This is a genomic window from Mycolicibacterium helvum, assembly GCF_010731895.1.
GTDB lineage: Bacteria > Actinomycetota > Actinomycetes > Mycobacteriales > Mycobacteriaceae > Mycobacterium > Mycobacterium helvum.
Map to the genome: position 1 here is coordinate 1,090,480 of NZ_AP022596.1, position 112,372 is coordinate 1,202,851.

General features: G+C 65.4%; 116 protein-coding genes (2 of these 116 running past the window's edge). 52 read left to right on the forward strand and 64 right to left on the reverse strand.

Features of this window, described 5'->3' with window-relative positions; all coding sequences use genetic code 11:
• The 3 genes in view from G6N38_RS04855 to G6N38_RS04865 are tightly spaced (at most 5 nt apart) and all read left to right on the forward strand, a layout consistent with a single transcriptional unit that may run on beyond the window.
• Window positions 1-379, forward strand: the 3' portion of a protein-coding gene (locus G6N38_RS04855; RefSeq protein WP_163746498.1) for a mandelate racemase/muconate lactonizing enzyme family protein. 758 nt of this gene lie to the left of the window's left edge; the window shows 379 of its 1,137 coding nt (coding positions 759-1,137); the start codon falls outside the window, past its left edge; its stop codon occupies window positions 377-379.
• Window positions 380-384: 5 nt separating this feature from the next.
• Window positions 385-1,005, forward strand: a complete 621-nt coding sequence (locus G6N38_RS04860) for a bifunctional 4-hydroxy-2-oxoglutarate aldolase/2-dehydro-3-deoxy-phosphogluconate aldolase (protein ID WP_163746499.1) — start codon at window positions 385-387, stop codon at window positions 1,003-1,005.
• Entirely contained in the window at window positions 1,002-1,973 is a 972-nt protein-coding gene (locus G6N38_RS04865) for a sugar kinase (RefSeq protein ID WP_246227701.1), read from the forward strand. Before G6N38_RS04860 ends, G6N38_RS04865 begins: the two co-directional genes overlap by 4 nt.
• Before the next feature lie 23 nt (window positions 1,974-1,996).
• On the opposite strand, the gene G6N38_RS30190 is transcribed toward G6N38_RS04865, so the two are convergent.
• Complete coding sequence (locus tag G6N38_RS30190; protein ID WP_170314149.1) at window positions 1,997-2,173, reverse strand: hypothetical protein; 177 nt, start codon at window positions 2,171-2,173, stop codon at window positions 1,997-1,999.
• 37 nt (window positions 2,174-2,210) lie between these two features.
• On the opposite strand from G6N38_RS30190, the gene G6N38_RS04870 reads away from it, so the two are divergent.
• Window positions 2,211-2,891: a guanylate cyclase gene (locus G6N38_RS04870; protein ID WP_163751811.1), complete on the forward strand. Its 681-nt coding sequence runs from the start codon at window positions 2,211-2,213 to the stop codon at window positions 2,889-2,891.
• 12 nt (window positions 2,892-2,903) lie between these two features.
• On the opposite strand, the gene G6N38_RS04875 is transcribed toward G6N38_RS04870, so the two are convergent.
• From G6N38_RS04875 to G6N38_RS04890, 4 genes are all read right to left on the reverse strand, one after another.
• Window positions 2,904-3,200, reverse strand: a complete 297-nt coding sequence (locus G6N38_RS04875; RefSeq protein ID WP_163746500.1) for a hypothetical protein — start codon at window positions 3,198-3,200, stop codon at window positions 2,904-2,906.
• A gap of 34 nt (window positions 3,201-3,234) precedes the next feature.
• The gene (locus G6N38_RS04880) at window positions 3,235-3,759 is read right to left on the reverse strand and encodes a DUF1942 domain-containing protein (protein WP_163746501.1); all 525 of its coding nucleotides are present in this window, start codon (window positions 3,757-3,759) and stop codon (window positions 3,235-3,237) included.
• Between the two features lie 9 nt (window positions 3,760-3,768).
• The gene (locus tag G6N38_RS04885; RefSeq protein ID WP_163746502.1) at window positions 3,769-4,179 is read right to left on the reverse strand and encodes a VOC family protein; all 411 of its coding nucleotides are present in this window, start codon (window positions 4,177-4,179) and stop codon (window positions 3,769-3,771) included.
• A gap of 254 nt (window positions 4,180-4,433) precedes the next feature.
• Window positions 4,434-5,654: a sensor domain-containing phosphodiesterase gene (locus tag G6N38_RS04890; protein ID WP_163746503.1), complete on the reverse strand. Its 1,221-nt coding sequence runs from the start codon at window positions 5,652-5,654 to the stop codon at window positions 4,434-4,436.
• A 244-nt stretch (window positions 5,655-5,898) separates the two neighbouring features.
• Here G6N38_RS04890 and G6N38_RS04895 point away from each other — a divergent pair, with 244 nt between their 5' ends.
• The 4 genes from G6N38_RS04895 (at window position 5,899) to G6N38_RS04905 (ending at window position 10,134) form a co-directional block, all read left to right on the forward strand.
• Window positions 5,899-8,637, forward strand: a complete 2,739-nt coding sequence (locus tag G6N38_RS04895; RefSeq protein WP_163746504.1) for a winged helix-turn-helix domain-containing protein — start codon at window positions 5,899-5,901, stop codon at window positions 8,635-8,637.
• 67 nt (window positions 8,638-8,704) lie between these two features.
• Complete coding sequence (locus tag G6N38_RS04900; RefSeq protein WP_246227703.1) at window positions 8,705-9,385, forward strand: class I SAM-dependent methyltransferase; 681 nt, start codon at window positions 8,705-8,707, stop codon at window positions 9,383-9,385.
• Between the two features lie 33 nt (window positions 9,386-9,418).
• A complete protein-coding gene (locus tag G6N38_RS30965) occupies window positions 9,419-9,541 on the forward strand; it encodes a hypothetical protein (RefSeq protein ID WP_281357888.1) in 123 nt (40 codons plus the stop codon).
• Between the two features lie 212 nt (window positions 9,542-9,753).
• Window positions 9,754-10,134, forward strand: a complete 381-nt coding sequence (locus tag G6N38_RS04905) for a nuclear transport factor 2 family protein (protein WP_163746506.1) — start codon at window positions 9,754-9,756, stop codon at window positions 10,132-10,134.
• Between the two features lie 4 nt (window positions 10,135-10,138).
• Here the strand turns inward: G6N38_RS04905 and G6N38_RS04910 are convergent, their stop codons facing one another.
• A complete protein-coding gene (locus G6N38_RS04910; protein WP_163746507.1) occupies window positions 10,139-10,702 on the reverse strand; it encodes a dihydrofolate reductase family protein in 564 nt (187 codons plus the stop codon).
• A gap of 158 nt (window positions 10,703-10,860) precedes the next feature.
• Here G6N38_RS04910 and G6N38_RS04915 point away from each other — a divergent pair, with 158 nt between their 5' ends.
• Window positions 10,861-11,409: a P-loop nucleotide/nucleoside kinase family protein gene (locus tag G6N38_RS04915; RefSeq protein ID WP_163746508.1), complete on the forward strand. Its 549-nt coding sequence runs from the start codon at window positions 10,861-10,863 to the stop codon at window positions 11,407-11,409.
• 173 nt (window positions 11,410-11,582) lie between these two features.
• Here G6N38_RS04915 and G6N38_RS04920 read toward each other — a convergent pair whose 3' ends face one another.
• On the reverse strand, window positions 11,583-11,948 hold the full coding sequence (locus G6N38_RS04920) for a zinc ribbon domain-containing protein YjdM (RefSeq protein ID WP_163746509.1): 366 nt from the start codon (window positions 11,946-11,948) through the stop codon (window positions 11,583-11,585).
• Window positions 11,949-12,314: 366 nt separating this feature from the next.
• Here G6N38_RS04920 and G6N38_RS04925 point away from each other — a divergent pair, with 366 nt between their 5' ends.
• The gene (locus G6N38_RS04925; protein ID WP_246227705.1) at window positions 12,315-12,647 is read left to right on the forward strand and encodes a VOC family protein; all 333 of its coding nucleotides are present in this window, start codon (window positions 12,315-12,317) and stop codon (window positions 12,645-12,647) included.
• 41 nt (window positions 12,648-12,688) lie between these two features.
• Here G6N38_RS04925 and G6N38_RS04930 read toward each other — a convergent pair whose 3' ends face one another.
• Both G6N38_RS04930 and ychF read right to left on the reverse strand, forming a co-directional pair.
• Complete coding sequence (locus G6N38_RS04930; protein ID WP_163746510.1) at window positions 12,689-13,258, reverse strand: GNAT family N-acetyltransferase; 570 nt, start codon at window positions 13,256-13,258, stop codon at window positions 12,689-12,691.
• 21 nt (window positions 13,259-13,279) lie between these two features.
• Complete coding sequence (ychF, locus tag G6N38_RS04935) at window positions 13,280-14,359, reverse strand: redox-regulated ATPase YchF (RefSeq protein ID WP_163746511.1); 1,080 nt, start codon at window positions 14,357-14,359, stop codon at window positions 13,280-13,282.
• Window positions 14,360-14,452: 93 nt separating this feature from the next.
• On the opposite strand from ychF, the gene G6N38_RS04940 reads away from it, so the two are divergent.
• The gene (locus G6N38_RS04940) at window positions 14,453-15,607 is read left to right on the forward strand and encodes a DMT family transporter (protein ID WP_163746512.1); all 1,155 of its coding nucleotides are present in this window, start codon (window positions 14,453-14,455) and stop codon (window positions 15,605-15,607) included.
• A gap of 8 nt (window positions 15,608-15,615) precedes the next feature.
• Here the strand turns inward: G6N38_RS04940 and G6N38_RS04945 are convergent, their stop codons facing one another.
• Window positions 15,616-16,617 (reverse strand): 4-hydroxy-3-methylbut-2-enyl diphosphate reductase, encoded by a 1,002-nt coding sequence (locus G6N38_RS04945; RefSeq protein WP_163746513.1) that lies wholly within the window; start codon window positions 16,615-16,617, stop codon window positions 15,616-15,618.
• A 54-nt stretch (window positions 16,618-16,671) separates the two neighbouring features.
• Here G6N38_RS04945 and G6N38_RS04950 point away from each other — a divergent pair, with 54 nt between their 5' ends.
• Genes G6N38_RS04950 through G6N38_RS04965 form a run of 4 tightly spaced genes read left to right on the forward strand, consistent with a single transcriptional unit; the run spans window position 16,672 to window position 19,818 of the window.
• Window positions 16,672-17,232, forward strand: a complete 561-nt coding sequence (locus G6N38_RS04950; protein ID WP_163746514.1) for a lipid droplet-associated protein — start codon at window positions 16,672-16,674, stop codon at window positions 17,230-17,232.
• Window positions 17,229-18,455: an exodeoxyribonuclease VII large subunit gene (gene xseA / locus G6N38_RS04955; protein WP_163746515.1), complete on the forward strand. Its 1,227-nt coding sequence runs from the start codon at window positions 17,229-17,231 to the stop codon at window positions 18,453-18,455. The genes G6N38_RS04950 and xseA overlap by 4 nt, the downstream gene beginning before the upstream one ends.
• On the forward strand, window positions 18,452-18,691 hold the full coding sequence (locus tag G6N38_RS04960) for an exodeoxyribonuclease VII small subunit (RefSeq protein ID WP_163746516.1): 240 nt from the start codon (window positions 18,452-18,454) through the stop codon (window positions 18,689-18,691). Before xseA ends, G6N38_RS04960 begins: the two co-directional genes overlap by 4 nt.
• 53 nt (window positions 18,692-18,744) lie before the next feature.
• Window positions 18,745-19,818 carry a 3-beta-hydroxysteroid dehydrogenase gene (locus G6N38_RS04965; RefSeq protein WP_163751813.1) on the forward strand — a complete coding sequence of 358 codons (1,074 nt, stop codon included), beginning with the start codon at window positions 18,745-18,747 and terminating at the stop codon, window positions 19,816-19,818.
• On the opposite strand, the gene G6N38_RS04970 is transcribed toward G6N38_RS04965, so the two are convergent.
• Both G6N38_RS04970 and G6N38_RS04975 read right to left on the reverse strand, forming a co-directional pair.
• Complete coding sequence (locus G6N38_RS04970; RefSeq protein WP_163746517.1) at window positions 19,815-20,231, reverse strand: hypothetical protein; 417 nt, start codon at window positions 20,229-20,231, stop codon at window positions 19,815-19,817. The two genes, G6N38_RS04965 and G6N38_RS04970, sit on opposite strands and share 4 nt — an antisense overlap.
• Window positions 20,228-20,608 (reverse strand): hypothetical protein, encoded by a 381-nt coding sequence (locus G6N38_RS04975; protein ID WP_163746518.1) that lies wholly within the window; start codon window positions 20,606-20,608, stop codon window positions 20,228-20,230. The genes G6N38_RS04970 and G6N38_RS04975 overlap by 4 nt, the downstream gene beginning before the upstream one ends.
• Window positions 20,609-20,670: 62 nt before the next feature.
• Here G6N38_RS04975 and G6N38_RS04980 point away from each other — a divergent pair, with 62 nt between their 5' ends.
• The 9 genes from G6N38_RS04980 (at window position 20,671) to G6N38_RS05020 (ending at window position 30,632) form a co-directional block, all read left to right on the forward strand.
• A complete protein-coding gene (locus tag G6N38_RS04980) occupies window positions 20,671-21,696 on the forward strand; it encodes a hypothetical protein (RefSeq protein ID WP_163746519.1) in 1,026 nt (341 codons plus the stop codon).
• 68 nt (window positions 21,697-21,764) lie between these two features.
• Window positions 21,765-23,306: an arylsulfatase gene (locus G6N38_RS04985; protein ID WP_163746520.1), complete on the forward strand. Its 1,542-nt coding sequence runs from the start codon at window positions 21,765-21,767 to the stop codon at window positions 23,304-23,306.
• Window positions 23,307-24,203: an HAD family hydrolase gene (locus G6N38_RS04990; RefSeq protein ID WP_163746521.1), complete on the forward strand. Its 897-nt coding sequence runs from the start codon at window positions 23,307-23,309 to the stop codon at window positions 24,201-24,203.
• Window positions 24,196-25,077: a formylglycine-generating enzyme family protein gene (locus tag G6N38_RS04995; protein WP_163746522.1), complete on the forward strand. Its 882-nt coding sequence runs from the start codon at window positions 24,196-24,198 to the stop codon at window positions 25,075-25,077. Before G6N38_RS04990 ends, G6N38_RS04995 begins: the two co-directional genes overlap by 8 nt.
• Window positions 25,078-25,134: 57 nt before the next feature.
• Entirely contained in the window at window positions 25,135-26,202 is a 1,068-nt protein-coding gene (locus G6N38_RS05000; protein ID WP_163746523.1) for an NAD-dependent epimerase/dehydratase family protein, read from the forward strand.
• Entirely contained in the window at window positions 26,199-26,972 is a 774-nt protein-coding gene (locus tag G6N38_RS05005; protein WP_163746524.1) for an SDR family NAD(P)-dependent oxidoreductase, read from the forward strand. Before G6N38_RS05000 ends, G6N38_RS05005 begins: the two co-directional genes overlap by 4 nt.
• Window positions 26,973-26,976: 4 nt before the next feature.
• Window positions 26,977-28,149, forward strand: a complete 1,173-nt coding sequence (locus G6N38_RS05010; RefSeq protein WP_163746525.1) for an AI-2E family transporter — start codon at window positions 26,977-26,979, stop codon at window positions 28,147-28,149.
• Between the two features lie 69 nt (window positions 28,150-28,218).
• Window positions 28,219-29,376 carry a hypothetical protein gene (locus G6N38_RS05015; RefSeq protein WP_246227707.1) on the forward strand — a complete coding sequence of 386 codons (1,158 nt, stop codon included), beginning with the start codon at window positions 28,219-28,221 and terminating at the stop codon, window positions 29,374-29,376.
• A gap of 119 nt (window positions 29,377-29,495) precedes the next feature.
• Window positions 29,496-30,632 carry an alpha/beta hydrolase family protein gene (locus G6N38_RS05020; RefSeq protein WP_163751815.1) on the forward strand — a complete coding sequence of 379 codons (1,137 nt, stop codon included), beginning with the start codon at window positions 29,496-29,498 and terminating at the stop codon, window positions 30,630-30,632.
• On the opposite strand, the gene G6N38_RS05025 is transcribed toward G6N38_RS05020, so the two are convergent.
• The 5 genes from G6N38_RS05025 to G6N38_RS05045 form a co-directional block, all read right to left on the reverse strand.
• Entirely contained in the window at window positions 30,608-31,945 is a 1,338-nt protein-coding gene (locus G6N38_RS05025) for a H(+)/Cl(-) exchange transporter ClcA (protein ID WP_163746526.1), read from the reverse strand. The two genes, G6N38_RS05020 and G6N38_RS05025, sit on opposite strands and share 25 nt — an antisense overlap.
• Window positions 31,946-32,136: 191 nt before the next feature.
• Window positions 32,137-33,036 carry a DUF4436 domain-containing protein gene (locus G6N38_RS05030; protein WP_163746527.1) on the reverse strand — a complete coding sequence of 300 codons (900 nt, stop codon included), beginning with the start codon at window positions 33,034-33,036 and terminating at the stop codon, window positions 32,137-32,139.
• A gap of 52 nt (window positions 33,037-33,088) precedes the next feature.
• Window positions 33,089-34,546 (reverse strand): HNH endonuclease signature motif containing protein, encoded by a 1,458-nt coding sequence (locus G6N38_RS05035; protein WP_163746528.1) that lies wholly within the window; start codon window positions 34,544-34,546, stop codon window positions 33,089-33,091.
• A gap of 73 nt (window positions 34,547-34,619) precedes the next feature.
• The gene (locus tag G6N38_RS05040; protein WP_163746529.1) at window positions 34,620-35,447 is read right to left on the reverse strand and encodes a dienelactone hydrolase family protein; all 828 of its coding nucleotides are present in this window, start codon (window positions 35,445-35,447) and stop codon (window positions 34,620-34,622) included.
• A 13-nt stretch (window positions 35,448-35,460) separates the two neighbouring features.
• Window positions 35,461-36,129, reverse strand: a complete 669-nt coding sequence (locus G6N38_RS05045; protein WP_246227710.1) for a DUF4245 domain-containing protein — start codon at window positions 36,127-36,129, stop codon at window positions 35,461-35,463.
• A 55-nt stretch (window positions 36,130-36,184) separates the two neighbouring features.
• On the opposite strand from G6N38_RS05045, the gene glpX reads away from it, so the two are divergent.
• Window positions 36,185-37,216 carry a class II fructose-bisphosphatase gene (gene glpX, locus G6N38_RS05050; protein ID WP_163746531.1) on the forward strand — a complete coding sequence of 344 codons (1,032 nt, stop codon included), beginning with the start codon at window positions 36,185-36,187 and terminating at the stop codon, window positions 37,214-37,216.
• 17 nt (window positions 37,217-37,233) lie between these two features.
• Window positions 37,234-38,649 carry a class II fumarate hydratase gene (locus tag G6N38_RS05055; RefSeq protein WP_163746532.1) on the forward strand — a complete coding sequence of 472 codons (1,416 nt, stop codon included), beginning with the start codon at window positions 37,234-37,236 and terminating at the stop codon, window positions 38,647-38,649.
• A 3-nt stretch (window positions 38,650-38,652) separates the two neighbouring features.
• On the opposite strand, the gene G6N38_RS05060 is transcribed toward G6N38_RS05055, so the two are convergent.
• The 6 genes from G6N38_RS05060 to G6N38_RS05085 all read right to left on the reverse strand — a co-directional run bounded on the left by G6N38_RS05060 (window position 38,653) and on the right by G6N38_RS05085 (window position 45,875).
• Window positions 38,653-39,852, reverse strand: coding sequence for a cation:proton antiporter (locus G6N38_RS05060; protein ID WP_163746533.1), 1,200 nt, complete (start codon window positions 39,850-39,852; stop codon window positions 38,653-38,655).
• On the reverse strand, window positions 39,853-40,734 hold the full coding sequence (locus G6N38_RS05065; protein ID WP_163746534.1) for a polysaccharide deacetylase family protein: 882 nt from the start codon (window positions 40,732-40,734) through the stop codon (window positions 39,853-39,855).
• Between the two features lie 51 nt (window positions 40,735-40,785).
• Window positions 40,786-42,072 (reverse strand): RNA 5'-3' helicase PhoH2, encoded by a 1,287-nt coding sequence (locus G6N38_RS05070; protein WP_407662974.1) that lies wholly within the window; start codon window positions 42,070-42,072, stop codon window positions 40,786-40,788.
• Window positions 42,073-42,289: 217 nt separating this feature from the next.
• Window positions 42,290-43,117 (reverse strand): acyl-ACP desaturase, encoded by an 828-nt coding sequence (locus G6N38_RS05075; RefSeq protein ID WP_163746536.1) that lies wholly within the window; start codon window positions 43,115-43,117, stop codon window positions 42,290-42,292.
• Between the two features lie 60 nt (window positions 43,118-43,177).
• A complete protein-coding gene (locus G6N38_RS05080; RefSeq protein ID WP_163746537.1) occupies window positions 43,178-44,644 on the reverse strand; it encodes a glycine hydroxymethyltransferase in 1,467 nt (488 codons plus the stop codon).
• A gap of 10 nt (window positions 44,645-44,654) precedes the next feature.
• Window positions 44,655-45,875: a DUF885 domain-containing protein gene (locus tag G6N38_RS05085; protein WP_163746538.1), complete on the reverse strand. Its 1,221-nt coding sequence runs from the start codon at window positions 45,873-45,875 to the stop codon at window positions 44,655-44,657.
• A gap of 30 nt (window positions 45,876-45,905) precedes the next feature.
• On the opposite strand from G6N38_RS05085, the gene coaA reads away from it, so the two are divergent.
• Window positions 45,906-46,844, forward strand: a complete 939-nt coding sequence (gene coaA / locus G6N38_RS05090; RefSeq protein WP_163746539.1) for a type I pantothenate kinase — start codon at window positions 45,906-45,908, stop codon at window positions 46,842-46,844.
• A 4-nt stretch (window positions 46,845-46,848) separates the two neighbouring features.
• On the opposite strand, the gene G6N38_RS05095 is transcribed toward coaA, so the two are convergent.
• The 5 genes from G6N38_RS05095 to G6N38_RS05115 all read right to left on the reverse strand — a co-directional run bounded on the left by G6N38_RS05095 (window position 46,849) and on the right by G6N38_RS05115 (window position 50,497).
• Window positions 46,849-47,280 (reverse strand): hypothetical protein, encoded by a 432-nt coding sequence (locus tag G6N38_RS05095; RefSeq protein WP_163746540.1) that lies wholly within the window; start codon window positions 47,278-47,280, stop codon window positions 46,849-46,851.
• A gap of 39 nt (window positions 47,281-47,319) precedes the next feature.
• Window positions 47,320-47,730, reverse strand: a complete 411-nt coding sequence (locus G6N38_RS05100; protein WP_163746541.1) for a hypothetical protein — start codon at window positions 47,728-47,730, stop codon at window positions 47,320-47,322.
• A 116-nt stretch (window positions 47,731-47,846) separates the two neighbouring features.
• Window positions 47,847-48,266, reverse strand: a complete 420-nt coding sequence (locus G6N38_RS05105) for a hypothetical protein (RefSeq protein WP_407662975.1) — start codon at window positions 48,264-48,266, stop codon at window positions 47,847-47,849.
• A gap of 63 nt (window positions 48,267-48,329) precedes the next feature.
• Window positions 48,330-49,700, reverse strand: a complete 1,371-nt coding sequence (locus G6N38_RS05110) for a hypothetical protein (protein ID WP_163746543.1) — start codon at window positions 49,698-49,700, stop codon at window positions 48,330-48,332.
• Window positions 49,700-50,497, reverse strand: a complete 798-nt coding sequence (locus G6N38_RS05115; protein ID WP_170314151.1) for a (2Z,6E)-farnesyl diphosphate synthase — start codon at window positions 50,495-50,497, stop codon at window positions 49,700-49,702. Before G6N38_RS05115 ends, G6N38_RS05110 begins: the two co-directional genes overlap by 1 nt.
• A 53-nt stretch (window positions 50,498-50,550) precedes the next feature.
• Between G6N38_RS05115 and trhA the strand changes: the two genes are divergently transcribed.
• Complete coding sequence (gene trhA / locus G6N38_RS05120; RefSeq protein WP_163746544.1) at window positions 50,551-51,285, forward strand: PAQR family membrane homeostasis protein TrhA; 735 nt, start codon at window positions 50,551-50,553, stop codon at window positions 51,283-51,285.
• 14 nt (window positions 51,286-51,299) lie between these two features.
• Here the strand turns inward: trhA and G6N38_RS05125 are convergent, their stop codons facing one another.
• The 4 genes from G6N38_RS05125 to mca are packed head-to-tail and all read right to left on the reverse strand — an operon-like array spanning window position 51,300 to window position 54,825.
• Window positions 51,300-51,665, reverse strand: coding sequence for a nuclear transport factor 2 family protein (locus tag G6N38_RS05125; protein WP_163746545.1), 366 nt, complete (start codon window positions 51,663-51,665; stop codon window positions 51,300-51,302).
• Between the two features lie 10 nt (window positions 51,666-51,675).
• Window positions 51,676-53,676, reverse strand: coding sequence for a thioredoxin domain-containing protein (locus G6N38_RS05130; RefSeq protein WP_163746546.1), 2,001 nt, complete (start codon window positions 53,674-53,676; stop codon window positions 51,676-51,678).
• The gene (locus G6N38_RS05135) at window positions 53,660-53,956 is read right to left on the reverse strand and encodes a hypothetical protein (RefSeq protein ID WP_163746547.1); all 297 of its coding nucleotides are present in this window, start codon (window positions 53,954-53,956) and stop codon (window positions 53,660-53,662) included. The genes G6N38_RS05130 and G6N38_RS05135 overlap by 17 nt, the downstream gene beginning before the upstream one ends.
• Window positions 53,953-54,825, reverse strand: coding sequence for a mycothiol conjugate amidase Mca (gene mca / locus G6N38_RS05140; RefSeq protein WP_163746548.1), 873 nt, complete (start codon window positions 54,823-54,825; stop codon window positions 53,953-53,955). Before mca ends, G6N38_RS05135 begins: the two co-directional genes overlap by 4 nt.
• Window positions 54,826-54,968: 143 nt before the next feature.
• Here mca and G6N38_RS05145 point away from each other — a divergent pair, with 143 nt between their 5' ends.
• The 3 genes from G6N38_RS05145 to G6N38_RS05155 all read left to right on the forward strand — a co-directional run bounded on the left by G6N38_RS05145 (window position 54,969) and on the right by G6N38_RS05155 (window position 56,803).
• Entirely contained in the window at window positions 54,969-55,403 is a 435-nt protein-coding gene (locus tag G6N38_RS05145) for a DUF4307 domain-containing protein (protein WP_163746549.1), read from the forward strand.
• A gap of 232 nt (window positions 55,404-55,635) precedes the next feature.
• A complete protein-coding gene (gene greA / locus G6N38_RS05150) occupies window positions 55,636-56,130 on the forward strand; it encodes a transcription elongation factor GreA (protein WP_163746550.1) in 495 nt (164 codons plus the stop codon).
• Between the two features lie 13 nt (window positions 56,131-56,143).
• The gene (locus G6N38_RS05155) at window positions 56,144-56,803 is read left to right on the forward strand and encodes a GOLPH3/VPS74 family protein (RefSeq protein WP_163746551.1); all 660 of its coding nucleotides are present in this window, start codon (window positions 56,144-56,146) and stop codon (window positions 56,801-56,803) included.
• Here G6N38_RS05155 and G6N38_RS05160 read toward each other — a convergent pair.
• The 5 genes from G6N38_RS05160 to G6N38_RS05180 form a co-directional block, all read right to left on the reverse strand.
• Entirely contained in the window at window positions 56,795-57,967 is a 1,173-nt protein-coding gene (locus tag G6N38_RS05160) for a cystathionine gamma-synthase (RefSeq protein WP_163746552.1), read from the reverse strand. The two genes, G6N38_RS05155 and G6N38_RS05160, sit on opposite strands and share 9 nt — an antisense overlap.
• A 27-nt stretch (window positions 57,968-57,994) precedes the next feature.
• Window positions 57,995-58,582 carry an Rv1078 family RDD domain-containing protein gene (locus tag G6N38_RS05165; RefSeq protein WP_163746553.1) on the reverse strand — a complete coding sequence of 196 codons (588 nt, stop codon included), beginning with the start codon at window positions 58,580-58,582 and terminating at the stop codon, window positions 57,995-57,997.
• A 13-nt stretch (window positions 58,583-58,595) separates the two neighbouring features.
• Window positions 58,596-59,297, reverse strand: a complete 702-nt coding sequence (locus G6N38_RS05170; RefSeq protein WP_163746554.1) for an Rv1078 family RDD domain-containing protein — start codon at window positions 59,295-59,297, stop codon at window positions 58,596-58,598.
• Between the two features lie 150 nt (window positions 59,298-59,447).
• Window positions 59,448-60,842 (reverse strand): cystathionine beta-synthase, encoded by a 1,395-nt coding sequence (locus tag G6N38_RS05175; RefSeq protein WP_163746555.1) that lies wholly within the window; start codon window positions 60,840-60,842, stop codon window positions 59,448-59,450.
• Window positions 60,843-60,875: 33 nt separating this feature from the next.
• Window positions 60,876-61,940, reverse strand: coding sequence for an alpha/beta hydrolase (locus G6N38_RS05180; protein ID WP_163746556.1), 1,065 nt, complete (start codon window positions 61,938-61,940; stop codon window positions 60,876-60,878).
• A 190-nt stretch (window positions 61,941-62,130) separates the two neighbouring features.
• On the opposite strand from G6N38_RS05180, the gene G6N38_RS05185 reads away from it, so the two are divergent.
• Together G6N38_RS05185 and G6N38_RS05190 are read left to right on the forward strand one after the other, a co-directional pair.
• On the forward strand, window positions 62,131-63,096 hold the full coding sequence (locus tag G6N38_RS05185; RefSeq protein ID WP_163746557.1) for an SGNH/GDSL hydrolase family protein: 966 nt from the start codon (window positions 62,131-62,133) through the stop codon (window positions 63,094-63,096).
• Window positions 63,097-63,134: 38 nt separating this feature from the next.
• On the forward strand, window positions 63,135-64,352 hold the full coding sequence (locus tag G6N38_RS05190) for an acetyl-CoA C-acetyltransferase (protein WP_163746558.1): 1,218 nt from the start codon (window positions 63,135-63,137) through the stop codon (window positions 64,350-64,352).
• A gap of 47 nt (window positions 64,353-64,399) precedes the next feature.
• Here the strand turns inward: G6N38_RS05190 and G6N38_RS05195 are convergent, their stop codons facing one another.
• On the reverse strand, window positions 64,400-65,251 hold the full coding sequence (locus G6N38_RS05195; RefSeq protein ID WP_163746559.1) for a hypothetical protein: 852 nt from the start codon (window positions 65,249-65,251) through the stop codon (window positions 64,400-64,402).
• 168 nt (window positions 65,252-65,419) lie between these two features.
• Window positions 65,420-66,268, reverse strand: a complete 849-nt coding sequence (locus tag G6N38_RS05200; RefSeq protein ID WP_163746560.1) for a Bax inhibitor-1/YccA family protein — start codon at window positions 66,266-66,268, stop codon at window positions 65,420-65,422.
• Window positions 66,269-66,481: 213 nt separating this feature from the next.
• On the opposite strand from G6N38_RS05200, the gene G6N38_RS05205 reads away from it, so the two are divergent.
• From G6N38_RS05205 to G6N38_RS05215, 3 genes are read left to right on the forward strand one after another with little or no spacing between them, the layout of a single operon-like run.
• The gene (locus tag G6N38_RS05205; protein WP_163746561.1) at window positions 66,482-67,531 is read left to right on the forward strand and encodes an enoyl-CoA hydratase/isomerase family protein; all 1,050 of its coding nucleotides are present in this window, start codon (window positions 66,482-66,484) and stop codon (window positions 67,529-67,531) included.
• On the forward strand, window positions 67,528-68,313 hold the full coding sequence (locus G6N38_RS05210) for an enoyl-CoA hydratase (RefSeq protein ID WP_163746562.1): 786 nt from the start codon (window positions 67,528-67,530) through the stop codon (window positions 68,311-68,313). Before G6N38_RS05205 ends, G6N38_RS05210 begins: the two co-directional genes overlap by 4 nt.
• 9 nt (window positions 68,314-68,322) lie before the next feature.
• Window positions 68,323-70,047, forward strand: a complete 1,725-nt coding sequence (locus G6N38_RS05215) for an alpha/beta hydrolase (RefSeq protein WP_163746563.1) — start codon at window positions 68,323-68,325, stop codon at window positions 70,045-70,047.
• Here the strand turns inward: G6N38_RS05215 and G6N38_RS05220 are convergent.
• Together G6N38_RS05220 and G6N38_RS05225 are read right to left on the reverse strand one after the other, a co-directional pair.
• On the reverse strand, window positions 70,031-70,423 hold the full coding sequence (locus tag G6N38_RS05220) for a rhodanese-like domain-containing protein (RefSeq protein ID WP_163746564.1): 393 nt from the start codon (window positions 70,421-70,423) through the stop codon (window positions 70,031-70,033). The two genes, G6N38_RS05215 and G6N38_RS05220, sit on opposite strands and share 17 nt — an antisense overlap.
• Window positions 70,424-70,427: 4 nt before the next feature.
• Window positions 70,428-70,988: a cysteine dioxygenase gene (locus G6N38_RS05225; protein ID WP_163746565.1), complete on the reverse strand. Its 561-nt coding sequence runs from the start codon at window positions 70,986-70,988 to the stop codon at window positions 70,428-70,430.
• A 115-nt stretch (window positions 70,989-71,103) separates the two neighbouring features.
• Here G6N38_RS05225 and lpqV point away from each other — a divergent pair, with 115 nt between their 5' ends.
• Together lpqV and G6N38_RS05235 are read left to right on the forward strand one after the other, a co-directional pair.
• The gene (gene lpqV / locus G6N38_RS05230; RefSeq protein WP_163746566.1) at window positions 71,104-71,535 is read left to right on the forward strand and encodes a lipoprotein LpqV; all 432 of its coding nucleotides are present in this window, start codon (window positions 71,104-71,106) and stop codon (window positions 71,533-71,535) included.
• A 218-nt stretch (window positions 71,536-71,753) separates the two neighbouring features.
• Window positions 71,754-72,335 (forward strand): hypothetical protein, encoded by a 582-nt coding sequence (locus G6N38_RS05235; RefSeq protein WP_163746567.1) that lies wholly within the window; start codon window positions 71,754-71,756, stop codon window positions 72,333-72,335.
• A 180-nt stretch (window positions 72,336-72,515) separates the two neighbouring features.
• Here G6N38_RS05235 and G6N38_RS05240 read toward each other — a convergent pair whose 3' ends face one another.
• From G6N38_RS05240 to G6N38_RS05250, 3 genes are all read right to left on the reverse strand, one after another.
• Window positions 72,516-75,983 carry a DEAD/DEAH box helicase gene (locus G6N38_RS05240; RefSeq protein ID WP_163746568.1) on the reverse strand — a complete coding sequence of 1,156 codons (3,468 nt, stop codon included), beginning with the start codon at window positions 75,981-75,983 and terminating at the stop codon, window positions 72,516-72,518.
• A gap of 311 nt (window positions 75,984-76,294) precedes the next feature.
• Window positions 76,295-78,268 (reverse strand): patatin-like phospholipase family protein, encoded by a 1,974-nt coding sequence (locus G6N38_RS05245; protein ID WP_163746569.1) that lies wholly within the window; start codon window positions 78,266-78,268, stop codon window positions 76,295-76,297.
• Window positions 78,269-78,362: 94 nt separating this feature from the next.
• Window positions 78,363-80,780: a Nal1-like putative serine protease gene (locus G6N38_RS05250; RefSeq protein ID WP_163745673.1), complete on the reverse strand. Its 2,418-nt coding sequence runs from the start codon at window positions 80,778-80,780 to the stop codon at window positions 78,363-78,365.
• Between the two features lie 332 nt (window positions 80,781-81,112).
• Between G6N38_RS05250 and G6N38_RS05255 the strand changes: the two genes are divergently transcribed.
• Entirely contained in the window at window positions 81,113-81,403 is a 291-nt protein-coding gene (locus tag G6N38_RS05255) for a hypothetical protein (protein WP_163746570.1), read from the forward strand.
• A 348-nt stretch (window positions 81,404-81,751) separates the two neighbouring features.
• On the opposite strand, the gene G6N38_RS05260 is transcribed toward G6N38_RS05255, so the two are convergent.
• The 3 genes from G6N38_RS05260 to G6N38_RS05270 are packed head-to-tail and all read right to left on the reverse strand — an operon-like array spanning window position 81,752 to window position 83,541.
• Window positions 81,752-82,372: a PIN domain-containing protein gene (locus G6N38_RS05260; protein WP_163746571.1), complete on the reverse strand. Its 621-nt coding sequence runs from the start codon at window positions 82,370-82,372 to the stop codon at window positions 81,752-81,754.
• A complete protein-coding gene (locus G6N38_RS05265; RefSeq protein ID WP_163746572.1) occupies window positions 82,369-83,190 on the reverse strand; it encodes an ImmA/IrrE family metallo-endopeptidase in 822 nt (273 codons plus the stop codon). Before G6N38_RS05265 ends, G6N38_RS05260 begins: the two co-directional genes overlap by 4 nt.
• 15 nt (window positions 83,191-83,205) lie before the next feature.
• Window positions 83,206-83,541 (reverse strand): helix-turn-helix domain-containing protein, encoded by a 336-nt coding sequence (locus G6N38_RS05270; protein ID WP_163746573.1) that lies wholly within the window; start codon window positions 83,539-83,541, stop codon window positions 83,206-83,208.
• 426 nt (window positions 83,542-83,967) lie between these two features.
• Between G6N38_RS05270 and G6N38_RS05275 the strand changes: the two genes are divergently transcribed.
• Complete coding sequence (locus G6N38_RS05275) at window positions 83,968-86,424, forward strand: hypothetical protein (protein ID WP_163746574.1); 2,457 nt, start codon at window positions 83,968-83,970, stop codon at window positions 86,422-86,424.
• Between the two features lie 27 nt (window positions 86,425-86,451).
• Here G6N38_RS05275 and G6N38_RS05280 read toward each other — a convergent pair whose 3' ends face one another.
• Entirely contained in the window at window positions 86,452-86,778 is a 327-nt protein-coding gene (locus G6N38_RS05280; RefSeq protein ID WP_220101380.1) for a hypothetical protein, read from the reverse strand.
• Between the two features lie 299 nt (window positions 86,779-87,077).
• Here G6N38_RS05280 and G6N38_RS05285 point away from each other — a divergent pair, with 299 nt between their 5' ends.
• Window positions 87,078-88,052, forward strand: a complete 975-nt coding sequence (locus G6N38_RS05285; protein WP_163746576.1) for a hypothetical protein — start codon at window positions 87,078-87,080, stop codon at window positions 88,050-88,052.
• Window positions 88,053-88,101: 49 nt separating this feature from the next.
• Here the strand turns inward: G6N38_RS05285 and G6N38_RS05290 are convergent, their stop codons facing one another.
• Complete coding sequence (locus G6N38_RS05290) at window positions 88,102-88,395, reverse strand: hypothetical protein (protein ID WP_163746577.1); 294 nt, start codon at window positions 88,393-88,395, stop codon at window positions 88,102-88,104.
• 164 nt (window positions 88,396-88,559) lie between these two features.
• Between G6N38_RS05290 and G6N38_RS05295 the strand changes: the two genes are divergently transcribed.
• A complete protein-coding gene (locus G6N38_RS05295; RefSeq protein WP_163746578.1) occupies window positions 88,560-88,745 on the forward strand; it encodes a hypothetical protein in 186 nt (61 codons plus the stop codon).
• A 93-nt stretch (window positions 88,746-88,838) separates the two neighbouring features.
• Window positions 88,839-89,855 carry a patatin-like phospholipase family protein gene (locus G6N38_RS05300; protein WP_163746579.1) on the forward strand — a complete coding sequence of 339 codons (1,017 nt, stop codon included), beginning with the start codon at window positions 88,839-88,841 and terminating at the stop codon, window positions 89,853-89,855.
• Here G6N38_RS05300 and G6N38_RS05305 read toward each other — a convergent pair.
• The 6 genes from G6N38_RS05305 to G6N38_RS05330 all read right to left on the reverse strand — a co-directional run bounded on the left by G6N38_RS05305 (window position 89,836) and on the right by G6N38_RS05330 (window position 96,404).
• Window positions 89,836-90,687, reverse strand: a complete 852-nt coding sequence (locus G6N38_RS05305; protein WP_163746580.1) for a patatin-like phospholipase family protein — start codon at window positions 90,685-90,687, stop codon at window positions 89,836-89,838. The two genes, G6N38_RS05300 and G6N38_RS05305, sit on opposite strands and share 20 nt — an antisense overlap.
• A complete protein-coding gene (locus G6N38_RS05310) occupies window positions 90,684-91,913 on the reverse strand; it encodes an ankyrin repeat domain-containing protein (protein WP_163746581.1) in 1,230 nt (409 codons plus the stop codon). The genes G6N38_RS05305 and G6N38_RS05310 overlap by 4 nt, the downstream gene beginning before the upstream one ends.
• 155 nt (window positions 91,914-92,068) lie before the next feature.
• Complete coding sequence (locus G6N38_RS05315; RefSeq protein WP_163746582.1) at window positions 92,069-93,217, reverse strand: aromatic ring-hydroxylating oxygenase subunit alpha; 1,149 nt, start codon at window positions 93,215-93,217, stop codon at window positions 92,069-92,071.
• Between the two features lie 49 nt (window positions 93,218-93,266).
• Window positions 93,267-94,145: an ABC transporter permease gene (locus G6N38_RS05320; RefSeq protein ID WP_163746583.1), complete on the reverse strand. Its 879-nt coding sequence runs from the start codon at window positions 94,143-94,145 to the stop codon at window positions 93,267-93,269.
• Window positions 94,146-94,206: 61 nt separating this feature from the next.
• Complete coding sequence (locus G6N38_RS05325) at window positions 94,207-95,154, reverse strand: ABC transporter permease (protein ID WP_246227713.1); 948 nt, start codon at window positions 95,152-95,154, stop codon at window positions 94,207-94,209.
• A 5-nt stretch (window positions 95,155-95,159) separates the two neighbouring features.
• A complete protein-coding gene (locus tag G6N38_RS05330) occupies window positions 95,160-96,404 on the reverse strand; it encodes a polyamine ABC transporter substrate-binding protein (RefSeq protein ID WP_163746584.1) in 1,245 nt (414 codons plus the stop codon).
• A 134-nt stretch (window positions 96,405-96,538) separates the two neighbouring features.
• On the opposite strand from G6N38_RS05330, the gene G6N38_RS05335 reads away from it, so the two are divergent.
• Both G6N38_RS05335 and G6N38_RS05340 read left to right on the forward strand, forming a co-directional pair.
• Window positions 96,539-97,915, forward strand: a complete 1,377-nt coding sequence (locus G6N38_RS05335; protein ID WP_163746585.1) for an aspartate aminotransferase family protein — start codon at window positions 96,539-96,541, stop codon at window positions 97,913-97,915.
• 25 nt (window positions 97,916-97,940) lie between these two features.
• Entirely contained in the window at window positions 97,941-99,083 is a 1,143-nt protein-coding gene (locus G6N38_RS05340; RefSeq protein WP_163746586.1) for an ABC transporter ATP-binding protein, read from the forward strand.
• On the opposite strand, the gene G6N38_RS05345 is transcribed toward G6N38_RS05340, so the two are convergent.
• Window positions 99,080-99,733: a TetR/AcrR family transcriptional regulator gene (locus G6N38_RS05345; RefSeq protein ID WP_163746587.1), complete on the reverse strand. Its 654-nt coding sequence runs from the start codon at window positions 99,731-99,733 to the stop codon at window positions 99,080-99,082. The two genes, G6N38_RS05340 and G6N38_RS05345, sit on opposite strands and share 4 nt — an antisense overlap.
• Before the next feature lie 115 nt (window positions 99,734-99,848).
• On the opposite strand from G6N38_RS05345, the gene G6N38_RS05350 reads away from it, so the two are divergent.
• Both G6N38_RS05350 and G6N38_RS05355 read left to right on the forward strand, forming a co-directional pair.
• Complete coding sequence (locus G6N38_RS05350) at window positions 99,849-101,492, forward strand: phytoene desaturase family protein (protein ID WP_163746588.1); 1,644 nt, start codon at window positions 99,849-99,851, stop codon at window positions 101,490-101,492.
• Window positions 101,493-101,512: 20 nt separating this feature from the next.
• Window positions 101,513-103,537, forward strand: coding sequence for an acetate--CoA ligase family protein (locus G6N38_RS05355; RefSeq protein WP_163746589.1), 2,025 nt, complete (start codon window positions 101,513-101,515; stop codon window positions 103,535-103,537).
• Window positions 103,538-103,546: 9 nt separating this feature from the next.
• Here the strand turns inward: G6N38_RS05355 and G6N38_RS05360 are convergent, their stop codons facing one another.
• Both G6N38_RS05360 and G6N38_RS05365 read right to left on the reverse strand, forming a co-directional pair.
• Entirely contained in the window at window positions 103,547-103,894 is a 348-nt protein-coding gene (locus G6N38_RS05360; RefSeq protein WP_163746590.1) for a cupin domain-containing protein, read from the reverse strand.
• A 19-nt stretch (window positions 103,895-103,913) separates the two neighbouring features.
• Window positions 103,914-105,110, reverse strand: coding sequence for an NAD(P)/FAD-dependent oxidoreductase (locus G6N38_RS05365; protein WP_163746591.1), 1,197 nt, complete (start codon window positions 105,108-105,110; stop codon window positions 103,914-103,916).
• Window positions 105,111-105,176: 66 nt separating this feature from the next.
• Between G6N38_RS05365 and G6N38_RS05370 the strand changes: the two genes are divergently transcribed.
• A complete protein-coding gene (locus tag G6N38_RS05370; RefSeq protein ID WP_163746592.1) occupies window positions 105,177-106,349 on the forward strand; it encodes an acyl-CoA dehydrogenase family protein in 1,173 nt (390 codons plus the stop codon).
• A gap of 14 nt (window positions 106,350-106,363) precedes the next feature.
• Here G6N38_RS05370 and G6N38_RS05375 read toward each other — a convergent pair whose 3' ends face one another.
• On the reverse strand, window positions 106,364-107,422 hold the full coding sequence (locus G6N38_RS05375) for an NAD(P)H-dependent amine dehydrogenase family protein (RefSeq protein WP_163746593.1): 1,059 nt from the start codon (window positions 107,420-107,422) through the stop codon (window positions 106,364-106,366).
• Between the two features lie 110 nt (window positions 107,423-107,532).
• On the opposite strand from G6N38_RS05375, the gene G6N38_RS05380 reads away from it, so the two are divergent.
• On the forward strand, window positions 107,533-108,723 hold the full coding sequence (locus G6N38_RS05380; RefSeq protein WP_163746594.1) for a lipid-transfer protein: 1,191 nt from the start codon (window positions 107,533-107,535) through the stop codon (window positions 108,721-108,723).
• 30 nt (window positions 108,724-108,753) lie between these two features.
• Here G6N38_RS05380 and rpsR read toward each other — a convergent pair whose 3' ends face one another.
• The 4 genes from rpsR to rpmB are packed head-to-tail and all read right to left on the reverse strand — an operon-like array spanning window position 108,754 to window position 109,718.
• Window positions 108,754-109,017 (reverse strand): 30S ribosomal protein S18, encoded by a 264-nt coding sequence (rpsR, locus tag G6N38_RS05385; RefSeq protein ID WP_179968483.1) that lies wholly within the window; start codon window positions 109,015-109,017, stop codon window positions 108,754-108,756.
• Window positions 109,011-109,316, reverse strand: a complete 306-nt coding sequence (rpsN, locus tag G6N38_RS05390) for a 30S ribosomal protein S14 (protein WP_163746596.1) — start codon at window positions 109,314-109,316, stop codon at window positions 109,011-109,013. Before rpsN ends, rpsR begins: the two co-directional genes overlap by 7 nt.
• Window position 109,317: 1 nt before the next feature.
• Window positions 109,318-109,482, reverse strand: coding sequence for a 50S ribosomal protein L33 (rpmG, locus tag G6N38_RS05395; protein WP_163746597.1), 165 nt, complete (start codon window positions 109,480-109,482; stop codon window positions 109,318-109,320).
• Window positions 109,482-109,718: a 50S ribosomal protein L28 gene (rpmB, locus tag G6N38_RS05400; RefSeq protein ID WP_163746598.1), complete on the reverse strand. Its 237-nt coding sequence runs from the start codon at window positions 109,716-109,718 to the stop codon at window positions 109,482-109,484. Before rpmB ends, rpmG begins: the two co-directional genes overlap by 1 nt.
• Window positions 109,719-109,828: 110 nt before the next feature.
• Here rpmB and mrf point away from each other — a divergent pair, with 110 nt between their 5' ends.
• From mrf to G6N38_RS05415, 3 genes are read left to right on the forward strand one after another with little or no spacing between them, the layout of a single operon-like run.
• Window positions 109,829-111,025: a ribosome hibernation factor-recruiting GTPase MRF gene (mrf, locus tag G6N38_RS05405; protein ID WP_163751818.1), complete on the forward strand. Its 1,197-nt coding sequence runs from the start codon at window positions 109,829-109,831 to the stop codon at window positions 111,023-111,025.
• Window positions 111,022-111,291, forward strand: coding sequence for a type B 50S ribosomal protein L31 (locus tag G6N38_RS05410; protein WP_163746599.1), 270 nt, complete (start codon window positions 111,022-111,024; stop codon window positions 111,289-111,291). The genes mrf and G6N38_RS05410 overlap by 4 nt, the downstream gene beginning before the upstream one ends.
• Before the next feature lie 2 nt (window positions 111,292-111,293).
• Entirely contained in the window at window positions 111,294-111,494 is a 201-nt protein-coding gene (locus G6N38_RS05415; protein WP_163746600.1) for a WhiB family transcriptional regulator, read from the forward strand.
• On the opposite strand, the gene G6N38_RS05420 is transcribed toward G6N38_RS05415, so the two are convergent.
• A protein-coding gene (locus G6N38_RS05420) for a fatty acid--CoA ligase (protein WP_163746601.1) crosses the window boundary here: on the reverse strand, window positions 111,481-112,372 show its 3' portion. The gene runs 734 nt beyond the window's last position; only the last 892 of its 1,626 coding nucleotides appear in the window; its start codon lies beyond the right edge, outside the window; its stop codon occupies window positions 111,481-111,483. The genes G6N38_RS05415 and G6N38_RS05420 overlap by 14 nt on opposite strands.

A 112,372-nucleotide genomic window follows, 5' to 3' on the forward strand; every position in this document is an offset into this window, starting at 1 on the left:
CAGGCAGTCGTTTGCACCGTACCTTCGGGCCGGCGCCTTCGACATCGTGCAACCGGACACCACCAAGGGTGGCGGTCTGAGCGAATCTCGCCGAATCGGCTGGGCCGCGCAGGACTACGGGATCCGGCTCATTCCGCACGGCTGGAACACCGCCATCGGGTTGGCCGCGGACCTGCAGCTGGCTTCGGCTCTGTCAGGGACAGACCTTGTCGAGTACAAGACCGGCTCGGCCTACATCGACGGTCTCGTCAGCGGCGGCTGGACCTTGGGCGCCGACGGCATGCTCGCAGTTCCCGCAGGCCCAGGATTGGGCGTTGAGCTCGACAGCGCCGCTCTTGGCCGTTACGGCACCAACCCCACTTTTGCCGATGCCCGGTGAGCAACGTGACAACGATATTCACCCAACCCGTCGTTCCGCTGGCGACGTTGACCTCACCAACGCAGGCCGACACGCTGGCCGACGGTTTGGTCGCCGGTGAACTGCCCGTCGTCGAGGTGACCTTGCGGCATGCCTACGGCCTTACCGCCATTGAGCGGTTAGCCGCCCGCGGGGATCTGATGGTCGGGGCGGGCACCGTGCGCACAGCGGTCGAGGCGCGGCAGGTGATCGAGTCGGGAGCGCAGTTCATCGTCACTCCTGGCCTTGACCCCGAAGTGGTCAGTGTCGCCCAGGACGTGGGCGTACCCATCATCCCCGGCGTCTTGACCGCTACCGAAGTGCTGGCCGCCCGGCGGTTGGGCGTCGATCACGTCAAGTTGTTTCCCGCCTCGAGCGTTGACGCACTCGCGATGCTCGACGCCTACGCCGATGTGTTCCCTGATGTCGGCTTCATGCCCTCGGCTGGGATGAGCGCGGCCAACATCAGCGAGTTCCTCAGTCGCCCTGCGGTCTTCGCTGTCAGCGGCAGCTGGATCGCCACCGCCGCACGTGACGGCGCCGCGGCGGTGACCACTTCGGCACGCGCCGCGCTAAGGGCAGCCCAATCAGCCAGAGCGGCAATGTGAGCGACGACATCCGGCGCTTCGACCTCGTCACCGTCGGTGAAAGCCTGGGGTTACTCACCGTGGAACGCCCTGGGCGTCTGCACAACGGAGCGGCAACCCGCCTCGGCTTCGGAGGCGCCGAGAGCAACGTCGCGATCGGCATCGCGCGTCTGGGCGGTCGCGCGGCATGGATAGGGCGCCTGGGCGCCGACGCCATCGGCGAACTCATCGTGCGGGAGCTGCGCGCCGAGAACGTCGCGCCCTACGCCGTCCACGATGCCGACCACGCGACATCGCTGATGCTCAAACAGCATCCGCAACCCAGGACCAGCCACATCACCTACTACCGGCGGGATCAAGCTGGCAGCCAGCTCAATCCCGCCGATCTTCCACCCGATGTCATCGAGAGTGCCAGCATCCTGCACGTAACCGGCATCTCTGCTGCGCTCGGCGAACAACCGAGGGCAACGATCCACGCCGCCATCGGCCGTGCCCGCGCAGCCGGCACCCAGGTCTCCTTCGACGTCAATCACCGTCAAACGCTCTGGCGGGACCCCGGTGAAGCCGCCACGATCTACCGCGATCTGCTGAGCCGAGCCGACATCGTCTTCGCCGGTGAAGACGAGGCCGAACTGGTCACCGGCGAGTCCGAACCGGGAGCCGCCCTGAGGGGGCTGCTGGATTTTGGAGCGCAGTGCGCCGTGCTCAAACGCGGAGCAAACGGCGCGATCGCGGGCAGCGCCGACGGAAGGTTCGAATCGGCGAATGCCCTGACCGTGCCCGTCGTCGACACCGTTGGCGCCGGCGACGCCTTCGTCGCCGGGTGGCTCATCGCCGCGGCCCGCTCCTCGCCACTGTCGAGCTGCCTGCAGACCGCGATCGCGTGCGGGGCATGGGCATGCACGAATGACGGTGATTGGGAAGGCGCCCCGACCAGCGATGACTTAGTTCGGCTGCGCGACGCCGGCGCAGACCCCGTCACGCGTTGATCGATGGGGTTCGGCTGTAGCGCCTAGTTCCCCTCGCCGGGCTGCGCCGCCGACGCCTCGGCACGCCGTTGGTGCAGCCGGGCCCGGATCTCGTCGGGTGTGTAGGCCTTGCGCTTGCGCTGGTCCCGCGCGACGAGAACACCGCCGGCGACGACGCCGGCCGCACCGGCGAGCCCGATCCACTTCCAGATATCGCGCATGCGATCACATTATGCTGCGCTGGTGACCGAGCACACCGTGTCGTTGACACAGGCGCTGAACGAGACCCGCACCGGTGACGTCTGGCTGTTCCGCGGCGGCTCGGGGCCGGACCGGGCGATCCAGACCCTGACCAACGCCCCCGTCAACCACGTCGGCATGACGGTGGCCATCGACGACCTGCCCCCGCTGATCTGGCACGCCGAGCTCGGCCACAAACTTCTGGACTTATGGACAGGCACCAATCACCGCGGGGTGCAACTCAACGACGCCGTCGAGGCCGTCGAACAATGGCTGCACCAATACGGCCAGCGCTGCTGGCTGCGCCAGCTCACCCCGCAGGTCACCCGCGAGCAGGAAGACCGCCTGCTGGAGGTGATCGCCAGGATGGACGGCACCCCGTTCCCCTCGACCGCTCGGCTGACCGGTCGCTGGCTGCGCGGCCGGCTCCCCACCGTCAGCGACTGGACCCGTGGTATCCCCCTCGTGCACAAGAAGGTTCGCGAGTCTGCCGAACGACGCAAAGTCGCCGAGCGAGAATTGGGGCTGCAGACGGCCTACTGTGCCGAGACGGTCGCCATCACCTACGAGGAGATGGGTTTGCTGACCACCGAGAAGAACGAGAACTGGTTCGACCCGGGACGATTCTGGAGCGGTGACGTCCTGCCGCTGATTGCGACCTATCGGCTTGGCGGCGAAATCCAAGTCGTTGCAGACTGATTGGCGGGGGCCCTAGCCGATACCGACGCCGATACCGACCGGTGCCTGCTGGCGCGAGCACGCCAAGTCGACGTAGACGGTGGTCGCGGTGGTGGACCCGCTCGGTGAGCTGTCCGGGTTATGGACGGCCACCACCCGGCATGAGGACAACGGAGCTCCGGTGTTGCCGTCGACCCAATTGATCGCGACGACGTAGCCCTGCGCCTGGAGCTGGTCGATGGTGTACTGCGCCGTGTCGGCCGAAGCTCCCGAAGCGAACACGATGGGGACCGCAGCCACCACGAGGATTGCCGCCACCGACCTGATCATCTTCACTACGATGCCGGACCCCGGGCGGGGACCGCTACCCCGTCGCCCACACCGCCAACAGCTTGCCCTTCGGATCGCGGAACATGATCGCGGTGATCGCCTTGCCCTCCGGGACGTCGTACGCGACGTGGGCGGCCAACTGCTGGCCCTGTGGAAGCTGTCCGGAAGTGATGCCTGGCTGGACCGCGCCGACGGCGGGTGCAATGTTCGAGCCGTCAGCGGCTCGCGCGACGAACCAGAACCCGTTGTAGGCGGTCGTGCCGGTCTTGGCGAGGATCGTCACGTCGACGGCGTACATCGTGCCCTTGGCCGGGACTATCTGCGCGTCGGGTGGCACCGGGCGCAGGTTGTCGACGGTGTAGGTCGCCACGCCGCCGTCCGCGGCGACGTCGACCGAGGTTCCGAAAGCGACCGCCTGCTGGGCGGGCGGCGCGGTCGAGGTGGCCGGCGCGCTGGTGGTGGCGGATTGGCCGGTGGAGCCCGAACCCCCACACCCCGCGGTGATGAGGGCGACGACAGTCACTCCGAGAAGCACCCCGGACACTCGTGTTCCACGCATTCGCGGATACTAGCGCGGCCCGGCGGCACCGAACTTCGCCCGGGCCTCGTCGGTGACCGGGGTGAACAGGTTGACGAGGTTGCCGTCCGGGTCGCGAAACAACAGCGCGCGGTTGCCCCACGGCATGGTTGTCGGTTCGGTCACGACGTCGTCGAGATGCTCTCGCAGGCGCTGATAATCGGCATCCACGTCGTGGACGATGAACTCCAGAATCGCGCTCCGGTTGGCTGCCGGTTCAGCGGATCCGACTCCAAACAGCGGCACCGTCTTGTCGCTGCCGATAGCCAGCGTGCCGATAGACGTGGGGATCTCGGCGAACAACTCATTGGCCCACACGGCGGCGACTCCGGTGACCAACTCGTAGAACTCGACCAGGCGTTTGACGTCGGCTGTGATGATGCGTGTCGAAATGAAACTCATTCCGGCGACGCTAGTGGCAGCCTCCGACAAGCAGCAGCTGGTTCGGGTCTCCCAGCAAAACATGTCAACCGGTAGAAGTTCCGTTTTGGCGGGACAGCCAACTTTGCCGAGTCGAATCACGACGCTGGACTTTCAGCAATGTCAATAAGTTTTGATAGTGGCCATAATCTGGAGCGGATTCACACTCTCGACAATCTCAGCAAACAAGAAACCATGGGACGGCACGGCCCCGGGCGCGTCTGTAGACGACGTAATCAGACCAGCCTGTCGAGTAGCGGGCGGGCCGCTGCGGTGACGCGTTGATGGTCGTAGGTGATCACCATGTCGAACCGCCGCTTCTCGCCATCGGTCGAATGTGGTGAGGGACTGGGCCGCTCGCGTGCGATCAACCCGCAGGCAGTTTCGGGGCCGAGCACCAGGATCGTCGATTCGCGCAAGAGCGGATCGTCGCGATCGAGAGTCACACCCCGAACCCGGGGACTGGCGGGCCAGTCCCGACCGAAGACGGCCACCAGTGGCGATCTTTCGGCGATGGCCGAGAACATCCGCTCGGTCTGCGGATCCAGATGTTCGTCCGGGTGTAGGGTCGCCAGCACAATCGGCGCGTTCTGCGCCGTGGCGGCGATACGGCCGATGTGGTGTGAAAGTGCGGTCACGGTCTGCTTGCGCACGGTCCGGGTGGGTAGGCCGGCGACGGCCAAATCCATCGCCGAGTCGTGTCCGACCGGTGCGGAGACGGTCCTACGTGCCGGCCACTCGAAAGGTTCCGGTCCACCCGTCACCTGCCCCGGCACGCCAAACCAATTGCCCTGGCCCAGAGTAGCGCCGTAGGCCAGTGCCTGTTCCAGATGTTCGGCGGTCTCGATGCCTTCGGCGCAGATGACGGCGCCGGTGCGCTCGTGGTGGGCGATGATCGCGGCGACGGTGCGGGCGAGCATCCGATCCGGTTGGCGCTGAACCAAGCCCATATCGAGCTTGAGGATGTCCGGCGCGACCACATCGAGCAGTACCAGCGAGTCAGGATGGGAGCCAATGTCATCCAATGCGATCGCGAAGCCCAGGGCGCGCAACGCAGCCACCTTGCGCAGCAATGCACGAGGGTTGGTCAGCAGTCCGCGTTCGGTGATCTCGAACGTGAGACGGAACGCGGCGGCCGCACGCATGACATCAGGCTCGACGGACGGAATGGGTGCCGCGGTCGCCGGTTCGCAATTGACCAGCAACAGCGCCCCAGGGGTGAAATCGCGCTGGAGGGCACCTTGAGCTGCAGCGCGGATGCACAGCGCATCGAGCCGATCAAGACCGCCGGTCTTCGCGGCGCGGTCGAAGATGTCCGTCGGCGAGGGATTACCCAACGCGGGCCAACGAGCCAGCGCCTCATAGCCCACAACGACTTCTGTGGGGAGCTCCACGACCTGCTGAAACACCGCGACCAGGCCCCTACCTTCGATGGCCTGGTCAATGAAGTCGGTCATGCCGTCCTAGGGTTGTGTGGCAGCCCATCTACGCACGTGCGGCGGAACTTGATGGGGTCAAGTTAGCTGCGGCAATGCCGTTTGACTGTGCCGCTACCCGAATTGCCTCTACCGACTACCCATCAGCAGCAAATTCCATACCACTGAGATGTGGCACTCGGTGGGGGAATATATCTGACATCATCAAACAGACCAGTACGCGCGACGGCGGCCAGGTCGGCAGCCACCAGGGGAGGCTAAGGGGATGCAGCCCAAGAGGCAGGCCGCTCCGGTCGTATCGACCAGATTGCGGGCACCGGCCTTGGACGACGGACTGATCGCCCGTAAGCGCCTCATCGATCTGCTGCGAGCGGGCAGCACCAAGCGGCTGGTATTGATCCACGGCCCAGCGGGTTTCGGCAAGACAACGTTGGCAGCGCAATGGCAGCGGGTGCTGAGCGCCGAAGGGGTGCCGGTCGCCTGGATCACGCTAGGCCGCGACGACAACGAAACCGGCTCGTTCCTCGGCCATCTCGTGGAGGCGGTTCGCCGGGTGGAACCTACTGTGGGCGCCGGGCTGGGCGGGCTGCTGGAACAAGAGTCCGACGACGCACAGCGCTACGTGCTGGCGGAGTTGGTCAACCAATGTGCCGCATACGGGCGGCCGCTGGCGATCGTGCTGGACGACTGGCATCTCATCGAAGGGCAAGGCGCGACAGCCGTATTGGAGTTCCTTCTCGACGTTGGACCCGATAATCTGCAGCTGATCGTGACGAGCCGAACCCGGGCACCGGCGATCGGACGACTCAGAGTTGGTAAGCAGGTCTACGAAATCGATGCCACTCAGCTTCGTTTCGACCAGAAGGAGTCGGCTGCCTTTCTGCTCGAACTCAACGCACTGGACCTCGACGTTGACGATGTGAACACGTTGTGGTCCAGCACCGAGGGGTGGGTGGCCGCATTGCAATTGGCCACCCTGTCGTTGCGCAACAGCCCTGACCCGACGGCTCTGATCCGCGACTTCTCCGGGCGTCATCACTCCATCGGTGACTACCTGGCCGAGAACGTCCTCGACACACTTCCCACTGACCTACTCGACTTCCTGCTGACAACCTCGATCTGCGAGCGTCTGTGCGGCGGGCTCGCCGCGGCTGTCAGCGGCCGGCCCCGCGGGCAGGCGATCCTCGAAGACCTCGAACGGCGAGGTCTGTTCCTGCGGCCACTGGACGACAACCGGGAGTGGTTTCGCTACCACCACCTGTTCGCCGGATACCTGCGCCAGCGGTTGGAACGCGATCACGGCGAGAAGATCGTCGACCTTCATCGCACTGCGGCGGCCTGGTTCAGCGAACAGGAGCTGTACAGCGAGGCGGTCACCCACGCACTCAATGCCGGAGACGGGCGCGCCGCGGTGGATCTGGTCGAGAACCAGGCCATGTCGCTGGTTGAGCACAGCCGGATGGCCACTCTGCTCGCGCTGGTGAACAAGCTGCCCAAGCCGCTACCCGCCGACCGACCACACCTGCACATCGGGATCGCCTGGGCCAACTGCCTTTTGCAACGCAGTGCGCAGGCTCAGGTCTCGCTCGACCTCGCGCGCTCCGCGCTGGGTTCGGTACCCGACAGCGCAACCGCGGACATCCTTGGCGAAGCCGATGTGGTGCAGGCATGCATCGATGTCTACGGCGATCGCATCGACCGCGCCGCAGATCTTGTTGCCCCCTTCCTCGTGGAGAATTCCGGATACCGGCCCTTCCTGGTCGCGGTGTCGGCCAATATCAGCACCTTCGCCGACATTCACAACTTCGCGTTCGACGCGGCCGAAGCGCGCCAGCGCTGGGCAACTCCGTTTCACGAAACCACCGCCGGGCCATTCGCCGGTGTGTACGGGCGCTGTTTCGCCGGCCTGGCCGCGTTCGCCCGGCTTGATCTCATCAGCGCCGAAAGTCGCTATGAAGAGGCCAGGGCGGTGGCCGAGCGCATGGCCGGTCAGCAGTCACACGCGGCCCGGCTTGCCGGCGCGCTACTCGGCCGGATGCACTATGAGCGCGGCGACATCGACACGGCGGAAACCCTTTTGGAGGAGTGTCACGAGCTGGGCGCGGAAAGCGGTGTCGCCGATTTCATGATCGCCACATACAGCACACTTGCCCGGATCAGAGTCCTTCGAGGCGATATCGATGACGCCATGGCGCTACTCGAAGAGGGAATCTATACCGCGCAACACCTTTCGATGCCCCGGCTGTCTGCTGCCCTTTATAACGACTGCGTCCGACTGCACCTGGCCGTCGGCGATATCGCCCGCGCCAAGGACGCACTCGCTCGCAGCGCCAACGACGTCGCCACGGGACAAGACGGCATCGCGTTCGCCATTCGCTATTACCAGCGCGGGATGCGCGCTCGAGTCTTACGGGTCGACAACGACTTCGACAATGCGCGGCGCATCGTCGCGGCGATGCGGGACGAGAGCAGAGCGGTCGGCTGGCGTTATGGGGAAATAACCACCAACCTCAAACTCGCAAAAGTCCTTTACCTCAGTGGAGATACCGCAGCCGCCACCGAGGTCTTGGTCCCCACACTGGTGACGGCCGCGCGATCGGGACTAGTCCGTACGGTCATCGATGCCGGGCCGGAAATACTCACGATGGTGGCTCAGCTTCGCGAGGCCAGCCGGATCAGCCGGCAGCCCGTCGGTCTTCCCGAGGTGCCGGCCAACTACCTGTCACGCCTGCTCGCGACCGCACACGCCGACGCCCGCAGCGCGGCGATTCCAGTCATCGCCCGCGTCGCCGATCGATCACCGCTGCCCGAAGAGCCGCTCAACGCACGGGAAATCGACATCCTGCTCCTGCTTGATCGTGGCCTGTCGAACAAGCAGATCGCCCGCAACCTCGGGGTCACCATCAACACCGTGAAGTGGTACCTCAAGAGCATCTACATCAAGCTCGGGGTCGGCAAGCGCGGCGATTCGATCGCCGAGGCGCGCCGGCGACACATCCTCTAAGAATTGCTCCTTGCCTGATCGGCAAATGTCCTTGCCAGCGTCGCATCGGCATCGGCACCATCGCGTTGTGACGTCAAACCCTTTCGATGACTCCGACCATGTCGCGATGTATGCCGAGCGCGCCGCGCGAATGGTGCCCGCATACCGGGACATTCACCGTCTGGCATCGGTCCTGATCGGCGAATATGCGCAGTCCGATGCCAGGATTCTGGTGCTCGGCGCAGGCGGAGGCCTGGAGACCAAGTCGTTCGCCGAAGCCCAGCTAGGTTGGACGTTCGACGCCGTGGATCCGTCGGCCGCCATGCTGGATCTCGCCACGCAGAACCTCGGAGCCCATGCGAGTCGGGTGCGCATGCACCACGGGTACATCGACGACGCGCCGCCCGGACCGTTCGCCGGCGCCACCAGTCTGCTGACGCTGCACTTCCTGACCTACGACCAACGGTGTCGCACCGCGGCACAGGTACGGCAACGACTCGCGCCTGGTGCACCGTTCGTCGTTGCGCACCTCAGCTTTCCGCAACGCGACGACGACGAGCGCGAGTTGTGGCTACGACGGCATGTTGCGAACCTCGTCGCGTCGGGTATCGACCCCGCCGTTGTCGACAAGGCCCGTGTCGCCATCGCGACGGAAGTTCCGGTCCTGTCACCAGAGCAAGACCGCGCTGTCCTGCTCGAAGCCGGCTTCACCGGCGTCACGGAGTTCTTCTCGGCGTTCACGTTCCGCGGGTGGGTCGGCTACGCCTGAACAAGCAGGATGTTCGCAGGTTCAGCTGATCGCATGGTTGGTGACGACTGCCACGACTACGGTCGACTCACCAACACCGGTCAGGAGCCCGCCATGCACAAAGCACCGATGACTCTCTACGCGGTACTGGCAATCGGGGTGACCACGCTGTGGTGACGACAAGTTGATCTGCTGTACACCGTTCGGCCCGGGGCGGACCGGGGGTGACCACTTCTGGTTCGCCGCCGAGTCGGCTGAGGCCCGTCAGTCCTGGTCCGACTGGCCCCACTCCCGCGACGTCGCGCGCTCGGGTATTCGCGACACCGCCACGATTCAACGGTTGGGCGCCTACCAGCCGAGCTGACTACTGCAGCAGGAAGGAAGTCACCATGCGCGACAACGACATTCGAGCCTCGCTAGAGGTCCACTGGGCCGCCTCCGATGCGAACGACTTCGACACCGAACACCGCATTTACCGGGCTGACGCGGTGCTTGAGTATCCGCAATCGGGTGAGCGAATCCGCGGCCGCGACCACATCCAAGCCTCACGCGCCGCACAGCCGAACGCTAAGCGGTTCACCGTGAAACGCATTCGCGGCGATGGCAACCTGTGGATCAGCGAACTCGTGCTGACCTACGACGGGCAGCCGTCCCATGTGGTGAGCATCATGGAGTTCGAGGACGGCGAGGTCGTGCACGAAACTCAGTACTTCGCCGACCCTTTTGTGCCCGGCCCATCACGGGCTCAGTGGGTCGAGCGGATGGACTGAGCGCTTAGCGAGGCACGTATCGCAGCTGGGCGGTGCCGTTGTCGAAGATTCTGTGCTCGGTAAGCCTCAGGTCGAGGTGCACGTCGTCGGGCAGCGCGCGCAGGCCACCGCCCACCATCTTCGGAACCACGAAGAACTGGAACTCGTCGACCACGCCGGCACGGATCGCCGGCGCCGCGACTGTGGGCCCGAAGATCTCGACGACGCCCGCGGCGTCATCGACGATCCTGCGCAACTCGTCCAGGCTCAGGCCGGGCAGCAGACGAACCCCTTCCGACCCGATCTCGTCGCGCGTCAGCGTCGCCGACACCACGATCTTGTCGATGTCCCGCCAGCGTCGGGCGAACTCCTGTTCTGCCGCGGTCCAGATCTCGTCGTCTGGATCGGTCTCCCAGTACTGCATCAGCGCGAACGTCTTGCGCCCCAACACCTCGGTCGACACCGTGGCCATCCGGTCCACATGGGTAGCGAACACGTCCCCATGCGGTGCCGACCACTGGAAGTCTCCGCTCGCATCTGCCGCATAGCCATCCAGGGATATCGTCGCGGTGTAGTTCAGGGTTCCCATACCAACCTCCTGGTGTTCATGACTTCCTCGTCAAGAATGCGACTGCCACCTATACAGACCTGCGGGACTCAGCTGTTTCATCGTGACGGTGCGACTTAAACGTCGGAGGCGGCGGATCCGACCGGCCGCGGGGTCGACCCCGCTCGTAGGATCCAGAGATGGCCGGCCGGAAGTCGACTCTCATCGTTCTGTCCGGACTCCCCGGCGTCGGGAAGACCACTCTCGCTCGCAGCCTGAGCGCGGCGATCAATGGAGTCCATCTCCGGCTCGACACGATCGAGGCAGCGCTGACCACTTCAGGGATCATCGAGCGAGTCGGAGGTTGGGACGCTTTTCCCGATGTCGGCTATCGAGTGGCTTGGTCACTCGCTCGCGATCATCTCGGCACAGGACACGATGTCGTGGCCGACAGCGTGAACCCACTCGCTATGACCAGACGCGCGTGGGCCGCTTGTGCGCAGGCCACCGGCTCGACGCTGATCGAGGTCGAGGTGTTCTGCAGTGACATCAACGTTCACAGGCGACGAGTCGAAGCGCGGGTTTCCGACCTCGACGGCCTGGCGGTTCCAACGTGGCGTCAGGTGGAAGAGCGGCTTTACGAGCCGTGGAGCGAGCCGATCTTGCGCGTTGACACGGTCGAGGGAATAGGCGAGGCAATCTCAACCATCGCCGCAAGGCTCGCCGCGTCCGAGCAATCGGCACGTTGAAGCAGCATTCAACTAAACGTTAACCGGGCGCTTTCCACTGCCTCCGCGCAACTCGCGAGTGTGGGCCGTGTGTACCGAAACCGCCCCCCACGCCAATCGCGCACATATCCCCCACACTCGGCGCATGGCAAACCGCTCCAGAGTGACGGTACCCGTCGGACAGTGCACCGCGTTCAGACGACCTTCTTGACCACGCTCGACTTGAGCTGCATGCGACCCAAACCGGGGACGTTTGCGTCGATATCGTGATCGCCGACGCCATCGGAGATGAGCCGGATTCCACGGACTTTCGTGCCAGCTTTGATGACCCCGCCACCGCCGCCCTTGACCTTCACGGTCGTCGCGACGATCACAGTGTCTCCGTCGGCGAGGACGTTGCCGACCGAGTCCTTGACCGCGGCCCCGGCGTGCACCGAATCGACATCGGACACCTCATCCGCCGACCATTCGTGACCGCACATCGGGCACACCAGGAGCGCCCCCTGCTCGTAGGTGAACGCCTCACCGCAGGCCGGGCACGGCGGCAACTGATCTGACATGTGGCGGATTCCTTGCTTGGGGGTGTGTCGCGGTCAGCGTTGACCACGTTAGAAACTAGCAGGTCACGACCATGAGGTACTTGACCAACGATTTCACCCATCGCGATATGAGACATCACGGCCGGCTGAACGTTGAACCGGAACTCGACCAGTTTGCGGCGCCGATAAACGTCCCAACAATGCGCGAGTGGTTGACAAGTACGGCCGTGGCGAACGTTGAGTGAGAACTCCCGCAGAAGAAGTGCGAGTGCGCCCCTGCGAGATTTCTCACTCAATGCAATATTGAAGTGTCGTGGAACCTCGAGGGGACAGATGATGGCAAACCGCTGGTCCGGAGTGACCATCGATTGCGTTGATCCCATTCGGATGTCGGCCTTTTGGGCCGCCCTGCTCGATATTCCAGCGTCGAGCGAGCACGGGGATGATCCGAACTGGGCGACTGTGGGCTCGCGCTCAGGGCCGTTTCCGCGACTCACCTTCCAGCGCGTACCCGAACCGAAAGCCGGAAAGGTACGCATCCACCTGGATGTGGAGGTCGATGAGATCGGCGCCGGCCGTCGGCAGATCGAGGAACTCGGCGGGCGCTTTACCGGCGTTCGGCATGACGACGACGAGGGGGTCGTACTGAACATGCTGGATCCCGAAGGACACGAGTTCTGCCTGGTCCAGTACTTCGACAGGCCCGCTGCTGAACATTGAACCGGAACTCGACGACATCGCGATTCACTGACACCGCTCCATCATTCAGACGCAGGGCGGAACATCGAGTAGACCACCGGCCCTTGCTCGATGGCCGTTGTTACCGTCACAGTGAATCCTGCGCGCTCATAGAGCCGAACGTTGCGTTCGTCTGATGTTTCCAAGGCGACACTGCTGGCACCGAGTCCGTCAATCACGGCCAGGCCAGTCTGGACCAGCGCACTCCCGAGACCTTCGCCCTGACTCCGTGGGTGTACACCGAGCGTGGCCAGACTCCAGGCGCTCTCCGGCGGAGTCGGAGTCTCTACCTGCGCAACGGCTGCAAGGCGCTGGCCATGCAACCTTGCCACCTGCTCCTGAAAGTCGGCGGTCGGGGGCGATGCAGCCGGAGGCAACAGCGCGATGACACCATGCATGTTGTCGCTGACGAGGACGACGCCCTGGTCCAGCGCGTAGCCCAGGTACAGCCGTTGAAGGCGTTCCAACCGATCCGCGTAACCATCCTCCGGAATAGACCATCGCGTCCAGGCATAGGCATCGAAGGCCGCGGCGAGTGTGCGGGCGGCGTCATCCAAATCCGCGGCTACAGCAGGTCTGATGTCGAATGCCATACTCACGCCTTCTGCTGCTGTCTAGACGTTGAACCGGAACTCGACCACGTCACCATCGGCCATGACGTAGTCCTTGCCCTCCATCCGGACCTTGCCCGCAGCTTTGGCCGCGGCCATCGTTCCGGCCTCCACCAAATCGTCGAAGGACACCACTTCGGCCTTGATGAAGCCCTTTTCGAAGTCGGTGTGGATCACGCCGGCCGCCTTGGGCGCGGTATCGCCCTGATGAATCGTCCACGCGCGGGCCTCTTTCGGCCCTGCAGTCAGGTAGGTCTGCAACTTCAACGTGTGAAAACCGGCCCGCGCCAACGCATCCAGCCCGCGTTCGGTCTGCCCGATCGACTCCAGCAGCTCGGCCGCGGACTCGTCGTCGAGCTCTTGAAGCTCCTCCTCGATCTTGGCGTCGAGGAACACCGCATCGGCCGGCGCAACCATCTCGCGCAATGACGCGATCCGTTCTGGGTCGGTGAGCACCGACTCATCACAGTTGAACACGTAGAGAAACGGCTTGGTGGTCAACAGGTTCAGCTCGCGCAGCAGCTCCGAATCCACCTTCTTGCCCGCGGCGAACATCGTTGTGCCGTCGTTCAGCACCTGCTGGGCAGCCACCGCCGCCTCGTGCACCGGCTTGCGGTCCTTGTTGTTGCGGGCTTCCTTCTCCAGCCGGGGCACCGCCTTCTCCAGCGTCTGCAGGTCGGCCAGGATCAGCTCGGTGTCGATCACCTCGATATCGGACTTCGGGTCCACCTTGCCGTCGACGTGGACGACGTCGTCGTCGGCGAACACCCGGACCACCTGACAGATCGCGTCACACTCACGGATGTTCGCCAGGAACTTGTTGCCCAGACCGGCCCCCTCGGAGGCACCCTTCACGATTCCGGCGATGTCGACGAAGGTGACCGGCGCGGGCAGGATCCGTTCGGAACCGAAGATCTCGGCCAGCTTGGTCAGCCGCGGATCCGGCAGCGGAACGACACCCTCGTTCGGCTCGATGGTGGCGAATGGATAGTTGGCTGCCAGCACGTTATTGCGGGTCAGCGCATTGAATAGGGTGGATTTCCCCACGTTGGGCAGACCGACGATTCCGAGGCTGAGGCTCACAGGGAACACAGTCTAGGAGAAAGCTCGCGCAGACCTGTCGGCTCGCGGCCCCGCCGACGGTCGACATTCGGTCGGAAACGGTACGGTCTACGTGTGTCAGCACAGCGAGCCAGGTCGTCGGTGGCGGCTACGAATCGCTCGGCGCATCCGAATCTCCCCGGCGTGCCCTGGTGGGGTGCCGTCCTGATTGCTGTGATCGCCACCACAATTGGGTTCGCATTCGACGCCGGCTCGAGCAATAAGGATCTCGGCAGCGTCTTCGCCGTCCTGTACGCCGTCGGGTGTGTCACTGCGGTACTGGCGGTCCGGCAGTCCAGCATCTTCACCGCCGTCATCCAGCCCCCGTTGATTCTGTTTGTCGCCGTGCCCAGTGCGTACTTCCTGTTCCATGGCGCCGCGTTCACCGGCATCAAGGACACCCTGATCAACTTCGGCTACCCCCTGATCGAGCGTTTCCCGCTGATGCTGTTCACGTCGGCGGGCGTGCTGTTGATCGGATTGGTGCGCTGGTATTTCGCGATGTCGAACCGATCGACAGCGCCGGCCGACCCCGCCGATACCGATGTCGAGTCCGATGCCGACGCAGCCCCCGGTCTGTTCGCCGGTTTGGCGGCCAAGTTCACCTCGGTCTTGGGCCGCGGCGACGTCGACGACGAAGACGTCGAGGAGGCACCCAAACACGGCATCGAACGTCCTGCCACCGCACGAAGGCAACCGCGGTCGAGCCGACCCGCCAAGCGTCCCGCCCCCACTCGCTCCCGGCACGCCCGTCCTCCACTGGAGGACATCACCGAGGTGCCGGAGCGTCCCCGCCGTTCGTCGACACGGCGTCGTCCAAGCCTGGACGACGATCCCGCCGCCCCCGACTTCGCCGAAGCCCCACGCCGCCGGCGTCAGCCGCGCGACGAAGGTGGCCGCACGCCACCACCGTCCCGGCGTGAGCCTCGGGAACCTCGTGAGACGCGCGAACCGCGGGTGCCTCGCGAACGCCGCGATCCGTACGGCGCGCCGCCACAGCGCAGCAGCCGGTTCGAGCCGTACGAGGCCTACCCGTCCTACGAGCCGTATCCGCCCTATGAGCCACCGCCCCGGCAACGGCCGCCGGGCAGGGCCAACGCCGACAGCGGCAGTCATCACCCGGTATCGCGCGTGCGGTATCGCGGCGAGGGCGAGGACGCTCCGCGTCCGCAGCCCCGGCCGCGTCGATCAAGTGAATGGGACGCTGAGTCCTGGCGCTCCGACCGCTGACTGCACGCTTAGCTGCGGGCGGGACGGATCTCCCGTGGAAGCGCGAACACCAGCGTCTCGTTAGCCGTGGTCACCGGCTGCACGGTGCCGTAGCCGTACTCGGCCAACCGGTCCAGCACCCCGCGGACCAGGATCTCGGGCACTGACGCCCCTGAAGTGACGCCAACTGTCGTGACCCCGGACAGCCAGGCGGAGTCGATGTCCTCGGCGTAATCGACCAGCTTGGCCGCGTTCGAACCGGCACCCAGAGCGACCTCGACCAGACGCACCGAGTTCGACGAGTTGCGTGAGCCGACCACGATCACCAGATCGCACTCCGGCGCCATCGCCTTCACCGCGCCCTGGCGGTTCTGGGTGGCGTAGCAGATGTCGTCGCTGGGCGGGTCCTGCAGCGTCGGGAACTTCTCCCGCAGCCGGCGCACCGTCTCCATGGTCTCGTCGACGCTCAGTGTGGTCTGGGACAGCCAGATGACCTTGTTCGGATCGCGGACGGTGACCTTGTCGACGGCGTCCGGGTTGTCGACGACCTGCACATGGTCGGGCGCCTCACCGGCGGTCCCGACCACCTCCTCGTGGCCTTCGTGGCCGACCAGCAGGATGTCGTAGTCGTCGCGGGCGAACCGCTTGGCCTCGTTGTGCACCTTGGTGACCAGCGGGCAGGTGGCGTCGATGGTCTTCAGATTGCGGGCGGCGGCCTCTTCGTGGACCGTCGGCGCGACGCCGTGGGCGGAGAACACGACGATGGCGCCCTCGGGCACCTCGTCGGTCTGCTCGACGAACACCGCGCCCGCCTTGGCCAGGGTGTCCACCACGTAGCGGTTGTGCACGATCTCGTGCCGCACGTAGACCGGGGCGCCATGCTTCTCCAGCGCGCGCTCGACGGTCTCGACGGCCCGGTCTACCCCGGCGCAGTAGCCACGAGGTTCGGCTAGCAGCACTCGCTTGCCTGCCGCGCCCGCGGTAACCGAGCTGGCGGCACCGGGAATCCCCATGTTGACGGTAGGCGGCATGGTTTCCAGGGTACGTTCCCGCAACGTAGCGGGGCCAGCCGTAGGCTGTCTGCCATGGCAACAGCACCATATGGGGTTCGTCTGCTGGTCGGCGCCGCCGTGACCGCCATCGAGGAAACCCGCAAGCTGCCCCAAACCATCCTGATGTACCCGATGACGGTGGCGAGCAACATCGCGCACATCGTGATGAAGGTGCAGCAAGACCTGGCCGACCTGGTGATCAAGGGCGACTCCGCGTTGGAGAACATCTTCCCGCCCAAGGACGAACAGCCCGAGTGGGCGACGTTCGACGAGGACGTCGCCGACGACGACGGACCCCTGCTCGACGGCGAGCGCCTCACCGAGGGCCGGTTCGCCCTGTACACGGTGACCGACGGGGTAGAGACCAAGTCCCAGGGGACCCCGCCGTCAGTGGCGACGCAGACCGCCAGCGCGCCGGAGATCGCCGAAGAACTCGACTACGAGTCGCTGACCCTGGCTCAGCTGCGCGCCCGCCTGCAGTCGCTGAGCGTCGCCGATCTCGAGGCGCTGCTGGCCTACGAGGAAGCCTCCAAGGCCCGCGCACCATTCCAGACTCTGCTGGCCAACAGGATCACCCGCGCGTCCGCCAAGTGACCACTGCCCAGGCCAACTCGCCGGAGAACCCCTACCCGGTCCGTGCGGTGGCCATCCGGGTGGCCGGCTGGATCGACAAGCTGGGCACCGTGTGGGTCGAGGGTCAGCTGACCCAGATCAACGTGCGCAACTCGACGGCCTACATGGTGCTGCGCGATCCCGCGGCCAACATGTCGCTGGACATCAGCTGCCCGCGTGATCTGGTGCACGCCGCGCCGGTGAAGCTCACCGAAGGCACCCAGGTCGTGGTCTGCGGTAAACCGACCTTCTATACGGTACGCGGCTCATTTTCCTTGCGGGTCAGCGATATTCGTGCCGTCGGCGTCGGCGAGCTGCTGGCCCGCATCGAGCGGCTGCGCAAGCTGCTCGAGGCCGAGGGCCTCTTCGACCCGCGCCTCAAACGCCCGTTACCGTTCCTGCCATCGACCGTCGGACTGATCACCGGGCGGGCCAGCGCGGCCGAGCACGATGTGACGACGGTGGCTTCGGCGCGCTGGCCGGCAGTGCGGTTGGCGATCCGCAACACCGCCGTGCAGGGTGTGAATGCGGTGGCGCAGATCGTGGAAGCGCTAGCGGCGTTGGACGCCGACCCCGACGTCGATGTCATCGTGATCGCGCGCGGCGGCGGCAGCGTGGAGGATCTACTGCCGTTCTCCGACGAGACGCTGTGCCGCGCGATCGCCGCCTGCACCACGCCGGTGGTCAGTGCGGTTGGCCACGAGCCGGACAATCCGCTGTGCGACCTGGTTGCCGACCTGCGCGCGGCCACCCCCACCGACGCCGCCAAGAAGGTGGTGCCCGACGCCGTCGCCGAGCTGGCTCTGGTCTCCGAGCTGCGGCAGCGCAGTGCCCAGGCGCTGCGCAACTGGGTCGGCCGTGAGCAGCGCACCCTGACCCACCTGCGCAGCCGCCCGGTGCTCGCCGACCCGCTGCGCGGGCTGACCCAGCGCACCGAGGAGATCGAGCGTGCCCGGTCTGCAATACGCCGTGACGTCAACCGGCTGGTCGCGGCCGAATCCGATCGGATTGGCCACTTGGCCGCGCGGCTGGCAACGCTGGGCCCGGCGGCGACGCTGGCTCGCGGCTACGCCGTGGTGCAGACGGCGGACGGCGACATTCTGCGAACACGCGCCGACGCGCCGGCCGGAACCCGGCTGCGCATCCGGGTCGGCGACGGCGCGATCGGCGCCACCAGTACGGGCCCGACGGATGGAGCCGCATGACAAAGCCAACTGAACCAGATGAAACGAAGCCCATTAGTAAGCTCGGTTATGAAGAGTGCCGAGACGAGTTGATCGACGTCGTTCGAGTGCTCGAGCAAGGTGGGCTCGATCTTGATTCGTCGCTGAAACTGTGGGAACGGGGCGAGGAACTGGCCCGACGCTGCGAAGAGCACTTAGCCGGAGCCCGCAAACGCATCGAAGATGCGTTGGGCGCCCGCGACGACGCCGAGGACTGATTCCGGCCGGGCCGATTACCTGCAATATTGGAAAACTGGAACGTGTTTCAGTTATCCTGCCCGCCATGGGTGATGCCACGCTGACCACTGACCTCGGCCGTGTCCTGGTGACCGGCGGCGCCGGGTTCGTCGGCGCCAACCTGGTGACCGAGCTGCTCGAGCGCGGTCACTTCGTCCGGGCTTTCGATCGCGCAGCATCGCCGCTGCCGCCACACGAGCGGCTCGAGGTGATCCAAGGCGACATCTGCGACACCGCCACTGTGGCCGCCGCGGTCGAGGGCATCGACACGGTCTTCCACACCGCCGCGATCATCGACCTGATGGGCGGGGCGTCGGTCACCGACGAGTACCGCAAGCGCAGCTTTGACGTCAATGTCGGTGGCACCAAGAACCTGGTCCACGCCGGACAGACCGCCGGGGTCAAGCGCTTCGTCTACACCGCATCCAACAGCGTGGTCATGGGTGGCCAGCGCATCGTCAACGGCGACGAAACCCTGCCGTACACCGCACGATTCAACGATCTCTACACCGAGACCAAGGTGACGGCCGAGAAGTTCGTGCTCAGCCAGAACGGCGCGGACGGCCTGCTGACCTGTTCGATCCGCCCCAGCGGCATCTGGGGCCGCGGCGATCAGACCATGTTCCGCAAGCTGTTCGAGCGGGTGATCGCCGGCCACGTCAAGGTTCTGGTCGGCAACAAGGACGCCAAGCTGGACAACTCTTACGTGCACAATCTGGTGCACGGATTCATCCTCGCCGCAGAGCATTTGGTGCCTGATGGCAGCGCACCCGGCCAGGCGTACTTCATCAACGATGGCGAACCGATCAACATGTTCGACTTCTCCCGGCCGGTCGTCGAGGCCTGCGGCGAGAAGTGGCCGACGTTCTGGATCCCCGGCGGCCTGGTCCACGCCGTGCTGACCGGCTGGCAGTGGCTGCACTTCAAGTTCGGACTCCCCCAGCCGCCGCTGGAACCGCTTGCAGTGGAACGGGTGTCGATCGACAACTACTTCTCCATCGACAAGGCCCGCCGCGACCTCGGGTATGCGCCGCTGTACACCACCGAACAAGCTCTCAAAGAATGCCTGCCCTACTACACCGAGCTCTACGCGGAGATGAAGGGCTAGAACGTCGCGTTTTTGATGACCTGACCGTAGGCGGCCTTCTGTTCGCTGGTCAGTGTCGGAGCGAAGACGACGACGATGTCCTCAACCTGCAGCATGTTGGGCACCGCCGCGGCGTAGAGCTCCGCGCGGCCGGTGCTAGGAAATTTCAGGATCGACACCGTGTCGGTGTCGGTCGCCTGCAGGCAGCCCGCCTCCGGACAGGTCGAGGCCGTCGTGTCTCGCGGATTCGACGCCGGAAGATTGGCCTTGGTGATGGCACCCAGGACGGCCGCAACGGAGACGTCGTTGAGCATCACCGCGCCGCCGCCTGGCGTACTCGGAGCCGGGCCATGGGAGTCGCGGGCACCACACCCAGAAAGAGCCGCGGCCAGCAGGAGGAGGACGGCCCCGCCGAACCGTGTCGGATGGCTCACGGCAGCAGCCGTGCGATCGTCGCGAGATAGCCATCGCACTGCGCGGGCGTCAGCGGAGGCGCAAATTCGACGACGATGTTGGCGAACCTCGGCTGCCGACGAGACATCGCATACCACTTGGCGCGAGGCACAGTCGCGAACGATTTGACGCGCATGGTGTCGGTGACGAGTGCCTGCTGACATCCGGCGGTAGGACACTCCTGAGCGGTGGTGTCGATTGGGTTGGGCTCCGCGACACCCTGAGCCACGAGCGCCGCCACCAAACCTGCCGCGGTCAGCGGCTCATGACCGCTCGTCGCATGCGCCGACGGCTGTTGCAGAGCGGTCAGCCCCACCGCCAGGAAGGCCGCGACGAGCACTTGATATTTAGGCGGCACGTTTCGAGAGTAACCATCGGGTCGATCCTCGCCGCTGGCGCGCGTCCGTAGACTCGGCGGCCGTGTTCAACTGTCGGATAGCCGCACTACTCGCGGTGTTGACCGCACTGGCAGTACTGGTGGGCTGCTCAGCCAGTGTGCCGGACCGCACCGCCGAGGCCCAGTCGCTCGCCGGACAGATCCGCGGGTTACCGGGCGCGCTCACAGTCACCACCGATACTGCACACAGCCAAGCCCAGGGCATGGTCTACTTCCGCCTCTACGTCGACGTCTCCGACGGGGTCACCGGCGACCAGGCCGCCGACATCACCACGCGGTATCTGCGCGATATCGGCGGCGGCAAGTACACCGGGTACCGGGTCGAGCTGGACCTGCGACGTGGCTGGAATCTTTTCGCAGTCGACAGCGGCAGACTGCCGATCGCCAACCGCGACGAGATCGTCGCACAGGCCCGCGACTGGGTGGCGCTGCGGAGCGAATTCCCCAGCGCCACAGTCACAATGCGAGCCACTGTCGTTCACCCCGGCGGACAGCTGACCGCTCAGGAGGCGGGCCATTCCAATCTCGCGACCCTCGAACTCGCCGACACCGCCGGCTACTTGTCCGTCAGCGCCGCCGCGCGCACCCTCGCCGAGCGGTTCCCGCGCCTGGCACTGCTCGACTGGACCATCGACGCCGGCAAGGAGCATCCCGCAGAGATCGCGACGTCACGACGATTCCCCACCGCAGCCGAGCTGGAGGTGTTCGACCAGCTCAATGTCGATCAGTCGATCCCCCACATCGACCGGCTGCGGATCAACGATCCAGTGACGCCGCCGGTGTGGTTCTCGGAGAAGACCACCGCTTCGCACGACATTGCCGTGGCGTCGCAGCTGGCCCAGGCCCACCTCCCGATCGTTGCCGGACTGCCGGCCCCAGTCCTCTACAGCGCCAGCGACCAGTTATCCGGGCACATCGGCGGACGCGGATTCGCCCGCGGCCCAGTGGTGATCACCGTCGGGGGATGCACGAGGCACGACCCCCTGGTGTATCTGCCGATTCCGCAGGAACGGCAGCTGATCACCACATACGAGAAGTGTTCGTCCTGAGTAGCCCGGTTCGCGAATTGTTGGCAAGAAGCGCCATGCCCTCTGCTCAGTTGGCCTAGCGTCGGAAGATGTCTGCAGGAAAGCCCAATATCGTGGTCATCTGGGGCGACGACATCGGCATCTCCAACCTCAGCTGCTACAGCGACGGGATGATGGGCTACCGCACGCCCAACATCGACCGCATCGCCGCTGAGGGCATGCGCTTCACCGACTCCTACGGCGAGCAGAGCTGCACGGCCGGCCGCGCGGCGTTCATCAGCGGCCAGAGCGTGTACCGCACCGGGATGAGCAAGGTCGGTGTGCCCGGCGTCGACATCGGCTGGGCCGCCGAAGACCCGACGATCCCCGAGTTGCTCAAACCGCTGGGGTACGCCACCGGTCAGTTCGGCAAGAACCATTTCGGTGATCTGAACAAGTATCTGCCGACCGTGCACGGGTTCGACGAGTTCTACGGCAACCTGTACCACCTCAACGCCGAAGAAGAACCGGAGAACTTCGACTACCCGCACAAGGACCAGTTCCCTCGGCTGTATGAACTGGCGCTGCCCCGCGGTGTGCTTGACTGCCAGGCCACCGATGAGGTGTCAGCAGAACCCGATGACCCGAAGTTCGGGCCGATCGGCAAGCAGACCATCGTCGACACCGGGCCGCTGACCGCCAAACGGATGGAGACGATCGACGACGACATCGCCGATCGCACGGTCGATTACATCCGCCGCCAACACGCGGCAGGAACCCCGTTCTTTGTCTGGTGCAACTTCACCCATATGCACCTCTACACACATCTCAAACCCGGCAGCAAGGGCCAGGCCGGCAGGTGGCAGTCCGAGTACCACGACGCGATGATCGACCACGACAAGAATGTCGGCACAGTGCTCGACGCCCTAGACGAACTCGGCATCGCCGAGGACACCATCGTCATCTACTCGACCGATAACGGGCCGCATCGCAACAGCTGGCCCGATGCCGGCACCACACCGTTCCGCAGCGAGAAGAACACCAACTGGGAGGGCGCCTACCGGGTGCCTGAGATGATCCGCTGGCCCGGAAAGATCAAGGCCGGCAGCGTTTCCAACGAGATCATCCAGCATCACGACTGGCTGCCGACTTTGGTCGCCGCGGCCGGTGACCCCGATGTCGTGGAGAACCTCAAGAAGGGCTACCGGATCGGGGACATCGAATACAAAGTGCACATCGACGGGTTCAACCTGCTGCCGTACCTGATGGGCGAAGTCGAGAACAGCCCCAGACGGGGGTTCTTCTATTTCAACGACGATGCCCAACTGGTGGCGATGCGCTTCGAGAACTGGAAGATCGTCTTCGCCGAACAGCGCTGCCGGGGCACGCTACAAACCTGGTCCGAGCCGTTCACCGAGCTGCGGGTGCCGAAGTTGTTCAACCTGCGCACCGATCCGTTCGAGTACGCCGACATCACGTCGAACACCTACTACGAGTGGTTCCTGCGGCGCGACTTCTTCGTCATCTACGCGACGGCGATGGCATCGGCGTTCCTGGATACATTCAAGGAATTTCCGCCCCGACACGAACCGGCGAGCTTCTCCATCAACCAGATCGTGCAGAAGCTCGAAGCCTTCCTGGCGAGCGACTAGATGCTGGACTCCTGGCACGACGGGCCCACCAAGTCCGCGATCGTCGAGTTCGTGGCAGCCGCGGTCGACGCGGTGGAGCCAGAAGAACGCATCGCCGTGTTCGACAACGACGGCACCCTGTGGTGTGAGAAGCCGGCCTACATCCAGCTCGACTTCCTGGTGCGCCGGATCGCCGAACAGGTGGTGGCCGATCCCAGCCTGGGCGTCAACCAGCCCTATACCGCCGCGGCCGCCGGTGATCTGGCCTGGTTCGGGGACGCCGTCACCAAACACTACAACGGTGACGATTCCGACCTGAAACTGCTTGCCGGGGCTGTTCTTTCGGCCAACGCCACGATCACCACCGAGGAGCATGCCGCCCGGGTGCACGCGTTCTTTGCCGACGCCACGCATCCGAGCTTGGGTCGGGCGTACACCGCGTGCGGGTACGCACCGATGGTCGAGTTATTGCGCTACCTCGAGTCATTTGGCTTCACCAACTACATCGTGTCCGGCGGTGGTCGCGACTTCATGCGACCCGTCACGACGACGATGTACGGCATCCCACCGGAGCGCGTGATCGGCAGTTCGGTCGGGCTGATCTTCGCCAACGGTGAGCTGCTGACTACCGCGCAACCGGAATTCCTCAACGATGGGCCGGTCAAACCGGTCCGGATCTGGGGGCGGGTTGGCCGGCGGCCGATCCTCGCGGTCGGAAACTCCAACGGCGACATCGAGATGCTGCAGTACACCGCGGCCGGACCCGGCCCGTCGCTGGCGATGTTGGTCTCCCACGACGACGCCGACCGCGAATTCGCTTACACCGCAGGCGCAGAGAAAGCGCTGGACCACGCCGAGAAGTTCGGCTGGACGCGGGCCAGCATGCGCGACGACTGGCGAACCGTCTTCAGTGGCTGACCCAGAGCTGGTTCGGATTCCCGGGCAGACGGCCGTACTGGGATCTGACCGGCACTCCCCCGAGGAAGCCCCGGCCCGGTCCGTGACCGTCGACGAATTTTGGATTGGGGCCCGTCCGGTCACCAACTCGGACTTCGCCGAATTCGTCTCGGCCACCGGCTATCTCACCGTTGCCGAACGACCGGTGAACCCAGACGACTATCCCGGCGCACCCGCCGCCAACCTGCAGCCGGGCTCAATGGTGTTCCGTCGCACCAGCGGACCCGTCGACCTGCGCCACCTCAGCCAGTGGTGGATCTGGACTCCCGGCGCCTCGTGGCACCACCCGCTTGGGCCGAACTCGTCGATCGCCAAGCGGGCCGCGCATCCCGTTGTCCACGTCGCCTACGAGGACGCCGAGGCGTACGCGGCCTGGGTGGGGCTGTCCCTGCCCAGCGAAGCCGAATGGGAGACCGCGGCACGTGGCGGCCTCGACCAGACCGATTACACCTGGGGCGAGCGACCCGAAGGTCCGGGCCAGCGTCTAGCGAACTATTGGCACGGCGAATTCCCCTGGCGCCCCGAGCCCGGCTACGGACGCACCACCGAGGTCGGCACCTTCCCGCCCAACGGCTACGGACTGTTCGACATGGCCGGCAACGTGTGGGAATGGACATCCGACTGGTACACCGGCACCCGCGACGGTGACCCATGCTGCGAAGCAGGCAGTTACGACCCGGCGCAACCGCAATTCAAGGTCCCTCGCAAGGTCATCAAGGGCGGCTCGTTCCTGTGCGCGGACAGCTATTGCATGCGCTATCGCCCCGCCGCGCGCCGGCCGCAGATGATCGACACCGGCATGAGCCACATCGGCTTCCGCTGCGCGAAGCGATAGAACCGGTACCCCGCCCGTGCTTCACTAGGACGCGTTCTATCCGCTGAAGGGAGCTCGATGTCCGACGCTGTACTGGTAACCGGCGCATTCGGGTTGGTGGGAAGCGCGACGGTCAAGCAGTTGGCGGCCGCAGGCCGTCATGTGGTGGCCACCGACCTCGACACCCCGGCGACCCAGAAGGCCGCCGCCGAGCTGCCCTCCGGTGTGAATGTGCGCTGGGCCGATCTCACCGACCCGGTGCAGGTCGAGTCACTGGTGGCTGAGGTCTCGCCCACGGCGGTGATCCACCTGGCTGCGGTGATCCCCCCGCTGTGTTACGCCAAGCCTGCGCTGGCCTACAAGGTCAACGTCGGGGCGACCGCGAATTTGGTGAAAGCCGCTGAGGCCCAAGCTAAACCACCGCGACTAGCGCAGGCATCGAGCATCGCCGTGTACGGGCCTCGCAACCCACACCGCATCACCGATGTGCTCACCGCACAAACACCGGTCAATCCGTACGACAACTACGGCAAGCACAAGGTCGAGGCCGAGGCGATCGTGCGGGCCTCACACCTGGACTGGGTGATCCTGCGGCTGGGTGGGGTACTCACCACCGAACCCAACCTCGGCATGGATCCCAATCTGATCTTCTTCGAAGGTGTCCTGCCCACCGACGGTCGGCTGCAGACCGTCGATGTCCGCGACGTGGCGTTCGCGTTCGCCGCGGCCACCACCGCCGACGTCGTGGGTCAGACACTGCTGATCGGCGGTGACGACAGTCATCGGCTGCGCCAAGGTGACATCGGGCAATCCACCACCGCGGCGATGGGACTGGTCGGGGCGCTACCACCAGGACGTAAGGGCAACCCGAACGACGACGGCGGCTGGTTCGCCACCGACTGGATGGACTCGGCGACGGCCCAGCAGGTGCTCAAACACCAGCACTACTCGTGGCCGGAGATGCTGGCCGAGACCGCGAACAAGGTGGGCTGGAAGCGCTACGCGTTCCGGGTGATCGCACCGCTGGCCCGGGAGTACCTCAAGCGCCAGTCGCCGTACTTCGGCAAACCACCCGGGTATGGCAACCCGTGGGAGGCGGTCAGGAACAAGTGGGGTGCCCCGGAGAACGACGGGAAGGTGTCATGACCGAACAGGTAGCGGTGATTATCGGGGGTGCCTCCGGGATCGGCTGGGCGACGGCGCAGACCCTGGCAGCCCAAGGCGCGCGGGTGACGATCGCCGACCGCAACACCGAGCTGGCGCAGGAACGAGCCACCACGCTGGGTGCGCCGCACACCTGGGCAGCCGTCGAGGTCACTGACGAAGCCGCAGTGGCACGGCTTTTCGACGATGTGGTCGCTCGAGAGGGTGGGCTGCACGTGGTGGTGAACTGCGCCGGGTTCAGTGGGTTCGGGCTCGTCACCGAGCTGGACGCCGAGCAGTTCCGCTCGGTGGTGGACGTGTGCCTCAACGGTGCGTTCCTGGTGATCAAACATGCCGGGCGCCATCTCGGCGAGGGCGGCGCCCTGGTGTCGCTGACATCGCTGAACGGCCGCCAGCCGGCGATCGGGATGAGCGCATACTGCGCGGCCAAGGCCGGCCTGTCGATGCTCACACAGGTGGCGGCCCTTGAGTTGGGCCCGCGTGGCATCCGGGTCAACGCCGTCGCACCCGGCTTCGTCCACACCCCGCTGACCGAGGGCGCGGCCGTGGTCCCCGGTGTCGTCGACGAGTACGTCGAGAACACCGCGCTGGGCCGGGCGGGAACCCCGCAGGACATCGCCGACGCGGTGGCCTTCCTGTGTTCATCCCAATCGTCGTGGCTCACCGGCGAGATCCTCGACCTCAACGGTGGCGCACACCTGAAGCGCTACCCCAACATTGCGGAGCACCTGACCCGACTGATGAATCAGTAGTTCGGTGAAAACCGAGTTCACCCTCACCCAGAAGCGCGCGCTGGCGGTCATCACCCTGCTCGCTCTGGTGTTGGGTGCCTACTTCCTGCGGCACTACTTCATCCTGGTGGTGATCGCTGCCATCGTCGCCTATCTGTTCACCCCGGTGTACGACCGGTGCCGGCGCCGATTCGGGTCGGGGCTGTCGGCGACGTGTACGGTGCTGGTCGCGCTGGCGACCGTCATCATCCCGGTCGGCGCGCTGTTAACGCTTGCGGTACTGCAGATTTCGCACATGCTGGTGCACGTAGCGGACTGGGTGCAGAACGCCGACATGTCCACAGTCGGTGATCACGCGCTGACGTACGTCAACCGGGCGCTGGCCAAACTGCCCTTCGGGCACTTCTCGGTCACCACCGAGTCGGTGCGGGACAACATGGTCAGCGTCTCGCAAGCCGTCGGACGGTGGCTACTGCACGCATTGCAGGGCGCCGCGGGCGGGGCGATCGGCGTGATCACGTCGTCGATCATCTTCTTGTACGTCCTGGTCTCGCTGCTGACCAACTCCGACCAGCTGCTACTTCTGATCCGCCGGCTCAACCCGTTGGGCGAGGAAGTCACCGACCTCTATCTGGCCAAGATGGGCGCGATGGTGAAGGGAACTGTCAAGGGCCAGTTCATCATCGCGCTGGTCCAAGGTGTGCTGGGCGCGGCGTCCATCTACATCGGCGGCTTCCACAACGGCTTCTTCATCTTCGCGATATTCCTGACCGCGCTGTCGGTCATCCCGCTGGGCAGCGGCATCGTCACCATCCCGTTCGGCATCGGGATGATGTTCTTCGGCAACATCGGCGGCGGTCTGTTCGTGGTGCTGTTCCACCTCATCGGCGTCACCAACATCGACAACTTCCTGCGGCCCATCCTGGTGCCCCGTGAAGCGCGGTTGGACCCCGCCCTCATGCTGCTGGCCGTCTTCTCCGGCATCGCGATGTTCGGGTTTTGGGGCATCGTGCTGGGCCCGGTGCTGATGATCATCATCGTCACGACGATCTCGGTGTACCTCGCCGTATACAAGGGCGTGGAGATGACCGTGCACGAACCAACCGAGAAGCGCGGCCGCCGATTCGGGCGACGAGTCAAAGCCGGGGCCGAGAAGACCGCGGCCGGCACCGACGCCAACCCGGCTGACGACGGCTAGGACAACGTCTTCTCACCGACCCCAGTACCATTCTGCGGGTGGTCGACGAGGGTGAACACGTGGTCGATTGTGGCAACGTCACAGCCGCCTGAGCGCATCGCCGCCGAGCGCTGGTTCCTGACTCGCGGGCTCTCGTCGGTGTTGACCAACCGGGCGCGGTGGCGACGTCTGTGGCCGCGATCGGCACCCGCCCTGTCGGCGTTCGCGACGGTCATGGTGTCCACTGTCCTGGTCAAACTCGCCGGGGCCACCACCTACCAGCAGACCGACGACGACAACCCGTCGGCCGCCCAGTGGGTACTGATCGCGATCGTGGCCGGGGTGATTCCGGTGGCCCTGCTGGTCGGAAAGACGGTCGGGCGGATCACCGAGGACCGCCGACGTGCAGCCGCCGCAGTGGCGGCGATCGTCGTTGCGCTGGTATGCGATGTCTTCAACGGTCCGACATCACATCCGCTGGCCGACGTGGGGTCCACGATCTTCGCCGTCATCACGCTATTGGGGCTCAACGGCCTGGGGATCGGCGCGGTTCTGGGCTGGGCAGGGCGGCTGACCGGCGAACACTTGGCGTCGGTGGGCGGGTTGTTCGCGCGAGCCCTGCCGGTGGTGCTGCTCACCGTGTTGGTGTTCTTCAACGGACCGGTGTGGTCGATGGCGGCGACGATCACCCGCGAACGGCTGCTCGCGGTCGCCCTGTTCATGACGTCGATCGCGGTCATCTTCCTCTACACCGGCATCGTCGAGCGCATTCAGCCACTGCTGGGCTCGACGACTCTGCGCGAGGGCGACCAGCAGCAGCTCGTGGGAACGCCGTTCGAGACGATGCCGGATCCGCCGAGCGGCTTTCCGCTGCGCACACTCGAACGAATCAACGTCATCTTTGTGGTGGTCGCGTCCGCGGTGGCACAGATCGCCTCGGTCGCACTGGTGACCATGATGATCTTCTTGATCATGGGCCTCCTGGCGCTGACCCCAGACCTGATGGCGGACTGGACTCATCACGGACCGGAAACATCGGCCTGGTTGGGCATCACGATACCGATCCCTCCGGCGTTGCTGCACGTCACCATGTTCTTGGGTGCACTGACGTTCATGTACATCAGTGCGCTGTCGGTCAACGACAAGAGGTACCGCACCCAGTTCCTCGATCCCCTGTTCGACAAGCTGCGACTAACGCTGGTAGCGCGCAACAGGTATCGCCAGTACATCGCCGCCGGCGCGCGCTGAAACCTCCGCGGCGGGATGCTGCTTTGATCCATCCGGCGCGTTGTGCAACGATCGGCTCGATGAAGATCGTTGCCCGCCTTGGCATTCTGCTAACCGTATTGATCGCCGCCGTCATAGCCATGGGTGCCGTACCCGCCTCCGCGGCGACACCGGACTGGTCGGGCCTCGACGCACGCCACCACGACGGCCCGATCCCGGCGCCGGGCGGCTTGATCCAGGCCGTGCCTCTGGACCCGGCACTGTCGGTCGCCGGAGCGGGTGCCGCCTATCGCATCCTCTACGCCACCACCAACCAGCACGGCGCGCCCGCGGTCAGCACTGCCGTGGTCTTCACGCCGAAAAATCCTGCACCGCAGGGTGGTTGGCCTGTGGTCGCATGGGCCCACGGGACTGTGGGCTTGGGTGACGACTGCACACCGTCGGCCTTGCCACGCAGCCCACGCGACAACGAATACCTCTCCCACTGGCTCGACCAAGGCTATGCCGTCGTGGGCACCGATTACGCCGGCCTGGGAACACCGGGCTTGATGAGCTACCTCAACAGCGTCACCACCGCGCATGCCGTCGTCGACTCGGTGATCGCGATGCATCACATGGATCTTCCGTTGTCCCCGGAATGGGTCATCATCGGGCAGTCCCAGGGTGGCGGGGCCGCAGTCAACAGTGCGCGCTGGGCAACCGAATTCAGCGCCGGCTCGGGCCTGGACTACCGCGGTGTGGTTGCCACCGGCACCCCGGCCAACATCGAGGCGGTCGTCAAGCTCGGCGGACCCGACCTCGACCTTCCTGCTGAACTGGGGCCCGCCGCCAACAGCTACACCGCCTACATCCTGGCCGGGATCAGGGAGGCCAACCCCGGGCTCGACATCGACTCGGTGCTCTCACCAGCCGGGCGCGAGGCCGTGGACGAGGCCGAAACGCTGTGCAAACCCGAGCTGGACAAGGCCTTACGAGGCATGACACCGACCGGATTCTTCCGCGCACCGCTTGCCACGCTGCCCGGCATCGACGCGGCACTGGACGCCTACATGGGGACCCCGGTGACCGGGTATGACCGGCCCATCTTCCTCGGGGCGGGGCTGCTCGACACCGACGTGCCCGCGTCTTCCTCGATGCTGCTGTTCGATCAGTTGCGCTCCAACAACCAGGACGTGATTCTCAAGATCTACCCCGAAGAGGACCACAGTGGCACCGTGTTGGCGTCACTGGCCGACTCCACCCCGTTCGTCCATCAACTCTTCTTCGGCGATTCCTGATCGGGAGCGGGCATCCGCGCCCGCAGGCTGTCATAAATCGGCGGCGACCCCACGACTTTGGCCGCCAACACCGCAGCCGCTGTCGCGGCCATCATCGGGACGAGGGCCTCGGTCGTGGCCGTCATCTCCACGACAAGAACCAACCCGGTCACGGGGGCGCGCACGGTGGCAGCGAAAAACGCAGCCATTCCAGCCAGCACCATCGGAACCGCCAATGACGCTGCGGCCGCCGGCCACCCGGCGTTAACTCCCCCGACGAACAGCATCGCCCACAGCGCGCCCACGGCTAGCAAAGGCGCGAAGAGCCCGCCCGGCACCGCGGCCGCGTACGACAACGGGCCCGCGACGAACCGCACAACGAGATATCCGATGACGACGGTCAAGACGATGTGACGCCCGGCGAGGATCGACTGCGTCAAGGTGTCGCCGCCACCCACCGCCAGCGGGTAGACGAACATCGCCAGACCGATGATCGCACCGATGATGGTCGCCCTGACGACGATGGGGATTCGGCGCAGCGCCGCGACGCTGTCGAGGAACCACAACACCAACCTGTTGTAGGCCGCGCCCAGAACACCCGTAAGCAATCCGAACACGACGAAGAGCGGAAGCCAAGCCAGCGCCGGGGCCCCGATCGGCTGGACGTGAAAATCAGGGTGGTTCCCCAGCACGAGCCGAGAGCACGACACCGCCGCCGTCGCCGCGCACAGCGTCGCCAGCACGGTGGTGAAGCGGAACGCCTTCGTGACCTCTTCGAGGGTGAACAGGGTGCCACCGATCGGTGCGTTGAATGCGACCGCCAGGCCGGCACCACCCAATGCCGTCTGCATCATCCTGGCGTCGGAGTCGGGCAGCCGAGCCCACCGCGCTGCTTCGGCGCCGATCGCCGCACCCATGTGCACCGTCGGACCTTCGCGGCCCAACACGAGTCCCGAGCCGATGCTCAGCACACCGCCGACGAACTTCGCCGGAAGCAGCCGCAGCAGCGGTGGCCTGGCCGTGCCGAGAAAGACAGCCTCGACGTCCTGGATACCGCTTCCAGCCGCAAGTGGCTCCCACCGCACGATCACGGCAGCAAGCGTGGCGCCGACTGCGGCGGCGGCCATCGGGACGAGCCAGCCCGGTCCGGGCAAGGTGTGAGCCCATTCGACGAGATCGATGCGCAGGCGGTCGGCTTGGTTCAGACACCAGCGGAAGGCACCGCCGACGAAGCCGATCACCACCCCGGCGATGATCGCGGTGACGCAGATGAGCACCGAACCCCGCACGGAATCAGAGGGGGGATCACCCGGGCTTGCCGTCGGCCGGGTCATCGCACCGCGCACACGAATCCGACGAGCACCTGTTCTCCTCCACCGTCCGAGGGCGACCCCAGCCGCACAGATCGCTGTGATGCTACGCGAACGTGCTCACAAGGGCGGTGGGTCGTCGTCTGACCCGGTACTCCTCAAGCTTCCCGGCGGGCAGCGGATCTCATCCCGGACCGAGCAGGAGGTCAAGGTGGCTAGTCGACCTGTTTGTACCAGGAGATCACGACCATCACCATCGCGGCGACCAGGGCGACGATCACCCACAGCACCAGGCTCACGTCGATCCATGCGCCCGGCGGCGGTGCGCCGGGCAGGATATTGCGCAGCGGCACAATGGCGAACAGCATTGCGGCGTACCACGTTGCGAACGGCATCTGGAATTGCTTGCGCCTGGTGATCACCAATACCGAGGTGAAGATGGCGATGGTCGGCAGCGTGAGCAGGACGACGACAATGCCGAGGTCGAATGCCAGCGGACCGAGCGCGCGGCTGAATGTGACCTGCGTGGCGTCACCATCACCCTTGGCGTTCGGCGACGGCGCCACTTGCTCGCTGGACAGGTCCCAGCCCTGCAGAGCGCCGGCGATCTGGACCTTGGCCGGGATGATCTTGCGATCCTCGCCCTCCCCGACCAGCAGGTCGGCGCTGATGCCTTGGGTCTCGTAGCGATCGAACGGCCAGGTGTTCACATCACCGTCGACGTCAATGGTCGTCGTCACCTCGGCCGGTGCCGCACCTGCCGGAAACTTCAAGTCTCCCAAGGAGTTCCACGGGTGCAACCGCACCGCGATGTCTTCCTTGAGAGTGTCCAACTTGTCGTCGACCAGGGAGTCCGCCGGGATGACAAGCACTTTGGCGTCGACCTTGTAGTCGACAGTACGCAGTGCCTGCAGCGTGATCAGGACCGTCGTCTCTGATCCGTTGCCTTCGCCCGATGCCTCGAGTTCCTTGGCCGAACCGGACAGCCACCAGTAGCCGAACAAGGTGACGAAGTAGGCGAGCAGCACAACGAGCACGGTGACGATGGCGGCCGTGCGCTTGGGCGCCGGCTTGGAGCGCGCCGGGGTCGCCGGCTCGGCAGGGGTTGTGGTCACGCGGGAAATGTTATAGGGGCCCGCCCGAAATCACAGCCCTTTGCCAGGGAGCTTAAAAGGGCGGCGGGTCGGGGTCGTTCGCCGGCAACGCGGGGCCGAATTGTGCGCCGTGCCGAGCCCTCCGCTGAGCACGATTGCGGCAGCGCTCAGCAGCGATGTACCTGGCACGGTTCTGCGCCCTGGTGGTGTTGCGCCGAGGCATCAGGACGGTGCGATCGCCTTCGGTCTCGGTGCCCGGCTGGCCGCTCGGAGCAGGTGTGGGAGCCATCAGACTGGGGAACAACAGGGCACTGCCCGGGGTGGTGACATAAGTTTGCCCACCGGGCAGCGTCCAGATAACGGTGCCGTCGGCCAATTGTCTGTCGCGCCAACCCCAGAACGTCTTGAGGATGTGACAGTGCCGGCATAGGCATTTGAGGTTGCCGGCGTGCGTCGGGCCATTCGGGTACGGGACCGTATGGTCCAGATCGCACTGGGTGGCCGGCTTGTCGCAGCCCGGGGCGCGGCAGGTGAGATCACGCGAGCGCACGAAACCTGCCAACGCACGCGACGGGCGGTAGCCGGATTCCGGCGGCAGGTCGACGGGGTGGATCAGTGGACTCAGCTTGGCTTGCTTGGCAAGCTCGAGCAGCAACTCGCCGGGGATCAAGGTGTTGGCCCCAAGTACGTAGCCCGACTTGTCGGACCGCCCTTGCAGGGCGGCTTCCTCGGCGACGACGTGGATGACCACCGGCCCGGACGCAGGCTCTTCAGCTGCCGGGCAGCCCGGATCGCCGCATTGGCACGCCAACCGCTCGGCGCGCACCGCCAGGGCGCCACAAGCGTCGGCACGGCGCTGCGCGGAGGTCCGCGGGTCAGCGGCGCACACCGATTTGGCCAGAGCATCCAGCCGCTGGTTGAACGCCTGGGCATCGGTGGACAACAGCCGCGCCATGATTTCGGTACAGCCATCCATGTCGTCCCCGACGATCACTTCGCGGTCCTCGGCGCGCTTGCGGCGGCGCCGCACCGCGTCCGGGTCGTGTGCGATCACGATGCGATCGATTTCGGAAGCCAACTTCCCATCAGTCATCGACGGCCAGCGCCCAACCCGCTCGGCCAGCCGGCGGTCGACCTCGGCCAGCACCTCGCCATCGGTGATGAGGCCCGTGCGAAACACGATCGTTTTGTACATCTGCATGTCGATGTCACCAGCAAGAAAGATTGCCGCGACTTCAGGGAGCTGTCGCATCGCCAGCCCATAGGTCATACAACTGCCGGCCTTACCGAGGCTGATCCGTAGCCTGGCAGCCAGTTCGGCGCCCACCGCGGCCCAGGTGTCCACCGCCCAGTCCTCACGCTCGCCGCGCTCGCGACGACGCAGTTCGAAGAGCTCCGCGATCGAGGCCAATCGCCGGGCTGCCTCCTGGTTCTCACCCCGAGCGGAGGCACAGATGCTGGTCAGCAATGCACGCGATTCGGCCGTATCCGACGGCTCAAAATAGTCGTGGTACTGACCACTTCCGAACATACGTTCGATACTACGCCCGGCAAGTGACAATCCGCGTTGGATACCAGCAACGGAAGCCGCGCGAACTAGCCTGCTAGGTCAGCCGTTCCTTGAGGAACTCCACCACGCGCTTGCGCGCCTCGTAGGCCGGCTGGTTCTCGACCTCACGCACCTCGAGCGTCAGCACCGAATGCGCCATCCGGCCGAACCCGTCCCGGTTCCCCTTCGACGAGTCGATCTCGATGACCTCGAACGCGTCCCCGAGCCGATCCTTGAGCGTTTTGAACCGCTCCGCCGGTGACATGGGATCGCCGCTGAACCGCAGAGCCAGCGCGCACAGCCCGTCCTCGGCCGCCCGCTTCTCGATGACCTTCAACTCCCCCTCGGACAGCCCGGGGTCGCGCTTCTGCTTGGCGGTCAGCGCGATCGGCACCGACGGCTGGCTGAGCACCGGTGCGAGCACGCTGTCGTCGACGGCGGCCGCCAGCGCGAAACCACCCGAGAAGCATTGCCCGATCACCCCGACACCCTTGCTGCCGGTCTTCGCTTTCAGGTCACGCGCCAGCGCCCGCAGGTAGTGCGACACCGGCCGTTCCTTATTGGTCGCGAAGGCCGCAAACTCCTTTGCCACACATCCGCGCGCCAGCGACACCATCGCAGCAGGGCTCATCGCGGGCGCACCCGGCGTGCCGTACAGCGACGGGATCGCAACGGTAAAACCGTTGTCCACCAAGTAATTTCCCAGTGCCAGCACGCCAGGATGCACGCCTGGCATCTCTGGGATCAACACCACGCCGGGCCCCTCGCCCTTGCGGTAGACGTCATGGGTGAAACCGGCCGCACTGAACGGCTCCGCGATCCATCCGGTGAGGTCGGCGGCCGGAGCCGCCTGGCCGGGGACATTGGACTCAGCTCCGGGCATTGACGTCTCCTATTCAGCCAGGCGGCAGAGGCTTCTGAGTCTGCGTGCCAACGGCAAGCGTACGGAAGTCGGCGCTGCTCCCAGCCCCGGTAATCGCGACCTGAGCAGGTCCGGCCGAGCTCTCCAGACGGGTGGTCCACACCGGCTCGGTGTCCTCTCCACCCTCATAGACGATCCACTTCACCCCGTCGACATCCTGGGCGCCGCTGGGATACATCGACCGATGGATCGAGCCGACCAGCGCCTGCTCGTCGGCGTTGCTCTGGGTGAGGCTCACATACATCTTGGAGGCGGCCAGATAGCCGACGGTCGAAGTGACGGCGCGCAGCCGCTGCCCGTTCGCATCGGTGCGGCCGCCGTCGATCCCGCCGCGGCTACCGGAGTTGGCGACCCAGCCGGTAGGAAGCTGCGGCAACCGGATCGGGATGCCCAGCGCCTCGGCGTCCGCCTTCAGGGCTGCGGCGGCGTCATACGGTGGCGGCACCCCGTCACGCGGGGCGCCGGGACGCACCGAACACATCCCCACCAGCCCGGCCAACACGATGCAGGCCAGGATCAACGGGGCCAGCGACCAGAACATGTCGCGGCCGTCCTGGAGCAACCGGGGCTTAGGCTCCTTGGGGGGAACCCCAGCCTCTGGCGGGGTCGGAGCCGCCGGGCCGGCGACATCGGGTGGCGTCACGCCAGCCAGTATCCCAGGTCTAGACGGCTCGCTGGCTTCTGGGACAATCTCACCCATGCCTGAAGCCCGCCGTCGTGAATCACCCGACCGCAACCTCGCCCTCGAATTGGTCCGGGTCACTGAGGCAGGCGCCATGGCCGCCGGCCGCTGGGTCGGCCGGGGCGACAAAGAGGGCGGCGACGGCGCGGCCGTCGACGCCATGCGTGAACTCGTCAACTCGGTGTCGATGCGCGGTGTCGTGGTCATCGGCGAGGGCGAGAAGGACAACGCCCCGATGCTCTACAACGGTGAAGAGGTCGGCAACGGCGACGGGCCGGACTGCGACTTCGCCGTCGACCCGGTGGATGGCACCACCCTGATGAGCAAGGGCATGCCCAACGCCATCTCGGTGCTCGCGGTGGCCGAGCGCGGCGCGATGTTCGACCCGTCGGCGGTGTTCTACATGAACAAGATCGCCGGCGGCCCCGACATCGCCGACTTCATCGACATCACCTCGCCGATCGCGGCCAACATCCAGCGCATCGCCAAGGTGCGCAAGGCGTCGGTCTCCGACATCACCGTCTGCATCCTCGACCGCCCGCGGCACGCCAAGCTCATGGCCGAGGTCCGGGAAGCCGGCGCCCGAATTCGGCTGATCTCCGACGGTGACGTCGCCGGCGCCATCTCAGCCTGCCGACCCGAATCCGGCACCGACCTGCTGGCTGGGATCGGTGGCACCCCCGAAGGCATCATCACCGCCGCCGCGATCCGCTGCATGGGCGGCGAGATCCAGGCACAGCTCGCCCCGACCGACGACGCCGAGCGCCAGAAGGCCATCGACCGCGGCCACGACCTGGACCGAGTGCTGACCACCAGGGACCTCGTCGCCGGGGAGAACGTCTTCTTCTGCGCCACCGGCGTCACCGACGGCGACCTACTCAAGGGCGTCCGCTACTTCGGTGGCGGCTGCACCACTCAGTCGATCGTCATGCGCAGCAAGTCCGGCACCGTCCGGATGATCGATGCCTACCACCGGCTTTCGAAACTCAACGAATACTCCGCGGTGGATTTCACCGGGGACAAGACCGCCGCATATCCACTTCCGTAACCGACAAAAGGGAGCACATGAGCACCGACAATGTGGTCGAGGGCGAATACCGCATCGAGCACGACACGATGGGCGAAGTCCGGGTTCCGATCAAGGCCCTGTGGCGAGCCCAGACCCAGCGTGCCGTCGAGAACTTCCCGATCTCCTTCCGGGGACTCGAGCGCACCCAGATCCGCGCGCTGGGCTTGCTGAAAGCGGCCTGCGCACAGGTGAACAAGGACCTCGGCAAGTTGTCGGCGGAGAAGGCCGAAGCCATCATTGCCGCCGCCGGTGAGATCGCCGACGGACTGCACGACGATCAGTTCCCCATCGATGTGTTCCAGACCGGTTCGGGCACCAGCTCCAACATGAACGCCAACGAGGTGATCGCCTCGATCTGCGAAGCCAACGGCGTGACGGTGCACCCCAACGACGACGTAAACATGTCGCAGTCGTCCAATGACACCTTTCCCACCGCCACTCACATCGCGGCGACGGAAGCCGCAGTGCGCCACCTGATTCCGGCGCTCGAGGTGCTGCATGAGTCGCTGGCCGGCAAGGCCCGGCAGTGGCGCACGGTCGTCAAGAGCGGCCGCACCCACCTGATGGATGCCGTCCCAGTGACCCTCGGCCAGGAGTTCGGCGGCTACGCCCGCCAGGTCGAGGCCGGCATCGAACGAGTGAAGGCCACCCTGCCCCGCCTCGGTGAGCTGGCGATCGGCGGCACCGCGGTCGGCACCGGCCTGAACGCTCCCGACGGCTTCGGCGCCAAGGTCGTCGACGTGCTCGTCGCGCAGACTGGCCTGGCCGAATTGCGCACGGCGAAGGACTCTTTCGAGGCGCAGGCCGCCCGCGACGGACTGGTCGAGGCTTCCGGAGCGCTGAAGACCATCGCGGCATCGCTGACCAAGATCGCCAACGACATCCGCTGGATGGGCTCGGGCCCGCTGACCGGCCTTGGCGAGCTTGCACTGCCCGACCTGCAGCCGGGCAGCTCGATCATGCCGGGCAAGGTCAACCCCGTCATCCCCGAGGCCGTCACCCAGGTGGCCGCCCAGGTCATCGGCAACGACGCGGCCATCACCGTCGGCGGGTTGTCGGGCGCGTTCGAGCTGAACGTGTACATCCCGATGATGGCGCGCAACCTGCTGGAGTCGTTCACGTTGCTGTCCAACGTGTCGAAGTTGTTCGCCGCCAAGTGCATCGACGGTCTGATTGCCAACGAGGCACATCTGCGCGAGCTCGCCGAGTCGTCGCCGTCGATCGTGACGCCACTGAACTCGGCGATCGGCTACGAGGAAGCCGCGAAGGTCGCCAAGCAGGCCCTCAAGGAGAAGAAGACCATCCGGCAGACGGTCATCGACCGCGGGCTCATCGGCGATAAACTCTCCGAAGCCGAACTCGACAAGCGGCTCGACGTGCTGGCGATGGCGAAAGTCAAAGACGGCGAATAGTTTTCAGCGCTGGGTGGCCGTCGCGTAGCGGCGGATCCCCAGTGGCGCGGTGACGCTGTGCAGCACGAGGCTCAGCGTCACCGCGATCACCCCAGCCTGCGTGAGCAGGTCGGCATGCTCGATGTCGCCGCGGCCGATCACCAGCAGACCGAGCACCACAGTGCCGATCCCCCGTGGCCCGAACCAGCCGATGAACACCCGGCTGTAGCCGGACAGATCGGTGCGGATCAACGCCACCAGCACCGCAACCATCCGCACCCCGAACAGCGCGACGACGCAGAACAACACCACTCGCCAGCTGGTGTGCTGCCAGGAGTCGATCACCGCGAAAGCGCCGAACATGGCGAACACCAACAACTCCAGCAGTTGCGCGGTGGCATCCGAAACCTGAGTCGACAGTTGGGTATTGCTGCGCCGCGCCACCACCGCGAACGCCAGACCACCGGTGAACGCGGCGACGAATCCGCTGGCGTGCACACGTTCGCCGAACTCGAAGCAGATCAGCGCGACGGCCAACGTCGCGAGCTGCGCCCAGGTGTCGCTCATCCAATCCCGCCGACGCGACCAGGCGATCAGGATCGCGCCGAGTAACCCGGTCACCGCGCCGATGAGCAGTGACACCAACTCGGTCTGCACGACGAACCAAGTCCAGTCGCGGGGACGCTGATCGGTCTGCGCCGACGCCAGCGCCAGCGCGGCCAGCAGCACCGCCAGCGCAAAGCCGTCGTAGAAGCCACTTTCCACTGACAGGGCGTTACGCACCCGATCGGGAATCCGGTGATCCTCCAACAACGCATCGATGAGCGCGACTTCGGTGGGTGCCACGATCGCGGCCAAACAGACCGCCTCCCACCATGGCAACACCGGCAGCAGCACGGCAGCGGTCAGGGTTCCGAGGACGATCGTCAACGGTATTCCGATCACCAGCAATCGGAAGGTGACATGCCCACGCCGCAGCACCTTGCCCGGGTCCAGCTTGGCCGCCTGATTGAACAGGATCACGGTCAGCGCCAGCTGCGCCAGAACCGTATAGCCGCTCGTGCCCGCACCAGCGTCGAGCAGGTTGAAACCGAAGGGCCCGAAGAGCATTCCGAGCCCGACAAAGATCAGCGCTGGTGCGACATACCAGCGATTCACCAAGCCCGACACCACGGCATAGCCCAGAACCAGCAGGGTCAGGACAAACGAAGTGGCGGTATGCAACTAAGCGCCGTTATTGGACCCGCCGGAATTGGCCCCGGGGATGTCGGTGATCGGAATGTTCGGCATCGGCTTAGGCGACGGCGTCGCGGGCAGGGTCGGGATGTCGGCGACGGGAATGTCCTGCAACGCGTTGGCAGGTGGGCCGTTGTCGCGGCTGCCATAGACGCTGCCCGGCGCGCGCGGGCCGAGCATCTGCGTGACCGTCACCAGGTGGTAACCGTTGGCCTTGAGCACCGGGATGAACTGCTCGACGAGGTCGACGGTGGACGAGTAGGTGTCGTGGAAGAGCACCACCGAGTTGGGCTTGATCTGGGTCATCAGCATGTAGCGGGTGGCAGCGGTGTTCGAGTCGTTCATCCAGTCGAACGGAATCACGTCCCACAGGATCGCGGCCAGCCCGTACTGCGCGGCCACCTTGTTGACGGCATCGTTGGTCAGACCGCCGGCCGGGCGCCACAGCACCGGGTTCTGCCCGGTGGCGGCCTTGATCGCGTCGTTGGCCTTGCTGAACTGTGCCGGCACATCCTCGAGCGGGATCGCCGTCATGTTCGGGTGTTCCCAAGTGTGGCTGCCCAGCTCCATACCGGCGTCGACGACGCGCTTGGCACCGGCGGGGTTGGCGGCCACCTTGTTACCGATCTCGAAGAACGTGGCTTTGGCGCCGGCGTCGTTGAGAATGCCCAGCAGCCGGTCGGTGTACGGCGAAGGACCATCATCGAAGGTCAGCGCCACGCACTTGACCACCGAGCAGTCAACGGAATCGGCCTTGGCCACCTTGACGTGGCCGGTCAAACCGCCGATGACGACGACAGCCACCCCCGCGCACACGCCGATCACAGTGCGCAAGTAGGACCAGGACAAGCTGTCGGGTGGGCGCCGCACTCGGCCGAGTTTACCGGCCCCGGCTGACCGATCCCTGTCCGCGCGCCGTTATCAGGGCAGTGCGCCGGGGCTGATCTCCTCGAGCATCTCGGTGACCAGTGCGGCGATCGGCGAGCGTTCGCTGCGCATCAAGGTGACGTGCGCGAACAGCGGGTGGCCCTTGAGCTTCTCGATGACCGCGGCCACACCATCGTGGCGCCCGACCCGCAAGTTGTCGCGCTGCGCAACGTCGTGGGTCAGCACCACCCGCGATCCGCTGCCCAGCCGCGACAGCACGGTCAGTAGCACGTTGCGCTCCAGCGACTGTGCCTCGTCGACGATCACGAACGAGTCGTGCAGCGAACGGCCGCGGATGTGGGTCAGCGGCAGCACCTCGAGCATCCCGCGGGAGAGCACCTCCTCCAGGACCGCCGGTGAGGCCAAGCCCTCAAGGGTGTCGAAGACGGCTTGCGCCCACGGACCCATCTTGTCGCTCTCGCTGCCCGGCAGATAGCCCAGGTCCTGTCCGCCGACGGCGTACAGCGGCCGGAACACCACCACCTTGCGCTGAGTGCGTCGCTCCAGCACCGCCTCGAGGCCCGCGCACAGCGCGAGCGCCGACTTACCGGTGCCGGCTTTACCACCCAGCGACACGATGCCCACTGATTCGTCTTGCAGCAGATCGAGTGCGACGCGTTGTTCGGCGGACCTTCCCCGGAGGCCGAACACTTCGCGATCCCCGCGCACCAGCTGAACCTTCTTGTCCGCGTTTACTCGGCCCAGTGCGCTCGAATTGGCACCGAGCAGCCGAACCCCGGTGTGACACGGGAGATTACGCGCATCCTCGAGGTCGATCTCACCATCAGCGAAGATCGCGTCGATATCCTCGCCGGCAACGTCAAGCTCGGTCATCCCGGTCCAGCCGGAGGTGATCACGTCCTGGGCGTGGTATTCGTCGGCCGAGAGGCCCACCGCACCGGCCTTCACCCGCAGCGGAATATCCTTGCTGACCAACGTGACTCGTTTGCCCTCGGCAGCGAGGTTGGCGGCGACGGTAAGGATGCGGGTGTCGTTCGTCTCGTTACGGAACCCGGACGGCAGCACCGTCGGATCGCTGTGGTTCAGCTCGACATGCAGTGTTCCGCCTTGCGTCCCAACGGGAATGGGCTCATCGAGACGACCGTGTTCCAGACGAAGATCGTCGAACAACCGCAGCGCCTGTCGGGCGAACCAACCCAACTCGTGGTGGTGGCGTTTGGCTTCCAATTCACTGATGACCACGAGCGGTACCACCACTTCGTGTTCAGCGAACCGGGTGCACGCCCACGGGTCGGACAACAGAACTGAGGTATCGAGCACATACGTCCGAACGGGAGACTGCGAATCGGTCACTGGGCGCTCCTCAGGTTCACGCGGTCCCCGCGAACCCCTCGGCGGACACTGCGGCACCAGGACCGGGACCGGTCCTGTCGTAGTCAAAACGATAGGTACCGCCCGGACAGCAGAGCATGTCGCTAGCCATCGGAACCGACGCTACTCCGGTCTTAGCCCGCGCGCCGACCGGCGCGCCGCCGCGCTATGAGCGAACGAATTTCTTCAGCACCGGCTCGTCGCCAAGACCCCATGCCTTGATGCGATCGGAGACGACTTGGCGCGAGGCGTCGAAGCCGAAGATGCCGGCCTGCTCAACGTTGCGCAGCTTGTCCTGGTACTCGATGATGTCGCCGCCGACCACACCGAATCCCACTGCGCGGCGGTTGATCGAGTTGATCGCCGAGTCGCGATGAGTTTGCAGGCAGTGTGCGACGAGATTGGCAAAGAACGCTTCGTGGCGCTCCTCGTCGGCGGCGATCCGCCCGACCAGGCCCTTGAGCACCGGCTCGGTGATCTTGGCTTCGAGGTTGCGGGTGAACACCGCGTGCGCCCGCTCGTAGAGTGCCATGAACACCAGCGTCTCGATCTGGCTGAACTGGTCGGCCCGATAGCCGCGCATAACGTGCTGGACTCGGACGTCCTCGTTGGCCGTCGGGTCGAAGTTGCGGGTCACCACCAGGTAGTTCCGCAGCGCGATGGCGTGCAGGTTCTCCTCGGCGGTCCAGCGGCCCAACCAGCGGCCCCACTTGTCCTGCAGGATGAAGTGCTCGACCAGCTCGCGGTGATACCCGGCGAGGTTGTCCTTGGTGATCAGGAGGATCTCGAGGGCATCGACGATGTCGGCGGGCAGCGTCACCTGGGCGGGATCCCAGTCCGTGCCGCCCAGGAACGCGAAGTTCTCACCCTGGTCGAACGGGACGTAGTCGTGGCCGTACCACTCGTCGGCGGTCTCCAGATACTGGGCCAGATTGTTGGCCACAATCGGCTCAAGCTCCAGGGTCAGCGCGTTTGCGACAGGTTTCTGTGCCATGAAGTAACTGTAACTCAAAGACACGGATGTCCGAAAATTCGGCCATCGGCGTTTCGTCTCTCAGAGAGTCAGGCCCGGGTACAGCGGATTGGCGGCCAGCAGTTCGGCGGAGGCGGCGTGAACCCGGTCCGCGGTGCCGTCGGCCAGCTTGTACTTGGCCTTGGATGTTCCCTCGGCCTGCGTGTTGGACAGCACGTCGACCACCAGCTCAGCGACCCTGTCGAACTCGGCCGGACCGAAACCGCGGGTGGTCAGTGCTGGGGTACCAAACCGAATGCCGCTGGAGTACCAGGCCCCATTCGGGTCGTTCGGGATCGAGTTGCGGTTGGTGACGACGCCAGCGTCCAGCAGCGCAGACTCGGCCTGGCGGCCGGTCAGCCCGAAGGACTGCACGTCGAGCAGCACGAGGTGGTTGTCGGTGCCGCCGGTGACCAATCGCGCCCCCCGCTTGAGTAGACCCTCGGCGAACGCCTTGGCGTTGTCGGCGACCCGTTGGGCGTAGGTCTGGAACGCCGGCTGGCGAGCCTCGGCCAGTGCGACGGCCTTGGCAGCCATCACGTGCGACAGCGGGCCGCCGAGCACCATGGGGCAGCCCTTATCGACGGCGGGTGCGTATTCCTCGGTGGCCAGCACCAGTCCGCCTCGCGGACCGCGCAGTGATTTGTGCGTGGTGGTCGTGGTGACGTGGGCGTGCGGCACCGGGTCCTCGTCACCGGTGAAGACCTTGCCCGCGACCAGGCCGGCGAAGTGGGCCATGTCGACCATCAGGGTGGCGCCGACCTCGTCGGCGATCTCGCGCATGGTGGCGAAGTTGACCCGCCGCGGGTACGCCGAATAGCCGGCCACCAGGATCAGCGGCTTGAACTCACGGGCGGCGGCGCGCACGGCGTCGTAATCGATCAGCCCGGTTTCGGGGTGGGTGCCGTAGCTGCGCTGGTGGAACATCTTGCCGGAGATGTTGGGCCGGAAGCCGTGGGTGAGATGCCCACCGGCGTCCAGCGACATGCCCAGCAGACGCTGGCTGCCCAGCCGCGCGCGCAGCCGCTCCCACTCCGCCTCGGACAGGTCATTGACGTTCTTGACGCCGAGTTCGGCCAGCGCGGGCGACTCGACCCGGGTGGCCAGAATGGCCCAGAACGCGACCAGGTTGGCATCGATGCCCGAGTGCGGCTGGGCGTAGGCGTAGGAGGCACCGAACAGCTCACGCGCGTGCTCGGCGGCCAGGCTCTCCACGGTGTCGACGTTCTGGCAGCCGGCGTAAAAACGGTGCCCGATGGTGCCCTCGGCGTACTTGTCGGACAGCCAGGTGCCCATCGTCAGCAGCACCGCCGGCGAGGCGTAGTTCTCGCTGGCGATCAGTTTGAGCGAATCCCGTTGATCGGCAAGCTCTTTACGGGTGGCCGCGGCGATCCGCGGCTCGACTGACTCGATGACCTCGAGCGCGGCGCGGTAGGCCTCGCTGGCGGTGGCGGCATAATCCGCGCCCGGGGCGGGCACGTGCGTCGAAATCGTCGAGTCTGCGGTCATGGCCACAAGCCTATCCGCGCACGTCGACACGCAACGCCGAGGGGATCAGCGGCTCGTCGAGCAGCCGCCCGAACCGCTCGGTCAAGCCCACCCCGGCGGGCCGGTCGTCCAGCCAAGTCCGCAACAACCGGTAGCCCTCGACGTAGGTACTCGTGTAGGCCCGCCACAGCGGCGAGGACAGGAACCGCAGCATCTGCCGGGCCCGGGTGTCGTCCACCAGCAGCCAGCGCTGCAAGAAGGCGACGACGTCGTCGACATCGCGATGCTCGTCGTGCAGCATCAGTGCCGCGTCCTGGCGCACGTCGGCCAGCGCCGCCGTGGCCTCGGACAGCGCTTCGGCCCGCTCGCCGTCGAACCGCAGCCCCAGATCGGCGTAGATTTCGGCCGCCCAGCGCCCCCAGCCCGGCCCGACCGCGGCGTGCAACGCAAGATCGGCCAGCCCTTCGGCCATCAGGCACTGCGGGGTGTTCACCAGGAAGATGGTCTGCTCCTGCTGATCCAGCCCGGCCACCAGCCCGGCTTCCTTGCGGCAGTGCTCGGTGTGATGGCCGGGATAGGACTCGTGCGCCACCAGTCGGGGCAGGTTGGCCATCTGCTGCTTGAGATCGGCGTTGACCGCCACCGTCGAGCGATAGTTGCCCTCGTAGTAGTTGAAGCCCGACCACGGTTTGTCGGTGACCACCTCGTAGACGATTGTCTCGGCATCCGGCAGCGGATACGTCGCACGGACGATGTCGCGCAGTGCGCTGGAGAACGCGTGCATACATTCCTCCAAGCGCTCTGGCGGAATCTCGTCGGCGCGGCGGTGGGCCTCCATCCGCTCGGTCAACGGGCCACTGCCACCGAGCACCTCGTCGATGCGGGCGTGCGCGGCGCGGTAACGCTCCTGGTCGCCACGGCTGATCTCGACGTCGAAATAGTTGCGCACCTCGTCGACGAAACCGACCTGCTCGCCGGCGAACTTGCGCGCCGAGAACGCCAGGGCACGCAGGTGCGCGCCGATGAAGTCGGCGCGCTGATCGGTGAAGCCCGATTCGCGCGGCACCTGCGGCAACTCAGCCAGCAGCCGGTCAGCCTGGCGGGCCAGTTCGGCCGGCTCGGGAGCGGGTTCGTCGGCGACCGCGCGCCGCAGTTCGGGGTCGCCGGTGAAGGAGTCGACGTAGCCCTCCTCGATGCGGTCGAAACGCAAGCCGAGGGTCAGGTAGTCGCGGATGAGGGTGCCGGGCTGCATGTCAACCAAGCTAACTGCAAGACTGGCACGATGGCGCGGCTGAGTGAACCCAGCCCTTACGTCGAGTTCGACCGGAGTCAATGGCGTTCACTGCGCATGTCGACCCCGTTGAAGCTGACGGAGGACGAGTTGGTTGGGCTGCGCGGTCTGGGTGAGCAGGTCGACCTGCTCGAGGTCGAAGAGGTCTACCTGCCACTGGCCCGGTTGATCCATCTGCAGGTGGCTGCCCGGCAGCGCCTGTTCGCCGCCACCTCCGAATTCCTCGGCGAACGCCAGCAGAGTCCGGACCGGCCGGTGCCGTTCATCATCGGTGTCGCCGGCAGCGTGGCCGTCGGGAAGTCCACCACCGCGCGTGTGCTGCAGGCCCTGCTGGCCCGCTGGGAGCACCACCCCCGCGTCGACCTCGTCACCACCGACGGCTTCCTCTACCCCAACGCCGAGCTGTCTCGTCGAAACCTCATGCACCGCAAGGGTTTTCCGGAGAGCTACAACCGTCGCTCACTGATGCGCTTCGTGACTACGGTGAAGTCCGGCGCCGACCAGGTGTGCGCCCCGGTGTACTCACACCTGATCTACGACATCGTCCCCGGTGAGAAACACGTCGTCACCCACCCAGACATCCTCATCCTCGAAGGGCTCAACGTCTTGCAGACCGGTCCGACCCTGATGGTGTCGGATCTGTTCGACTTCTCGGTGTACGTCGACGCCCGCATCGAGGACATCGAGCAGTGGTATATCGACCGCTTCCTGGCGATGCGGGCCGGCGCGTTCGCCAACCCGGCATCGCACTTCCACCACTACGCGGGATTAACCGACAGCCAGGCGGTCGCGGCCGCCCGCGATATCTGGCGGTCCATCAACCGGCCGAACCTGATCGAGAACATCCTGCCGACCCGTCCGCGGGCAACCCTGGTGCTGCGCAAGGACGCCGACCATTCGATCAACCGGTTGCGGCTACGCAAGCTCTAGTCGGTCAGTTCGCGTCAGTTGTCGGCGCGCCGGTGAGCGGGTTGAGCCGCAGCACCGGTATCGGGAACGAGAACTCCGCCTCGACGGCGTCGGGATGGCCATAGAGGCCGATTGTGTAGACGCCCGCGGCATACACCGTGATCGGCAGATGATGGGCGAAGACCCGGAATTTCACCGGCACGCCCGGATTGTCCGGCCACTGCCAGGCGAACTCCAGCAAGCCGACCCGCTCCCCCTCCGGCGACTTCGCGACGATGAAGCGGTGCGGCTCGTAGTCGCTACCCCCGCTGGTGTGCACGGCCAACACCAGCGGAACGGTGATCTGCGCCGGAAGACTCTCGACGTAGCAACTGGTCATCGGGAAGCCTTCTGCGGTGACCCCACCCGCTTCTTCCAAGACCGCCTTACGCGCGGCGGCGAACGCTACGACATGCATGGCGCAACCCTAGTCATCGCCGCGCCCCAACGGGCCCAATCACCTCTTGATGCGGCGCGTCCCGAGGTATTGCAGGTCGGCGAACACCAGCGTGTACAGGCCACTGGCCAGTGTGGCGACCACGCCCGCAGTGGTCAGGACGCCCGAGTCCGCCACCACGACCAGTACGGCCGCAACGGTGAAGATCAGGTTCGCGATCATCGTGGCGATGCCCGCCGGCCGCACCCGCTGCAGCCCGGCCGCAGCGAACACCACGATCCCGTAGACGACGAAGCCGGCCCCGACGATGTACTCGGCCGCCGTCGGGAAGCCGGTGAATCCGGAGAGCGGTCCTGAGGTGGCCATCAGCGCGATACCGGCCAGTGCGGACAGCACGGCGTCGGCACGCATGGCGAGCCGCAGCAGCGAGTCCGACGGCTTGGTGGCAGTGGTGCTGGACAAAGTGGTCATGAAAGTTCCCTTCGTGGTTGGTGATTGGTGGTTCGACGCGGATGACCTTGAAGTGCCGGTGCGGGGCGGCACGCCGTAACCTCTTGCGGCGGCGCCCCACACCGGCGGGGCGGGAGTCACACCAGACGGCGCACTCCGAGGTACTGCAGGACAGCGAATGTGGCGGTGTAGAGACTGGTGGCCAGCACGGTGATCACCCCGAATGTGGTCAGTGGCAACACCCCAACCTCGGCGATGGCCAGGAATCCGACCGTGCCCACGCCGTTGAACACCGCCATGGCGGTACCGACCCGGCGAAGGTCGGGCATGGCGGCCAGCGCGTAGACGACAAGCCCGCAGAGGACGAACGCCGCTCCGGCGATGTAGCCCTGAGCCGCGGTCAGGCCCGTCAGCCGCGCCAGCGGGTCGGCCATGGCCGCGATCGCCAGTCCGAGCCCGCCGGTGAGCGTGGCGTCCAGGCGCATCGCGAAGCGCAGTAATGAGTCGGTGGAGTCAGACAGTGGTTGGCTTCTGGTGATGGTCGCGGTCATGTCCATCACGGTGCGCAGAATGCACTGCCAGATCGACGCCGCGCGCTGCCAACTACTGCCAGACCCAGCTCAGGGCTGTGAGACGGCCATCCGGGCGCGCAGATCCGTCGCGATCAACCGGGCTGCAGCGTTCTGCCAGTTGTGCAGCGAGCGCTGCGGCACCTCGGTCACCAACCACTGCCAGGCCTGCCGGGCCACCGGGTCCAGACCGGCGGCGGTGGCGTTCTGCGCGTAGGCCCGAACGCCGACGACGTATGGGAAGTACAGCGAGTTGTAGTAGCGCCACTGCTCGGTGGTGCCGAACTCGCCGCCGTCACGCGGCTTGAGCCGGACGATGTGCTCGGCCAGCAGCGCCTTGAGTTCGTTGGCTCGTTCCACCGGCTGATCGGCCGCCCCGCGGGCGGCCAGCCGCTCGCCGATGACGGGCAACTGAGTCAGTGGGCTGGCGACGAGCTTGGACAGATCGCCGTAGTGGCCCAGCGCGCGCCGGGTCAGTCGGGTGAAGGCTTCGTCGTCCAGCGCATCGAGCGGATTGACCGCGACCAACGGCAACGCAGCCTCGGCGCCGCGCAGCGCGGCCCGTTCGGTGCGCAGGGCCGGCGAGCGCGAGAAGGCCAGCCGGTCCAGCAGGCCGGCCAGCGGGTCGGCCAGCACGTTGATCGCGATCGCGACGGCAAGGCTGGTGAACAACAGCACGGTCAGCGCGGTGCGACCAGGCCCGTCGGCTCCGGTGACTGCCATCCCGATCAGCGCCTGGCCGCCGAACAGCACGGCCACCACCAGGGTTCCGGTGAAGGACCGCAGCATGTCGGCCCGCAGCGCCTGGCCCTCGTCGAACGCATCCCACAACGCAACCGCCACCCCGAGCAGCAGCACGTCGAAACAGGTCGACGCCAACGCCAGCCAGCTTGGCACCAAGCCCAGCGGGATCACCAGGATCGCGTTACCGAGAGCAAAGAACAACGTCGCGATGATCACCACCCCGGTCACCCGGCCCGGCTGCGCGGGCCGTCGCATCGCGGCCACCATCGCCCCCAGCGTCGACACCGAGATCGCCGCGAACATCACCCAGTGCCCGGGCCGCAGCGGACCAACGACGCTGCCTGCCATCACCGCGCCCACCACTGTTACCGCAGCGACGACGCCGATCAGCGTCAGTTCAGTGACCCGGCTGCGCCAGGTGTCGATCGGCCGGGCCAGTTCGAGGACGACGGCGAACCAGGCGACGCCCGGCACCGCGACGAGATAGACCTCGATCTGGCCGAGCAACTCGGCGTGGGCGATGCTGACCAGCCGCACCGCGTCCAGCGCCACCACGGCAGCGAACCCGCACAACCCGATCGAGGCCAGCGCGAGCACCGGCTTGCGCGGGTCACGCGCCAACAGATACAAGCCCAGCCACCAGCTCAGTGTGAAAACCACCGCCGATAGCGCAGCCATTACATGCCGAATCGACGGTGGCGGCGGCTGTAGGCGCGCAGCGCGCGCAGAAAGTCGACCCGCCGGAACGCCGGCCAATGCGCCTCGGTGAACCACATCTCCGAGTAGGCGCTCTGCCATAACAGGAACCCGGAGAGCCGCTGCTCCCCCGAGGTCCGGATCACCAGATCGGGATCGGGCTGGCCGGAGGTGTAGAGATTCTCCGAGATGCCGTCGATCGTGACGGATTCGATCAACTGCTCAGCGCTGGCACCGTTGGCCAGCTGCTTACTCAGCAGCGCCCGCACTGCATCGACGATCTCCTGGCGCCCGCCGTAACCGACGGCAACATTGACGTGAAATGACGCTGTGGGTGCTACCGACGCGGTGCTGTCGACGGCGTCGCGCAGCCGTTTTGCCTGCTCCTCACCCAGCAGCTCCAGATCGCCGACGGTCCGCACACTCCAGCGATTGGCCGGCGCGCAGATCTGTTCGACGACATCGGTGATGATGTCGATCAGCGACGAAAGTTCGTCGGGGTCGCGCTGCAGATTCTCGGTGGACAGCAGGTACACCGTGGCCATCTCGATGCCGGATTCCGCACACCAGCGCAACATTTCGGCGATCTTGGCCGCGCCCATCCGGTAGCCGTACGCCACGTCGTCGTGACCAGCGTCACGAGCCCAGCGTCGGTTGCCGTCGCATAGAACCGCGATATGGCGGGGTAGTTGGGACTTGGAGTGCGCCAGCTCCTGGCGCAGCCGCATCTCGTAGAGCCGGTAGGCCGGATCCTTGAGGCGAGGCGGAATGATCTCCACGACAAACCAGACTACTGTGGTCGTCAGGTAGCACCGGGCGCAACGGAGGTGACATGACGGCAGGAGTCGACACCACCGATCCCCGCCAATCCAAGTCGTCAGATGCGGAGGACTTCCCCGAGGCTGTCGTCGACGCCGCGGTCGAGTTCTTCGGAAAACCGCGGCTGCGAGGCTGGATTCACGTCTATGCGGCCGTCATCGCGGCTATCGCCGGTGCCGCTCTGGTGTCGGTGTCGTGGTCGGTGGAATCGACCAGGGCCGGCATCTCCACCTTGATCTACACGGTGACCATCGTCGCGATGTTCGCGGTCAGCGGCACTTATCACCGGGTGAACTGGACGTCCGCATCCGCCCGCAAGTGGATGAAACGCGCCGATCATTCGATGATCTTCATCTTCATCGCGGGCAGCTACACGCCGTTTGCCATGTTGGCGCTGCCCGAGCGCAGCGGCGTGGTCCTACTGGCCATCGTGTGGGGTGGCGCGCTGGCCGGAGTTCTGCTCAAGATGTTCTGGCCATCGGCGCCCCGCTGGGTCGGGGTGCCGCTCTACCTGCTGCTGGGTTGGGTGGCGGCGTGGTTCATCGTGCCGATCATGAACGGCGCCGGCGTCGCGGCACTGGTGCTACTGATAGTCGGTGGAGCGCTGTACAGCATCGGCGGCGTGCTCTACGCACTGAAGTGGCCGAACCCGTGGCCGACGACCTTCGGTCATCACGAGTTCTTCCACGCGTGCACCGCGGTAGCCGCGATCTGCCACTACATCGCGATGTGGTTCGCGGTCTTCTAGGTCCGGCGGGCGCCTTAGAGCTGAGTGACGTTCTCCGGGCCCCAGTACGCCTTCATCGACGTGATCTGGCCATCGCTGTTGAACGTCATCACCTCGATGACCTCGATCCGCATCGCGCCGGCGACGGTCAGTCCGAAGACGAAGGCCGCCTCTTGCCCACCAGAGCGGAAGTTGAGCAGTTCCGCCTGCACCTCAGCGGCCTCGATCGCCTTGTAGAAGCCTTCGATCGCCTGCCGGCCGATGTGGACTTCGCCGCCGCCCACCGGGTCCTCCAGTGTGGCGTCCTCGGCGTAAAGCGCCGCGACGTCGGCCGCATTGCCGGCGGCGACAGTGCTCAGGTAGCGGTTGACCAGGGCTTTGGGATCGAGGGCATCGCTCATGGGCGGAACGCTACACGGACGCACCCAGCGCGTCGGCGAGTTCCCCGGCGCCGGTGACCGGCAAGTCGCAGATCCGGCCCCGGCAGACGTAGGCGGCGTCGTTTCCGCCGATCCGGTCGCGGCCTTCCAGCAGCGGCGACGAGTCGACGGCCCCACCGACCACGATGGCGCCGCCCGGCGCCAATTGCCTTGCAGCCGAGAGTAATTCAGAATCATGGCTGTCGCTGGCGACGGCCACCTGGAGCGGGCCACGGACCGCAGCCTCGGCGACCGCAAGCCAATGACCGGACGACCGCGGCGCTCGGGCCAGTAGCGGCGAGTGCGCCAGCAGGGTGTCCTCGGCAGCCTGCCCGTAACGGACCGCACGGTCGGCGTCGACCAGATGAGCCGCCGTCAGCAGCGCCTCGGCGATCGAGGACGCCCCCGACGGTGTCGCGCCGTCGAGCGGGTCGGCCGGCCGGACCATCAACTGTTCGGCGTCGTCGGCGGTGTCGAACCAGCGGCCCGGACGTTCCGGGTCGGCGAAATGCCGCAGCGCTACGTCAAGCAGATCGGTGGCGCTGCGCAGCCATTTCTCCTCGCCGGTGAGCTGGTGCAGGGTCAGCAGCCCGGTGGTCAACGTGGCGTGGTCGTCGAGGATCGCCGCACTGTCGCCTACCACTCCGCCCAGGCTGGCCCGCCGCAGCCGACCGTCGACGATGTGCAGTTCCAGTAGGGCCGACGCGCAACGCAGCGCAGCATTCAACAACGACGGAACATCAAGGGCCACACTGGCTTCAGCCAGTGCGGTGATCGCTAGCCCGTTCCACGCGGTGACGATCTTGTCGTCGCGCGCCGGCTGCGCCCTGGTCAGCCGCGAGGCCAGCAACGCCAGCCGCACCCGTTCGAAACGCCCGGCATCGTCGGGATCAGCCAACAACTGCAGCACCGACGTCCCGTGCTCGAAAGTGCCGCGCTCAGTGACCTCGAAAAGCCTTGCGGCCCAGCATCCGTCGTCCTCACCAAGTACGTCGTTCAGTTGTTCAGGGGTCCACACGTAGGTAGAGCCTTCGACACCGGCAGCATCGGCGTCCAGTGCGGAGGTGAACATGTCACCCTCGGCGAGGTCGTCAAGCAGGAACGCCGCGGTCTGGGCTGCGATCCGCCGGGCCAGCGGATCGCCTGTGCGCCGGGCCCAGTGCGCAAAAGCCCGCAGCAAAAGGGCGTTGTCGTAGAGCATCTTCTCGAAGTGCGGCACCACCCAGTCGGCGTCGACGCTGTAGCGCGCGAAGCCGCCGGCCAGCTGGTCGTAGATGCCGCCGCGGGCCATCGCCGTCCCGGTGCGGCTCACCGCCTCCAGCGGCGACGCTGAGCCGGTGCGCTCGAACGATCGCAGCAACGCCTCCAACAGCGCCGACGGCGGGAACTTGGGGGCCCGGCCGAAACCGCCACGCTCGACGTCCTCGTCGCGCAGGATCGCCGCAACGGCGTGGTCGCACAGCGCGGCGTTGATCTCCAGCCCGCCGTCGGGCATACCCGCGGCCATCCGCCGCAGCTCTCCGGCCACCTGATCGGAGGCTTCCTCCACCTCGTCGCGGCGGTTGCGCCACGTCTCGGCCACCGCGTCCAGCAGTTGCAGGAACTGCGGCTTCGGGTAGTAGGTGCCGCAGAAGAACGGCCGCCCGTCCGGGGTCAGGAAGCAGGTCATCGGCCAGCCGCCCTGCCCGGTCATCGCCACCGTCGCGTTCATGTACACCGCATCGAGGTCCGGCCGCTCCTCGCGGTCGACCTTGATGCACACGAAGTCGGCGTTCATCGCGGCGGCAACCTCGTCGTCCTCGAAGGACTCGTGGGCCATCACGTGGCACCAGTGGCAGGCGGCATACCCGATCGACAGCAGGATCGGCACGTTCCGGCCGGCGGCCTCGTCGAGCGCCTCGGGCGTCCACTGCTGCCAGTGGACGGGGTTATCAGCGTGTTGCCGCAGGTAGGGACTGGTCGCGCTGGCGAGTGTGTTACCCGCCGGGCTCATGCGGGGGCCTTCCGAGGTCACGCTCGGAACCTGCGCCCTCGTCTTTTGCCGCGCCGACGGCGTGATCCCCGACGGACTCGCCACCTTCGGCGGGTTGTTCGTCGAAACTCTTCGGCAGCTTCTTGAGGTGCCGGTTCATCGACCAGACCAAGGCGAACACACAGATCAGCAGGATCACGACCACTACCAGACCGATTGGGCTGGCCTTGCCGAAGTCCGGGCCGGTGTTCTTCGGCGGGTCGGCCAGCACCGATACGGCCGTCGTCAACAGGTCTCTCACTCGAAGATCTCGATTCCGGCGAACAGGTCGTCCTCAGGCAACGTGGCGGGCACCCGCGATCGAGCCAATTCGAACTCCTCGGTGGGCCACAATCGCTGCTGCCACTCTATGGGGGTCGCGAAGAAGAATCCGTCCGGGTCGATCTGAGTGGCGTGCGCCTTGAGCGCCTCGTCGCGCTGATTGAAGTACTCCGAGCAGAGCACCCGGGTGGTGACCCGACCCGCGAATACGTCGATCTCGGGATCCCATTTCTTCAGCCAGTCAGCGAACGGGCCCTCCTGGCCATGCTTGGCAAACTCGTCTTGAAGCAGCTGCAGACGGGCCCGCAAGAAGCCATGGTTGTAGTACAGCTTGCTGACCGCCCAGGGTTCACCGGCCTCGGGATACAGCCGGTGGTCGGCGGCGGCTTCGTAGGCGGCCACCGAAACCTGGTGGCAGCGAATGTGATCGGGGTGCGGGTAGCCGCCGTTCTCGTCATAGGTCGTCATGACATGCGGACGGAATTCACGGATCAGCGCCACCAGTGCTTCGACCGGCTGCTCGATAGGCACCACGGCGAAGCAGCCGTCGGGCAGCGGTGGCAGCGGGTCGCCTTCGGGCAGGCCGGAGTCCATGAACCCCAGCCAGCTGTGTTCGACGCCGAGGATCTCGGCCGCCCTCGCCATCTCGTCGCGACGGATGTCGGCGATCCGGCCACGCACCTCCGGCAGGTCCATCGCCGGGTTGAGGATGTCCCCTCGCTCACCACCGGTCAGCGTCACCACCTGAACGCGGTGACCTTCGGCGGCATAACGGGCAAGTGTGGCCGCGCCCTTGCTGGACTCGTCGTCCGGATGGGCGTGTACGGCCATCAACCGCAGTTCGGTCACGTCTCCCCTGTACTTGCTTATCTGCTCTTCATTGCCTTACGTGCTGATGCAACAGTTGCAGCACGCCCTATAGTCCAATAGTTCCATCCGGGGCATGGATACCCGTAATCGAACCCTGCCGACGAGAGACGCACTACACACCGATGACCGATAGTCCCCAGCAGCTCCTCCAGTCCCGATACGGACGCCAAGGGCTACCGCCGGCCACCCGGCGCCGGGTGGCGTTCGCGCTGGGTGTGCTGGTTCTGGCGGCTGGCGTCGTGCTGGCCCTGATCGCCTATCAGCGCTTCGAAGGCAACGACGTCGAAGGCACGATCGCCTCCTATCAGGTCGTCGACAATCAGACCGTCTCGGTGACGATCAGCGTGACCCGAAAGAACCCGTCCCAGCCGGTGCACTGCATCGTGCGGGTGCGGTCCCACGACGGCGCCGAGACCGGCCGCCGGGAAATCCTGGTGCCGCCGTCCCAAGCCGCAACGGTGCAGGTCACGACCCTGGTGAAATCGTATAAACGGCCCTTCGTCGGCGACGTTTACGGCTGCGGAACCGACGTCCCGGGCTATTTGGTCGCGGCCTGATCGACGTCGGCGGAACTAACAGCGAACTGCGAATCTATGAAAACTGACTGTCCTCGCGGTGGTAGACTGGTCGGATACACGGTTCCTGCTGGGAACCGTGTATTGCTTCATTAGCGCGTTTGCTCGCAGCTCTTCGATGGCAATACACGCGGAGTGATCCGCATTTTCCCGGCAGCAACAACAGACTGCAACGCCAAAATGCGCGGAACCAACGAACGAGGAGCGCGACCAAATGACCGATACCCAGGTGACTTGGCTTACCCAAGAGTCGTATGACCGGCTCAAGACCGAGCTGGATCAGTTGATCGCCAATCGTCCGGTCATCGCCGCTGAGATCAACGACCGTCGCGAAGAGGGCGACCTGCGCGAGAACGGCGGCTACCACGCCGCACGCGAGGAGCAGGGCCAGCAGGAGGCCCGGATTCGCCAGCTGCAGGAGTTGCTGAACACCGCCAAGGTCGGCGAGGCGCCCAAGCAGTCCGGTGTCGCACTGCCCGGTTCGGTGGTCAAGGTCTACTACGACGGCGACGAATCCGACACCGAGACCTTCCTGATCGCCACCCGCCAGGAGGGTATCGACCACGACAAGCTCGAGGTCTACTCGCCAAACTCCCCGCTGGGCGCAGCCCTGCTGAATGCCAAGGTCGGCGACACTCGCGAGTACAACGTGCCCAGCGGCAAGACCGTGAAGGTCACGCTAGCCAGCGCGGAGCCCTACCACTCGTAAGTCTTTTACGCGCATGGCGCGCATCGCCGAAGACCTTCTTCTGCTGCTTCTCGACAATGCCGCGGCCCAACCCGGCGTGGAGCCCGCAGTTCTGCAACGGCTGTTGGCCGGTGCAGTATTGCTGGACCTGGCCTACGACTGCCGGATCCGGCCCGCCCTCCCGGATGAACCGGTGCCGGCCGACCGGCTGATCGTCTTGATGGGACCGCCGCCGCTGGATCCCGTTGTGCGCCCGGCATTGGCACTACTACAGGAGGCGCCGATCACGGCGAGCGCCGCGATCGGAAAGCTGCGCAAGCACACCGAGGACCAGGTGCTCAACCAGTTGTTGCGCACCGGACAACTTCATCAGATTGCGCTGTCGGAGAACCGCTTTCGTCGTAATTCCTACGCCTGGCCACTGGCCAGCCGGGCGCGGGTGGATCAGGCGCGTTCGGCGCTCTTGGCGGCGTTGTTCGATGGACATCGCCCCGACCCGGTAACGGCGGCCATCGTCTCGCTATTGCATGTCGTACACGGACTCGGCGCAGTGTTGAGCCTCAACGACCGCGGCTGGCAGTGGGTCGGCGATCGGGCCGGCGAAATCGCAAGCGGCACATGGGTTGACGACCAGAAGATCGCCGATGTCAACCTCGCGGTGACCACCGCGGCGGTGCGGGCCGCGTTAGTTTAGGGCTTGCTCGAGATCGCCCAGCAGATCCGCCGGATCCTCGATACCCACCGAGAGTCGGACCAGGTCGTCGGGCACTTCGAGCTGTGATCCGGCTGTCGATGCATGTGTCATCGCACCGGGGTGCTCGATCAGCGACTCAACCCCACCAAGCGATTCTGCGAGAATGAAAACCTCTGTGCGCGAGCACAACCGACGCGCGGCATCGGCGCCGCCGCGCATGCGCACCGACACCATCCCACCGAATCCGCTCATCTGGCGGGCGGCGACCGCGTGGCCGGGATGATCGGGCAGGCCGGGATAGAGCACCTTGCTTACGGCAGCATGGCCGGCCAGCAGCTCGGCAACCTTCGCGGCATTGGAGCTGTGCCGCTGCATGCGCAGCTCGAGCGTCTTGAGACCGCGCATCGTCAGGTACGCATCGAATGGGCCGGGCACCGCACCGGCGCCGTTCTGCAGGAAGGCGAACTTGGTGTCGAGTTCCTCGTCGTTGGTCACCAACGCGCCACCGACGACATCGGAGTGCCCACCGATGTACTTCGTCGTGGAGTGCAGCACGATGTCGGCGCCCAGATTCAGCGGTTGCTGCAACGCCGGAGAGGCAAACGTGTTGTCCACCAACACCTTCTGACCGGAGACGGCAGCGATCTCGGCGATCCCGGAGACGTCGGCGATCGACAGCAGCGGGTTGGTTGGCGTCTCCACCCAGATCAGCCGGGTATTGGCGGTGATCGCTGCGCGCACCGCGTCGAGATCGGACAACGCCACCGGGGTGTGTTGCACGCCCCACTGGGTGAACACCTTGTCGATGAGCCGGAAGGTGCCGCCGTAGGCGTCGTCAGGGATGACGACGTGATCGCCGGGACGCAGCACGGCGCGCAACGCGCAATCAGTGGCGGCCATTCCGGAGCTGAACGCCCGCCCGAATGTGCCATCCTCGACCGCAGCCAGCACCGCTTCCAGCGCTGCCCGCGTTGGGTTGCCGGTGCGGGCGTACTCGAACCCGCCGCGCAGGCCACCGACTCCGTCCTGGGCGAACGTGCTACTCGCGTAAATCGGGGCGTTGACGGCCCCGGTCGCCGGGTCGGGCCGGTATCCGGCGTGGATGGCCCTGGTCGCGAATCCCTGCGCCCGGTGCCGGTCGGCGGCACTACGTTGCTCACTCATCGAGAGCGAGCCTATCGGCTCAAACCGTCAGAGCGGCACGCAGATCGTCGACATGATTTTATCGGCGATCGTCTGCCGCTTGGCGTCCCACAGGGGGAACAGGTATCCGATGTAGCAGATGATCCCGTCCACGAAGTGGGCGATCTGGCGCACGATGGACAGCCCAAATCCGATCGGCTGACCAGTTCTCTCGCTGATCACCTTGAACTTGAGCACCGACTTGCCGATGGTCGATCCGGTCTTGCCCTGGCGGTAGAGGTTCCACAGCCCGAACACGACCCCGGCGAGGATAAAGACGAAGAGCAGGATCATTCCCAGCCCCGACGGCTGCGAGGTGCAGGACACCCCGTAGTTGTTATCGAGAGTGCTCGACGTGCAGTTGTTCTCACCGGTGGCGAACGCCAAGCCTTCGCCGATACCGACCAGGATGCCGGGCGGGATGGCGTCGATGACCCAGGCGCCGACCCGCTTGATCCACGGCGTGTAAGCCTCCTTGGACAGCACGCCGACACCAGGCGGAGGTGGCGGCGGGTAATTGCCGGGCGGGGGTGGCGGATAGTTGCCCGGCGGAGGCGGTGGGTAGCTACCAGGTGGCGGCTGCGGTGGCTGCGTCATTGATGTCCTTGCGTTAGCGCGGGAGGCAGATAGTCGACATGATCTTGTCGACCAGCGACTGCCGCTTGCTGTCCCACAGCGGGAACAGGACGGCAACGAGCCAGACGATGCCCAGGCACACGTAGGAGGCCACGGCGTACACCACCTCGCGGACCAGGGACAACCAGAAGCCGATTGGCTGCCCGGTCTTTTCGCTGACCACCTTGAACTTCATGATCGATTTGCCGATGCTCGAACCCGTCGTGCCCTGGCGATAACCCAAGTTCCAGATCACGAACGCGAGTGCGGCCAGACCCGCGACGAAGAGCGCCACCTGACCACCTGTTGACGGCTCCGCCGCACAGGTCGAGTCGACGGTGTACTCGCTCGATTCGGTCAAGCACGCGGTGTCCTGGGTGGCGAACCATACGCCCCAGCCGATGCCCCAGATGACATAGGCCGGGACGTAGTCGATAAGCCACGCCACGACGCGGGTGAACCACGACGTGTATGCGCTCTGCGGCAGTTGCGGAACCGCTTGACCCGGGGGTGGTGGTGCGTATCCCGCGCCGGGAGGCGGCGGCGCATAGCCACCCTGCGGCGGCGGTGGCGGCGGATAGCTCCCGGGCGGGGGCGGTGGTGAATAGCCACCGCCGGATGGCGGGGGGAAGCCTCCGGTCGGCGGGGGCTGCGGGGGGTAGTTCCCCGGCGGAGGACCCGGCGGTTGTTCAGTCATGGCACGCCTTCCACTGCTTCAGTGATCACCTGAGGTGAAGCGGCATAAATGTACCTGAGAAGTACCTGCACATCGCGCTAAAGCAGAATCTTCATCCGCCCGATATCTGCGGGCGTTAACCAACAGCAAATATTTGCTTGGGTAACAATTTCAGCGGCGACGGGGCGCGTCGGACAGGAAGCCGAGGAGGTCGTGGCGGGTGATCACGCCGACGGGTTTGCCGTCTTCGACAACCATCAGCGCATCCCATTCCCGCAGTGACTTCGCCGCCGAACTGACCAGCTCCCCCGCCCCGATCAACGGCAGTGGCTGGCCCATGTGCAACGCCACCGCGTCGGCGAGCTTGGCCCGGCCCTCGAACACCGCGGACAGCAGTTCCCGCTCCGAGACGCTGCCGGCCACCTCGCCCGCCATCACCGGAGGTTCAGCGCCGACGACCGGCATCTGGGAGACGCCGTATTCGCGCAGGATGCCGATGGCGTCGCGCACGGTCTCCTGCGGGTGGGTGTGCACCAAGTCGGGCAGTGCACCAGACTTGCCCCGCAGCACGTCACCGACCGTCGGCTCGGCCACCGAACCGTCCAGGCGGGACCGCAGGAAGCCGTAGGACGACATCCACCCGTCGTTGAAGATCTTCGACAGATAACCGCGCCCGCCGTCTGGCAACAGGACCACCACCAGCGAATCCGGCCCAGCCTCCTGCGCCACCTTGAGCGCGGCAACCACGGCCATTCCGCACGAACCGCCGACCAGCAGGGCTTCCTCACGGGCCAGCCGGCGGGTCATCTCGAAGGAGTCGGCATCGGAGACCGCGATGATCTCGTCGGGCACGGACGGGTCGTAGGCGGCCGGCCAGAAGTCTTCGCCGACACCCTCGACCAGGTATGGCCGGCCGGTCCCGCCGGAGTACACCGAGCCTTCGGGGTCGGCGCCGATCACCTTCACCGCGCCGCCGGACACCTCCTTGAGGTAGCGCCCCGCGCCGGTGATCGTGCCGCCGGTGCCCACCCCCGCGACGAAGTGGGTGACCTTGCCGTCGGTGTCGGCCCAGATCTCCGGGCCGGTCGTCTCGTAGTGGCTGGCCGGTCCGTTCGGATTGGAGTACTGATCAGGCTTCCAGGCGCCCTCGATCTCGCTGACCAGCCGGTTGGAGACGCTGTAGTAGCTGTCCGGGTGATCGGGTGGCACGGCTGTCGGGCAGACGACGACCTCGGCGCCGTAGGCGCGCAGCACGTTCTGCTTGTCCTCGCTGACCTTGTCCGGGCAGACGAAGATGCACTTGTAGCCGCGGCGCTGCGCCACCAGGGCCAGCCCCACGCCGGTGTTGCCTGAGGTCGGTTCGACGATCGTGCCGCCGGGCTTCAATTCGCCGCTGGCTTCGGCCGCGTCGATCATCCTGGCGGCGATGCGGTCCTTGGCGCTACCGCCGGGACTGACGTACTCGACCTTGGCGGCGACCAACCCTGAGCCCTCCGGAACGACGGAGTTCAGTTGGACCAGTGGGGTGTTCCCGATCAGCTCGCTGATGTGGGACGCGATGCGCATGCCTACATCGTGTCAGGCCATCGGCAGGGGTGTTCAGCCGGTCGCTTCGCGGATGTACTCGCCGATCTGTCGCAGCGAGCGCTTGGCTTCCGGAATCAGCGGAGCGGCGAGCTGAAAGTCGTGGATCTGTCCGGGCCACACTCGCACCTCGGTGGGTACGCCGGAGGCGGCCAGCCGGCGCGCCGCCAGCCGTGCGTCATGCAGCAGGACCTCCGAACCCGACACATGGATCAGCGTGCGCGGAAGTCCCGGCTCGATGTGGTCGAGCGGTTCGTAGACGCCTTCGGGTTCGCCGTCCACGATGTTCTTGGCGGCCGCCTTGGCGACCAGCGCGACGAGGGCGTCGAAAGCCTTGGGCGGGAACATCGCATCGGTGTGGGCGTTCGGGTGGTTGAGCTTTTGCTCGTGGTCGAGCTGCAATAGCGGCGAGATGGCCACCAATGCGGCGGGCTCCTCGCCGAGGGCCTGCAGCCGCTGCGCCAGCGTCAGCGCCAGATAGCCGCCCGCGGAATCCCCGGCCAGCACGATCTGGTCGGGCTCGTAGCCGCGCATCCGCAGCCACTGATAAGCGTCGTAGCAGTCGTCGACGGCATTGCCGATCGAGTGCTTCGGAATCAGCCGGTAGTCGACGACCAGCACCGGGGAGTCGGCGAACTTCGACAGCGCCACCGAAATCCGGCTGTGGGAGTTCACCCCGCAAGTCAGAAACGCACCGCCATGCATGTAGAGCACAACGCGGCGGTGACCGTCGGCCGGCAGCACGCCAGGGGCGCGAACCAGTTGCGCGGAGGCGTTGGGCAATCCAATCGTGGCGCGCACAGTGCCGGGGGTGGGCAGCAACGCCCGGGCGACGAAGTCCACCAGGCCAAATGGCCATGGCCAGTGGGGGACGTGGCTGAGAACGGACAACGTGGGCCACATGGTGACGCGGGTGCCCATGGAGACCAGCCGCGCCGCGACGCTGGGGCCACTCTCGACAACTTCGACCGGCGCGCCGTCGCTGACCGGATAGCGGCGCGGGCTTGGCCCATCCGCAAGCCCGCTGCCAGCATTGACACGATGTCGGGCCGAGGCCCGGACCTTACTGGGTGCGGTCATCGCAACACTCCCTACGCCAATGTAGATACGTGTCCCGGGCGGTCACGCGAAGCCCGGTGACTTAGCTTGCCACGCGTATTACCTACAACAACTAACGATTTGATTTCTTACCGGATCTGATACCTCTCCGTAATCGCGGGGCCACCGTCGGAGGAGGATTCAAGCCCGAGCAGCACCTAAACTGATGGACGTGGGCATACGCGCTCCGCGAAGGTCGACAACGGCGCTGGCAGCGGCGGGAGTTCTGGCTTCCACCGGTACCGCCGTGCTGGGTGCTCGCAGTTTGCTCAGTGGTCAAGCGGATCAAGTTCGCAGCGTCATCCCCAAATCCTTTGCCGTGCCACCTCGCGCCGACGGTGTCTACGCACCCGGCGGCGGGCCGGTCCAGCGCTGGGAGCGCGGCGTGCCCTTCGACCTTCATCTGATGGTGTTCGGGGATTCGACCGCCACCGGATACGGCTGCCGCACCGCCGACGAGGTGCCCGGCGTGCTTCTCGCCCGAGGGCTGGCCGAAGAGTCCGGCAAGTTGATCCGGCTGTCGACCAAGGCGATCGTCGGCGCGACGTCGAAAGGCCTGTCCGGTCAGGTCGACGCCATGTTCGTGGCGGGCCCGCCGCCGGACGCGGCGGTGATCATGATCGGCGCCAACGACATCACCGCGCTCAACGGACTGAGCGCATCGGCGCGTCGACTCGGCGCGGCCGTCCAGCGGCTGCGCTCCTCGGGTGCCGTGGTGGTCGTCGGCACGTGCCCCGATTTCGGGGTCATCAAGGAGATCCCGCAGCCGCTGCGGTGGGCGACCCGATCACGCGGCCTGCGCTTGGCCCGCGCCCAGGCCGCCGCGGTGCGCACCGCCGGTGGACTCCCGGTGCCACTGGCCGACCTACTGTCGCCGAACTTCCTGCAGGCACCTGAGGTGATGTTCTCCGAGGACCGCTACCACCCGTCGGCGGCGGGATATGCGTTGGCCGCCAACCAGTTATTGCCTGCGCTGTGCCATGCCCTCGGGGAGTGGACGGGGGAAACGGTTCCCGATCTACCGTGGGCCACCCGTTCGGAGGTTCGGGCGCTGACCGACCGGCTTGGCCCCTTGGTGAAGCTGTTGCGCCGCCGCACGACCGGGGTCCCCGCACCGATCGTGGTGCCCGCGAGCTAGGTTCGTGTGCAGTCGTCGCCGCACACCAAGGAGCCGCCATGCCCGAAGCCGTCATCGTTTCCACTGCCCGCTCGCCGATCGGTCGCGCGTACAAGGGGTCGCTGGCCACCATCCGCCCGGACGATCTCGCTGCCCAGATGGTGCGCGCCGCCCTGGACAAGGTGCCCGGGCTTGATCCCCGCGACATCGACGACCTGATCATGGGATGTGGGCAGCCCGGTGGTGAGTCCGGGTTCAACATCGGCCGCGTCGTTGGCGTCGAGCTGGGTTACGACTTCCTGCCGGGCACTACGGTGAACCGGTACTGCTCGTCGTCGCTGCAGAGCACCCGGATGGCGTTCCATGCGATCAAGGCCGGCGAGGGCCACGCGTTCATCTCGGCCGGGGTGGAGACCGTCTCGCAGTTCGGCAAGGGCAGCGCCGACGGCTGGCCCGATACGAAGAACTCGCTGTTCGACGAGGCGCAGGAGCGTTCGACGGCTGGCGCCGCCGGTGCCGAGGAGTGGCACGATCCGCGTGAAGACGGCCTGATTCCCGACGTGTACATCGCGATGGGCCAGACCGCTGAGAACGTGGCGCTGTACACCGGGATCAGCCGTGAGGACCAGGACCACTGGGGCGTTCGCTCGCAGAACCGCGCCGAGGAGGCCATCAACAGCGGCTTCTTCGCGCGCGAGATCGTGCCGGTGACCCTGCCCGACGGCACCGTGGTCAGCACCGACGATGGCCCGCGTGCCGGCACCACCTACGAGAAGATCAGCCAGCTCAAGCCGGTGTTCCGGCCCAACGGCACGATCACCGCTGGCAACGCCTGCCCGCTGAACGACGGCGCCGCGGCGCTGGTGATCGTCTCCGATACCAAGGCCAAGGAGCTGGGCCTGACCCCACTGGCGCGGGTCGTGTCCACCGGGGTGTCCGGGCTGTCGCCGGAGATCATGGGCCTTGGCCCGATCGAGGCGGTCAAGAAGGCGCTGGCCAACGCCAAGCTGTCGATCTCCGATATCGACCTCTACGAGATCAACGAGGCCTTCGCCGTGCAGGTGCTCGGCTCGGCGCGGGCGCTGGGAATGGATGAGGAGAAGCTCAACGTCTCCGGCGGCGCGATCGCGCTCGGGCATCCGTTCGGCATGACGGGCGCGCGGATCACCGCCACGCTGCTGAACAACCTGCAGACCTACGACAAGACGTTCGGCATCGAGACGATGTGCGTCGGCGGCGGCCAGGGCATGGCCATGGTCATCGAGCGGCTCGCCTAGAGGGTCTCTGCATCGAGTCAGACCTCAGAGCGGCGATTCTTTCGATTTCATCGCACTGAGGTCTGACTCGATGTCCATGCGCGCCTGGTCCGTTCGATGATCTCGCCCCTTCGGTCGCCGGCGACTATCCGGATCCGCCGCCAACCGACGTCGGCGATGTACTCCGATCGAGTCCGATCATTGCGGTAGATGCTGCGCTCCAGACGATGCTGCTCGCCGTCGTATTCGATTGCGACCATCACATCGCGCCAGCCCATGTCCAGGAAATAGAACGAACGACCGTCATCCCTGAGTACGGGGATCTGCGTCTCGGGTCGCGGGAATCCGGCCGCAACCAGCAGCAGTCGCAGCCACGTCTCGCGCGGAGATTGCGATCCTGAGTCCGCGAGGTCGAGCACCTTGGCGATCCGTCGGATTCCAGTGGCGTTGGGATGGCGCGGCAGCAGATCGAAGACAGCATCGACGTTCAAACGAGTCGCGTTGGCGAGTGCGTCGACCCGGGCCACCGCCTGTCCCAACGTCCCGCGCCGCGCAAGGTCGAACGCGGTGCGCGGCAACGTCGTGACCGGTAACCCACGTAAGGGACGGACTTCGTCGTCGAGCAGTGTCTCCGCGCGGCTGATAATGCCTGACGGTGCTTTGTTGTTCGAATAGTTGAGTTCGATCGGAGCGGACGCATCGACCCATTTCGCTCCGTGTAGCGCCGAGGCGGTGAGCCCGGTGACGACCGCCCGACCGCGAGACCAAAGAATCGCCCCGAGTGCCCGGTCCCGGGCAGAGAGCTCGCCCGAGGCACATGTGTACACGTCAGGGAAGATCCGCTGGCAATGCGCCCGAAGCTGGTACTTGGTCAGCTCCCCCGCAGCGACAGCGTCACTCCCAATGAAGACCCGTTGCATCGTCAAGAGCGTCGCCCGTGCCCGGGATTCCGGTATTCGCCCATCCCCAGCCCATCGAGTCAGAACTGGGTGCGACGAAACGGGCCGACCTTTCGCACTGCCGTCTGACTCGACGCAGATACGACAAAGCCCCGGCCGTACAGGCCGGGGCTTTGTGCGTAAGAACAGCTAGCGACTCTGGAAGTACGACAGCAGTCGCAGGATCTCCAGGTACAGCCAGACCAGCGTCACCGTCAGGCCGAGGGCCACACCCCAGGCTGCCTTCTCCGGTGCGCCGGCACGGATCATCTGGTCCGCGGCGTCGAAGTCGATCAGGAAGCTGAACGCCGCCAGTGCGATGACGAACAGCGAGAAAGCGATCGCGATCGGGCCACCGCTGCGCAGGCCGAGGCCCTCACCGCCACCAACACCGAACATCGCCAACACGAAGTTGCCGAGGATCAGCACCAGCACGCCGACCATGCCCGCGACGATCATGCGGGTGAACTTCGGGGTCACCCGGATGGCGCCGGTCTTGTAGACGACGAGCATGCCGAAGAACACGCCGATGGTGCCCAGCACCGCCTGGCTGATCATCACGCCGGCGTTGGCGCCGGACACGACGACGTTGGCGAAGATGAACGAGACGGCGCCGACGAACAGGCCTTCCAGCGCCGCGTAGCTCAGCACGATGGCCGGGTTGTCCTGCTTACGCCCGAAGGTCGCGACCAGCACCAGGGCCAGGCCACCGAGCGCACCGATCAGGGTGAACGGCATGGCCAGCGCCAGGTTGGCCGACACCAGGAAGTAGGAGATGACGGCGACGACAGACAGCACACCCAGGGTGATGCCGGTCTTGGTGACGACGTCGTCGATCGTCATGGGCCGCGAGACACCGGTCTGCGGCTGGTACTGCGCGGTATAGGGGTCGGCCTGATAGGCCACCTGCTGGGCACCGGCGACGCCGGTACCGAATTGTGCGTAGCCGCCCTGCTGCTTAGGCAGCGAACGAAATACCGGGTTGCTGGTCTCCCGCACCGTCGGAATCCTCTCCTGGAAGTCGCGTAACGCACCGTCAACGAACGGCGCCTCGAACCGGTTCCCAGGAAGTCCACAACGTTCTTCCCGGCGTGTCCGGCCCTACGAAGCCTGACCTTACCTTGGACGGCATCCGGCGGGTGCTTATCTAGATCGGCCCAATGGTAAAACTAGGACATCCAACCTTTTAGGACCGGAAGGACCTCAACTGTCGTGACGGCTGAATCCGACGAAGTCTTGACCCGCGTCGAGGGCGGCATCGGCTTCCTGACGCTCAATCGCCCGAAGGCCATCAACTCGCTGACCCACAACATGGTCACGATCATCGCCAGGGCACTGACCGACTGGGCGGACGATGAGAGCGTGCGCGCGGTAGTCGTCACCGGCGCCGGCGAGCGCGGCCTGTGCGCCGGCGGCGACGTCGTGGCGATTTACCACAGCGCCCGCGCCGACGGCTCCGAAGCTCGCCGGTTCTGGCTCGAGGAATACCGGCTCAACGCGCAGATCGGCAGCTATCCCAAGCCGTATGTGGCGATCATGGACGGCATCGTGATGGGCGGCGGAGTCGGGATCGCCGCGCACGGCAGCGTGCGGGTGGTGACCGACAAGTCCAAGGTCGCCATGCCCGAGGTCGGCATCGGCTTCATTCCCGACGTCGGCGGCACCTACCTGCTGTCCCGGGCACCCGGTGGGCTCGGGTTGCACGCCGGGTTGTCCGGTGTGCCGTTCTCCGGGGCCGACGCCATCGCGCTCGGGTTCGCCGATCATTACGTCCCGCACGAAGCGCTCGAGAAGTTCGTCGCCGCGATCGTCGCCGACGGGGTGGACGCGGCGGTGGCGGCCTTCGCCATTGACCCCCCGCCGAGTCACCTTCTGGCCCAGCGCCATTGGATCGACGAGTGCTACGCGGGCGAGACCATCGCCGATATCGTCGCCGCCCTGCGAGACCACGACGAAGACGAAGCCAAGAAGGCCGCCGAGGTCATCGCGTCGCGCTCCCCCATCGCGGCATCCGTCACACTGGCGGCGCTGCGGCGCGCCGGCGAGCTCGACACGCTGGAAGACGTTCTGGTGCAGGAGTACCGGGTGTCCTCGGCATCGCTGGACTCCCACGACCTCGTCGAGGGCATCCGCGCGCAGCTCGTGGACAAGGATCGCAACCCGACGTGGAACCCACCGTCGCTGTCGGCGGTGACCGAGCAGGATGTGGAACAGTACTTCGCGCCGGCAGACCCGGACCTGACCTTCGAGGAGGACAAGTGAGCCCCGAAAGAAGTTTTGAAACCATCCTGGTCGACCGCGACGAGCGGGTTGGCACCATCACGCTCAACCGGCCCCAGGCGCTCAACGCTCTCAACAGCCAGGTCATGGTCGAGGTCACTACGGCCGCCGCCGAATTCGACGCCGATCCCGGTATCGGCGCCATCGTCATCACCGGCAACGCCAAGGCGTTCGCCGCCGGTGCCGACATCAAGGAGATGGCCGCCCTCTCGTTCTCGGAGGTCTTCGACGCCGACTTCTTCGCAGCCTGGAGCAAGCTGGCCGCCGTCCGCACTCCCACCATCGCCGCGGTGGCCGGGTACGCCCTGGGCGGCGGCTGTGAGCTGGCGATGATGTGCGACGTGCTGATCGCCGCCGACACCGCCAAGTTCGGTCAGCCCGAGATCAAGCTCGGCGTGCTGCCGGGCATGGGCGGCTCGCAGCGGCTGACCCGGGCGATCGGCAAGGCCAAGGCGATGGACCTCATCCTGACCGGTCGCACGATCGACGCCACCGAGGCCGAACGCAGCGGCCTGGTGTCCCGGGTGGTGCCCGCCGACGAACTGCTCACCGAGGCCAAAGCCGTCGCGACCACGATCTCGCAAATGTCGCGATCGGCCGCGCGGATGGCCAAGGAAGCCGTCAACCGCGCCTTCGAATCCACCCTGACCGAGGGCCTGCTCTACGAGCGCCGGCTGTTCCACTCCGCGTTCGCCACCGACGACCAAACCGAGGGCATGGCCGCCTTCACCGAGAAGCGCACTCCGAACTTCACCCACCGCTAAGGTGCTGTCGTGAGCGAAGCCGAGCCGGAACAGACCGAACCCACCGACTCGGCGGTCGCGACCGAGCAACCCTCCGCGCCGGAGCCGAAACCCGAGCCCAAACCGGACTGGTGGCAACGGCGTTACACGTTCACCGGCACCGCGGTGGGCCTGGTCTTTCTGGGCCTTTCGCTCAGCCCGTCGCTGCTACCGCGCGGGCCGTTATTTCAGGGCCTGGTGAGCGGCGCCGCCGGCGCCATCGGGTACGGCCTCGGCGTCTTCGCGGTCTGGCTGTTGCGTTATATGTTGTCGCGGCCCACCAGTCCACGTCCACCGCGATGGGCCTGGCCGGTGCTCGTGATCGTCGGCGCCATCTGGCTGGTCCTCACGATCTACTGGTTCCACGTCTGGCAGGACCATGTCCGTGACCTGATGGGTGTGCCGCGGCTCAAGTGGTTCAACTACCCGCAAGCCGCGCTCATCGGTGTGATCACGTTGTTCCTGTTTGTCGAAATCGGCCAGCTGGTGGGCAGACTCGTCAGATTCCTGGTGCGCCAGCTGAATCGTTTTGCGCCGCCACGTGTTTCGTTCGTGGTTGTGATCGCAATATTGCTGAGCGTGGCGATCGCCCTGCTCAACGGCATTGTGGTCAGGGGCAGCATGAGCGTCCTGAACAGCACCTTCGCCTCGGTCAACGACGAGATGGATTCGGATAATCCGGCCCCGACCACGCCGCTGCGATCAGGCGGGCCGGGCTCGCTGGTCACCTGGGATACCTTGGGCCATCAGGGCCGAGTCTTCGTAGCCGGTGGCCCCACCGTCGAGCAGCTCACCAAATTCAACGGCGCGCCCGCAGTCGAGCCGATCCGCGCCTATGCCGGCAAGAACTCCGCCAAGAACATCAAGGCGGCCGCCGATCTCGCCGCCCGGGAGCTGGAGCGGGCCGGCGGATTCAAGCGCAAGGTCATCGCGGTCGCGACGACGACGGGAACGGGCTGGATCAACGAAGCCGAAGCCTCCGCGCTGGAGTACATGTACAACGGCGACACGGCGATCGTGAGCATGCAGTACTCATTCCTGCCGAGTTGGCTGTCGTTCTTGGTGGACAAGGAGAACGCGCGTCAGGCCGGCCAGGCACTGTTCGAAGCGGTCGACGCGCGGCTGCGCGAGCTACCGGAGGCGCAGCGGCCCAAGATCGTGGTGTTCGGTGAAAGTTTGGGCTCGTTCGGCGGCGAGGCGCCGTTCCTGAGCCCGAACAACATCATCGCGCGCACCGACGGGGCGCTGTTCTCCGGCCCGACGTTCAACAACACGATGTGGAACGACGTCACGGTCAACCGCGACGAGGGATCGCCGATGTGGCTACCGATCTTCGACGAAGGCCAGAACATCCGGTTCGCCGCACGACCCGAGAACCTGGGGCGACCCGACAAACCGTGGGGTTACCCGCGGATCGTCTACCTGCAGCATGCCTCGGACCCGATCACGTGGTGGAACCCCGATCTTTTGTTCGCCGAACCGGATTGGCTGCGCGAACCGCGCGGCTACGACGTATCCGCCGACATGTACTGGATTCCGATCGTGACGTTCCTGCAGGTGTCGGCGGACATGGCGGTGGCCGTCGATGTGCCCGACGGGCACGGGCACCGCTATGTGCGCGACGTGGTCAACGCGTGGGCAGGGATCATGCAGCCTCCCGGGTGGACGGCAGAGAAGACCGATCGGCTGCGCGGGATCGTCACCGATCCGGAGTGAGTTCGTCGAGCACGCCGGACTCGACCAGCGCCTCATATCCGCCGATGACGTCGGTGGCCCGGTGCAGTCCGAGGTCCAGCAATGAGACGGCGGCGAGGCTCGAGGTATAGCCCTGCGAGCACAGCACCACCCATTCGACGTCGTGGTCCTTCGCCTGGGGCAACCGGGCGTCGCTGGTCGGGTCGCACCGCCACTCCAGCACATTCCGTTCGATCACCAGTGCAGCCGCCGTCTCCCCTTCGACAGCTCGCTGGGCGGCGGGTCGGATGTCGACGAGAATCGCACCGCGACGCAGGGCGGCCGGGACTTCGCTGGCCTCCAATCGGTGCAGCCGCTCCCTCGCGACGCCCAGGATACGATCGATTCGGCTGGTCATCGGCTCATTGTCCTTCGGGTTCGTCGGTCAGCTCGGTGCGCATGCGGCGCAGCGTGTTGCGTTCGGTCACTTCGTAATACGACATCGCGGTCAGCGGCGGCGAGTAGGCATGCACACTCAACGTGGCCGCGACGGGCGGTGCACTGACGGGCGCACGGACCACGTCGTGAACCCAGCCCAGCGGGAATGCCGCCTGATCGCCCGCGTCGAGGCGACGGCGGTGCAATCGCTCACCGTCCCAACGGTATTCGTGGAGCGCACCAGACAACACCGTGAGCGCACCCAACGACCCGCCGTGATCGTGCAGTTCGGTGAAATGACCGGGCACCCAGCTGATCAGCCAGACGTCGAGCTCGTCGTCGGCATAGAGCCGGGTGAACCACCGTTCGTCGGCGGGCGGCCCACCGGCGGGCAACAACTCGTTGAACTGACCGCGCAGGACCTGATCGGCGTACTGGTCGGTGGCGTGCAACAGGTCGGGTAACCGCAACCGGGTCGGCGCGGATACCGCTGGAGCAGTAGAGGGAAATGTGGCAAGAGAAAGGGCAGCGCCCGAATACGGCATGACGAGGGACTTTCGGAGAAATTGCAGGGAAAAGTCGGGGGTCGGCTAGTGCCGACAACACTCCCGGTACCCGGTGCGCTCCGTCATGGCCGCCAGTGTTGCATAGATTGAATCCATGCGCGGGTACCGATGTCGCTCCCTGTTTGCCGCTGCTGCGTGCGTCGCGGCACTGACCGCGTGCTCATCGGGCGGTGGCGGGCACAGCACTTCCACCACACCCGCGCCGTCGAGTAACGCACAGTCGTCGGCCGCGGCGGCTTCGCCGTCGAGCACCATAGGGACATCGCCTGGCGGGGTGACCACCCGCATTGACGTGCCCGCAGAATCGACCGAAGAACAATATGCGCAGGCCTGCATGGCCACCAAGACGTGGATGGACGCCAAGGGCGGTGATCCGACGACCTTGGTCGAGCCGTTCCTCAAGGAGTTGCAGAGCAACGCAGCCGCCGGCCCGGCGACGTTCAACAGCACCTGGGGGCAGTTGTCGACAGCGCAGCAGGCCGCGGTGATCATCGCAGTGCGCGCGGCCGCCGAGGGCGGCTGCTGAGCGTTGTAATCACGGGTAGCAAAAGTCGTCGCAACGACTGTAGGTTCCACTTTCACATGGCGGATGCCATCGCCTCTACCAGTGCGTTTCCAAAATTCCGGTCAAGATGGCGGACGCCAAATTCCATTTTCGATGGCGGATCCTAGAACCACACGGTTGTCCAGATCTTGATCGCCTCATATGGACCCGTTTCCGCACCTACCGACCACAATCAATGAGTGGCTGTCAGTCCAAGCTCGGAACCGGATGCTGGGGCCCTGCGTGCTCGGTTGGCTAGATGGCAGCACGCCCGCAACTGGGTGGCGATCGGTAATCTCGGAGAGCATGTGACGGGGCGGTTGCTTGTCTCTCTCGGCTACTTACTGCTGGGTGCGCAAGACGACTTCCTCGGTATGGTCCCCGATGTCCTCGGCACGCGCACGGCCACGAAGCCGGAAGATTTCGTTGCAGTTGATCCCGAGGGCCGGCTAGTGACGGTGAACAGCAAGGCGTCGGTCAGCGTACGGTCGTGCCGGGAAACAAGAACTGGCGAACTTGTTGCGCCGCAGATCACCCGTCACCAACGCGCGATCGCCTACACCACCGTGCGTGCGAGTCTCGTTTCGCCTCTTGACGGCGACGCGTATAGCCAGGTCGTCAAGGTGGATCTTCTGCACATGAAGGCGCAGATATTCGACGTTGGTGACGACGGGCGATTGGAGCGTGTAGGTGCACCTCACGACATAAGGACATCAGTCGCTGAGCTCCTAGCCGAGTTTCCTGACTCCGTCCCTCCCCCGAACGTGGGTGACCTTTTCTGACCGGTGCCCGCAGGAGGAATCATGTCCAGTGACTGCACAGGATGCCGATTGGGCGGCTGACGTTGGCACTCGACCTGGCGGCAATACACGTTCTGGTCCAACATCATTCGCACGTAATCGCTGATCGCGGTTGTCCTTATCGTGTTGACTTGCGGCGCCCTGTAGGTGAATAACTCGGATTCACGGTGCGCAGAAGATTCGCGTCTTAGCTCCAACACTGGCTCCTGCGGCGATCGTCGTTTGCAACAGGTGATTGAGTTGCAGGGCCTCAGGATTCGGATTCTGCTTTGCGAGTTCCGCTGCTAGTGTTTTGGCGGACAACATGTTACCCAATACGATCCAAATCTCCTTGGACGTCAATGGATTCCGCAACAACTTCGACAGGCTCAGGTCCCACGCCGACTCGACATCAGGCCAGGTTGAGGCTCTCAGGCGGCTCTTGATCGTCAGCATCGTCCTGTCTTTTTTCTTTCGAGTGTTCTTCTCTTTCGCTGGAAAGGTATGCGGCTTATCCCAGTGAGAGAAGTTGGGAGGCTTGCGAAGTGAGTACGTCGAGAACAGTGTGGTGTTCTTTTGGGCTTGGGCGCACACCTCTTGTACGGCTGACGCAGAGTATTTGCGATAGCTGCTTGATGCCTTGGCGTGAACCATGACTACTCGTCGGTGATCTGTATCCTCGTCGGCCAAAATGAAGTCTGCGGTCTCTTTGTTCATGTCGTCGCAGATGGCGAGGGACGGATTAAATTTGAGTGGCTGTGGGTGGAACCGCTTGGTCCAGTCGGTGTCGAGATCTAGTGCGCTGGTATCGAATCCGACCTGTACCCAGCCGTCGATGAGCGCGAACAGGCAGTCAGGATCATATTGGTCGCCCGGCGCGACGAAGGCGCCTTTTTCGCTTGAGATGTCTTTGAAGATCCGCGAGGGGTACAGGCAATGGCCGACGTAGAACTCGTCGGGGTTGAACCGGTTGCCAATTTTGAGGCCGGGCGCAAAGAAGCTGCCGTGGACGTAGATCACGTTCGGATCGTCTGGGATGATATTGAACGATTGGGTGTCATTGAGCGCGCGAACTATTGAGCGTTTTCGGAACCCTGGTAGTTGCACGAAGTCCACGTCCATCTCCGGTGATTGGAGACTGTACCGCTGGGTTACGGGATTGAACGCGGCCGCGACGTTGTAGTCCGTCTGGTTGAGCTTCACGGTGAAGTCTGAGACAGGGTTTGTTGTTGTGCCGGTGAGCTTCTGGCGTTCGACGCAAAGGTCTTCGCTGGCGAGCGGCTGTCCCTTTTCGTCTTCGTTGTCTCCGGCGTATCGGTACTCATCGGTGAGGTCAGTGATATCGAGGAGAAGATTGTTGGCTGCCACACCTACTGTGGGGGCGGCAACGCTGCTCGAATAGCGTCCGTAGAGTTCGGGATATTGTTTGGCGCTGGCGATTTGGGCGGTGAGCGATTCGACCCATCGCCGGAAGGCCCGGACTCTTAGTGGCGGACCTTGTTCCGATATCCGTCCGGTCGACATGCCGACGTAGCGACGGATCGGGCGTACGTCGGCGTTTCGGCCCGTTTGGTTCCCGCTGTCAGTCTGTGATGTCCCTGATCGGGTGCTGACGCTTGAGTCGTCGGTGAACGCTTCGTCGTCCATGTCATCAATGTCGTCGAGGACCTGTACAGAGGTTCCGTCGTAGCCGGTAACTGTTGATACGACGTGGCCGTGCTCGTCAAGGATTGGTGGTACGTCTGCGATGGACGGGGCTGCGATCGTGCGGCGGCGGACGACGCGATTACTCAGGTTGGTGTTGCGGGACGAAACGATGCTTACCCGGCCGTGGGCGCCCGGAGTAACGACGCACTGGAGTTGATTGGGCCGGATGGGATGTAGGTGTCGTAATCCGTCTCCGCCGCTGCCTGCTCCAGTGCTCGCTGTGGCGACGATACCGAGCTTCGGGAACATCATGATTAGCCTGGCCTCTAGCTGAGCTGCGGCGAAGTAGCGGGTCTTGAGGAAGCCGACGTTTTCGACCTTTCCGCACAGGTAGATCACGGTGTGCGGCGATGCGTGGGACACGTCGTAGCGAGTGAATTCGTAATCTTCTTCCGCCAACGCGAATTCAACCTGTTCGCTGAGATCATCGAGCGTCGGTTTACCTTCAAGCTGCCGGAGAGTCACCCTTCGATCGAACAGCACTTCCTTAACGATCTCCTCGGGCGTCATTGTCGGCTCGTCTGCGCCCGGCCGCACGTGGAGGAGGCTCCGGAATTTTCGATCGATGTAGAGCGCCTCTGGCTGTGCATCGGTAAACGACTCGAGCAGCTGCTGCGACAGCGTTTTGGCTAGCTGATCCTCGTTGATGCTCGCATCGTAGGTTTCGTAGAGTCCCCAGGATTGCTCGATCTGTTCGCGGAAGTGATCGAGCACCCAGGCGAGTCCGTCATCGTTGGGGCCCTTACGGATTACACGACCGACCTGCTGGACTACCGAGCGAACATTCTTGAGCAGGTCGAAGAACGCTAAGACCTGGAATCGATAGTCATCGATTCCTTCGAGAAGCTTGTACTGGTGGATCCAAATCAATGCCTCGCTTTGCGCGGGCGAGGGAACTGATTTTCGCATCCAGGAGCCGGGTTGCGGTGCCGGGAAGGTGTCGTGAATACCGACGACCCGGCCGCTGAACCCACGCGAGATGAATGCCTCTCCGAGCCTTGTGATGCTTGCGGCGTCCTCGCAGTGGATGATGACCCGGTGTGTCCACGCGGAGTAGTCAGAACCCCATAGTCCTTCGCAGTATTGGATAACGTCGTCGCAGAACTCCCGCTCCAGAGGTGCTGGATCGCGTTGGACGACAGTCACTTTGCGTATCCACTCGTCCTCGACTGCTGTTTGGTATTTGTATAAAGCGACGTTGCCCGCCGCGATACGAAAGGCTTTGAGGTCGTTGCGGAATGGCGTTGCCGAGAGAAGGACTAACGGTTTGTCGAGTTGCCGCACAGCTTCGCTGTATCTGGCCGCTGGCTCATAGTGCCCCTCATCGAACACAATAAGGTCGACATGGTTGCGTAGCGCGTCGTAGATTTTTCGCTGATGGGGTCCGCGACGCCGTTGCAATTCGAGGAGCATCTGCACAGTCATCACCACAACTGACCTGTTTTGGGCGAGTTCGGTCGAAAGGTCGCGGTGACGGTGTGTTCCGATTATTCGGTCAAACTGCTTCTGGGCGAACGCTTTCAGCGGATCTTCGAAAGAGTCGCAGCCGTTGGTAAACAGGGTTTCGACCGATGCCAGATCATTGCTATCGGCAACGGAGTAACAGGTCTTCGGCAAGCGAATCGTGGCACTGAGACCGAACTTTTCAGTTCCGATGAACAGATTGCCACTCAGCTCGCGTACGAGCTGATCACGGATCGCCTCCCGCGTCGTCAGCACCAACACGTTACCGATCTCTGGGGCACACAGGGCCAAGCCGGCAATGACTGCAGTTTTGCCGGTGCCAGTCGGATGACACACGAGGGCTGCACCGGGTGGCTCCGATCGCATCGCATCGTCATACACGCCGCGGCGATACTTGCGGACCATAGTGATGGCGTCGAACTGGTAGCTGCGAAATTTGTCTCGATACCGCAACTCTGCGAGCGATCCAGCCGTCGCCACTCGTCCTCCTTCAATCGTGCAAGTCGGCGATCTTCGCCCGCGATACTATTGGCTGATAGTAGTTCGGCCACAACACTATCCGTGGGGAATTCTATTTCCCTGCATGGTGAGCCAAAAAAGGAGTCACGCTTTCTACGCGCGGGAATCCAATGATTGGCAGAGCAGTTACGGAATGTCACGACGCGTGCGCAGCGGGGTTCAGCGTTCCGACGTCTCGTCCGGGGATGTTTACGCCGACCGACAACGGCCTATGTACCACCGACTGAGGCCTGGGGCGCCTGGGCATGTCACAGATCGTCGATGATCCGGGGCTACCCAGGTGGCTCGCTGTCGAGGACCGTCTGGATTGGAGGGTCCGCGCTGGGGGCTGTCGCGCCGTCGTCCGGTGTTGGCCGTAACCGGGGCCGTGGCCGTGGGGCGCCAGCCGATAGAGCGGAAGATGTCGCCCAGGTGTCGGCGAGGGTGGTTAATTCCCCTGTCTGCGCGTTGGCTTGATTTCGTCGGGTGGTGCTGCCGAATTGATACGAGGGAAGATCGGCCGTGGCGTTCGGTCCGGCTAGGGCGGGGTAGGGAGTGGTGTTGGGCGCGGCGAAACCGTATCCCGCTCTGAATCTGCGAATCCATTCGTCGAGGCCGACGGTGGAGGTGCGGAATCGGATCCACCGCTGGTTTTCCCATCCCCACCCTGCTGGCTTGCCACCTAGGGTGCCGGTGAATTTGTCGACGAGGAGCGCGGCTGCCGCCGCGCCTCGATCGGCGAGGTCGGTGACGGTGGCCTCTTTCATGGCCAGGTTCATCCCTCCCTCGGTGTCGTCGTGGTAGATGGTGACGACACGATCGCGGTAGCCCGGCATTACCAGCTGTGCGGCGTCGAGCCAGCCGCGGGCGGTATCGACGATCTGAGACAGGAACGAGCTGAGCGCTGCGACACCGGAGGTGGGCAGTGTCGTCCAGGGCCGCAGGAGGCCCTCGCCGTTTTCGACTGGGAGATAGCAGTTCTCGGTCTGGATAGAACTCTTGTGGATGTCGGGAGGAAAGCTTTCTAGGTCGATCGCGAAGGTGGGTCGGGTCGGCAGCGGAGCGTCGAAGAAGTGCACCGGCAGGTTCGCGCAGATGCCGCCATCGGAGAACCAGTTGACGTCGAATGTGGGGGCAGTTCCCAGTGCTGCTGCGCCCTCTGCTGAGGTTGCGTGTGGGTTGGCTTGCAACCAGGCATCGGCCGCGGCACGAGCCGTGCGGTTAGCTTCCAGTGAGTAGTTCACCGCGTACAGCGGAACTGCGGTGATCAACAGCGGGAAGCTCAGGCTCATTCGGGTTGACACGATGACGGGTAGGTCGTCGGGGTTCGGCCATGGCTTCTTGGATCCTGCTTGTGCCCGCAACAGGTCGCGTTTGCGGACATCAATAGGCGACAGTGGGATTCCATCCGAGCCTACGCTCGGTGGGTGCGACACCATCCAGTCGACGACCTCGGCTGGGAAGAGTTTGCGCATTTGATCAGGTTCGAAGAAATACTCCTGCGTTGCCCACGGCATCGGCATCGGTTGGCGGCGAGTGATGTTCGTTGTCATCATGCGCAACTCGATGCCCGATGAGGCGAGCGTTCCGAAGGTCAGCGGTCCGCTATCGCTGGACAGTCCGGCCATCGATTGGAACTTCGCGTGCAGCCAGGGCGTCAACGCCGGCGCCCCGGCTGCGCCGGCGCCGGGCATGCCCGTGCACAGTCCAAAGTTTTTCGACGACACGGTCCCCAGCGTTCTGGCGGCGCCGCACGCGACTCCCACAATCGCACCGATGAGTGCCAGGACCACGCCGGCGAGCACTCCGGCAACGAGCGCCAGCCCATGACCCTGCGCACAGGCGACTGTCACCACGATGCCCGGTATCGCACCGAGCAGGGCCCACCAGCCGTAGCCCGCGATCAACGCCACGGCGATGCGGATCTTCCCGGCGGGCTTGCCCATTCCGGCGGTGAACGCACGGTAGAGAGGCAGGGTCTTCTTGGTTGGCTGGAACAGCCGGAACAGAACCGATTCCCCGTTCTCCTGTGCGGTGATGTCTGCCGGAAGAGCTTCCAGCAGCGTGAATCCGCCGGAGGCTCTGCCGAACTCCGCTGCGGCGGCACCCGCGGCGGCAATCGCTCCCGCTGAGGATCCGCCGATCGAGCGCAACCGGTAGGTCTGGGCGAGCGTGCAGACGGCGCGAGGGTAGATCACCCCGCTGGTGATCCCACCCTTCATGACGACGTCACATTCCAAGTCTGGCTTCGTCGTCGGAATGGTCATTGCGTACTCCTCTCGAGACGTCTGCGGTTGACGGTCCGCTCCAACTGGGAGGGCCTGCCGCCGGAATGACTGTGGTGGTGGGTGCTATTGGCGCCTAGCGTTTGCGCGCCGCCTTTTTCGTAGCCTTGGCCGGCGCGGCCTGATGGGCTGCTTGCTTACCGGAGGCCTTCTTCGCAGGAGCCTTGCGGGCAGCCTTCTTGGCAGGGGCGCTGCTGGGAGGTGGAGGCGGGTTTTGTGGGGCGTCGGATCCTGGAAGGTCGTCTTGACCCAGATACTTCAGGTGCAGAGAGGTCAGGAAATCCTTGTCCTGATAGATGGGCATCAGATCTGTGGTGCCGTCGAGTACGGTGGTCAGCCAGTCCGAGTCGTTTGCCGCGCCGGACAGTTTCCATGCGGCCGCCCACAGTGCGCTCAGCGTCACGGCTCCGGCTGCGATGACGTCGACGGTCTGCTCTCCACACGTGTTCCAGAGCGCATCCAGAACTGCGGGGGCTTTGGTAGCGCTGGTGTGCTGGCCTGGGCGCGCCTTGTTGTAGGTTGTGCAAATCGTCTCCGGAGGCAGCGTGTCTCGGGCGAAGATCATCAAATCCATGACCGCCTTGGCCGCGTCGCGTGGGCTGCCAATTGTGCGAGGCGTGAAGCTCAGATTCTTGATGGCACCGCTGATCTCGCGCGCGATGTCATCCGCATGTGCGTCCACCATATTGTCCTCGTAGGTGGCATGCACGCCGGTCCGCGCTCCGTTCAAGCCGTCGCTGTGCTGCGAGGAATGCAACGGCTGGCAGGCGTCGCCCACGTAGTGCGCCAAGCAGCCCGCGGCGGTGAGGAAGCGTGCGCCGTCTCCCTGCCGCGCGAACTCCACGATTTTGGCGAATATCTGCCAGGCCCGGAAGGGCAGCGCACCTTGGTTATTCGTCTTCGACGTCGATGCGCTCGGTGGGGGCGCGTCGTCGTAGAAGTCCATCCAGTTGCTGTGATTGAGCGAGTCTTCGTCGGCCTGATAGGCCTCCAGCAGCGATTGGCCGTCTCCCCCGGGCAGGTCGATATCGGCGTAGTGATTCCAATTTTCCATCACCCGTGCGACTTTCGGCTTCACCTTGTTGATGGTGGTCTTCCATACCACGTCCGGCACATCGCTGAGCGGGACGAAGTCCTTGGCCTGCAGATCAGTCGCCGTCTTGAGTTGGTTGTTGTCGCGGAAGCTGAGGTTGTTGACGTTGGCCGTGAAGAACTTCCGCAGCGCCGGGTTCTTGACCAGGAAACAGGCCTGTTGCCCAATCTTGAAATGCCCCACCGGCCCCCAATACTGCACGCGTTCTGCCGTCGGCCCGGAGAGCAGATCCAGATTCAGCTCCCGCAGGACCACCGCCATCGACGTGGCCAGCGAGAACTGCAGGAATTGGCCGCCGGCCGGATCGTCGGTGATCTGCTGGCCGCCCCATTCCAGTCCGAACGGCGAACGCTCACCGGGCTCGATGACACCATCCAGACACCACAGTGATCCCGAATCACCGGGCTGCGTCACCAGCGGGCCGCTCGTCCCGTCGGATCGGGTCCCGATGACGAAGTCGGCGATGTAGTCGCGCCCGCCGACCGACTTGTAGCGATAGAAAAGAGCTTTGATCTCTCCGTGCATTTCTCCGCTTGCCGCGCCGTGCCCGACGACTGGCTGTCCGATCCACGACAGCGAGGCGGTGCTGGCATCGAAGTCTTTGACGTCACCGAGCGGCTTCGTCAGGACGGACTCGTCCCAGATGTTGGCATCTTCCAGTCGGACGATGGCGGCATCGATATTCACCACGGCATCCCTGCCGGGCAGGCTGGGATACACCTCTGAAAATGTGCGTTCGGTCAGGTGGGGCGCGCCAAGGGTGTTGCCCACCACGACGGGAACACCGTCAAGCAGAGCTCGCACCGGCCGCCCCACCACGCCGGCCAGGTGGGTGTTGGTCAAGGCGTAGAAGTCGCTGCCATCCGAGACCAGGCATGCCACCGTGCCCATACGGCGCATCCCCTGGGCGTCGACATAGATCGGCGACCCAACGCCGAGTGAGTCAGCCGCCAGGTGGCTGGGGTCAAGGATGGGAGCGGAGAGATGCGCGGATTCCGCCAGGACGACGCATACCGGGATGATGCGCCCGTCGGGCATATAGATGAACGGTGGCACCACGTCCTCGGGATGTTTGGCCAAGTCATCAAGGGTTTGCCACCGCTTGACGAACACCAAGACGCACGGCCACGACCACGTCTTCACGCTGGAATTTCGCAGCGTGCGCGGTGCGGCCTTGGGTTGGCGATGGCTGAGGCGAGCATTGCTCACCTCGTGCGTGTCGGGATCGGTGTCGCGCACGAGGTAGCGTCCGACCGCGGTGGAGAACACGTTCGGTTTGTGGGCGAGGTGGACGCGAAACTGGTCGCGTGCATCCAGCAGATCGCGGACACCGAGAGACTGAAAATCAACCGCGCTCAGTTGTTCCGGTTTTCGTGACAATTCGCGTGTGGAATGACGCATGGGCTTGCCTCCCCGACGCTGGTGGGCGTTCGTGTTCGGGTTGTCGACGGCCGCCGCACGTGGCCACCTAGCCCGCCCACTGCCTAACACACTGTTATCAGCAGATTGAAGGACTTCGCGCAGAATTCACCCGCGGCACCCGACATCGAGTGCGACGAACAGGGTTTCGAGTATGACGGGGGCGCGTGACAGAAAATTTGGGGTAGGCGACTACGCGTTCCTCGGCCTGGCGATCACAGTACGTTTTCGCCGAATTAGTCCGGCGGCGCGGAGCAGTGCCCCGTCGCGGTTGGAGCCACCTGGCATGATCCGCGACTGTTGAGGAGGTCGGGATGGCCGACACGATTCGTGACGCGACAGTCGTTGGCGATGTTCGTCGGGACAGCAGCGAAGTCGAGAGTCGGCCTCGGCCCGTCGACGTGGTCGTTCGACCCGAAGAGACGCAACTGAACCAGCTGCCGAGCTTTGTTCAAGGTTTGGACAAGCAGGCCGACAACACCACCGCAAGGTTTGGGATCGGGATGCTAACGCCCTCCCGGGATGGCGCTTCTAGTGCCATGATGATTGCGCCTGCCAAGGCGCCAATGACGCCTACCCATGCTGCTGTCATGGTCGGAGCCTAGTCACGCGTGCTTGTTGATGCCGTGCGATCGTCCGTTGCGACCCTGCTGGCCTCCGATGAACGTTCGAACTGCGACGATTTGGCAAACCCGATCCGCACCAGTCGCCGGGCAGACCATGTGGCCGAGCGAGTTTGCCACAGGAGACCGTGAGACCTGCTCGTACACAAGCGAATACCGGCTGGGGGCATTGCTGCCCTCAAACGAAAGTGACTCCACAGCTAATGCAACGTCTTCGAATCGGCGAATTGCCCGCTGCCCTCCACGATGAGACAACGCCCGGGCATCTGCTGACTGCGCCGACGACGAGCCGATCCAACGCGGCAGTGCAGCAAGAGCGAGCTTTTGCGGCTACTGCTGCCAACAGGGGAGGTGCATGAGATTGGTGTTGGCCAATGGCGGTAATCCGTCGTCGAGGTTGCGTAGCCGATCGTAGAGGTTGCGCATGGTTTCTTTGGTGGGCAGGTGTTCCCCGCCGGCTGCGCGTTCGAGAACCGTGGTGGTGTGGATCATGCGGATGCTGCCTACCGCCGCCTGGCCGCTGAGTGCTAGTCGCTGCAGGCGGCGAGCTTCGGTCGTGGCGAGCTGACAGCCGAGGCCTTCATCGATCAGGACGGTGACGTGTTGTCCGGTCTCGGCGGCCACGGCGGCGTGGGCGAGGACCATGATCTCACCGAGGTCCTTTCCGGTGCGTGCGCGTTGGGCGAGCGGGACGCCGCTGATGCGCTGGACGGCCGCGGACAGTTGGTCGGTCACATCGTCGCAGAGCACAGTCATCAGGCGTTCGGGCAGTTTGTTCCAGACGCGTTCGGCGGGCGCGAAGCGCTGGTCTTGGCGGGCTTTGCGCAGGATCTCTGTTTGGACTGCTTCGGGAACGCTGAGCGCTCCGAGGGTGGCAAAGAGCAGGCGTTCCTTGTTTACGGACAGGAGGTTCAGGCCCGGTCCGGCGTCCATGATGGGGCGCGGGTTCATTCGGTGGGCATGTCCTCGTCGTCCAGATCGCTGAGGTCGACCGTCACTGGGGGCAGTTCTGTCGCGTTCATCCACGGCGGCTGGTGTTCGGCGGGGACGACCCCGGCTTGGGCGAGTTCTTCTTCCACCTCTTCAAGGCTGACTCCCCGCAGTGTGGCCAAGGTCTGTGCCGATACGACACTTTCGCGGTAGCCAGCGATGGCTCGGGCGAGCAGACGCTGGGGGGAACGGGTGCGGTTGGCGTCGTTTTGCAGGGATCGGTACTGGTCCATCCAGCCATAGCGGGTCGCCAGTTGAGGCGTCGAAAGCTGCATCCAGTGGTCTTTGGTAAGGACGTCGATGTAGTCCCAGTGATACAGGGCAATAGCGGCAAGAGCCGGGGACACGAGAAACCACTGCACGACGGCGGAAAGCTCAGCCTCGGTCACGTCACTGGAGTGTGAGAGGAACACGTTGAGACCCTCGCCGGGAATCAGCAGATGCCGGGCGAAGGCATCGGCGCGAATCTCTGCTGGGGAACGGAGATCGAGGTCTTCGCCGTCGGTCCAGTCGCCGAACAAGACGTGCGCCAGCTCATGGGCCAGCGTGCTGCGCTGTCGCATGGGCTGGCAGCTGCGTGCCACGGCGATAAAGACGGCCTGACGTGCGGGGTCACGCATCGTCAGGCCGTGTTCGTCCGGGCCTGCATCGAGTACAGCGACGTCGTGGCCTGTGGTCCGTTCGATCAGAGCGACCAGATCGCCCAGTGGTTGACTCCCCAGGTGGTGGTCGCTGCGGAATTTCGCGGCCGCCACCGCGGCCTCGTGCTCAGCTGACATCCTTGCCTCGGGATATCACCGAGCAGCGGGGATTGCCTGGTCGTCCAGGTACGCGTCGAGCTCGATGAAATGCAACAGTCGCTGACGCATCTTGTCCATGGTTGACCCGTTCGTTGATCGGGCCGCGCACTGCACCCGATCGGAGATAGCCGTCCCGGTCAGCTGCGCCACAGTGCAGCCAAGAGCATCGGCGATCTGGACGATCTCAGTCATCTTGGCCGGCCGTATGCCGGACAGGATGCGGCTCAGCGTCGATTGCGAAATTCCGGTGCGATCTTCGAGTGCTCGTTGGGACAAGTGAGCTGCTTCGCGGGCGCTCTCGATCGCGGCCGCCATCTGTATCGCCGTCATGGAAACACCTCCTGAATCAGATTCTCGATTGTGATTCAAGTGTAGCGCGCGGACCGACAAATACCGAGCCCGGAAACCACCGCCGAAGTGAGGCCGGGGCCGATGCTTGTTGGCGGCGGCGCTTTGAACGAGTCCGCACCCTCCAAGAAAGCCGTGCCGTACAGCACACACCCGCCGAGAAACCGCCGTCGTCGACGTGACCATGAGCAGACTCTGGCCGGTAGGGAGACCCGAGTTGATCGCACCAGGTCGGCATTCCGAATCCCCTTCGGCCGGGAGTCGAGGCCCAACTCGCTACCGAACGACTGTAGAGAGATCCCGTCGGTGCCCGGCGTTACCGTGGATCGACGCTGTGTCCTTGTGGCGCCGGCCCATCATGGGAGCCCGGCACCGACTCGGCGAAAAGGGACGAAGGGGAGGCTGCCCATGTGGCCGTTGTTGACCAATGAGCCGCTGGACGCCGACACCGTGGTCAGCCGGCAACTGCGGCCGGCCGGATGCGCCGTCCCCGTCGACCGCGCGGACCTGGCGGCAGGCGCGCGCGCCGTGGTCGATCTGTGCAATTCCTGGGGCGGGGGCGCCATGCCGTTGATCCCGGTGACACCGGGGTCCCCCATCGACAGCAGGTGGCACCGAATTCTGTTGCAGAGCAACATCGACGGCATTGCCAAGACAGACCTGATCGACGCGCACGAACGGAGCAGGTTCAGCGACATCCAGGGCGGGGATTACCGGCAGCTGCTCCTGCGGGTTCTGATCGACCTCGACGACCCGAAGCCGACCGTGCAGACATGTCGCGGTGTACCCGCCGATCATGATTGGTATCTCGCTTACCTGGCCATGTTCGGCGACCTGCCCGTGTATCCGAACTCCATGAACACGTGGAACGAGTTGCCGCGGGACTTGACCTACCAGGACGTCGTGACGATCAAGGGCGTCGAGGGCGAACTCGGGGCGGCGGGGCTTGCGTCGCTGATCCGGACGTCCTCTGCGGTAACTGCGGTCGGCCTGACACGGAGAAAGCTCACCGTCGGAGTTCCGGCCGCGACCAATCGGGGCTTGCTGCCCGAGCGTTCGCGGTTCGAATGGGACGACGATCGGATCTCCCGGCGCTATGGCCCCAACGTGATCGTCGTCTACCGCCCCGGCAGCGTGGAGGATCTCGCGCTGATCTGGAACGTACGGGCGCGGTTCGCCCATCCCCCCGGCCTACCGCTTGCCATTCCGATGACCGACACCATCGACCAGGACATCGCGAGTCTCAAGCAGGCCGGCGTCGAGCACTTCTTCGGCGGCGGCCACGACGTGGCCCTGACGTCCTTCTCCGTGGACGTCGCCGACCTCGAAGCGGTCGCCACGCGCAACCGGTTCGACGTCGTGGACCCGTGGAAGCTGTTGGGGCCCATCGGGGGGTACTGCGTCCTGTCTTCGGAGACAACGCATTTCACCGATGGTGCTGCCACGATCCCGGGCTTCACGTCCACTGATGTCGAGGCGCTGGGTCTGTCACTCTTGGGGAGTCATCAAGGCGCATGGATGCGGTTGAAGACGACGGTCGCCGACGATCCCTTGCCGCTCAGCGCCACTATGCGTCGCCCGCACTACTTCGGCGAGCTGCGGTATCTGGATGGCCCTATCACCTCTGGCGGGCACCTCAACCACACGACGCGCGTCACCCAACCTTCGGCCAGGGAGGTGCTGGCCGCCCTTGCCGCCGACGCCGACGCCGTTGTGACGGAGAGCGCCCCGGGCAGAGCCGCCGAGTACCTGATCCGGGCTGCCGAGTCCGACCTGGCGATGCTGGCGGCCCCGGGTGTCGTCGCGGCGATCAACGAGCTGACCCGCGGCCGGCACGTCAGTCTGGTCAAGCGGCGCCTCAACCAGTTCCTGGGCCAGGAAGACCTCGACGAGTCCACCGATCGCTACCAAACGCTGCTGCAACGACTTGACGATGCCGTCGGCGCTCCCGACGCGGCGGAGGCCGGGTCCCTGACCTTCAATCAGCTCAAGGTTCTGCTTCGCATGTCCCTGACCGGGGCGCAGCGGTGGCTGCAGTGGGCAACGGCGAGCGGGCTGGTCCTGCGGGGTGTGGAAGCCAACTGCGAGCGGTGCGGTCACAAACAATGGCGGCCGTTCGTGGAAATCGTGCCGGCGCTGATCTGCCACGGCTGCGGTCAACCGATCGTGAATGCGTACGGCTTTAACCACATTGAGTACCGATACCGGGCCAGCGAGTCACTGCTGCGCGCCATGAGCCACGATGTCCTTCCCTCGGTCCTGGCGATCCGCTACCTCGCGTCCGTCATGGGCGGACCCGGCGGCATGGTGTTCGGCTCCTACCCCGGGATCGAGTTCCGCCCCGACGCCGGCTCACCGGTTGACGCCGAAGTCGATGCCTTGGTCGTCCTGCGCACCGGCGGGATCATCGTCGGTGAGTGCAAGACCAACGCGCGCGGGTTGACCACAGGGGAACTGGACAAGCTCTGGAAGGCCGCGGATCAGATTGGTGCGCGTGCGACGTTCGCCGCGACGTTGGACACGGCGCAGGCGTGCGGTCCGCTCTGGCGCGAGCAGGCTGCCCCGAACGGGCGGCCGCACTTCGCGCTGACTGCCGAGCACCTATTCGACCTGCAGGCGAGGGGGCCCGTCGGCCAAGGGGACCTGTTCGAATGGCGTGATGCCCTTCCTGGGCCACGCGGACCGGATGAGCCGGCGGGGTGGGAGGCCGTCGACGAGGCGTTCAGTCGCCGCACCGAAGGTTCTACCACCGACTACAGGCAGCTGCGGCGTGCGCCGTGGATGTCGCCCGAGTTCATCGATCCCATGCGTCTGCCGGCCGACTGGCGTAACGGGTTGTCAGAGGAGCCGACCACGGCGTCGTGAGACGTCCGTCGGGGCGGGAACATGCCGTCATCGCAGGTCAGGACGCCTTTCGCGCTTCTGCACAGAACGCTGACTCGGCTTCGGCGACCAGGCCTTGGGCGACCAGGTACACCGTAGGGCGTCGCAGCGCAGCGCGGCGCCGGGCGGAATGATGACCTCGTCTTCGCCGGCGTTGGCGGAGATCGCCGTGACCGGGAGGCCGTCGCGGGTGCGGATCGCCATCACGTAGGCGCCGGACCCGCGCTCGGCGAAGCGGGTGGCGCCGCGGCCGTGGGCGCCATGCTCAGCGGTGTCAACGCCGCCGGCAGCATCCTCGACCGCGATCTCGTCCCCTTCATCCGCAGCGGCGGCCAACTCGCCGACTCCTCCGCCCTGCCCACCTGGGGGAACAACTTCGACCCGTTCACCACCACCCGGGCATTGCACGACTAACCACCATGGGGGCTGGCGCAATCTGGTTCACAAGAAGCTTGCCGAGCAGCTGCTCGCCCTCGCGAGGAACGAGGGGTGGAGTTGGTGAGTGCATCGGCCTGGGCAATCAGTTGACCCATGCTCGGGAACTGTCGCCCTGTTCCGGCCGCCCCCGACCGGGGGCGCCTGCAGACCGCGTGTTGTCAGCCACGCGTGTCGCCACCGTGGAGGAAGCTGGCTGTGTGCTCACCATCTACCTAGATCAGAACAAGTGGATTGATCTAGCTCGGGCCGAGTCTGGACACCCAGGGGGCATCGCATTCGTCGACATTCTGCAAGCGTTTCGGCGAGCTGCCCACGAGAAGCGAGCCCGCTTCCCGCTGAGCTGCGCACACTATTACGAGACTGGTAAGCAGCGCGACTGGACGAGGCGCAAGAATCTCAGCACGTCGATGATGCGCCTTGCCGGACTGGTGCGCATCGCCCCACCGCATGCCATCGTTCCTTGGGAGATCCGTCGCGCATTGATCGACGTGTTCGACTTGCAGCTTCACCTTCGGGACCTGGATTTGTTCGGTTCTGGTATGGCGCACGCTTTTGCCAGAGAAGACCTTCGGATGGACGCACCCGCAGAATGGCACGCCGCGCTTCCGCCCGAGCTGTATGGCGTCATGAAAGAGCGTTGGGACGCCGCAGTGGAGGCGATCGTGCTAGGCGACGTCATGCCAGAGGGTGGCCCTGAGATCTCACGACTTCGCTTGCACGGCCTGAAGAACCTGACCGGTCGGAGGTTCGTCGAAGGGCAGCAGAACGTGGCGGCTTGGGTGGGTGAGCTCGGCCGCCACCGCTTGGCGGACGCCATGCTTGCCACCACCTTCGTCGATATCGCCGAACCCTTGATGACGGTGGCAGCAGAACTTGGCATCGCGGCCGAGGATGTCGTTGACAAGGCCAATGTCATCATTGACGCCATCCCGTCGCGGTGGGTGGAGATGAAGCTCAGACACCTACGTCAGGCCAATCCTCAAAAGGCTTGGGAGGGTAACGATCTCAACGATATGATCGCCCTGTCGGTTGCGGTGCCCTATTGCGATGTTGTGGTGACCGAGAAGTCCTGGGCTTCGCTCATCCGAACGGCGAAGGTCGGCGACCGCTACGATACGTTGGTCACCCCGCGACTGCTGGATGTGGTTGATCGATTGACCGTCGACTCCTGACCGCTAGCTACGGCGAGCACTGCTGTTGAGGTGTAGCTCGAAGATTCGTCTACGGATAGAACAGTTCCACCGACGGTCGATCGCTGGGTACGGTGTTCAACAGTTCGCGGGCGAAGTCGATGATCCGGGTCAGCCCACATGAGGTGGCGGCTTCGATGGCGTTGTGGAGGTAGGCGTCGGCGTGGACTGGATCGGAGTCCCATTGGCCGCTCAGCGCTGTTGCTAGGGCGGCGTGAACCGGGAAACTGCTGCTGCGCCGAGCAGCATCAAACGCGCTTGAAAGCCGGCTTCGGATCGCTAGCGAGGCTATGCAAAATCCGCTCGAAAATGGCGGATCCGCCATCGTCCGCCATTTTCGAGCGGAATCCGCCATCTTTGAGCGGAACCTACAGCCGCGACGATTTCCTGCCAGTCTCCACACAGTTCCTGCCAGTGGAATTAAATCCCTGACCTCCGGGTTTACTCCCTTGTAACTGGAAGAACGAGCAAGAAGAGAAGGCAGTGCACATGACCAAGTTCGCAGTCGCGACCCTGCTGGGGTCCGCGATGAGCGCGGTCGTCATCGGCTTGGCCGCTCCCGCGGCCGCGGCCCCTAGCGGGTCCGGTGACACCCGCCACACCACATTCGACTCGCTGGGATACACGGTGGGCAGCAACAAGCTCGGCACCATCGACGCAGTCCAGCGCGACTAGCCGGTGCGCGACGACGCGCACCGACGACGGAAGGGCACCCCGCAAGGGGTGCCCTTCCTCGTCTCATCTTGTCCGGGTGAGCACAATGGAGCCATGGCCGACCAATCCCCTTTCGGGCGAGTCGCGCTTGCCCTGGGCAGCGGCGGTGCGCGGGGGTATGCGCACATCGGCGTGATCGACGAACTTCAAAGCCGCGGATACGAAGTCGTCGGTATCGCCGGCTCGTCGATGGGGGCATTGGTCGGCGGCCTGCACGCCGCGGGATCGCTCGACGAATTCTCGGACTGGGCCAAGACTTTGACGCAGCGGGCCGTGCTGCGCCTGCTCGACCCGTCGATCAGTGCCGCTGGCGTCCTGCGCGCCGAGAAGATCCTCGACGCGGTGCGCGACATCCTCGGCGAGGCCACCATCGAAAGCCTGCCAATCCCCTACACCGCGGTCGCCACCGACCTGATCGCAGGCAAATCGGTGTGGTTGCAGCGTGGACCGGTCGACGCCGCGATCCGCGCTTCGATCGCGATCCCGGGCATCATCGCCCCGCATGTGCTCGACGGTCGGCTGCTTGCCGACGGCGGGATCCTCGATCCGCTACCGATGGCGCCGATCGCTGCGGTCAAGGCAGATCTGACCATCGCGGTCAGCCTGTCCGGCCCCGCTTCAAACGACAGCGAGGACGCCCCGCCCGATCCTGAGGCCCGCGCCAGCACCGAGTGGCTCGGCCGGCTGCTGCGCAGTACGTCAGGACTGTTGGACACCAACGCCGCACGCTCCATCTTGGACACTCCCGCGGCCCGGTCGATGCTGAGCCGGTTCGGCACCGGGTCAGATTCCGAGGATGTCGTCGAGGACCCAGACGCCCCGATCCCCAGGCTCGGCAGTTTCGCGGTGATGAACCGCACAATCGACATCGCGCAGGCCGCCCTGGCCCGCCATCAGATGGCGGCCTATCCGCCCGATCTGCTCATCGAAGTGCCCCGAACGGCTTGCCGCAGCTTGGAATTCCACCGCGCCGCCGAGGTTATCGATCTCGGCCGTGAGCTTGCCGCCAAAGCGCTGGACGGCTACCGCAACACCGGACCGGAGATCATCATCACGCCAGAAACTCCGTGACTGCCGCGGCCACCCGGCGGCCTTGTTCGCGTCCGGCCAGCGCCGACGGGGTCCGGCAACGGGGGTCGAGCAGGTTGGGGCCGAAGGCCGCCAGCGACTCATCATCGGCGAAGACGGCGAACGTTCGCGCGCTGAAGGCCGCGATCTCGGCCGCGGTTCCGCTGCTGAACGGCGACGGCGTGGATTCACTCGCGGGCACCAGGACCACCGCCGTCGCGCAGTCGGCGGCCGCGGCGGTATGCACCGAACTGCTGACGCCGCCGTCCATGTAACGCCGGCCGCCGATGGTCACCGGTGGCCAGGTGCCGGGCACCGCGCAGCTGGCCGCCACCGCGTCGACCAGTTCCACCCCGGACGACGAATCGAAGACCGCCAGGTCCCCGGTCGCGGTGTCGATCGCCGTGATCCGCAGATCTTGTGCGGGCCAATTGTGCGCGGGCAGCCGCGCTTCGATGACTTTCCGCCGGACCGACTCGGGGACGGTCGGTGCGTTCAGGGCGACGGTTCCGATGCGTTGCAATTTCTCTCGGAGATCGCCGGGTTGCGCGACCGCCGAGAGGAACAGCGCGGTGATCGCATCGAAATCGGCGCCGGAATCGATCTCCGACGAGATGTCGCCGGTCTGGCGTTCGAAAAGCTCCGGCAAGGACAACGGGCTGCTGATCTGCGCGGCGACGGTGGAGCCGGCGGACGTGCCGACCAGGACATCGGAGTCCAGCAGCGCTCGCGCGGTATCCGGGGCTTCGTCGGCGATTCCGCGCAGGATGCCGGTTTCCCAGCCGATGCCGGCAAGTCCGCCGCCGGCCAGGATCAGGGCTCGTTTCAACGTCACAGCGTCCGAGTCTGCCAGTTGTCCAGGTACGCAGCCGCCTCGGTCTGGTAGGCGTGCTGTGCCCAGCCCATTGGCGTCGTCCCGTAACGATGATCGACGAGATCGGGGTCGACACCCGCATCGAGAAGCCGGCGGATCAGGGCCAGATCACCACTCCAGGCCGCGTGGTGCAGCGGTGTGGCGCCGCCGTCGTCACGGCTGTTCGGGTCGTCGGGAAATGACGGCTCGACCAGTTCGGCTGCGGAGACATCGATCCCGTGCCGGGCCAACAACGCCAGCCGGCCGGCGAAGCCGTGTTCGGCTGCCCAGCCGATTTGTCGCTGCCACATCTGCTCACGGGTTTCCATCGCCTCGCCGAGACGACGTTCCCACGGGCTCGGGCCGGCGTCGGCCAAGCCGTATTCGAACAGCAGCCCCAGGTGCGAGTCGTCGGCGCGGAACATGCGGTTGTAGAGCGCCTGCTGGTCGACGGGGTGTGCCCCGCGCTGCAACAGCAGCTCAGCCAGGGCCGGCGCGAACCGGTGGCGCGGTTGACGGCCCGGTCCCTGCTCTCCTTCGCCGAATACCCCGGTGAGCGCTGTGAACGGTGTCGCCATGGCCCGCCACAAGTAACCGGAGTTCGGGTCGGCGCCGGCGTCCAGTAGCAGGGTGGCGGCTGCGAGTACGTCATCTTCGTTGCGCGGCAAGGAGACCCGCGAGTAACACAGGTACAGCAGCGGAACCCAGCCGAACGGTCCGCCGGCTGTGGTGGCCAGATCGGATTGCGTCTCGAGGTGAAGGCTCAGCGTCACCGGGTCGGCTGCCGATGCGGCAGCCCACACATGATGTTGCGGCACATCGGGATTCGCCTCCAGGAGTGCGGCGGCCGCCCGCCAGCGCGGCGGGGCGTCACTGTGGTCGTAGCGCAACGACGACAACGAGCAGAACTGATCGGCCACGCCCAAGACGTCCTCGTTGATGGCGCCGGGATCCACGGCGAGCTCGTCGGCGATCCCCAGATAGCCAACAAGCGCTGGCCAGCCACTGAATCCGTAACTGCGGGCCAGGGCGAGCTGGGCGTCATGTAGTCGGAAGCGCTCCGAGCCCAGGGCGATGTCGGGGCGCGGGTGGTGACGGCGGATGCTCTCGACTGCGTCGCGGTCATTGGATACGACAGATCGTTGCAGGGTGCGGGCATCCGCGCGCAGCCGCTCAAGTGACGGATTGTCGGGCAGGGCGCTGGCCATGACGGCCTCCTCTCAGTTGCCCTGCGTCCGCGAGGCCGGGCCGAGAAGGAGGTCGGTCAGGAATCAGTGGTCAAGAGCAGGGAGGCTGAGCCTCTTCGAGCGGACGTCGGGCGATCCTGCGCGCCCGCCCCGGACGCTACCAGTCCCAGCATCGTTCAGCGAGACCCGGTGTAGGCCCGGGCAACCCGGGTGACGAACTGATAGACGCCGTCCTCATCGGGAGCCAGCGGCCCCGGGCGGGCGTGCGGGGAACTCAAGCCGCGTTGCACCGATTCGCATGCCGTCCAGTCCTGCCGGTTGGTCAGATCCCAGAAGTCCACGGCGTAGGACGGATCGAAATCGGGTTTGTCGAGGGCCTCTTTCGGGAACGCCCAGGCGCATTCCACGTGGGTGCGGTCGACGCCCAACGGCGTCATGAGGTGCGTCATCACGTAATCGGGGTGCAGGCTCACCAGCAGGTTGGGGAATCCCACCAGATACATCACGGTGCGAAGTTCCTGTTCGGACAGGCCTTTGATAGCCACGCCACCGCTGCGCCCGCTCAGCGACATGGTCTCGGCCTCGTCGATCATGCTCATCCAACCGCCGATCCAGTCGCCTGGCAGGTCGAGGTTCTCGCCGCTGGTGGGTGGGCTGATCTTGGAGAGTTCGGGGTGGATGGTCGAGCAGTGGTAGCACTCCTGGTAGTTCTCGACGATCACCTTCCAGTTGGTCTCCAGCTCGTAGGAGTGCCGCGCGACGACGGTCAGGTCCTCCGGGCGGTAGGGACCGATGATGTCTTCCATTCCGGCGACGTGCAGGTCGAAATCGACGTCGCTGCCGCTGGGGTCGACGAACAGGTAGCCGTGCCAGTCCACCAGTCGCAGTTCGGCGAGGCCGAATTGTCCGGAGTCGAAGGCGTCGGCGGCATCGAAGCCGGGCGCTTTGCGCAGTTCGCCGTTGAGCTTGTAGGACCACGAGTGGTACGGGCAGACGATGCCCCGCCGCTTGGCGGTGGCACCGCAGGTCAGCATCTCGTGGCCGCGGTGGCGGCAGACGTTGGCGAAGGCGCGCACCTGATTGTCTTCGCCGCGCACCAGAAGGATTCCGTTTGCGCCCGCGCCGACGGCCTTCTGCGCGCCGGCCCCGTCTAGGTCGCTGGCGTGGCCCACGCAGTGCCAGCCGGCGAAGATGTTGCGCTTCTCCCACTCGAATACTGCCGGGTCGACATAGGCCTCCCGCGGCAGCATTCGGGACTGTCCGAACGGCGCGAGGGAGGCGGCGAGGTCGTCGGCAGGCACCGGCGCCGGAGTCTGTTTGAACATACAGTCAGACTAGTCTGGCTGGTGTCACAGGTCCAGAGATCATCGCAGCTCAGGCCTCACCGGCGAATGCGGCGATCCCGCCGCGCGTTGCGTCATCGCCACGAGTCATCCGGCGATACACCAGATATCCGACGGTCACCGCGACCAAAGCCGCCAACAAAAGCAGAGTGGCAAGCGCATTGAGCGCCGGGGTCGGCGCGGCGCGCGCGGTGTTGTAGATCTTCACCGAGACCGGTTCGGTCGAGGAATTGCCGGACAGGTAGCGCACCAGAACGAAGTCGTCGATCACGTCGGCGAACACCAGCACCGTGCTGGCGAAGATCGCCGGGAACAACATCGGCACCGTCACCCGTCGCAGCGCTTCCATCGGCGAGGCGCCCAAATCCATTGCGGCTTCTTCATAGTGGCTGCCGATCGTGGCGAGCCTGGCGCGCACGAGCACGGCCGGGTAGGCGATCTGGAAAGTGACCAGACCGATCACCTGAGCGGAAGTGCCGAGCCCGATCGGGAGCGCCAGCGAAGTCATCACGAAAAGCAGTGCGACGGCCAGCAGCACCTCAGGAACCACGAACGACACCAGCATCAGCAGGTTGGCGCCGGCGGGCAGCCGCCCCCGCCAGCGGTCGATGCCGATGGCGAACAGCACGCCCAGCGGCACAGTGATCAGCGTGGTGATCACACCGAGCTTGAGCGTCTGCAGCAGGGCGGTGTGCAGCGAGGCGTCGTGCCATACCGATCTGGTTGCGTCGCCCCAGTACCAGCGAAAGGAGAAGCCCTGCCAATTGGTCCGCGACCTGCCATCGTTGAACGAGAACATCACCGCGATCAGCACAGGCAACAGCGACCACACCAGATAGCCGGCGGTGACGGCCATCAGGATCCGCGGCGGCCGCCACGGGTCTTTCCACCAGGAGATGGGACCTCTCATGCCGCCCCCTCGCAGGCTCGGTCGCGACATGTCCGCCCATGATTCGCTCCGCAAGCGTCGCTCATGTGGATACCTCATCGCGGGCGGTGACCCGCACGTAGTAGAACATCGGCACCACGGTGACGATCAGCACGAGCATCACGAACGCTCCGGCCTGACCGGTCTGCCCCGGGGCTTGCACGCTGTCGTTGATCAGGTTGCCGACCATCGCCGTCTTCGGTGAGGCCGACAGCATGTCGGAGGTGAAGTAGTCACCGAGCATGGGCAGACAGGTCAGCAGGACCGCGGCCAGGATCGTGGGCCGGCACATCGGCAGTGTCACCCGCCAGAACGATTCGAGCCGGTTCGCCCCCAGATCGCGGGCGGCCTCCAGTGTCGACTGCGGCAGCCGGTCGAGGCCGGCGTACAGCGGCAGAATCATGTACGGCACGTAGCCGTAGACCAGGCCCAGCACCACCACCACCGGCTGACCGGTCAGCCAGTGCACGTTCACGTGGAAGACTCCGCCGAGGCTGAACAGCCGATTGACCATGCCGTCGTCCTGAAGCAGGTTGACCCAAGCCAGCATTCGCATCATGTAGCTGATCCAGAACGGTGCGATCAAAGCGGCAAGCAACACACCGGCCCACCGGCCCGACAGCCGAGCCGTGTAGTAGGCCACCGGGAAGGCGATCAGTAGGCACAACACGCTGGCCAGCACCACGTAGACCGCGGTGCGCAACAGCGCGGGCCCGAACACCCCGTTTTCGCCGACGATATGAGTCAGGACGTAGGTGAACTGAGAAGGATCCCACTCCAACGGGTTCCACACCGGAATCGGTGTCCGGAACAGTGGATCGACCTGGCCGAAGACGATGGCCAGCACGACGTAGAGCGGCGCCAGGAAGAACACCGCGAGCCAGACGACGCCGGGCATCGCGAGCAGGGGCCACAGCCCGTTGGTGCGCGTCCGCTTCAACGGCGACGCGACTGGGGCCGGAGTGGGGTCAGCGACCTCAGCGAGGGTCACCTGGGTCAGGATCCGCCGGCCTTGAAGGCGCGCCAGACATTGTGCCAGGCAGCGTCATTGGCGGCGTCCAGCTCAAGCAGTCGATATCCGACGTCGAAGTACTCGGGACGCACGATCGCGCTCTTCAGGTTTTCGGGGACCAGCCCGTCGGCGACGAGCGAATCCGGGTTGAGCGACACCTGCGGCGGTTGGTAGCCGATCTGCTGGAAGTTCTGCTTGGCGACCTCGGTCTCGAGCATATGGTTGAGGAACAGGTTGGCCAGCACCGGATTCTTGCCGCCACGCAGCAGCACGATCAGGTCATTGTCGACCAGCCCCTTGCCGTCGGCAGGGAACCAGTAGCGCAGGATCTCGGGGCCGGTCCCCTCCGGCAGGTAGTTGACGGCGTTGATGATGTCGCCGGACCACATCTGCGACACGCCGATCTGACCGGCGGGCAGGTCGCTGTACATCGTGACGGTGACCTTCGGCGAGGTCGCCGCCACCATTGCCGTGAGTTGGTCGCCGAGCTTCTTGAGGTCGTCGGCCGATGACGTGTTGACATCGGTGATGCCCAGCTTCAGCAGCACCATCGCCATCGCGGTGTGCCAGTCATCGATGACGGCGGTCTTGTTCTTGTAGGCCGGATCCCACAGTGCCTCATAGGGATTCTTCAGACCACCGATATCAGCCGGCACCTGGTCGGCACGCCAGCCGATGCCGGTGGTGTACACGGTGTAGGGCACCGTGAACCGCCACTCCTGGTCGTACCAGGGGTTGGCGAAGAACGGCCAGACATTCTTGATGTTGGGCACGTAGCTGTGGTTGATCGGACGGACCAAGCCGCCGTTGACCAGCCGGCTGATCTGGTCGTAGCTTGGGAAGTAAATGTCGTAGTCGACGTTGCCGCCGCGGATCTTGGTGATGGCCTCGTCAGTGTCGTTGAACGTCGACACTTGCACCTTGGTCGCGTACTTGTCCTCGAACGACTTGATAGCGTCCGGCGCGATGTAATCGGCGTAGCTGTAGAGCTGCAGCGTGGCGCCCTTTTCCGGGGCCAGCCCGTCCGCGATCGGCTTGTTGTCACCTGCGATGTCCCACGTCACCGGATTCTTCGGCGACGCGATCTTCAGGGTCGGTGCCGAACTCGATTGTCCCCCTTTGGAACACGCATCAAGAAATGCCACGAGCGCGGGGGTTCCAGCGGCCAGTAGGGCGGCCCGCTGGAGAAACTGTCGACGATTCGGGCCGGGTCCTGTCGGTGCTGGCATCCGCGCCTCCGTGGTTTCGAGTCTTCTCAAGTCTTGTTTGTTCCTTGGACTCTGGCATAGACTGAACGATCAGTCAATAGATGCAGCGGCGCTTTTTCGCAGGTCCGCATAGCAATCGAGTGGAAGGTTACCCCGTGGCTTCGCCGATTATCGAGAGCCCGGTTCATGACGCGGTCAACCAGTTGATCGCCGATCAGGAGAAGGTGTTCCTGGCGCGCCAGCCGCGCAGCACCGAAATGATCAGCCGCGCACGCGAACACCTCGCGGGCGGGGCGACGTCCAACTGGCAGATCGCCCAACCACAGGCGGTGTGGATGAGCCACGGTGCAGGCTCCAAGGTGTACGACGTCGATGGCACCGAGTACGTCGACATGCACGGCGGCTACGGCGCTTCCATCGCCGGCCACGCCCACCCCGCGATCGTCGAGGCGGTCAGCAGGCAGGTCCGCCGCGGCACGCACTTCGCGCAGCCGACCGAGGATGCGATCTGGATCGCAGGAGAGCTGGCCCGCCGGTTCGATTTGCCGTTGTGGCGCTTCGCCAATTCCGGCACCGAGGCCACCATGGATGCCGTGCACCTCGCCCGGTCGGTGACCGGGCGGGATCTCATCATCAAGGTCGAGGGTTGCTACCACGGCCATCACGACTCGGTCGAGGTCTCGGTACTCCCCGAGGCAGATCAGGTCGGCCCGAGCGAGCATCCGATCGGCGTGCCGGGCAACAGCGGTATCCCGGCGGCGATCCGCGACCTGGTGGTCGTGGTGGGATTCAACGACCCCGAGGCGGTGGCCCGGGCGCTGGCAGAGCACCGCGGTCAGGTGGCAGCGATGATCGTGGAGCCGGTGATGATGAACGCCGGCATCATTGCGCCCGACGACGGCTACCTGGCCGCAATCCGCGACCTGGTCCATGCCGAGGGTGCCCTGCTGATCTACGACGAGGTCAAGACCGGCTTTACCACCGGGCCTGGCGGTGTCACGGCGATGTCCGGCGTCGTCCCCGATATCATCTGTCTGGCAAAGGCTTTGGGTGGTGGAATCTCGGTCGCAGCGATCGGGGGCACCGAGACCGTGATGTCGGCGATCGCCGACGGCAGCTACGAACAGGTCGGCACCTTCAACGGTAATCCGCTGGCGATGGCGGCCACCAGGGCCACCCTGGCCGAGGTGCTGACGCCGGCCGCCTACGCGCGCATGGCGTCCCTGGCTGAGCGTCTCCGCGCCGCTTTGGAAGCGACGACGGCCGAACACGGTTACGGTTGGCACGTGGTGAGTGTCGGGGCCAAGGGTTGCGTGACGTTCAAACGCGAGCCCGTGCACGATTTCCGCGACTTTCTCCAGATCGACGACCGGTTGGGCCACTTGCACTGGCTCATGCAGCACAACGGCGGTGTATTCCTGCCGCCTTGGGGCAAGGTGGAGCAATGGTTGCTATCTGTTCAGCACGACGAGGCCGATGTCGACCGGTTCGCCGCGAACTTCGCCCGGCTCGCCCGGGCGGTGGCGGCCTGACCGCCTGTTGCGTGGACGGCCGCCGGTGACCGGCGGAGCGATCCGGCTGCACCAGCTGGCGAAGTCGTTCGACGGCGTCCCCGCTGTGACGGGTATCGACCTGGATATCCCAGCGGGGCAATTCTATTCGCTTCTCGGTGCATCCGGCTGCGGTAAGACCACCACCTTGCGGATGATCGCCGGCTTTGAGAAGCCCGACTCCGGGAGCATCGAACTCGACGGCCGCGACGTCGCGCAGGATCCACCCCACAAACGTCCGGTCAACACCGTGTTTCAGACCTACGCGCTGTTCCCGTTCATGACAGTCTGGGACAACGTCGCCTTCGGCTTGCGCTACAAGAAGACTCCCAAGGACGAGACCAAGCGCCGCGTGGGCGAAGCGCTCGAGCTGGTCCGAATGAGCGGGTTCGCCAAACGCCGGCCCACCCAACTCTCCGGCGGCCAGCAGCAGCGCGTCGCACTGGCCCGCGCGCTGGTGCTGCAACCCCGCGTGCTGCTGCTCGATGAGCCCCTCGGCGCGCTGGATGCCAAGCTGCGCAGGCAACTCCAGCTCGAGCTGCGCGCCGTACAGCGTGAGGTCGAGATCACGTTCGTCTACGTAACCCATGACCAGGACGAGGCGCTCACGATGAGCGATCAGATCGCCGTGCTGGCCGAGGGACGCGTCGAACAAGTCGGCCCGCCGCAGGAGATCTACTCCGCCCCGGCAACCACCTACGTGGCCGGATTCCTCGGCGCAGCAAATATTTTCGACGCCGACATCCTCGAGAGCAACGACGGAACGGCGCTGTGCTCGGCGCTGGCTACCAGACTCGGCGCCGTGGTGGACACCTCATGCAAGCCCGGCCCGGCGGCCATCGTCATCCGCCCGGAACGCATCACCCTGCAATCCCCCGACGACCCGGTATCAGCCGGGCACAACGCGATCAATGGGACCGTGGCCCAGGTCGTCTATCACGGGGCATCGACCCAGGTTCACGTCACCGTCGGGGAAGCATGCGCACTCGTTGTCGATGTCCCCAACCAAGCCGGGCCGGGCTCAGTGGCCTTGAGCGCCGGGATGGCGGTCACCTGTGTATGCACCAACGATGCGGTGCGCGTGCTGGCCCGAAGTGCTGCGGCCGTCATCAACGATCCGGCGGCAGAACTCGTCGCCAGCCCGGTTTAGCGGGACCGCCGGCCGCGACCCGCCGCCACCGGACGACGTTCCTCCCGCGGCGGAGCCAGCTCCCGTTCGGCGAAGCGCATCGCGATGTCGTAGGCCACCTTCGAGTCGACTTCCGGGTCCTCCAGTGCGACCTGGATCGACAACCCGTCCAGCAGCGCCGAGAACTCCAGGGCGAACATCCGCGCGTCGACATCGGATTCCAGCTCGGCCGATTGGACCACATCGACGATCATCCGGCGCCAGCGCGCGTCGAGCTCCACCCGGCCGGCCTTGACCTCGTCGTGCCGGAAGGCCAGCGCCCACAGATCAAACCACAGGCCCCAGGCGCCGGGGATCTCGTTCTCCGCCTCCGGGACGCAGGTCCACTGGATCAACAGCGACAGCCGGTCCCGCAATGACGGCACCTCAGCCAGCATCTGTTCGGCCGCCTCGTAGAACGATTCCTCCGAATATCTCAGAGCGTCGACGAGCAGCCGATCGCGGGTGCCGAAGTAGTAGATGACCAACGCCGAGCTGACCCCGGCTCGTTTCGCGACATCGGAGATTCGCGTCTCCGAGAAACCGCGTTCGCAAATGAGCTCCGCTGCGGCGCGCAGCATCTGGATCCGTCTCGCCTCGTTGCCCTCTGTCGCGGGTGCTGGTTCTGCCATTTCGTCGTACTCCCCTTCAACAATGCCTGCGCTGGCACTTGTTGAAAGCCTAACACTTGGTTAGATTGAACAGTCAGTCAAAGATGCCCGTTCGGGCTGACGAAAGTAGAGCGCCATGTCGAACACGTACGACGCCATCGTCATCGGCGGCGGTCACAACGGACTGGTCTCGGCCGCCTATCTCGCACGCTCGGGCGCCAAGACAGTCGTTCTGGAGTCGCGGGGTGCACTGGGCGGTGCGGCCACCACAGAAGCGCCATGGCAGGACGCACCACACCTTCGGGTCACCCGGCTCTCGTACGTGATGAGTCTGATGCCGCCGACCATCGTGGCCGACCTGAGCCTGGACCGCCACGGCTACAAGGTGCACCCGATGGGCCCGTACTACCAGGCATTTCCCGAGGGCGGGTCGCTGACCATCTACGAAGACGACCCCGCCCGCACCCACGAGGAACTGGCCAAATTCTCCAAGAAGGACGCGGACACCTGGCCGAAGTGGAATGCCTGGCTGGAAGGCATCGCCGACGTCATGGGCCCACTTCTGACGCAGGTGCCACCCAATATCGGTTCCCACAAGCCGGCTGATCTGCTCGACCTCGCGAAACTCGGCTGGAGCCAGCGTGCGATGACCACCCGGATGATGGGCGACGTCACCCGGCTGCTGACCATGAGCATCGCCGACCTGCTCGACGACTGGTTCGAATCACCGCAAATCAAAGGCGCGCTGGCGGTCAACGGCGTCATCGGCACGTGGGCGGGACCGTACGAGCCCGGCACCGCCTACGTGATGGCGCATCACTCTATCGGCGACGTCGGCGACGGCCAGCTCGGCAGCTGGGGCTACCCCGAGGGGGGCATGGGAGCGGTATCGGAAGCCATCGCCCGCTCCGCCCGGAGCTTCGGCGCCGAGATCCGCACCAATGCTCGAGTATCCCGGATGCTGGTGCGGGGCGGTCGAATCGAGGGCGTGGTCCTGGACAACGGCGACGAGCTGCTGGCACCGGTGGTGGTCACGACGCTGCACCCGCGCACCGCGTTCCTGGATCAGATCCCGCGCCAGGAATTGCCCGGTGACTTCATCAAGGACATCGAGCACTGGAAGACGCGCAGCGGCGTGGTGAAGATCAACCTGGCACTGGGCGAACTGCCCAACTTCACGGCCAATCCGAGCGAGGGTATCGCCGAGCACCACACCGGCTCGGTGGAGATGGCACCAACCATGGAGTACATCGAGGCCGCGTTCCAGGACGCCCGCGCCGGGCGGCCCGCCCTGGCCCCGTTCAGCGACGGCGTGATCCCGACCACGTTGGACAAGACGCTGAATCCCGATGGCACACATATCATGTCGCTCTTCACCCAGTGGGTGCCGGCCGAATGGGCCAACGCGCCGCACACCGAAGAGCTGGACGCCTACGCCGATCGCCTGATCGATCTCTACGACCAGGTCGCGCCCGGTTTCAAGGGTTCGATCCTGCACCGCGACATCGTCGGCCCGCACGAGATGGAAGTGGAGTACGGGCTGATCGGCGGCAACATCTTCCACGGCGAGTTGTCGCTGGAGCAACTCTTCCATATGCGTCCCGCACCCGGGTTCGCCGACTATCGCACCCCGATTGCCGGTCTGTACAACGGCAGTTCGGCCACCCATGCCGGCGGCGGGGTGTGCGGTATCCCCGGCTGGCAGGCGGCCAAAGCTGCGCTGGCCGACAAGAAGCGCGGCGAGCGGCGACTGCTGTCGAAGCTGGGCAGGCGCTCCTGACTCCCTCCCCGGTCGCCGGCATGCTGGGGGCCCGCTCGGTGGCACTGGTCGGGGCCAGTCCGAGGCCGGGCAGCTTCGGCGAGCGAATGATCATCGAGGCCCGCCGGAGCTCGGCCCGCATGCATTTGGTGAACCCGCGCTACGACAGCATCGACGGCATCGCCTGCGCACCGTCGCTGAACGCGCTCGACGAACCCGTCGACCTGGTGCTGCTCGGCGTTCCCGACGCCGCCCTGCTCGACGAGCTGAAGTCCGCGGTGGCGGTCGGGGCAGGGTCGGCGGTCATCTTCGGTTCCGCGCACGGTGCCGCGTTGCGCCAGGCGGTCACGGTCACCGCCGCCGAAGCGGGGATGGCCGTGTGCGGTGCGGGCTGCATGGGGTTCGTCAACAACGCCACCGGTCTGCGCGCGCTGGGCTACCTCGAGCCCGATCCCCTACCACCGGGCGGGGTTTCGCTGGTGACGCATTCCGGGTCGGCGTTCTCCACTATCTTGCGGGCCGGCCGCGGATTCGGGTTCCGGCTGGCGGTCTCGTCTGGTCAGGAGCTGGTCACCGACACCGCCGACTACGTGGACTACATCGTCGAGGACCCGGACACCACGGTGATTGCGCTGCTGCTGGAGACTCCGCGGTCGGTGGGCAGGTTGCGGGCGGGGCTGCACCGTGCCGCCCAGCGGGGCATCCCGGTGGTGATCCTGCCGGTCGGCCACTCGCCGCGCGGGCGTGCCATGGTCGCCGCACACTCCGGTGCGCTGGCCGGCGATGCCGCGGGCTGGCAGGCGTTCTGCGCCGACACCGGCGCCATTCGGGTGTCAGACATGGCCGAATTAACCGACACCATAGAGCTTTTCGAGGCCGGTCGGCGTCGCCGACCCGGATCGCACGGGATCGCGACGGTGCACGACTCGGGGGCTGAACGTGCGCTGTGCGCCGATATCGCCCACGATCTCGGCGTGGATTTCGCCGAACTGGCCGCTCCCACGCTGGCCGCCGTCGGCGAGCTGCTCGACGAGGGACTGGCGCCGGGCAATCCGCTCGACGTGTGGGGCACCGGCGCCGACACCCACGCATTGTTCGGCGGCTGCCTGCGGGCATTCGTCGATGATCCCGGGATTGCGGTTACCGCGTTGGCCGTCGATCTGGTCACCGAGTTCGACGATGACACCGCCTACGCTGACGCAGTGCTGGACATCGCGGCCGGCAGCGATAGTCCGTTGGCGGTGCTAACCTCCGTGCCGTCGGCGGTCGATGTATCTACCGCGAAGCGGCTGCGCAGCAACGGTATTCCCGTGCTCGAAGGTACCAGAAGCGGTATCGCGGCTCTGGGCCACCTGGCGTGCTGGCCAGCACCGGTGTCGGCAGAAGCCCCCGCGATCGACGGCGAGCGTGCGCAACGCTGGGCGAGCAGGCTGGCCCAGCCCGGCTGGGACGCTCCGACTGCCTTCGCTCTGCTCGCCGACTACAGCATCCCGGTGACGCGGTCGCGCACCGCCCACGACGTTGCCGGGGCGCTGGCAGCGGCAGCGGCAGTCGGCTATCCGGTGGCGCTGAAAACTCAAGGCAGTGAACATAAGAGCGATGTCGGCGGGGTGGTCCTCGGCATCCCGGACGCCGACTCGCTCGGTGCGGCTTATCTGGAGATGGCGAGCAGACTGGGATCGGGAGTCAACGTCGACGCGATGGCCCCTTCGGGTGTGGAGATCTCGCTGGGGGTGGTGCGCGACGCCAACTTCGGTCCGCTGGTCGTGGTCGCTGCCGGCGGCACACTGGTGGAACTGCTGGCCGACCGTGCGGTTGCCTGTGCACCGGTCAGCCGAGAGGCCGCCATGGCGCTGCTACGTTCGTTGCACACCGCGCCGCTGCTGGCCGGCTGGCGCGGGGCGCCGCCGGTCGACGTGGACGCGCTGGCCGATGCCATCGTCGGATTCTCGCAATTGGCGATTGAACTCGGCGAGCACCTCGACGCGGCGGAAGCCAACCCCGTCATCGCGTCGGCCGCCGGTGTGGTCGCCGTCGACGCCTTGGTGATCCCGCGCGCGCGGTAGGCGCGACGGTCAGAAGATCGCGTAGGCCTTGCGCAGGGTTTCGTGGATCTGCCAGGTGCCGGTCCAGCCCACTGGGAAGACGGCGAGGTCGCCGGCGCCCACCTCACTGGGCTCGCCCCCGTCCGGGGTGACTGTCATCCGCCCCGACACCACGTAGATCACCTCGTTGGTCTCCAGCGTCCAGTGCGATGGGCCGGGGGCACACTGCCAGATACCGGCCGATTTGTCACCGTCGACCCAGACCTCGAGACCGTGGGTCGCCATCGGGGAACCGGTGGCCTCGTCCAGCGGGCCCCAGTCCTCGAGCTCGGCATCGGCCGCATTGGCCAGGACGGTGGTCAGAACTGCAGCGGTCATGGTGGAAAACCTTTCGTTGTCAGGCGTGTTCGGGGAACGGCAGGGAAATCGGTTCGGGCTCGAGGCGACTGTTTCCGTCCGCGTCGAAGCGGTCCAACCCGAGGTCGGTCAGGTCCAGCCAGTCACATTCGCCTTTGAGCGTGACGTCGGCGGCGGCCTCGGCAACCGCTGGGCCCCACATCATGCCGTGCCCGGCCGCACAGGCCACCACGGTGCCGTCTATCGCACCGTCGTCGGTCAGCAGTGGCCCCAGGATCGGCAGGTGGTCTCCTGTGTAGTCGATCGTCGCCGCCCAGGTGCGCCGAAGCCCGAGTCCACGCACCGGCGGGAACAGTGACTCGATGCGGGCGAGTGCCTTCTGGTAGTAGGTCCAGTCGAATTCGGTAGCCTCGCCGGGCTGTTCGTCGGGGTTGCTCATCCCCCACAGCACGCCGCCGTATTCGCCTGGGCGCCAATAAATCCCTTCACTGACGTCGAACACCATGGGCAGTTCGTCGATGTTGGCATCGCGCAGTGGTTCGGTGACCACGACCTGATGCCGGGAGCCGCCGGCGGGGATACGTCCGCCGGCCGTCACACCGACCTCGCCGAGAAGCGGGCCGCCGGTGAGCACCACCCGGTTGGTCTCGATGGGCCCGTCGGCGGTGTCGACGCCGATGACTCGCCCCTTGGCCACCCGTAGACCGGTGAACGCACAGCGTTCGCGGACGTCGACTCGGTGTGCGGTCAGCGCCGCGGCGTACGCCAGCACATTGCGTGGGGCGTTGATGTACCCGTCGCCGGGCGCGTACGAGCCGCCGGCCGTCACGCCCGGCGCCAAACCGGTACTGCGGTCGTCGATATCGGAGCTGGACAGCCATTCGACCGTCAGCCCGAGCCGCTGTTGCAAGGCGATCCGCTCGTGCGCTTGTTGCACCTCGACATCGGTGAAGCACGGCATCAGGTAGCCCTGCGCGACGAAGCCGCAATCCAATGGGTAGCGCTCGCGTGAGGCGGTGTAAAACTCCTGGCTGCGCAGGCCGAGGCGGATCGCGGTCTCGGTGCCGCCCTGCGCGCGGACCATGCCGGCCGCACGGCTGCTGGCGCCGTCACCCAACGTCTGAGATTCGAGCAGCACGACGTGGCCGGCCCCACGTTCGGCGAGCTGGACCGCCGTCCACGCCCCGACCGTGCCGCCACCGACCACCACAACATCCGCACTGTGACTGCTGGTCATACCTCAAGACCGTGACATAGACTGAACGATCAGTCAATAGCTTCCAGCGAGCAGAGAGCACCGCGAATGTACGGGTTGACAGCGCAAGACCGACGGATCCGCGACACCGCCCGCGAATTCGTCGAAACTCTGATCCCCTACGAAGCCGAAGCCGAGATGGCCGGCGGCCAGCTGCCCAAGGAGCTGACCGCCGAGCACCACGCCAAAGCCATCGAGCTGGGCCTGTATGCCACCAACATGCCCACTTCGGTCGGCGGTCCCGGATTCACTGCCCTGCAACAGGTTCTGGTACAGGAGCAGGTGGGCCGAGTCACCAACGCGATCGCCTGGGTGATGCACACGCCGCCGCAGTGGTGGGCCGGGGTGGCCACCGACTACCAGAAGCACCGCTGGCTGCTGCCTGCGGTGCGCGGAGAAAAGCACGAGGCGTATGCGATCACCGAGGAGTTCGCCGGCTCGGACGTCTCGGCGCTGGAAACCACCGCCCGTCGTGACGGCGACGAATACGTCATCAACGGGATCAAGTGGCACGTCACGTCGTTCAACCTGGCCGAGTACGTCTTCGTCCAGGCGGTCCTGGTCGGCGGGCCGCACGAGGGTGACCATGTCCTGCTGGTCGTCGATCTGCCCTGGCCCGGAGTCGAAGTGGTGCGCACACCGCATTACTCGCACAACATCCCCGACGAACATCCGATCGTGTCGTTCACCGATGTACGGGTCCCCGTGAGCCATCTGGTCGGTGCCGAGGGTGAGGGCATGACGTTCACCCAGGACTGGTTCCGCTTCGAACGAATCATGGTGGCGTCCCGCTGCGTGGGTGCCGCCCAGCGCCTGGTCGACGAGATGACCGCGTTCGCAAAGGATCGCATCGTCGACGGTAAGCCACTCGGAGAACACCAGCTGGTGGCCGGCATGCTCGCCGACAGCGCAACCGAATTGTTCGCCGCCCGCAGCCTGCTCTACGAGGTGGCCCGGGGTATCGATGCCGGATTGGATCGTAAGGCGCTGCACGGTCAGGCCTCGATGGCCAAGCTGTACTGCTCGGAGATGGCCGGCCGGGTCGCCGACCGTGCAGTGCAGATCTTCGGCGGGCGCGGCTATATGCGCGAGAACGTTGCCGAACGGATGTTCCGGGAGCTACGCGTGGAGCGAATCTGGGAGGGCGCCAGCGAGATTCAGCGCATCATCATCGGCCGTCAGCTGATGCAGCGCGGGCCTGCGGCGGTGCTGGAGTCCTAGCGCAGCAGGCAGTGTCAGCGCGACAGCTGCGGCGCCGCGCGTCCGGTGATCAGCGGCAGATCGAAGAAGCTGGCGATGCCCGGCTCGGCCGCACAGGTCGCTGGGATGGCGTTGACGCAGTGCGCGGCGGTGGCCACGACGCCCGGGTTGCTCACCAACCCTTCCTCGACGCTTTCGGGCTGCCAGCCCTTGACTGTGACGAAGGTGTTCGGGTTGCCCCGCACCTCCATCTCGTAGCGCTCCCCCGCCGGGCCGAAAGACCATGGCGGATCCATATTTTCCTCGCCCATCAACCAGTTGACGGTGATGCGCACGACGATGGTGTTGGTCACCACGGCATCCCAGTGGAAACGCCGACCGGCGACCTGGCCGGGTTCGATCACGCCGATCGGTGAATCGATGGGTGCGGTCGCCACCGCGATCTCCTGGGAGGTGCGGATCTGCGGTTCGGCGGCGAATCCCAGGCGGTCCACGATCAGCCGAACCGATTGGAAGAAGCCGCCGTTGAGCAGCTTCTGCATGGGCCCGGTCAGTGCGCTCTCCGGTGTGCCACCGAATCCCATCACATGACGCAGCACATCCGGGGCGCCGTAGGTGCGCAGGTCGGAGTATTCCTCGGCGCGCACATACGTCACGCCGGTGGACATCACCGATAGCAGCAGCGGGAACAGCTCGGTGGCCGCGCCAGGCCCGATGCCTGCGCCATGCAGGGTGGCGTTGCCCTCGCGGGCCGCGGCCTCCAGCGGGGCGGCTTCGGATTCACTCGGGTAGAACCAGCCGACCGGGCTGACCACGTTTTTGCCCGATCGCAGTAGTGCGGTCACCTCGTCGAGGTTGGGCAGCAGCGGCGCGTAGATCACCGCGTCGGCGTCCAGCGCGAGGATATCGTCCAGGCTGTTGGTGGCCGTCACCCCCAGCGGCGGGGTGCCGATGATCTCGCCGACGTCCTTGCCTGCCTTGTCCTTGGAATGCACCCAGCAGCCGACCAGTTCGAGTTCGGGATGTTCGAGCACACCCTTGATCGCCGCCACCCCAACAGAGCCGGTTGCCCACTGCACGACCCGCAACGCCATTGCTGGACCTCCAGAAAAACTAGAACGTGTTACAACTACATGTACACGACTCCCCCGCGAGCGCGGAGTATGTTCCAAGGATTGCGTCGGTGCGGACGGAAGGGTTTGCCATGCCGAACAGAGTTTTCGTCGTCGGGGTCGGAATGACCAAATTCGAAAAGCCGGGCCGCCGCGAAGGCTGGGACTACCCCCAAATGGCCAATGAATCGGGCAACAAAGCGCTGGCCGACGCCGGCATCGACTACGCGCACGTGCAGCAAGGCTTCGTCGGCTACTGCTCGGGTGACTCCACCTCTGGACAGCGTGCGCTCTACGAACTCGGCATGACCGGCATCCCGATCGTGAACGTCAACAACAACTGTTCGACGGGATCGACCGCGCTGTATCTGGCCGCGCAGAGTATCCGTGGCGGGTTAGCCGATTGCACGATCGCTCTAGGTTTCGAGAAGATGCAGCCCGGCTCGCTGGGCGGTGGCGCGGACGACCGCGAATCGCCGTTGATGCGCCACATCGTCGCCCTCAACGAGACCGACGCAATGTCATTTCCGGTGGCGCCGTGGATGTTCGGCGCGGCCGGCCGCGAGCACATGAAGAAGTACGGCACCACCGCGGAGCATTTCGCGAAGATCGGGTACAAGAACCACAAGCATTCGGTCAACAACCCGTACGCGCAGTTCCAGGAGGAGTACACCCTCGACGACATCCTGGGCGCGAAGATGATCTCGGATCCGCTGACCAAGCTGCAGTGCTCCCCCACCTCGGACGGCTCCGGTGCGGCGATTGTGGTCAGCGAGGCGTTCGTCGACAAGCACGGCCTGGCCGATCAGGCCGTGGAGATCGTCGGGCAGGCGATGACCACCGACTTCGCGTCGACGTTCGATGGCAGCGCCGCCAACATCATCGGCCACGACATGAATGTTCAGGCTGCCCAACAGGTTTACGACCAGTCCGGCCTCGGCCCGGCGGACTTCCAGGTCATCGAGTTGCATGACTGCTTCTCGGCCAACGAGTTGCTGCTCTATGAGGCCCTTGGGCTGTGCGGCGAGGGCGAGGCGCCGTCGCTGATCGACAACAACGACACCACCTACGGCGGCCGCTGGGTGGTCAACCCGTCGGGTGGGCTGATCTCCAAGGGCCACCCGCTGGGTGCGACCGGTCTGGCGCAGTGCGCCGAGTTGACCTGGCAGCTGCGCGGCACCGCCGACAAGCGGCAGGTGGACAACGTCACGGCCGCGCTGCAGCACAACATCGGGCTGGGCGGAGCGGCCGTCGTCACCGCCTACCAGCGCGCCGAGCGCTGACGGCGACCAGTCTCATGAGATGCCGTCCTCCTACCTCGAAGCCGCGGCGGGGTATGGGAGCAGCGCCATCTCCCTGGCATTCTTGATCGCCATGGCAACCTGGCGCTGTTGACCGACGGTCAGCCCAGTGACCCTGCGGGACCGGATCTTTCCTCGTTCGGAGATGAACACCCGCAAGGTCGCGGTGTCCTTGTAGTCAACCGTCGTCAATCCCATACTCGTCAGTTGATTGCGCCTGGGCTTCGCATCTGCGATCGGGGCCGCCCGCCGGCGGGAGCTCTTGGACTTCACCAACTCGCCTTCCGTACTCCGGGTAGCTGCCCTTTGTGGGCCAGCTCGCGCACGCGCACCCTCGACAGTCCGAACTTCCGCAGATGCCCACGGGGACGTCCGTCGACGGCGTCGCGGTTGCGCACCCGGACGGCACTGGCATCCCGGGGTTGGCTGGCCAATTCCTGCTGAGCACGCAATTTCTGCTCGGCAGTGCTCTGCGGCGAGCGGATGATCTTCTTCAGCTCCGCACGGCGCTCGGCATATCGGGCGACGATGGCGATGCGCTGGTCGTTCTTGACGATCTTGGATCGCTTGGCCACCTCAGCGCTCCTCGCGAAACGCGACGTGACGCCGGATCACCGGGTCGTATTTTCGGAGCACCATGCGGTCGGGGTCGCTGCGCCGGTTCTTTTTGGTGACATACGTGTAGCCGGTGCCGGCTGTCGACCGGAGCTTCACGGTGGGTCGAACCTCGTTGCGTGCCATCAGATTTTCTGTCCTTCCCGACGAAGCCGCGCGACCACGGCTTCGATCCCGTCGCGGTCGATGACCTTGATGCCCTTGGCACTGACGCGCAGCCTTACGCGTCGACCCTCCGAGGGCAGGTAGTAGGTCTTGAGTTGGATGTTGGGCGACCATCGCCGCTTGGTGCGCCGATGCGAGTGCGACACCGCATTGCCGAAACCCGGTGAACGCCCGGTGACTTGGCATCGTGCAGACATCGCATACCTCCCAGTGATCCGGTTATTGAAAATGGTTTTCGACAAGTGCCGACTCGCACTGTAGCGTGTGATCGACACTAATGACAATCGTTTTCAATATGGGAGGTGCGGTGCGGACCCCGGTAGTGCTCATCGCAGGACAAGGCGACACCGACGCCGCGGCCAGAATGCTGTTGCGGAACCAGAGAACGCTGATCGTGCGTCACCATTTCGACGGTCACGTTGTGCACCGCATGCTCACCAACACCCGGAACGGCACCCCTACTACCGACGACTTCGTCCTGGAACTGCAGCACGGCTGTCTCTCGTGCACTGTTCGCAATGACCTGCTGTTCCTCCTGCGCAGGCTGCACCGCCGCGCCGATGTGGACAGGATCGTCGTGCACCTGGCGCCGTGGTTGGAGCCCGAACCGATCTGCTGGGCCGTCAACCATGTCCGCACCCGCCTGGGCCCCGGCTACATCGACGGGCCCGCCGCGCGCGATGTCGAGATCGCTGCCGTCATAACTTGTCTGGAGCCATCGACCTGGCTGACCCAGGCCCTCGGCGACGAGGAACTCGACGACGGGCGCACCGTGGCCCAGGCAGTGGTCGGCCAGGCCGAGTTCGCCGACATCATCGTGGCCCCGCGGGTGGACCGCAGGACTCTGGCGGTGCTGCGCCGGCTGGCCCCTCGCGCATGGATCGTCCAACTGCCTGAGCATCTCGAGGAAGCGGCGGCGAATCTGGACAGCGATGCGCGGCGTGGTCGCAGTAGCGATCCGCTCGGCCCGCTATTGGCAGGTCAGCCTCCGATAGAGGCCGACGGCGAGGTCGGCATCGTCGAATTCAATGCTGACCGGCCTTTTCACCCGGAGCGCCTCCATGACGCTGTCGATGTTCTGCTGACCGGCGTGGTACGCACCCGCGGCCGAATCTGGTTGGCCAATCAGCCCGATCAAGTGATGTTCCTTGAGTCTGCCGGTGGCGGCTTGCGGGTCAGCTCCGCCGGGAAGTGGCTGGCCGCAATGGGCGACTCGGAGATCGCCTACGTCGAACCCGAACGCCGGGCGATGGCCGGCCTGGTGTGGGACGACCGCCACGGCGATCGCCGAACGTCGGTCACCATCTTGATGTGCGGAGCCGCACGCGCGGAAATCCTCGAGGCACTCGGCAACGCACTGTTGACCGACAGCGAGATGGGCCGGCCTGAGCGCTGGCCCGGCTACCCCGACCCGTTCGGTGACTGGCACGAAGAACCCTGTACCGAGTCGCCTTCCCATCCCGAATTATCCACGCCAGCAGGAAATCACGGAGAAGACCAATGAAACCCGGCATTCACCCGGACTACCGTCCGGTGGTCTTCCAAGACGCCACCACCGGCACGACCTTCTTGACGCGCTCCACGGTGACCACGTCGCGCACCATCGATATCGAAACAACTGACGGCGTGCGTACCTACCCCCTGGTGATGGCGGAGGTCACCGCAGACTCGCACCCGTTCTGGACCGGCGAGCGCCGGATCGTGGACGCCGCTGGACAGGTCGAGAAGTTTCGGCGGCGTTATGGGCAGTCCCACCCGGCGAGCGGGTGAGCATGAGTAGAGCCCCCGCCAACGAGAAGGGCGCGCAACGATCCGTGCACGAGGCAGCGGCCAAGCAGATCTGGCACGCCTGCCCGGTGCTGCGACGCTGCCGGTCCCACGCCATCGAGACCAATGAACAGCACGGCATTTGGGGTGCCACAACGCCGGGAGAGCGAAGTGCCCTGCGCGGGCGCGACGTCAGAGGTGCGTGACGTCGTAGACGTCTTCGGCATGCCTGGCCCGGATGGTCTTCTTGTCGTACTTGCCGACGCTGGTGCGTGGAATCTCCTCGATGAATGTCCACCGCTCCGGCAGCCACCACCGAACGACCTTGTCGGACAGGAAGTTCCGGAGTTCCTCCGGGGACACCTCGGCGCCTTCATGAAGCACGATCGCAGCCAGCGGACGTTCCTGCCAGCGTTCGTCGGGCACACCAACCACCGCCGCCTCCCGTACCGCCGGGTGGGCGATCAGGTGGTTCTCCAGCTCTACCGAGGAGATCCACTCGCCGCCGGACTTGATGACGTCCTTGGCCCGGTCGGTCAGCGTGATGTACCCCTGCCCGTCGATGCGGCCGACGTCACCGGTGCGCAGCCAGCCGGACTGGAACTTCGACTCGTCGGTATTGCGGTAGTACGAGCCGGTGATCCACGGTCCGCGCACCTCCAGCTCGCCCACCGCCTCGCCGTCGTTGGGCAGCACCGCACCACCGTCGTCGACGATGCGAGCCTCGACCCCGCACATCGGCCGGCCCTGTGTACCGCGGACCTCCCAGACCTTGTCCTCCGGTGTATTCGGCGCAGGCCAGGCCAGAGTGGCCATCGGCGAGGTCTCGGTCATCCCCCACAGCTGGCGGATCTGCACGCCGTAGCGCTCTTCGAACGTCTTCATCAGCGACACCGGCACCGCCGACCCACCACAGGCAACCAACCGCAGCGACGAGATGTCGTGGCCGGGGTTGCGGTCCAGGTGGTTCATCACGTCGTTCCAGATCGTGGGCACCGCACCGGCCACCGTGGGGCGTTGCGTCTCGATCAGATCCACCAGTGACGTGGCGTCCATGTAGCGGTCGGGCAGCACGATATCGGCG

Excerpts from the sequence above, each read along its gene's own strand:
- rpmG (WP_163746597.1), bottom strand. The coding sequence starts at position 109,482 with ATGGCACGCAACGAGGTTCGACCCACCGTGAAGCTCCGGTCGACAGCC.
- G6N38_RS05035 (WP_163746528.1), bottom strand. The coding sequence starts at position 34,546 with ATGTTCGGAAGTGGTCAGTACCACGACTATTTTGAGCCGTCGGATACG.
- G6N38_RS05020 (WP_163751815.1), top strand. The coding sequence starts at position 29,496 with ATGGGTGCCGTACCCGCCTCCGCGGCGACACCGGACTGGTCGGGCCTC.
- G6N38_RS05270 (WP_163746573.1), bottom strand. The coding sequence starts at position 83,541 with ATGACGGCGATACAGATGGCGGCCGCGATCGAGAGCGCCCGCGAAGCA.
- lpqV (WP_163746566.1), top strand. The coding sequence starts at position 71,104 with ATGCGCGGGTACCGATGTCGCTCCCTGTTTGCCGCTGCTGCGTGCGTC.
- G6N38_RS04915 (WP_163746508.1), top strand. The coding sequence starts at position 10,861 with ATGGCCGGCCGGAAGTCGACTCTCATCGTTCTGTCCGGACTCCCCGGC.
- G6N38_RS05315 (WP_163746582.1), bottom strand. The coding sequence starts at position 93,217 with ATGTTCAAACAGACTCCGGCGCCGGTGCCTGCCGACGACCTCGCCGCC.
- G6N38_RS05165 (WP_163746553.1), bottom strand. The coding sequence starts at position 58,582 with ATGACGCAGCCACCGCAGCCGCCACCTGGTAGCTACCCACCGCCTCCG.
- G6N38_RS05125 (WP_163746545.1), bottom strand. The coding sequence starts at position 51,665 with ATGAGCGATGCCCTCGATCCCAAAGCCCTGGTCAACCGCTACCTGAGC.
- G6N38_RS05195 (WP_163746559.1), bottom strand. The coding sequence starts at position 65,251 with ATGCAACGGGTCTTCATTGGGAGTGACGCTGTCGCTGCGGGGGAGCTG.
- G6N38_RS04880 (WP_163746501.1), bottom strand. The coding sequence starts at position 3,759 with ATGCGTGGAACACGAGTGTCCGGGGTGCTTCTCGGAGTGACTGTCGTC.
- G6N38_RS05350 (WP_163746588.1), top strand. The coding sequence starts at position 99,849 with ATGTCGAACACGTACGACGCCATCGTCATCGGCGGCGGTCACAACGGA.
- G6N38_RS05160 (WP_163746552.1), bottom strand. The coding sequence starts at position 57,967 with ATGAGTGAGCAACGTAGTGCCGCCGACCGGCACCGGGCGCAGGGATTC.
- G6N38_RS05170 (WP_163746554.1), bottom strand. The coding sequence starts at position 59,297 with ATGACTGAACAACCGCCGGGTCCTCCGCCGGGGAACTACCCCCCGCAG.
- coaA (WP_163746539.1), top strand. The coding sequence starts at position 45,906 with ATGGCGCGGCTGAGTGAACCCAGCCCTTACGTCGAGTTCGACCGGAGT.
- G6N38_RS05245 (WP_163746569.1), bottom strand. The coding sequence starts at position 78,268 with ATGACCATTCCGACGACGAAGCCAGACTTGGAATGTGACGTCGTCATG.
- G6N38_RS05220 (WP_163746564.1), bottom strand. The coding sequence starts at position 70,423 with ATGACCAGCCGAATCGATCGTATCCTGGGCGTCGCGAGGGAGCGGCTG.
- G6N38_RS05095 (WP_163746540.1), bottom strand. The coding sequence starts at position 47,280 with ATGCATGTCGTAGCGTTCGCCGCCGCGCGTAAGGCGGTCTTGGAAGAA.
- G6N38_RS04950 (WP_163746514.1), top strand. The coding sequence starts at position 16,672 with ATGGCAACAGCACCATATGGGGTTCGTCTGCTGGTCGGCGCCGCCGTG.
- G6N38_RS04890 (WP_163746503.1), bottom strand. The coding sequence starts at position 5,654 with ATGACCGACTTCATTGACCAGGCCATCGAAGGTAGGGGCCTGGTCGCG.
- G6N38_RS04910 (WP_163746507.1), bottom strand. The coding sequence starts at position 10,702 with ATGGGAACCCTGAACTACACCGCGACGATATCCCTGGATGGCTATGCG.
- G6N38_RS04985 (WP_163746520.1), top strand. The coding sequence starts at position 21,765 with ATGTCTGCAGGAAAGCCCAATATCGTGGTCATCTGGGGCGACGACATC.
- G6N38_RS04875 (WP_163746500.1), bottom strand. The coding sequence starts at position 3,200 with ATGATCAGGTCGGTGGCGGCAATCCTCGTGGTGGCTGCGGTCCCCATC.
- G6N38_RS05000 (WP_163746523.1), top strand. The coding sequence starts at position 25,135 with ATGTCCGACGCTGTACTGGTAACCGGCGCATTCGGGTTGGTGGGAAGC.
- G6N38_RS04925 (WP_246227705.1), top strand. The coding sequence starts at position 12,315 with ATGTCGGCCTTTTGGGCCGCCCTGCTCGATATTCCAGCGTCGAGCGAG.
- G6N38_RS05380 (WP_163746594.1), top strand. The coding sequence starts at position 107,533 with ATGCCGAACAGAGTTTTCGTCGTCGGGGTCGGAATGACCAAATTCGAA.
- G6N38_RS04960 (WP_163746516.1), top strand. The coding sequence starts at position 18,452 with ATGACAAAGCCAACTGAACCAGATGAAACGAAGCCCATTAGTAAGCTC.
- G6N38_RS05180 (WP_163746556.1), bottom strand. The coding sequence starts at position 61,940 with ATGACCGCACCCAGTAAGGTCCGGGCCTCGGCCCGACATCGTGTCAAT.
- G6N38_RS05320 (WP_163746583.1), bottom strand. The coding sequence starts at position 94,145 with ATGAGAGGTCCCATCTCCTGGTGGAAAGACCCGTGGCGGCCGCCGCGG.
- G6N38_RS05360 (WP_163746590.1), bottom strand. The coding sequence starts at position 103,894 with ATGACCGCTGCAGTTCTGACCACCGTCCTGGCCAATGCGGCCGATGCC.
- G6N38_RS05110 (WP_163746543.1), bottom strand. The coding sequence starts at position 49,700 with ATGGCTGCGCTATCGGCGGTGGTTTTCACACTGAGCTGGTGGCTGGGC.
- G6N38_RS30965 (WP_281357888.1), top strand. The coding sequence starts at position 9,419 with ATGGTTGGTGACGACTGCCACGACTACGGTCGACTCACCAACACCGGT.
- G6N38_RS05025 (WP_163746526.1), bottom strand. The coding sequence starts at position 31,945 with ATGACCCGGCCGACGGCAAGCCCGGGTGATCCCCCCTCTGATTCCGTG.
- G6N38_RS05265 (WP_163746572.1), bottom strand. The coding sequence starts at position 83,190 with ATGTCAGCTGAGCACGAGGCCGCGGTGGCGGCCGCGAAATTCCGCAGC.
- G6N38_RS05075 (WP_163746536.1), bottom strand. The coding sequence starts at position 43,117 with ATGGCACAGAAACCTGTCGCAAACGCGCTGACCCTGGAGCTTGAGCCG.
- G6N38_RS05005 (WP_163746524.1), top strand. The coding sequence starts at position 26,199 with ATGACCGAACAGGTAGCGGTGATTATCGGGGGTGCCTCCGGGATCGGC.
- G6N38_RS05130 (WP_163746546.1), bottom strand. The coding sequence starts at position 53,676 with ATGAGCCCGGCGGGTAACACACTCGCCAGCGCGACCAGTCCCTACCTG.
- G6N38_RS04895 (WP_163746504.1), top strand. The coding sequence starts at position 5,899 with ATGCAGCCCAAGAGGCAGGCCGCTCCGGTCGTATCGACCAGATTGCGG.
- G6N38_RS05190 (WP_163746558.1), top strand. The coding sequence starts at position 63,135 with ATGCCCGAAGCCGTCATCGTTTCCACTGCCCGCTCGCCGATCGGTCGC.
- G6N38_RS05175 (WP_163746555.1), bottom strand. The coding sequence starts at position 60,842 with ATGCGCATCGCGTCCCACATCAGCGAGCTGATCGGGAACACCCCACTG.
- G6N38_RS05055 (WP_163746532.1), top strand. The coding sequence starts at position 37,234 with ATGAGCACCGACAATGTGGTCGAGGGCGAATACCGCATCGAGCACGAC.
- G6N38_RS05040 (WP_163746529.1), bottom strand. The coding sequence starts at position 35,447 with ATGCCCGGAGCTGAGTCCAATGTCCCCGGCCAGGCGGCTCCGGCCGCC.
- greA (WP_163746550.1), top strand. The coding sequence starts at position 55,636 with ATGACCGATACCCAGGTGACTTGGCTTACCCAAGAGTCGTATGACCGG.
- G6N38_RS05330 (WP_163746584.1), bottom strand. The coding sequence starts at position 96,404 with ATGCCAGCACCGACAGGACCCGGCCCGAATCGTCGACAGTTTCTCCAG.
- G6N38_RS05155 (WP_163746551.1), top strand. The coding sequence starts at position 56,144 with ATGGCGCGCATCGCCGAAGACCTTCTTCTGCTGCTTCTCGACAATGCC.
- G6N38_RS05225 (WP_163746565.1), bottom strand. The coding sequence starts at position 70,988 with ATGCCGTATTCGGGCGCTGCCCTTTCTCTTGCCACATTTCCCTCTACT.
- G6N38_RS05355 (WP_163746589.1), top strand. The coding sequence starts at position 101,513 with ATGCTGGGGGCCCGCTCGGTGGCACTGGTCGGGGCCAGTCCGAGGCCG.
- G6N38_RS05310 (WP_163746581.1), bottom strand. The coding sequence starts at position 91,913 with ATGGCCAGCGCCCTGCCCGACAATCCGTCACTTGAGCGGCTGCGCGCG.
- G6N38_RS04920 (WP_163746509.1), bottom strand. The coding sequence starts at position 11,948 with ATGTCAGATCAGTTGCCGCCGTGCCCGGCCTGCGGTGAGGCGTTCACC.
- G6N38_RS04905 (WP_163746506.1), top strand. The coding sequence starts at position 9,754 with ATGCGCGACAACGACATTCGAGCCTCGCTAGAGGTCCACTGGGCCGCC.
- G6N38_RS05370 (WP_163746592.1), top strand. The coding sequence starts at position 105,177 with ATGTACGGGTTGACAGCGCAAGACCGACGGATCCGCGACACCGCCCGC.
- G6N38_RS05145 (WP_163746549.1), top strand. The coding sequence starts at position 54,969 with ATGACCGATAGTCCCCAGCAGCTCCTCCAGTCCCGATACGGACGCCAA.
- G6N38_RS05260 (WP_163746571.1), bottom strand. The coding sequence starts at position 82,372 with ATGAACCCGCGCCCCATCATGGACGCCGGACCGGGCCTGAACCTCCTG.
- G6N38_RS05275 (WP_163746574.1), top strand. The coding sequence starts at position 83,968 with ATGTGGCCGTTGTTGACCAATGAGCCGCTGGACGCCGACACCGTGGTC.
- G6N38_RS05080 (WP_163746537.1), bottom strand. The coding sequence starts at position 44,644 with ATGACCGCAGACTCGACGATTTCGACGCACGTGCCCGCCCCGGGCGCG.
- G6N38_RS05375 (WP_163746593.1), bottom strand. The coding sequence starts at position 107,422 with ATGGCGTTGCGGGTCGTGCAGTGGGCAACCGGCTCTGTTGGGGTGGCG.
- G6N38_RS05345 (WP_163746587.1), bottom strand. The coding sequence starts at position 99,733 with ATGGCAGAACCAGCACCCGCGACAGAGGGCAACGAGGCGAGACGGATC.
- G6N38_RS05300 (WP_163746579.1), top strand. The coding sequence starts at position 88,839 with ATGGCCGACCAATCCCCTTTCGGGCGAGTCGCGCTTGCCCTGGGCAGC.
- rpmB (WP_163746598.1), bottom strand. The coding sequence starts at position 109,718 with ATGTCTGCACGATGCCAAGTCACCGGGCGTTCACCGGGTTTCGGCAAT.
- G6N38_RS05250 (WP_163745673.1), bottom strand. The coding sequence starts at position 80,780 with ATGCGTCATTCCACACGCGAATTGTCACGAAAACCGGAACAACTGAGC.
- glpX (WP_163746531.1), top strand. The coding sequence starts at position 36,185 with ATGCCTGAAGCCCGCCGTCGTGAATCACCCGACCGCAACCTCGCCCTC.
- G6N38_RS05365 (WP_163746591.1), bottom strand. The coding sequence starts at position 105,110 with ATGACCAGCAGTCACAGTGCGGATGTTGTGGTGGTCGGTGGCGGCACG.
- G6N38_RS04990 (WP_163746521.1), top strand. The coding sequence starts at position 23,307 with ATGCTGGACTCCTGGCACGACGGGCCCACCAAGTCCGCGATCGTCGAG.
- G6N38_RS05100 (WP_163746541.1), bottom strand. The coding sequence starts at position 47,730 with ATGACCACTTTGTCCAGCACCACTGCCACCAAGCCGTCGGACTCGCTG.
- G6N38_RS05295 (WP_163746578.1), top strand. The coding sequence starts at position 88,560 with ATGACCAAGTTCGCAGTCGCGACCCTGCTGGGGTCCGCGATGAGCGCG.
- G6N38_RS04930 (WP_163746510.1), bottom strand. The coding sequence starts at position 13,258 with ATGGCATTCGACATCAGACCTGCTGTAGCCGCGGATTTGGATGACGCC.
- G6N38_RS05105 (WP_407662975.1), bottom strand. The coding sequence starts at position 48,266 with ATGGACATGACCGCGACCATCACCAGAAGCCAACCACTGTCTGACTCC.
- G6N38_RS05255 (WP_163746570.1), top strand. The coding sequence starts at position 81,113 with ATGGCCGACACGATTCGTGACGCGACAGTCGTTGGCGATGTTCGTCGG.
- G6N38_RS05410 (WP_163746599.1), top strand. The coding sequence starts at position 111,022 with ATGAAACCCGGCATTCACCCGGACTACCGTCCGGTGGTCTTCCAAGAC.
- G6N38_RS04945 (WP_163746513.1), bottom strand. The coding sequence starts at position 16,617 with ATGCCGCCTACCGTCAACATGGGGATTCCCGGTGCCGCCAGCTCGGTT.
- G6N38_RS04885 (WP_163746502.1), bottom strand. The coding sequence starts at position 4,179 with ATGAGTTTCATTTCGACACGCATCATCACAGCCGACGTCAAACGCCTG.
- G6N38_RS05290 (WP_163746577.1), bottom strand. The coding sequence starts at position 88,395 with ATGGCGGATCCGCCATTTTCGAGCGGATTTTGCATAGCCTCGCTAGCG.
- G6N38_RS05085 (WP_163746538.1), bottom strand. The coding sequence starts at position 45,875 with ATGCAGCCCGGCACCCTCATCCGCGACTACCTGACCCTCGGCTTGCGT.
- G6N38_RS05415 (WP_163746600.1), top strand. The coding sequence starts at position 111,294 with ATGAGTAGAGCCCCCGCCAACGAGAAGGGCGCGCAACGATCCGTGCAC.
- trhA (WP_163746544.1), top strand. The coding sequence starts at position 50,551 with ATGACGGCAGGAGTCGACACCACCGATCCCCGCCAATCCAAGTCGTCA.
- G6N38_RS30190 (WP_170314149.1), bottom strand. The coding sequence starts at position 2,173 with ATGCGCGATATCTGGAAGTGGATCGGGCTCGCCGGTGCGGCCGGCGTC.